This is a genomic window from Sphingopyxis sp. Root154 (genome assembly GCF_001427105.1).
GTDB lineage: Bacteria > Pseudomonadota > Alphaproteobacteria > Sphingomonadales > Sphingomonadaceae > Sphingopyxis.
The window spans coordinates 1,160,911-1,270,758 of the sequence record NZ_LMGI01000002.1 but is presented as its reverse complement, the minus strand read 5'-3'; the positions used below and the strand labels follow the sequence as shown (position 1 = coordinate 1,270,758).

Annotated in this window: 116 protein-coding genes, 1 tRNA gene, 1 pseudogene and 1 riboswitch (1 of these 119 only partly in view); of the genes and pseudogenes, 60 read left to right on the top strand and 58 right to left on the bottom strand. The window is 66.0% G+C overall.

Translation table 11 applies throughout. The annotated features are described in order from the left end of the window. The 5 genes from trmB to ASD73_RS11785 form a co-directional block, all read right to left on the bottom strand. A protein-coding gene (gene trmB, locus ASD73_RS11805; RefSeq protein ID WP_056372540.1) for a tRNA (guanine(46)-N(7))-methyltransferase TrmB crosses the window boundary here: on the bottom strand, positions 1–603 show its 5' portion. The gene continues 111 nt to the left of window position 1, outside the view; only the first 603 of its 714 coding nucleotides appear in the window; its start codon is at positions 601–603; the stop codon falls past the left edge of the window. Between the two features lie 71 nt (positions 604–674). Further along, positions 675–1,895: a methionine adenosyltransferase gene (gene metK / locus ASD73_RS11800; RefSeq protein ID WP_056372538.1), complete on the bottom strand. Its 1,221-nt coding sequence runs from the start codon at positions 1,893–1,895 to the stop codon at positions 675–677. Positions 1,896–1,945: 50 nt separating this feature from the next. Beyond that, entirely contained in the window at positions 1,946–3,535 is a 1,590-nt protein-coding gene (gene lnt, locus ASD73_RS11795) for an apolipoprotein N-acyltransferase (protein ID WP_082521500.1), read from the bottom strand. A 33-nt stretch (positions 3,536–3,568) separates the two neighbouring features. Beyond that, positions 3,569–3,979, bottom strand: a complete 411-nt coding sequence (locus ASD73_RS11790) for a DUF2141 domain-containing protein (RefSeq protein WP_235534348.1) — start codon at positions 3,977–3,979, stop codon at positions 3,569–3,571. Then, complete coding sequence (locus tag ASD73_RS11785; RefSeq protein WP_056372536.1) at positions 3,924–4,682, bottom strand: sterol desaturase family protein; 759 nt, start codon at positions 4,680–4,682, stop codon at positions 3,924–3,926. Before ASD73_RS11785 ends, ASD73_RS11790 begins: the two co-directional genes overlap by 56 nt. Before the next feature lie 74 nt (positions 4,683–4,756). On the opposite strand from ASD73_RS11785, the gene crtY reads away from it, so the two are divergent. From crtY to ASD73_RS11755, 6 genes are read left to right on the top strand one after another with little or no spacing between them, the layout of a single operon-like run. Further along, positions 4,757–5,914, top strand: a complete 1,158-nt coding sequence (gene crtY / locus ASD73_RS11780; protein WP_056372534.1) for a lycopene beta-cyclase CrtY — start codon at positions 4,757–4,759, stop codon at positions 5,912–5,914. Next, the gene (locus ASD73_RS11775) at positions 5,911–7,389 is read left to right on the top strand and encodes a phytoene desaturase (protein ID WP_056376046.1); all 1,479 of its coding nucleotides are present in this window, start codon (positions 5,911–5,913) and stop codon (positions 7,387–7,389) included. Before crtY ends, ASD73_RS11775 begins: the two co-directional genes overlap by 4 nt. Further along, positions 7,386–7,967, top strand: coding sequence for a TIGR00730 family Rossman fold protein (locus ASD73_RS11770; protein WP_056372530.1), 582 nt, complete (start codon positions 7,386–7,388; stop codon positions 7,965–7,967). The genes ASD73_RS11775 and ASD73_RS11770 overlap by 4 nt, the downstream gene beginning before the upstream one ends. Further along, positions 7,967–8,926 carry a phytoene/squalene synthase family protein gene (locus tag ASD73_RS11765; protein ID WP_082521499.1) on the top strand — a complete coding sequence of 320 codons (960 nt, stop codon included), beginning with the start codon at positions 7,967–7,969 and terminating at the stop codon, positions 8,924–8,926. The genes ASD73_RS11770 and ASD73_RS11765 overlap by 1 nt, the downstream gene beginning before the upstream one ends. Next, positions 8,923–9,492, top strand: a complete 570-nt coding sequence (gene pnuC, locus ASD73_RS11760) for a nicotinamide riboside transporter PnuC (RefSeq protein ID WP_056372527.1) — start codon at positions 8,923–8,925, stop codon at positions 9,490–9,492. The genes ASD73_RS11765 and pnuC overlap by 4 nt, the downstream gene beginning before the upstream one ends. Beyond that, a complete protein-coding gene (locus ASD73_RS11755) occupies positions 9,489–10,007 on the top strand; it encodes an AAA family ATPase (RefSeq protein ID WP_056372525.1) in 519 nt (172 codons plus the stop codon). Before pnuC ends, ASD73_RS11755 begins: the two co-directional genes overlap by 4 nt. Before the next feature lie 52 nt (positions 10,008–10,059). Here ASD73_RS11755 and ASD73_RS11750 read toward each other — a convergent pair whose 3' ends face one another. Next, the gene (locus ASD73_RS11750) at positions 10,060–11,025 is read right to left on the bottom strand and encodes a homoserine O-succinyltransferase (protein WP_056372523.1); all 966 of its coding nucleotides are present in this window, start codon (positions 11,023–11,025) and stop codon (positions 10,060–10,062) included. A 37-nt stretch (positions 11,026–11,062) separates the two neighbouring features. After that, positions 11,063–11,168, bottom strand: a riboswitch (SAM-I-IV-variant riboswitch). 95 nt (positions 11,169–11,263) lie between these two features. After that, positions 11,264–12,796, bottom strand: coding sequence for a class I adenylate-forming enzyme family protein (locus ASD73_RS11745; RefSeq protein WP_056372520.1), 1,533 nt, complete (start codon positions 12,794–12,796; stop codon positions 11,264–11,266). 78 nt (positions 12,797–12,874) lie between these two features. Here ASD73_RS11745 and ASD73_RS23230 point away from each other — a divergent pair, with 78 nt between their 5' ends. From ASD73_RS23230 to ASD73_RS11725, 4 genes are all read left to right on the top strand, one after another. Beyond that, positions 12,875–13,588 (top strand): response regulator transcription factor, encoded by a 714-nt coding sequence (locus ASD73_RS23230; protein WP_056372519.1) that lies wholly within the window; start codon positions 12,875–12,877, stop codon positions 13,586–13,588. Positions 13,589–13,732: 144 nt separating this feature from the next. Further along, on the top strand, positions 13,733–15,265 hold the full coding sequence (locus ASD73_RS11735; protein ID WP_056372517.1) for an acyl-CoA synthetase: 1,533 nt from the start codon (positions 13,733–13,735) through the stop codon (positions 15,263–15,265). A 4-nt stretch (positions 15,266–15,269) separates the two neighbouring features. Further along, on the top strand, positions 15,270–15,887 hold the full coding sequence (locus tag ASD73_RS11730) for a 2-hydroxychromene-2-carboxylate isomerase (RefSeq protein ID WP_056372515.1): 618 nt from the start codon (positions 15,270–15,272) through the stop codon (positions 15,885–15,887). Beyond that, on the top strand, positions 15,884–16,687 hold the full coding sequence (locus ASD73_RS11725; protein WP_056372513.1) for a crotonase/enoyl-CoA hydratase family protein: 804 nt from the start codon (positions 15,884–15,886) through the stop codon (positions 16,685–16,687). The genes ASD73_RS11730 and ASD73_RS11725 overlap by 4 nt, the downstream gene beginning before the upstream one ends. On the opposite strand, the gene ASD73_RS11720 is transcribed toward ASD73_RS11725, so the two are convergent. From ASD73_RS11720 to ASD73_RS11695, 6 genes are read right to left on the bottom strand one after another with little or no spacing between them, the layout of a single operon-like run. Then, positions 16,684–17,373, bottom strand: a complete 690-nt coding sequence (locus tag ASD73_RS11720; RefSeq protein WP_056372511.1) for an ATP12 family chaperone protein — start codon at positions 17,371–17,373, stop codon at positions 16,684–16,686. The genes ASD73_RS11725 and ASD73_RS11720 overlap by 4 nt on opposite strands. Continuing rightward, a complete protein-coding gene (locus ASD73_RS11715; protein ID WP_056372509.1) occupies positions 17,370–17,606 on the bottom strand; it encodes a hypothetical protein in 237 nt (78 codons plus the stop codon). Before ASD73_RS11715 ends, ASD73_RS11720 begins: the two co-directional genes overlap by 4 nt. Next, complete coding sequence (locus tag ASD73_RS11710; RefSeq protein ID WP_056372507.1) at positions 17,603–18,223, bottom strand: FMN-binding negative transcriptional regulator; 621 nt, start codon at positions 18,221–18,223, stop codon at positions 17,603–17,605. Before ASD73_RS11710 ends, ASD73_RS11715 begins: the two co-directional genes overlap by 4 nt. Then, positions 18,223–19,455: an RluA family pseudouridine synthase gene (locus tag ASD73_RS11705; RefSeq protein ID WP_056372506.1), complete on the bottom strand. Its 1,233-nt coding sequence runs from the start codon at positions 19,453–19,455 to the stop codon at positions 18,223–18,225. Before ASD73_RS11705 ends, ASD73_RS11710 begins: the two co-directional genes overlap by 1 nt. Continuing rightward, positions 19,452–19,829, bottom strand: coding sequence for a fluoride efflux transporter CrcB (gene crcB, locus ASD73_RS11700; protein WP_056372504.1), 378 nt, complete (start codon positions 19,827–19,829; stop codon positions 19,452–19,454). Before crcB ends, ASD73_RS11705 begins: the two co-directional genes overlap by 4 nt. Before the next feature lie 47 nt (positions 19,830–19,876). Continuing rightward, positions 19,877–20,455 carry a thermonuclease family protein gene (locus tag ASD73_RS11695; RefSeq protein ID WP_056372501.1) on the bottom strand — a complete coding sequence of 193 codons (579 nt, stop codon included), beginning with the start codon at positions 20,453–20,455 and terminating at the stop codon, positions 19,877–19,879. 434 nt (positions 20,456–20,889) lie between these two features. On the opposite strand from ASD73_RS11695, the gene ASD73_RS11690 reads away from it, so the two are divergent. From ASD73_RS11690 to ASD73_RS11665, 6 genes are all read left to right on the top strand, one after another. Beyond that, a complete protein-coding gene (locus tag ASD73_RS11690) occupies positions 20,890–21,726 on the top strand; it encodes a MarR family transcriptional regulator (protein WP_200934936.1) in 837 nt (278 codons plus the stop codon). 49 nt (positions 21,727–21,775) lie between these two features. Continuing rightward, positions 21,776–22,288, top strand: a complete 513-nt coding sequence (locus tag ASD73_RS11685) for a hypothetical protein (protein WP_056372500.1) — start codon at positions 21,776–21,778, stop codon at positions 22,286–22,288. A 75-nt stretch (positions 22,289–22,363) separates the two neighbouring features. Next, complete coding sequence (locus ASD73_RS11680) at positions 22,364–23,335, top strand: magnesium and cobalt transport protein CorA (RefSeq protein WP_056372498.1); 972 nt, start codon at positions 22,364–22,366, stop codon at positions 23,333–23,335. A gap of 58 nt (positions 23,336–23,393) precedes the next feature. Then, positions 23,394–23,469: transfer RNA gene (locus ASD73_RS11675), tRNA-Val, on the top strand. Positions 23,470–23,532: 63 nt separating this feature from the next. Next, positions 23,533–24,030 carry a GFA family protein gene (locus ASD73_RS11670; RefSeq protein ID WP_056372495.1) on the top strand — a complete coding sequence of 166 codons (498 nt, stop codon included), beginning with the start codon at positions 23,533–23,535 and terminating at the stop codon, positions 24,028–24,030. Positions 24,031–24,081: 51 nt separating this feature from the next. Beyond that, the gene (locus ASD73_RS11665) at positions 24,082–25,539 is read left to right on the top strand and encodes an amidohydrolase family protein (protein ID WP_056372493.1); all 1,458 of its coding nucleotides are present in this window, start codon (positions 24,082–24,084) and stop codon (positions 25,537–25,539) included. Here ASD73_RS11665 and ASD73_RS11660 read toward each other — a convergent pair. The 4 genes from ASD73_RS11660 to ASD73_RS11645 all read right to left on the bottom strand — a co-directional run bounded on the left by ASD73_RS11660 (position 25,536) and on the right by ASD73_RS11645 (position 29,858). Next, a complete protein-coding gene (locus tag ASD73_RS11660) occupies positions 25,536–25,811 on the bottom strand; it encodes a CBU_0592 family membrane protein (protein ID WP_056372491.1) in 276 nt (91 codons plus the stop codon). The two genes, ASD73_RS11665 and ASD73_RS11660, sit on opposite strands and share 4 nt — an antisense overlap. Positions 25,812–25,884: 73 nt before the next feature. Then, positions 25,885–28,557 (bottom strand): aconitate hydratase AcnA, encoded by a 2,673-nt coding sequence (acnA, locus tag ASD73_RS11655; RefSeq protein WP_056372490.1) that lies wholly within the window; start codon positions 28,555–28,557, stop codon positions 25,885–25,887. A 147-nt stretch (positions 28,558–28,704) separates the two neighbouring features. Further along, a complete protein-coding gene (locus ASD73_RS11650) occupies positions 28,705–29,322 on the bottom strand; it encodes an OmpA family protein (protein ID WP_082521498.1) in 618 nt (205 codons plus the stop codon). Then, positions 29,319–29,858: a hypothetical protein gene (locus ASD73_RS11645; RefSeq protein ID WP_156377364.1), complete on the bottom strand. Its 540-nt coding sequence runs from the start codon at positions 29,856–29,858 to the stop codon at positions 29,319–29,321. The genes ASD73_RS11650 and ASD73_RS11645 overlap by 4 nt, the downstream gene beginning before the upstream one ends. Before the next feature lie 336 nt (positions 29,859–30,194). On the opposite strand from ASD73_RS11645, the gene ASD73_RS11640 reads away from it, so the two are divergent. Then, positions 30,195–30,653 (top strand): RidA family protein, encoded by a 459-nt coding sequence (locus tag ASD73_RS11640; RefSeq protein WP_200934935.1) that lies wholly within the window; start codon positions 30,195–30,197, stop codon positions 30,651–30,653. 9 nt (positions 30,654–30,662) lie between these two features. Here ASD73_RS11640 and ASD73_RS11635 read toward each other — a convergent pair whose 3' ends face one another. The 7 genes from ASD73_RS11635 to ASD73_RS11605 form a co-directional block, all read right to left on the bottom strand. Then, positions 30,663–31,844: a GGDEF domain-containing protein gene (locus tag ASD73_RS11635; protein WP_056372482.1), complete on the bottom strand. Its 1,182-nt coding sequence runs from the start codon at positions 31,842–31,844 to the stop codon at positions 30,663–30,665. 90 nt (positions 31,845–31,934) lie between these two features. Beyond that, entirely contained in the window at positions 31,935–32,939 is a 1,005-nt protein-coding gene (locus ASD73_RS11630) for a LacI family DNA-binding transcriptional regulator (RefSeq protein WP_056373554.1), read from the bottom strand. Between the two features lie 61 nt (positions 32,940–33,000). Beyond that, complete coding sequence (locus ASD73_RS11625) at positions 33,001–33,996, bottom strand: DUF2891 domain-containing protein (protein WP_056372480.1); 996 nt, start codon at positions 33,994–33,996, stop codon at positions 33,001–33,003. A 7-nt stretch (positions 33,997–34,003) separates the two neighbouring features. Continuing rightward, a complete protein-coding gene (locus tag ASD73_RS11620; protein ID WP_056372477.1) occupies positions 34,004–34,942 on the bottom strand; it encodes a DUF979 domain-containing protein in 939 nt (312 codons plus the stop codon). Next, complete coding sequence (locus ASD73_RS11615; RefSeq protein WP_056372476.1) at positions 34,939–35,622, bottom strand: DUF969 domain-containing protein; 684 nt, start codon at positions 35,620–35,622, stop codon at positions 34,939–34,941. Before ASD73_RS11615 ends, ASD73_RS11620 begins: the two co-directional genes overlap by 4 nt. Before the next feature lie 57 nt (positions 35,623–35,679). After that, complete coding sequence (locus tag ASD73_RS11610; protein WP_056372473.1) at positions 35,680–39,291, bottom strand: hydantoinase B/oxoprolinase family protein; 3,612 nt, start codon at positions 39,289–39,291, stop codon at positions 35,680–35,682. Beyond that, entirely contained in the window at positions 39,275–40,897 is a 1,623-nt protein-coding gene (locus ASD73_RS11605) for a CHASE domain-containing protein (protein WP_056372471.1), read from the bottom strand. Before ASD73_RS11605 ends, ASD73_RS11610 begins: the two co-directional genes overlap by 17 nt. Positions 40,898–41,068: 171 nt before the next feature. On the opposite strand from ASD73_RS11605, the gene ASD73_RS11600 reads away from it, so the two are divergent. Continuing rightward, complete coding sequence (locus ASD73_RS11600; RefSeq protein ID WP_056372469.1) at positions 41,069–41,719, top strand: glutathione S-transferase family protein; 651 nt, start codon at positions 41,069–41,071, stop codon at positions 41,717–41,719. Here ASD73_RS11600 and ASD73_RS11595 read toward each other — a convergent pair. Then, positions 41,716–42,240, bottom strand: a complete 525-nt coding sequence (locus tag ASD73_RS11595) for a PilZ domain-containing protein (RefSeq protein ID WP_056372467.1) — start codon at positions 42,238–42,240, stop codon at positions 41,716–41,718. The genes ASD73_RS11600 and ASD73_RS11595 overlap by 4 nt on opposite strands. A 105-nt stretch (positions 42,241–42,345) precedes the next feature. Further along, a complete protein-coding gene (locus ASD73_RS11590; RefSeq protein ID WP_443027961.1) occupies positions 42,346–43,944 on the bottom strand; it encodes an ABC-F family ATP-binding cassette domain-containing protein in 1,599 nt (532 codons plus the stop codon). 242 nt (positions 43,945–44,186) lie between these two features. On the opposite strand from ASD73_RS11590, the gene ASD73_RS11585 reads away from it, so the two are divergent. The 8 genes from ASD73_RS11585 to ASD73_RS11550 all read left to right on the top strand — a co-directional run bounded on the left by ASD73_RS11585 (position 44,187) and on the right by ASD73_RS11550 (position 51,785). After that, the gene (locus ASD73_RS11585; protein WP_156377362.1) at positions 44,187–44,426 is read left to right on the top strand and encodes a hypothetical protein; all 240 of its coding nucleotides are present in this window, start codon (positions 44,187–44,189) and stop codon (positions 44,424–44,426) included. Positions 44,427–44,561: 135 nt separating this feature from the next. Further along, entirely contained in the window at positions 44,562–44,936 is a 375-nt protein-coding gene (locus ASD73_RS11580) for a BlaI/MecI/CopY family transcriptional regulator (protein WP_056372460.1), read from the top strand. Next, a complete protein-coding gene (locus ASD73_RS11575) occupies positions 44,936–46,654 on the top strand; it encodes a M56 family metallopeptidase (protein WP_056372459.1) in 1,719 nt (572 codons plus the stop codon). Before ASD73_RS11580 ends, ASD73_RS11575 begins: the two co-directional genes overlap by 1 nt. Before the next feature lie 111 nt (positions 46,655–46,765). Beyond that, positions 46,766–47,512: a hypothetical protein gene (locus ASD73_RS23225; RefSeq protein ID WP_056372457.1), complete on the top strand. Its 747-nt coding sequence runs from the start codon at positions 46,766–46,768 to the stop codon at positions 47,510–47,512. Then, positions 47,509–49,605 carry a TonB-dependent receptor plug domain-containing protein gene (locus ASD73_RS11565; RefSeq protein WP_056372455.1) on the top strand — a complete coding sequence of 699 codons (2,097 nt, stop codon included), beginning with the start codon at positions 47,509–47,511 and terminating at the stop codon, positions 49,603–49,605. Before ASD73_RS23225 ends, ASD73_RS11565 begins: the two co-directional genes overlap by 4 nt. 20 nt (positions 49,606–49,625) lie before the next feature. Continuing rightward, positions 49,626–50,000, top strand: a complete 375-nt coding sequence (locus tag ASD73_RS11560) for a reverse transcriptase-like protein (protein ID WP_056373552.1) — start codon at positions 49,626–49,628, stop codon at positions 49,998–50,000. A gap of 81 nt (positions 50,001–50,081) precedes the next feature. Then, the gene (locus ASD73_RS11555) at positions 50,082–50,573 is read left to right on the top strand and encodes a hypothetical protein (RefSeq protein ID WP_443027960.1); all 492 of its coding nucleotides are present in this window, start codon (positions 50,082–50,084) and stop codon (positions 50,571–50,573) included. Between the two features lie 171 nt (positions 50,574–50,744). Then, positions 50,745–51,785, top strand: a complete 1,041-nt coding sequence (locus ASD73_RS11550) for a rod shape-determining protein (protein WP_056372450.1) — start codon at positions 50,745–50,747, stop codon at positions 51,783–51,785. 6 nt (positions 51,786–51,791) lie between these two features. Here the strand turns inward: ASD73_RS11550 and ASD73_RS11545 are convergent, their stop codons facing one another. The 4 genes from ASD73_RS11545 to ASD73_RS11530 all read right to left on the bottom strand — a co-directional run bounded on the left by ASD73_RS11545 (position 51,792) and on the right by ASD73_RS11530 (position 57,449). Next, positions 51,792–52,817, bottom strand: coding sequence for an adenosine deaminase (locus ASD73_RS11545; protein ID WP_056372448.1), 1,026 nt, complete (start codon positions 52,815–52,817; stop codon positions 51,792–51,794). Continuing rightward, positions 52,810–53,385 carry a phosphoribosyltransferase gene (locus ASD73_RS11540; protein WP_056372446.1) on the bottom strand — a complete coding sequence of 192 codons (576 nt, stop codon included), beginning with the start codon at positions 53,383–53,385 and terminating at the stop codon, positions 52,810–52,812. The genes ASD73_RS11545 and ASD73_RS11540 overlap by 8 nt, the downstream gene beginning before the upstream one ends. A 151-nt stretch (positions 53,386–53,536) precedes the next feature. Further along, positions 53,537–55,351, bottom strand: a complete 1,815-nt coding sequence (locus ASD73_RS11535) for a DUF885 domain-containing protein (RefSeq protein ID WP_056372444.1) — start codon at positions 55,349–55,351, stop codon at positions 53,537–53,539. Between the two features lie 439 nt (positions 55,352–55,790). After that, the gene (locus ASD73_RS11530) at positions 55,791–57,449 is read right to left on the bottom strand and encodes a M20/M25/M40 family metallo-hydrolase (RefSeq protein WP_056372442.1); all 1,659 of its coding nucleotides are present in this window, start codon (positions 57,447–57,449) and stop codon (positions 55,791–55,793) included. Between the two features lie 107 nt (positions 57,450–57,556). On the opposite strand from ASD73_RS11530, the gene ASD73_RS11525 reads away from it, so the two are divergent. Continuing rightward, a complete protein-coding gene (locus ASD73_RS11525) occupies positions 57,557–58,648 on the top strand; it encodes an endonuclease/exonuclease/phosphatase family protein (RefSeq protein WP_056372440.1) in 1,092 nt (363 codons plus the stop codon). Between the two features lie 6 nt (positions 58,649–58,654). Here ASD73_RS11525 and ASD73_RS11520 read toward each other — a convergent pair whose 3' ends face one another. Then, a complete protein-coding gene (locus tag ASD73_RS11520; protein WP_056372438.1) occupies positions 58,655–59,179 on the bottom strand; it encodes a hypothetical protein in 525 nt (174 codons plus the stop codon). A gap of 195 nt (positions 59,180–59,374) precedes the next feature. Between ASD73_RS11520 and ASD73_RS11515 the strand changes: the two genes are divergently transcribed. Then, positions 59,375–60,088, top strand: coding sequence for a 2OG-Fe(II) oxygenase (locus ASD73_RS11515; RefSeq protein WP_082521606.1), 714 nt, complete (start codon positions 59,375–59,377; stop codon positions 60,086–60,088). 5 nt (positions 60,089–60,093) lie between these two features. Here ASD73_RS11515 and ASD73_RS11510 read toward each other — a convergent pair whose 3' ends face one another. The 5 genes from ASD73_RS11510 to ASD73_RS11490 form a co-directional block, all read right to left on the bottom strand. After that, complete coding sequence (locus tag ASD73_RS11510; RefSeq protein WP_056372434.1) at positions 60,094–60,540, bottom strand: MarR family winged helix-turn-helix transcriptional regulator; 447 nt, start codon at positions 60,538–60,540, stop codon at positions 60,094–60,096. A gap of 106 nt (positions 60,541–60,646) precedes the next feature. Further along, positions 60,647–61,042 carry an Ohr family peroxiredoxin gene (locus ASD73_RS11505; RefSeq protein WP_056372432.1) on the bottom strand — a complete coding sequence of 132 codons (396 nt, stop codon included), beginning with the start codon at positions 61,040–61,042 and terminating at the stop codon, positions 60,647–60,649. A 371-nt stretch (positions 61,043–61,413) separates the two neighbouring features. Beyond that, positions 61,414–63,579 carry a S9 family peptidase gene (locus tag ASD73_RS11500; protein ID WP_056376040.1) on the bottom strand — a complete coding sequence of 722 codons (2,166 nt, stop codon included), beginning with the start codon at positions 63,577–63,579 and terminating at the stop codon, positions 61,414–61,416. Positions 63,580–63,845: 266 nt separating this feature from the next. After that, positions 63,846–65,108, bottom strand: coding sequence for a L,D-transpeptidase family protein (locus ASD73_RS11495; protein ID WP_235534345.1), 1,263 nt, complete (start codon positions 65,106–65,108; stop codon positions 63,846–63,848). A 53-nt stretch (positions 65,109–65,161) separates the two neighbouring features. Further along, a complete protein-coding gene (locus tag ASD73_RS11490; protein WP_056372428.1) occupies positions 65,162–65,413 on the bottom strand; it encodes a hypothetical protein in 252 nt (83 codons plus the stop codon). Between the two features lie 245 nt (positions 65,414–65,658). On the opposite strand from ASD73_RS11490, the gene pip reads away from it, so the two are divergent. From pip to ASD73_RS11470, 4 genes are all read left to right on the top strand, one after another. After that, positions 65,659–66,750 carry a prolyl aminopeptidase gene (pip, locus tag ASD73_RS11485; RefSeq protein ID WP_056372426.1) on the top strand — a complete coding sequence of 364 codons (1,092 nt, stop codon included), beginning with the start codon at positions 65,659–65,661 and terminating at the stop codon, positions 66,748–66,750. 252 nt (positions 66,751–67,002) lie between these two features. Further along, on the top strand, positions 67,003–68,184 hold the full coding sequence (gene chrA, locus ASD73_RS11480) for a chromate efflux transporter (RefSeq protein WP_056373550.1): 1,182 nt from the start codon (positions 67,003–67,005) through the stop codon (positions 68,182–68,184). 185 nt (positions 68,185–68,369) lie between these two features. Beyond that, positions 68,370–68,918 (top strand): hypothetical protein, encoded by a 549-nt coding sequence (locus ASD73_RS11475; protein WP_056372424.1) that lies wholly within the window; start codon positions 68,370–68,372, stop codon positions 68,916–68,918. Then, on the top strand, positions 68,915–70,258 hold the full coding sequence (locus tag ASD73_RS11470) for a DNA-packaging protein (protein ID WP_056372422.1): 1,344 nt from the start codon (positions 68,915–68,917) through the stop codon (positions 70,256–70,258). Before ASD73_RS11475 ends, ASD73_RS11470 begins: the two co-directional genes overlap by 4 nt. Here the strand turns inward: ASD73_RS11470 and ASD73_RS11465 are convergent, their stop codons facing one another. Next, positions 70,259–70,723 (bottom strand): DUF3592 domain-containing protein, encoded by a 465-nt coding sequence (locus tag ASD73_RS11465; protein WP_056372419.1) that lies wholly within the window; start codon positions 70,721–70,723, stop codon positions 70,259–70,261. It abuts the gene before it with no gap. A gap of 229 nt (positions 70,724–70,952) precedes the next feature. Here ASD73_RS11465 and ASD73_RS11460 point away from each other — a divergent pair, with 229 nt between their 5' ends. From ASD73_RS11460 to gp17, 9 genes are all read left to right on the top strand, one after another. Then, positions 70,953–72,059 (top strand): phage portal protein, encoded by a 1,107-nt coding sequence (locus tag ASD73_RS11460; protein WP_056372417.1) that lies wholly within the window; start codon positions 70,953–70,955, stop codon positions 72,057–72,059. Positions 72,060–72,169: 110 nt separating this feature from the next. After that, on the top strand, positions 72,170–72,478 hold the full coding sequence (locus tag ASD73_RS11455; RefSeq protein WP_056372415.1) for a DUF6127 family protein: 309 nt from the start codon (positions 72,170–72,172) through the stop codon (positions 72,476–72,478). Positions 72,479–72,492: 14 nt separating this feature from the next. Further along, positions 72,493–72,954, top strand: a complete 462-nt coding sequence (locus ASD73_RS11450; RefSeq protein WP_056373548.1) for an HK97 family phage prohead protease — start codon at positions 72,493–72,495, stop codon at positions 72,952–72,954. A gap of 5 nt (positions 72,955–72,959) precedes the next feature. Further along, positions 72,960–74,102, top strand: coding sequence for a phage major capsid protein (locus tag ASD73_RS11445; RefSeq protein WP_056372412.1), 1,143 nt, complete (start codon positions 72,960–72,962; stop codon positions 74,100–74,102). Positions 74,103–74,200: 98 nt separating this feature from the next. Continuing rightward, positions 74,201–75,541: a tail fiber domain-containing protein gene (locus tag ASD73_RS11440; protein ID WP_056372410.1), complete on the top strand. Its 1,341-nt coding sequence runs from the start codon at positions 74,201–74,203 to the stop codon at positions 75,539–75,541. Then, a complete protein-coding gene (locus tag ASD73_RS22775) occupies positions 75,538–75,693 on the top strand; it encodes a hypothetical protein (protein WP_156377361.1) in 156 nt (51 codons plus the stop codon). The genes ASD73_RS11440 and ASD73_RS22775 overlap by 4 nt, the downstream gene beginning before the upstream one ends. A gap of 16 nt (positions 75,694–75,709) precedes the next feature. Next, positions 75,710–75,991 carry a phage fiber-tail adaptor protein gene (locus ASD73_RS11435; RefSeq protein ID WP_056372407.1) on the top strand — a complete coding sequence of 94 codons (282 nt, stop codon included), beginning with the start codon at positions 75,710–75,712 and terminating at the stop codon, positions 75,989–75,991. Next, on the top strand, positions 75,991–76,536 hold the full coding sequence (locus ASD73_RS11430; RefSeq protein ID WP_056372406.1) for a head-tail connector protein: 546 nt from the start codon (positions 75,991–75,993) through the stop codon (positions 76,534–76,536). The genes ASD73_RS11435 and ASD73_RS11430 overlap by 1 nt, the downstream gene beginning before the upstream one ends. Next, complete coding sequence (gene gp17, locus ASD73_RS11425) at positions 76,533–76,925, top strand: tail completion protein gp17 (protein WP_056372404.1); 393 nt, start codon at positions 76,533–76,535, stop codon at positions 76,923–76,925. Before ASD73_RS11430 ends, gp17 begins: the two co-directional genes overlap by 4 nt. Before the next feature lie 3 nt (positions 76,926–76,928). Here gp17 and ASD73_RS11420 read toward each other — a convergent pair whose 3' ends face one another. Beyond that, positions 76,929–77,267 carry a hypothetical protein gene (locus ASD73_RS11420; RefSeq protein ID WP_056372402.1) on the bottom strand — a complete coding sequence of 113 codons (339 nt, stop codon included), beginning with the start codon at positions 77,265–77,267 and terminating at the stop codon, positions 76,929–76,931. A gap of 47 nt (positions 77,268–77,314) precedes the next feature. Between ASD73_RS11420 and ASD73_RS11415 the strand changes: the two genes are divergently transcribed. The 10 genes from ASD73_RS11415 to ASD73_RS11370 all read left to right on the top strand — a co-directional run bounded on the left by ASD73_RS11415 (position 77,315) and on the right by ASD73_RS11370 (position 87,020). After that, on the top strand, positions 77,315–77,722 hold the full coding sequence (locus tag ASD73_RS11415; protein ID WP_056372400.1) for a phage major tail protein, TP901-1 family: 408 nt from the start codon (positions 77,315–77,317) through the stop codon (positions 77,720–77,722). A gap of 8 nt (positions 77,723–77,730) precedes the next feature. Further along, positions 77,731–78,027, top strand: coding sequence for a gene transfer agent family protein (locus ASD73_RS11410; protein WP_056376038.1), 297 nt, complete (start codon positions 77,731–77,733; stop codon positions 78,025–78,027). A 1-nt stretch (position 78,028) separates the two neighbouring features. After that, complete coding sequence (locus ASD73_RS11405; RefSeq protein ID WP_056372396.1) at positions 78,029–78,232, top strand: phage tail assembly chaperone; 204 nt, start codon at positions 78,029–78,031, stop codon at positions 78,230–78,232. After that, entirely contained in the window at positions 78,225–78,809 is a 585-nt protein-coding gene (locus ASD73_RS11400; RefSeq protein ID WP_056372394.1) for a hypothetical protein, read from the top strand. The genes ASD73_RS11405 and ASD73_RS11400 overlap by 8 nt, the downstream gene beginning before the upstream one ends. Beyond that, the gene (locus ASD73_RS11395) at positions 78,809–81,148 is read left to right on the top strand and encodes a DUF2460 domain-containing protein (protein WP_056372392.1); all 2,340 of its coding nucleotides are present in this window, start codon (positions 78,809–78,811) and stop codon (positions 81,146–81,148) included. Before ASD73_RS11400 ends, ASD73_RS11395 begins: the two co-directional genes overlap by 1 nt. Further along, complete coding sequence (locus ASD73_RS11390) at positions 81,148–81,963, top strand: DUF2163 domain-containing protein (RefSeq protein WP_443027977.1); 816 nt, start codon at positions 81,148–81,150, stop codon at positions 81,961–81,963. The genes ASD73_RS11395 and ASD73_RS11390 overlap by 1 nt, the downstream gene beginning before the upstream one ends. A 485-nt stretch (positions 81,964–82,448) precedes the next feature. Continuing rightward, the gene (locus tag ASD73_RS11385; protein WP_056372388.1) at positions 82,449–84,626 is read left to right on the top strand and encodes a phage tail protein; all 2,178 of its coding nucleotides are present in this window, start codon (positions 82,449–82,451) and stop codon (positions 84,624–84,626) included. Positions 84,627–84,638: 12 nt separating this feature from the next. Beyond that, the gene (locus ASD73_RS11380; protein ID WP_056372385.1) at positions 84,639–85,091 is read left to right on the top strand and encodes a DUF2793 domain-containing protein; all 453 of its coding nucleotides are present in this window, start codon (positions 84,639–84,641) and stop codon (positions 85,089–85,091) included. 130 nt (positions 85,092–85,221) lie between these two features. Further along, positions 85,222–86,340, top strand: coding sequence for an OmpA family protein (locus ASD73_RS11375; RefSeq protein ID WP_056372383.1), 1,119 nt, complete (start codon positions 85,222–85,224; stop codon positions 86,338–86,340). A gap of 242 nt (positions 86,341–86,582) precedes the next feature. Beyond that, complete coding sequence (locus ASD73_RS11370) at positions 86,583–87,020, top strand: ExbD/TolR family protein (RefSeq protein ID WP_056372381.1); 438 nt, start codon at positions 86,583–86,585, stop codon at positions 87,018–87,020. Between the two features lie 22 nt (positions 87,021–87,042). Here ASD73_RS11370 and ASD73_RS11365 read toward each other — a convergent pair whose 3' ends face one another. From ASD73_RS11365 to ASD73_RS11355, 3 genes are all read right to left on the bottom strand, one after another. Then, positions 87,043–87,585: a DUF1993 domain-containing protein gene (locus ASD73_RS11365; protein ID WP_082521493.1), complete on the bottom strand. Its 543-nt coding sequence runs from the start codon at positions 87,583–87,585 to the stop codon at positions 87,043–87,045. A gap of 24 nt (positions 87,586–87,609) precedes the next feature. Further along, complete coding sequence (locus tag ASD73_RS11360; RefSeq protein ID WP_056372379.1) at positions 87,610–89,394, bottom strand: ABC transporter transmembrane domain-containing protein; 1,785 nt, start codon at positions 89,392–89,394, stop codon at positions 87,610–87,612. A gap of 145 nt (positions 89,395–89,539) precedes the next feature. Next, positions 89,540–89,797 carry a YjhX family toxin gene (locus ASD73_RS11355; RefSeq protein ID WP_056372377.1) on the bottom strand — a complete coding sequence of 86 codons (258 nt, stop codon included), beginning with the start codon at positions 89,795–89,797 and terminating at the stop codon, positions 89,540–89,542. 275 nt (positions 89,798–90,072) lie between these two features. Here ASD73_RS11355 and ASD73_RS11350 point away from each other — a divergent pair, with 275 nt between their 5' ends. Together ASD73_RS11350 and ASD73_RS11345 are read left to right on the top strand one after the other, a co-directional pair. Further along, complete coding sequence (locus tag ASD73_RS11350; protein WP_056372375.1) at positions 90,073–91,293, top strand: polyhydroxyalkanoate depolymerase; 1,221 nt, start codon at positions 90,073–90,075, stop codon at positions 91,291–91,293. A 16-nt stretch (positions 91,294–91,309) separates the two neighbouring features. Then, a complete protein-coding gene (locus ASD73_RS11345; RefSeq protein ID WP_056372373.1) occupies positions 91,310–92,143 on the top strand; it encodes a DMT family transporter in 834 nt (277 codons plus the stop codon). A gap of 26 nt (positions 92,144–92,169) precedes the next feature. On the opposite strand, the gene ASD73_RS11340 is transcribed toward ASD73_RS11345, so the two are convergent. Beyond that, entirely contained in the window at positions 92,170–92,565 is a 396-nt protein-coding gene (locus tag ASD73_RS11340) for a YkvA family protein (RefSeq protein WP_082521491.1), read from the bottom strand. 24 nt (positions 92,566–92,589) lie between these two features. Here ASD73_RS11340 and ASD73_RS11335 point away from each other — a divergent pair, with 24 nt between their 5' ends. Further along, positions 92,590–93,591: a dipeptide epimerase gene (locus tag ASD73_RS11335; protein ID WP_056372371.1), complete on the top strand. Its 1,002-nt coding sequence runs from the start codon at positions 92,590–92,592 to the stop codon at positions 93,589–93,591. Here ASD73_RS11335 and ASD73_RS11330 read toward each other — a convergent pair. The 3 genes from ASD73_RS11330 to ASD73_RS11320 all read right to left on the bottom strand — a co-directional run bounded on the left by ASD73_RS11330 (position 93,588) and on the right by ASD73_RS11320 (position 94,944). After that, on the bottom strand, positions 93,588–93,980 hold the full coding sequence (locus ASD73_RS11330) for a hypothetical protein (protein WP_056372369.1): 393 nt from the start codon (positions 93,978–93,980) through the stop codon (positions 93,588–93,590). The genes ASD73_RS11335 and ASD73_RS11330 overlap by 4 nt on opposite strands. Before the next feature lie 40 nt (positions 93,981–94,020). Then, a complete protein-coding gene (locus ASD73_RS11325) occupies positions 94,021–94,485 on the bottom strand; it encodes a pyridoxamine 5'-phosphate oxidase family protein (RefSeq protein ID WP_056372367.1) in 465 nt (154 codons plus the stop codon). Between the two features lie 63 nt (positions 94,486–94,548). Further along, positions 94,549–94,944 carry a VOC family protein gene (locus tag ASD73_RS11320; RefSeq protein WP_056372364.1) on the bottom strand — a complete coding sequence of 132 codons (396 nt, stop codon included), beginning with the start codon at positions 94,942–94,944 and terminating at the stop codon, positions 94,549–94,551. 200 nt (positions 94,945–95,144) lie between these two features. Between ASD73_RS11320 and soxR the strand changes: the two genes are divergently transcribed. Then, complete coding sequence (gene soxR / locus ASD73_RS11315; RefSeq protein ID WP_056372362.1) at positions 95,145–95,615, top strand: redox-sensitive transcriptional activator SoxR; 471 nt, start codon at positions 95,145–95,147, stop codon at positions 95,613–95,615. A 197-nt stretch (positions 95,616–95,812) separates the two neighbouring features. Here soxR and ASD73_RS11310 read toward each other — a convergent pair whose 3' ends face one another. The 9 genes from ASD73_RS11310 to ASD73_RS23045 all read right to left on the bottom strand — a co-directional run bounded on the left by ASD73_RS11310 (position 95,813) and on the right by ASD73_RS23045 (position 103,383). Next, complete coding sequence (locus ASD73_RS11310) at positions 95,813–96,103, bottom strand: putative quinol monooxygenase (protein WP_056372361.1); 291 nt, start codon at positions 96,101–96,103, stop codon at positions 95,813–95,815. 19 nt (positions 96,104–96,122) lie between these two features. Next, complete coding sequence (locus tag ASD73_RS11305; protein WP_056372359.1) at positions 96,123–96,707, bottom strand: carboxymuconolactone decarboxylase family protein; 585 nt, start codon at positions 96,705–96,707, stop codon at positions 96,123–96,125. A 1-nt stretch (position 96,708) separates the two neighbouring features. Beyond that, positions 96,709–97,890, bottom strand: coding sequence for an acetyl-CoA C-acyltransferase (locus tag ASD73_RS11300; protein WP_056372357.1), 1,182 nt, complete (start codon positions 97,888–97,890; stop codon positions 96,709–96,711). 54 nt (positions 97,891–97,944) lie between these two features. After that, positions 97,945–98,403, bottom strand: a complete 459-nt coding sequence (locus tag ASD73_RS11295) for a MaoC family dehydratase (RefSeq protein WP_056373541.1) — start codon at positions 98,401–98,403, stop codon at positions 97,945–97,947. A gap of 93 nt (positions 98,404–98,496) precedes the next feature. Beyond that, entirely contained in the window at positions 98,497–99,597 is a 1,101-nt protein-coding gene (locus ASD73_RS11290) for a mechanosensitive ion channel family protein (protein WP_443027976.1), read from the bottom strand. Positions 99,598–99,724: 127 nt separating this feature from the next. Next, a complete protein-coding gene (locus ASD73_RS11285) occupies positions 99,725–100,735 on the bottom strand; it encodes a DNA topoisomerase IB (RefSeq protein WP_056372353.1) in 1,011 nt (336 codons plus the stop codon). A 59-nt stretch (positions 100,736–100,794) separates the two neighbouring features. After that, positions 100,795–101,952 carry an acyltransferase family protein gene (locus ASD73_RS11280; RefSeq protein ID WP_056372350.1) on the bottom strand — a complete coding sequence of 386 codons (1,158 nt, stop codon included), beginning with the start codon at positions 101,950–101,952 and terminating at the stop codon, positions 100,795–100,797. Next, on the bottom strand, positions 101,913–103,250 hold the full coding sequence (locus ASD73_RS11275) for a putative O-glycosylation ligase, exosortase A system-associated (protein ID WP_056372349.1): 1,338 nt from the start codon (positions 103,248–103,250) through the stop codon (positions 101,913–101,915). Before ASD73_RS11275 ends, ASD73_RS11280 begins: the two co-directional genes overlap by 40 nt. Next, complete coding sequence (locus ASD73_RS23045; RefSeq protein ID WP_162256168.1) at positions 103,243–103,383, bottom strand: hypothetical protein; 141 nt, start codon at positions 103,381–103,383, stop codon at positions 103,243–103,245. Before ASD73_RS23045 ends, ASD73_RS11275 begins: the two co-directional genes overlap by 8 nt. An 89-nt stretch (positions 103,384–103,472) precedes the next feature. Here ASD73_RS23045 and ASD73_RS11270 point away from each other — a divergent pair, with 89 nt between their 5' ends. Together ASD73_RS11270 and ASD73_RS11265 are read left to right on the top strand one after the other, a co-directional pair. Beyond that, positions 103,473–104,678, top strand: coding sequence for a TIGR04063 family PEP-CTERM/XrtA system glycosyltransferase (locus ASD73_RS11270; protein WP_056372347.1), 1,206 nt, complete (start codon positions 103,473–103,475; stop codon positions 104,676–104,678). A gap of 56 nt (positions 104,679–104,734) precedes the next feature. Further along, a complete protein-coding gene (locus ASD73_RS11265) occupies positions 104,735–105,547 on the top strand; it encodes a hypothetical protein (RefSeq protein WP_056372344.1) in 813 nt (270 codons plus the stop codon). Here the strand turns inward: ASD73_RS11265 and ASD73_RS11260 are convergent. Both ASD73_RS11260 and ASD73_RS11255 read right to left on the bottom strand, forming a co-directional pair. Continuing rightward, the gene (locus ASD73_RS11260) at positions 105,544–105,870 is read right to left on the bottom strand and encodes a hypothetical protein (RefSeq protein WP_235534343.1); all 327 of its coding nucleotides are present in this window, start codon (positions 105,868–105,870) and stop codon (positions 105,544–105,546) included. The genes ASD73_RS11265 and ASD73_RS11260 overlap by 4 nt on opposite strands. After that, a complete protein-coding gene (locus ASD73_RS11255) occupies positions 105,867–106,130 on the bottom strand; it encodes a hypothetical protein (protein ID WP_056372342.1) in 264 nt (87 codons plus the stop codon). The genes ASD73_RS11260 and ASD73_RS11255 overlap by 4 nt, the downstream gene beginning before the upstream one ends. Positions 106,131–106,266: 136 nt before the next feature. Here ASD73_RS11255 and ASD73_RS11250 point away from each other — a divergent pair, with 136 nt between their 5' ends. Then, the gene (locus tag ASD73_RS11250) at positions 106,267–106,935 is read left to right on the top strand and encodes a S24 family peptidase (RefSeq protein WP_056372340.1); all 669 of its coding nucleotides are present in this window, start codon (positions 106,267–106,269) and stop codon (positions 106,933–106,935) included. 5 nt (positions 106,936–106,940) lie between these two features. On the opposite strand, the gene ASD73_RS11245 is transcribed toward ASD73_RS11250, so the two are convergent. Then, on the bottom strand, positions 106,941–107,246 hold the full coding sequence (locus ASD73_RS11245) for a hypothetical protein (protein WP_056372339.1): 306 nt from the start codon (positions 107,244–107,246) through the stop codon (positions 106,941–106,943). A gap of 179 nt (positions 107,247–107,425) precedes the next feature. Between ASD73_RS11245 and ASD73_RS11240 the strand changes: the two genes are divergently transcribed. Both ASD73_RS11240 and aqpZ read left to right on the top strand, forming a co-directional pair. Further along, positions 107,426–108,712 carry a methyl-accepting chemotaxis protein gene (locus tag ASD73_RS11240; RefSeq protein ID WP_235534342.1) on the top strand — a complete coding sequence of 429 codons (1,287 nt, stop codon included), beginning with the start codon at positions 107,426–107,428 and terminating at the stop codon, positions 108,710–108,712. 100 nt (positions 108,713–108,812) lie between these two features. Further along, entirely contained in the window at positions 108,813–109,538 is a 726-nt protein-coding gene (gene aqpZ, locus ASD73_RS11235) for an aquaporin Z (RefSeq protein ID WP_056372337.1), read from the top strand. Positions 109,539–109,573: 35 nt separating this feature from the next. Here the strand turns inward: aqpZ and ASD73_RS23220 are convergent. After that, positions 109,574–109,848 (bottom strand): annotated as a pseudogene (locus ASD73_RS23220) (UTP--glucose-1-phosphate uridylyltransferase); the annotation flags it as partial.

Below are 109,848 nucleotides of genomic sequence, written 5' to 3'. Positions count from 1 at the left end.
CTGCGCCAGCCATTCGAACTGGTGGCGATGACGGCGCATCACCATCAGCGCGTGCTGCAGATAGATGGGGTGGTCGGTGCCGAAGCGGAACTCGCCGCCGGGCCGCAGCTTCGCCGCGATCAGGTCGAGCGGGCCGTCGTTCATCATCCGCCGCTTCGCATGGCGCGCCTTGGGCCATGGGTCGGGGTGGAGCAGATAGGCGAAGCTGAGCGCGCCATCGGGGATGCGCCGCAGCACTTCCAGCGCGTCGCCATGATGAATGCGAACGTTGCCGATGGGGAGCCGTGCGCCATGATCGCCCGCGACATGGACCAGGGCTTGGGCGACGCCGTTGATAAAGGGTTCGGCGCCGATGAAGCCATGATCGGGCAGCATGTCGGCGCGCCCCGCCATATGTTCGCCGCCGCCGAAGCCGATCTCGAAATGGAGCGGGCGGTCATAACCGAACAGCGCTTCGGCGGTGACCTCGCCTTCGGCGGGCACCGCGATCTGCGGCAGCAAAGTATCGATCAGGTCCTGCTGGCCCGCGCGCAGGGGCTTGCCCTTTGAGCGGCCGTAGAGGCGGTTGATCGTCGTCGGATCGCCGGGCTTGTGTGCAGTCATGGGGCGCGCCCTAGCCGCGCGACCGGGCGGCGGCAACCCGCCACCCGGCACAATGCGACGTCAAATGAGCTTCAGGCGGCGAGGGCCGCCTTGAGCCGATCGACAAGGTCGGTGCGTTCCCACGGGAAGCTGTCGCCTTCCGACGTGCGGCCGAAATGGCCGTACGCCGCGGTCTGTTTGTAGATCGGCTTGTTGAGGCCGAGGTGGGTGCGGATGCCCTTCGGCGTCAGGCGCACGAGCTGCGGGATGACCGCCTCGATTTTGCCTTCGTCGACGGTCCCGGTGCCGTGCAAATCGACATAGATCGACAGCGGCTCGGCCACGCCGATCGCGTAGCTGAGCTGGATCGTGCAGCGGCGCGCAAGGCCCGCGGCGACGATATTCTTGGCGAGATAGCGGGTAATATATGCCGCCGAACGGTCGACCTTGGTCGGGTCCTTGCCGCTGAACGCGCCGCCGCCGTGCGGGCTCGCGCCGCCATAGGTGTCGACGATGATCTTGCGGCCGGTCACGCCGGCGTCGCCGTCGGGGCCGCCGATCTCGAAACGCCCGGTCGGGTTGATGTGATAGACGGTGTTCGCGGTCAGCAGTTCGGCGGGCAGCACGTCGGCGATCACGCCGAGCACATATTTGCGCAGCTCGGTGTATTTCGCTTCGTCGCCTTCGCCGTTGTGGAAATAGTAGCCCGGCGCATGCTGGGTCGACACGACGATCGCGGTCGCCTCGACCGGACGCTCGTTGGCGTAGCGCAGCGTGACCTGGCTTTTGGTGTCGGGCTCGAGGAAGGGCGCGGTGCCCGCCTTGCGGTCGGCGGCCATGCGCTCGAGGATCTTGTGGCTGTAATCGAGCGTCGCGGGCATCAGGTCGGGGGTCTCGTCCGACGCATAGCCGAACATGATACCCTGGTCGCCGGCGCCTTCGTCCTTGTCGCCGCTTTCGTCGACGCCCTGCGCGATATGCGCCGACTGGGCGTGGAGATTATTTTCGAAGCGGAAGCTTTCCCAGTGAAAACCATCCTGCTCGTACCCGATGTCCTTCACCGTCTTGCGGACGGTGGCTTCGATCTCCTCGAGCGCGCCCGGTGCCCACTCGTCATTCTCGAACACGCCCTTGCAGCGGATTTCGCCGGCCAGCACGACGAGCTGGGTGGTGGTCAGCGTCTCGCACGCGATACGGGCTTCGGGGTCCTTCGACAGAAACAGGTCGACGATCGAATCGCTGATCTGGTCGGCCACCTTGTCGGGATGTCCTTCGGACACGCTTTCGGAGGTGAAGAGGAAGCTGTTGCGCATGGAGAGCCTTCTGTGAACGGATATAAAGGAAGCTTTATGTGGGGGTGCTGTTAGCGTCCGCGCCGACGAAAGGCAATGGCCAGCGCGAGCAGCAGCAGCGCAAACCCGACCGGCAGGAGATTTCCGTACCGGGCGAATAGCGTCGGAGCATGGGCTGGCGGGAGCGTCGTATCGATCCGGCCCGCCCGATGCATCGGAAGCGATTCGAGCACGCGCCCGTCGGCGTCGATCACGGCGCTGATCCCCGTTGGTGTGGAACGCACGACGGGCAATCCTTCCTCGATCGCGCGCAGCCGCGCTTGCGCCAGATGTTGCGGAGGGCCCCAGCCACCGAACCAGGCGTCGTTCGACGGATTGAAGATGAAATCGGGGCGATGCGCGCGGTCGACGACCTGGCCCGAGAAGATGATCTCGTAACAGATTTGCAGCCCCGCCCGGCCGAAAGCGCCAAGGTCGAGGGTGCGGGCGCCGGGGCCGGGCCAGAAATCGATGTCGCCGGGCGCGAGGCGCGACAGGCCGATGGCGGACAGGATCGGGCGCATCGGCAGATATTCGCCGTAGGGGACAAGGTGGGCCTTGTCGTAGCGCGGGCCGAGCGTGCCGTCGGCATGGACCGTCATCACCGCGTTGCGTGCGCCGACGACATCGCCCGTCTTGTCGAGCTCCAGTTTCAGAGCGCCGAGCAGCATGATGTCGTCAGGGTTCATCAGCTTGATCAGCCGCATACGCGCCTCGACGGGCGAGCGATCGTAATAAGGGGCGGGATAGCCCGCTTCGAGATAATCGGGCACCGCCGCCTCGGGCCAGAGGATCAGGCGCGGCGTGTCATCCTTCGGAGTGGTAAGCCGCGCGAGCTTTTCGAAATTGAGGTCGGCCTTGCGGCCTTCCCATTTGTCTTCCTGTCCGACATTGGGCTGGACGACGGTGATCGGGATGCGCTGCGTACCCTTGACGCGAACGGCGGCATCGACGCCGCTGCCCGTTTGCGACAGAAATGCCGCGCCCCATATGGCGAGCAGGCTCCCGAAAAGCGCAGCTGCGGCGACACGGCGGTGAAACCACGCCAGGATCAGCACCGCCGCGAGAAGGCAGACGATCGCGCTCATGCCATATGTGCCAATCCAGCGGGCGGGCGCGGCAACGTGCGGGACGGCAATCACCCCCAGGGGGTTCCATGCAAAGCCGGTAAAAATCCAGCTGCGGAGCCATTCGGTGAGTGCCCAAAGGCCGGCGAAGGCCAGCAGATAGGATGGCGCCGCAAAATGCGCGTCTGCCCTGGGCTTCAGTGTCCACGCGCCCCAAGCGGCGATCGCCGGATAGATGGCGAGATAGAGCGACAGCAGCCCGACCGCGATCCAGCCGAGCCACGCGGGCATCGCCGCCTGATAGGTGAAGGCGGTCGCGATCCAGTTGAGGCCGACGACGAAATGCCCGACGCCGAACGCCCAGCCGATACCCAGCGCGCGCGAACCCTTCGGGCTGCGCGCAACGAGCGCCATCCAGCCCGCGAGCGCGAGCAAGGTCAGCGGCCACAGGTGGAGCGGCGCGAAGCCGGTTGCCGAAACGGCGCCGAGCAGCAGGGCGACAAGCTTTGGCCAGCGGTCGGCGAAAGCGGCGATGCGGGAGGATGTCGCGGTCACGCGCGTTCTATTAGCCGTGTGCCGCCAAGCCCACTAGAGCATATATTTCATCTTGATCGACTGGCGCATATCGCCGGCGACCGCGAAGCTCGCCGATTTGAAGCTCGGCGGGCCGACGGTAATCGTGGGATTGCGCGAAAAGCCGAAGCCTTCCTTGGGCAGGAAGATCGCGGTGTCCATCTTGTTGTTGCTGTTTTCGTCATGGACGACCGCGATCGCATAAGTTCCCGTCGCGGGCGCGTGGACAAGGAAATCGCCAGCATCGGCCGCCTTCACCGCCATGCGCACCGACGCCTTGTCCTTGCTGCAATCGGGAAATGCCTTGGGATTGGTGGTCAGGCAGACAAGGATCTGTCCCTTTGCGCTGCGTAGCCCCGTGACGTTGACCTCAAGCGTCGGCGGCGGCACGCTCGCGCCGGTCAGCAGCGCGGCCGAAATGGCCAAGGCCAAGATCCGTGCCGCACGCCTTGTCCCAGAAGCGGAAATAGAGCCCATAATTCCCCCGGTAAGCGGCGTGATGCTGCTCGTGATGTGTCGCGGTTATCAGCCAGCGGCCCGCGGGTCCATGAACAAGCGCGCGCGGGAACATCTCCCATCCCATATGATTGCCGACGCCCATGACCGTCATGATCGCGAGCACGAGGCCGAGCATGGCGACGTGGATCGGGATCAGAAAGACGAGCGCGGGGATGACAATCGCGCCAGTCATGGCCTCCAGGGGATGGAAACTCATCGCCGCCCAGGCGGTCGGCGGGCGGCTGTTATGGTGGACGCTATGCGCGATACGGAACAGGGCGGGGCGGTGCATCCAGCGGTGCGTCCAGTAGAACCATGTGTCGTGGATCAACAGATAGGCGAAGAGACTAAGCGGCGGATACCAAAGCGGAAAGGCGCCCCAATCGGTGTAGATGCGCGTCCAGCCATGCGCTTGCCACCCCCACGCGACGACGCCTGCCGGAATCCCGTAAATCACGGCGCTCAAAAGGCTCCACCCGACCTCGCGACGCATCTGCGATTCGAGCCCGCGATAGAGGCCGGGGTGCTTCCACCGCGTCGCAAGCGCGAAGCCGCCGCTGGTGATCAGATAGCGCACGCCGACGATCGCCGTCATCGCGAGCGCGGAGAAAAGGATCGGCCAGCCGGTCATCGCGCAAGGCTAGCCGCTCGGCACCGCGTTGCAATGGCTTTGCGCCCGCGCGTTCGCGTGGCTATGGCAGGGGAATGGTGGGGCAGAGCAACGATAAATGCGATATCGCGATCGTCGGCGGCGGACTCGCCGGCGGGCTTGCGGCGCTTGCGCTTGCGCGGCAACGACCCGACCTCGACGTGCGGCTGATCGAGCCCGGCCCGATCGGGGGTAATCATATATGGTCCTTTTTCGACAGCGACATCGCGAAGAAGGACCGCGCGCTCGTCGCGCCGCTCGTCCGCCATCATTGGCCGCACTATGACGTGCGCTTTCCCTCGTACGATCGCCGGCTGCGGATGGGTTATAAGAGCATCACCGGCGAGGCGCTGGCCGAGGCGGTCGCGGCGGCGCTGCCCCAAGGCCATATCATTGCCGACCGGGCCAAGCATGTCGCGCCCGATCACCTGCTGCTGTCGCGCGGCGGACGGCTTTCGGCAAAACATGTCATCGACGCGCGCGGCGCCACCAAATTCGCGGGTCTCGACTGCGGTTGGCAGAAGTTCGTCGGGCAGGCGCTGACCGTCAAGGACGGGCACGGCGTCGAACATCCCGTCGTGATGGACGCGAGCATCGAACAGGTGGACGGCTATCGCTTCGTCTATTTGTTGCCGTTCGATGCCGAGACGATCTTCGTCGAGGATACCTATTACAGCGACGACGCCGAGCTCGACCTTGCCGTCGTGCGCGAACGGATCGCGGCTTATGCGGCGGCGCAGGGCTGGGATGTCGCAGCGGTGACGCGCGAGGAAAGCGGCGTGCTGCCCGTCGTGATCGCGGGCGATTTCGACCGGCTGTGGCCGACGTCCGACCGCACCGCGCGGATCGGGGTGCGCGCGGGCGTCTTCCATGCGACGACAGGCTATTCGCTTCCTGACGCCGTGCGCACCGCGTCGGCGCTGCCCGGCCTCGTCGGCCGCGCGGACCTTCCCGCGATCCTCCGCGACCGCGCTGCGGCGTCGTGGCGGCGCCAGCGTTTCTACCGCATGCTCGGCGCGATGGCGTTCCGCGCTTCGGAGCCTGAGGCTCGCTACCGCATCTTCGAGCGCTTCTACCGCCTGTCGCCGGGGCTCATCGCGCGCTTCTACGCCGGGTGGTCGACGACGACGGACAAGCTGCGCATCCTGTCGGGCAAGCCTCCGGTGCCGATCGGCCGCGCGATCGCCGCGCTGGCGAAGCGCGACTGGAAATGAGCCGCCGCGCGATTGTCATCGGCGCAGGATTCGGCGGCCTCGCGCTCGCGATCCGGCTGCAATCGGCGGGTGTCGAAACGACCGTCGTCGAGGCGCGCGACAAGCCCGGCGGGCGCGCCTACCACTGGGTCAAAGACGGCTTTACTTTCGACGCCGGGCCGACCGTCATCACCGACCCGCCGTGCCTCGAAGAATTATGGGCGCTCAGCGGGCAGGACATGGCAACGGATGTCGATCTCGTCCCGGTCATGCCGTTCTACCGCCTCAACTGGCCCGACGGCACGAATTTCGACTATTCGAACGACGAGGCCGCGCTACGCGCCGAAATCGCCAAGCTCCACCCCGCCGATGTCGAGGGCTACGACCGCTTCCTTGTCTATTCGAAAGGTGTTTACGAACAGGGCTATGTGAAGCTCGGCGCGGTCGCCTTTCTGGACTTCGCCTCGATGATCAAGGCCGCCCCCGCGCTGATGAAATATCGGGCGTGGCGCAGCGTCTATTCGATCGTCGCCTCCTATGTGCAGGACGAGCGGCTGCGGCAGGCATTGTCGTTCCACACCCTGCTCGTCGGCGGCAACCCGATGACGACGAGCGCGATTTACGCGCTGATCCACACGATCGAGAAAGAGGGCGGTGTCTGGTTCGCGCGCGGCGGCACCAATGCGCTGGTGCGCGGCATGGTGCGGCTGTTCGAGCGGCTCGGCGGAACGCTGCGGCTTGGTGATCCGGTGACGCAGATCGAAACCGCGGGTGACCGCGTCACGGGCGTCAAGACGCAAAGCGGCTGGCACGCCGACGCCGACATGATCGCAACCAACGGCGACCTGATGCACAGCTACAAGACGCTGCTCGCGGACCATCCGCGCGGGCAAAAGGTCGCCAAGAGCCTCGCGCGCAAACGCTGGTCGCCCTCGCTCTTCGTCGTCCATTTCGGTGTGAAGGGCGAATATCCGAACATCGCGCACCACAGCATCCTCTTCGGCCCGCGCTACAAGGGGCTGCTCGACGACATCTACGGCGGGGTCGTCCCCGACGATTTCTCGCTCTACCTCCATCATCCCAGCGTCACCGACCCCGGCATGGCGCCGCCCGGCCATTCGGCCTTCTACGCGCTCGCCCCCGTCGCGCACCTCGGCAAGGCCAAAGCCGAATGGGACGGCGCATTCGGCGAGCGCTTCGCCGACGCCATCCTCGAAGAAGTCGAACGCCGCGTCGCCCCGGGCCTCCGCGCCAACCTCGTCACCCGCTTCCACTACACCCCCGCCGATTTCGGTCGCGATCTGTCGGCGCATCTCGGCAGCGCGTTCAGCCTCGAACCCGTGCTGTGGCAAAGCGCCTGGTTCCGTGCCCACAACCGCGACGATGTGATTTCGAACCTTTACTTCGTCGGCGCGGGGACGCATCCGGGCGCGGGTATCCCGGGGGTCGTCGGCAGCGCCAAGGCGACCGCCAATCTGATGTTGGAAGAATCATGAAACGCCTTGCCGTCTATTGCGGGTCCGCAACCCCCGAAGATCCGATCTATATCGAAACCGCGCGCCACGTCGGGCGTACGCTCGCGACACGCGGCATCGGCGTCGTCTATGGCGGCGGCCGATTGGGGCTGATGGGCGCGGTCGCCGACAGCGCATTGGAAGCCGGCGGCGAAGTGATCGGGATCATCCCCGAGGCACTCGTCGGCGCCGAGGTCGCGCACCGCGGCTGTACCGAACTCCATGTCGTATCGGGCATGCACGAACGCAAGAAGATGTTCACCGACCTCTCCGACGGTTTTCTCACCATTCCCGGCGGCGTCGGCACGATGGACGAACTGTGGGAAGCGATCAGCTGGGCGCAGCTCGGCTATCACAGCAAGCCCGTGGGGCTGCTCAACGCCGCGGGTTTCTATAACGACCTGATCGCCTTCAACCGGAACATGGTCGAGGTCGGCTTTATCCGTCCCGCGCATGCCGGGATCATGATCGTCGATGCCGGGCTCGACGACCTTCTCGACAAGATGGCGGCCTATGTGCCGCACAAGACGATCTTCGCGATGAAGGCCGAAAATCTGTAATGATCGAAGAGGGGGCCTATGATGCACATGCCCTCCACGGTTTCGCGCACGACAGCATCGCGCGCGGATCGAAAAGCTTCGCATTGGCCAGCCAGCTCTTCGACCGCGAAACGCGCGAGCGTGTCTGGCTGCTCTACGCCTGGTGCCGCGCCGCCGACGATCTGACCGACGGGCAGGATCACGGCGGCGCGATGAAGCCGGACCATGATCCGGTCGCCGCGGTCGCGCATATCCGCGCGCAGACCGACAGAGCCTTCGCAGGCGAACCAACCGGCGAGCCCGCATTCGACGCGCTCGGCTTCCTGCTCACCGAAGTCGCGATCCCGCGCTGGGTGATCGACGATATCGTCGCTGGCTTCGAACTCGACGCAAAGGACTGGCGCCCGCGCAGCGAGGCGGACCTCCTGCGCTATAGCTATCATGTCGCGGGCGCGGTCGGCGTCGCGATGGCACTGGTGATGGGAATCGATCCCGCTGACGAAACAACGCTCGACCGCGCCTCCGATCTCGGCATCGCGTTCCAGCTCGCCAATATCGCGCGCGATGTGGCGGAGGATGCCGCCGCCGACCGCTGCTATTTGCCGATGGAGTGGATGGTCGAACTCGACATTCCGCCTGGCCAGCATATGCACCCCGCCTTTCGCGGGCGCCTGTCGGTAATGGCCAGATGGCTGTCCGAAATGGCCGAGGAATATGAGGCGTCGGCGCGCTGGGGCGCGCGCAAGCTGCCCCCGCGCAGCCGCTGGGCGGTGCTCGCCGCCGCGGGCATTTATGGCGACATCGCGCGCGAAGTGCGCGCGCGCGGTGACCATGCGTGGGATCACCGCGCGGGATCATCGCTTCTCGCGAAACTGGGCTGGGTCGCGCGCGCGGGCTGGTCGGTGCTGCGACGTCCGCCGCAACGGCGGATCAGTCGCGACGGCCTGTGGACCCGCCCGCGCCACGAGGCTGCGGCATGAGTTATCTCGAATGGATCGCGGCGGCATTCGTGCTGACCAATGTCGCGCTCGTCGCGCTGCGCAGCGTGTGGAACTATCCCTTCGCGCTGGTCGCGGTCACCCTCTACGCCTTCGTCTTCTTCGAAGCGAAGCTGTACAGCGACATGCTCCTCCAGGGCTTTTTCTTCGTGCTCAACCTTTATGGCTGGGCGGCGTGGATGCGCGCGCGCGACGATAGCGGGGTGCCAGTGCGCTGGATGACCGACGGTGCGCGGCGGGGCTGGGCGCTCGCCACGATTGCCGCGTGGGTCGGGTGGAGCTTTGCGATGGACCGCTATACCGACGCGGTCGCGCCGTGGATCGACGGTGCGATCGCGATGCTCAGCATCACCGCGCAATGGCTGCTCGCGCGGCGCCGGGTAGAAAGCTGGTGGCTGTGGATCGCGGTCGACCTGATCGCGGTGCCGCTGTTCGCATGGCGCGGGCTTTATGCGACCAGCGGGGTCTATGTCGTGCTGCTCGGCCTGTCGATCGACGGCCTGCTCCAGTGGCGACGTGCGGCGGCGGCGGGCGAAGTTCCGGCATGACGCACCATATCTGCCTCCACGGCGCCGAAAGCACCGGCAAGTCGACCCTCGCGCCGCGCCTCGCGCTCCAGCTCGGCGGGCTCGTCGTCCCCGAATATGGCCGCACCTATGCCGAAGCGAACGGCACCGATCTCGACGAGGTCGACCTGCTCGCGATCTTCGACGGCCATCGCGCCGCGACCCGCGAAGCGCTCGCGCAGCGGCCCGCATGGCTGGTTTCGGACACCGATCCGCTGATGACGCAGGCGTGGGCGATCATGCTGCTCGGCCGCCGCCTGCCCGAAATCGACTTGTGGGATGAGGTCGCCGACCTCTATCTCGTCCCCGCGATGGACCTTTCGTGGGAGGAGGATGGCACGCGCCTGTTCGGCAGCGAACTCGCGCGGGCGCAATTCATGGAGGTCGCGATCGGCGAGCTCGACCGGCGCAAACTCAAATGGGCGTGGGTCGAGGGTGAGGGGGATGCGCGGTTGGCGAGTGCGTTGGCGGCGATTCAGGCGGCGGATTTGGCCTGACCGAAATTTGTGGAGGCGCTCGAGCGTCTGCTTTGGGGCGCTGAACTGCCTCTCAATCATCCACTTCCGTCACCCCGGACTTGATCCGGGTCCTGCCTTCCGCGGAAATCTGGCGCGTCCCGATCGCTGCGACCTCGAACGGCGTGGTCTGATAGATTTCGTTGATCCAGTTCGCGAACAACAAATGCGCGTGGCTGCGCCAGCGGTTCTCCGGCGCGCTCGCGGGATCGTCGGCAGGAAAATAGCCCCTCGGGAGTTGGGCCCGGCCGTCGCGATAATATTCTACCGCCAGCGTGTCGGTATCATATTCGAGGTGATTGAACATGTGCAGAGTCCGGTGAGTCCGATCGTAAACGAGACCTGCGCCGGTCTCGTCGCTGCCAGCCAGAACCTGCAGCCCGCGCGCTTCCGCCAGCGCGGTCGGGCAAACTTCTGTCCAGCGCGATACGGGAACATAGAACCTGTCTGAAAAACCCCGGAGATAGGGAGAGGCGGGAGCAAGATTCACATGTTCGAATATGCCGAACGCCTTGCGGAGCAGGTCGCGTTTGGGCACGCCGTGGAAATGAAAGAGGGCCGCCTGCGCGGCCCAGCAGATCGTAAAGCAGCGATGGACGTGCGTCTGCGTCCAGTCGAGGATCGCGCGCAGTTCGGACCAGTATCTGACCTCGTCATAAGGCAGCCGCTCAACCGGGGCGCCGGTGATGATGAAGCCATCGAACTTCTCGGCCCGGACATGGCTCCATGGCCGATAGAAAGCCGCCATATGGTCTGCCGACGTGTTGCGCGCGGCGTGATCGCTGATCCGCACGAGCGTCAATTCGATCTGGAGCGGCGTTGCCCCGAGCAGCCGGGCAAGCTGTGTTTCGGTGCTGATCTTGTCCGGCATCAGGTTGAGCAGGGCGATCCGCAACGGTCTGACGTCCTGGCGCCCCGCATCGACTTCCCGCATGACCACGACGCCCTCGGCCTCGAGGATAGGTCGAGCGGGGAGCTGATCGGGTATCTTTATCGGCACGAAACGTCGTTCCTCTTTACGGTTCGACGCTGCATGGCTTGATCCGCTTGGTTGCCGGCTCGGCCACATCCTCCTTGCGGAGCGCCACCTTGCCCGGATTGGCAGGTTGGCGTTGGGCGTCGACCCAACTCTTGATGCTGCAATCCTCATAGGTCGCCGCTCCGGTCTTCGCAACAGCCGGTTTCAGCCGATCGCGAGACGCGGTCTCCGCAACCGGCAGAAAGTCGACGCTCCCAGGCTACCGGGCGTAGGCATCCCGAAGTTCGCGTTTCAACACCTTGCCGATCGGACTGCGTGGCAGTTCGTCCACCACCGTAATTGCGCTCAGCCGCTGCGTCTTGCCGACCTTGGCGTTGCAGTCAGCGCGCACCGCTTCGGCATCAGCGCCGGGCTTTAGCACGACGAACGCGACCGGCGTCTCGCCCCATTCCTCGCTCGGCATGCCGACCACCGCCGCTTCGACGACGCGGTCGTCGACGATCAATATCGCCTCCAGATCGCTCGGGAAGATATTGAAGCCGCCCGAGATGATCATGTCCTTGGCGCGGTCCATCAGCGTCAGGAAACCATCCTCGTCGATGCGGCCGATGTCGCCGTGGCGATAGAAGAGATTTCCCTCGGCATCGTACCAGTGCATCGCCTTGGTCGCGTCGGGGCGGTTGTTGTATCCCGTCATCATCGCGGGGCTGCGGCCGACGACTTCGCCGACCGATCCTTGCGGCAGCTCGTTGCCCTCCTCGTCGATCACCTTCGCGATATGCCCGGGTGCGGGCTTGCCAACGGTGTGGAGCTTGTCGGGGAATTGATGCGCCTCCAGGATGAACGCCGCGCCGCCCTCGGTCATGCCGTAGATTTCGACGAGCCCGCCCGGCCAGCGCTGCAGCACATCGGCCTTGAGCGCGGCGGGGAAGGGCGCCGAGGTGCAATATTTGACGACAAAGCTGGAGAGGTCGAAGCTGCCGAAATCCTCGAGCGCCATGATCCGGCGATATTGCACCGGAACCAGCATCGTGTTCGTCGCCCGCTCGCGCGCCGCGAGCTCGAGGAAACCGCGCGCGTCGAATTTCTTCATCAACACGACCTGTCCGCCCGACCCGACGGTGGGCATGAAGCTCGCCATCGTCGTGTTCGAATAGAGCGGGGTCGACAGGATTGTCACCGCATTGGGGCCGTAAGCGGGCGCACCGCGGATGATATGCTGCCAGCGCATCGCGTGGCTGTGGATAATGCCCTTGGGCGTGCCCGTGGTGCCCGACGAATAGATGATGTTGAACCCGTCTTCGGGCAGAATCTCGACCGGGGCGGGCTTGGCGCCCGCCAGCGACAGCCAGGCGTCGAGCGGCGTTCCCGCGTCGCCGCCGTCCATCGCGATCAGGTCGCTCGCGGCGATGACATGGCCTTCGAGGCTCGCCTTTGCGGCATTGTCGAGGAACAGGTGGCGCGCGCCGGTGTCGGCGATCATCGCCGCCATCTGCTCGCCGGTGGCGCTGTTGGTCACGAGCCCCGCGACCCCGCCGGCGCGCAGCGTGCCGAGGATCACCGCCATCTGCTCGACGCTGTTGAGCCCGGCGATCGCGGTACGCTCTCCTTTTGTAAATCCGTCCTGCTGCAACCGCGCGGCGATTCGGTCGGTCAATTGATCCAGTTCGGACCAGCTCAGCCGCCGGAGCGCGTCGGCAGCCGCTACGGCATCGGGACGCTCCGCAGCATGGGCACGGACAAGGTCGGGCAGGGTGGCGAAGTCGCCGTCAAGCATTTCGATACTGGTCATGGCTTAGGGTTAGCACAGCCGAAAGGCGGTGCAATGCCGGTGGGCGACAAGATGTTACGTCGACGACGGGGGATGCGGATGGCGTCATCGGATAAGGCCGGGGCATGCGACAGGAAGTTGCTCGTCGCCATCTATCATCCGTTGGCGCCGCGTGCCGACACGCTCGGCGATGCGATCGAGGCCGCGGGATTGGCGGTGCAATTCCTGCCGCCGCATGTGAACGGGCTTCGCCCTTGGGTCGACAGCTGTTTCGACCTGCTGATCGTCAACCCGTTCCTCGATTGGCAGGAGCCTTTCGAGTTCGTCCGGCTGGCGCGATCGATCGCCGGGCGGCGGCCGCTGATCGCCCTATCGGACCGCGACTCGCTCGATGACCGGATGGCGGGGCTTGGTGCGGGCGCCGACGATGCGATGGGCTGGACCGGCAACCTCCCCGAAGTACTCGCGCGGATCGCCAGCCTGCTGCGCCGCAGCCGCATCGCCGCCGGGCAACTGGGCGAGGGTGAACTTCGCATCGACCTGATCGACCGGCGCGTCGAACGCGCGGGCCGGCTCATCCGCCTGCCGCTTCGCGAATTCGACCTGCTCGCGAACCTTGCGCGCGTCCCCGACCGGCCGCTGTCGCGCGGCGCGCTGCTCCGCGCGGTGTGGCGGCTCGATTTCGATCCCGGCACCAACCGGGTCGAGGTGCATATGTCGCGACTGCGCGCCAAGGTCGATCGGGGGTTCGACTGGCCGATGCTCCGCACCGTGAAGGGCATGGGCTACGCGCTGCGGTCGCGTCCGGATTAGGTCCGGCATTTCCCAATCTTGCGTCGCAATTTGCCGCTTCTTGATCGGGATCCTGTCACTGGTCCCAGCTTGCTTGACCGAAAGTTTCAGGTTGCTACTGATCTTCGACATAAAGAAAGCAACGATTCCCGGAGATGATGCCCGATGCACCCCTCAGTCCACGCCCGCGCCAATCCTGATAAGGCCGCGATCATCGTCGCCGAAACGGGCGAGGCGATCAGCTATGGCGAACTCGACGCGGCCTCGAACCGCGCCGCGCAGCTCTTTCGCTCGCATGGATTGGGGCATGAGGATGTCGTTGCCTTCATGCTCGACAACACGCCGCATTATTATGGGCTGACCTGGGGCGCGCAGCGCGCGGGGCTGCGCTATGTCTGCATTTCGTCAAGGCTGACGCAGGACGAGACCGACTATATCCTCGAAAATTCGGGCGCGCAGATTCTGATCGTGTCGGCGAGCCTCGCCGACGCGGCGCAGCAGTTGACCACGGGGATCAAGCGCTTCGCGATGGGCGGCACAATTCCCGGCTATGAAAGCTGGGAGGACGCGGTCGGCGCGATGCCCGCTACGCCCGTCGCCGACGAGCGCGCCGGGGTCGACATGCTCTATTCGTCGGGCACCACCGGCCGGCCCAAAGGCGTGCGTGTGCCGCTTCCCGAGGACCCGGCGATCGACGCGACGAACAGCCTCGTCATGCTCGCCTCGGCGATATTCCAGATCAACGCCGACAGCGTCTATCTGTCGCCCGCGCCGCTCTATCACGCCGCACCGCTACGCTGGTCGATGACCGTCCACCGCCTCGGCGGCACCGTCGTCTTGATGAAGAAATTCGATCCCGAGGCGGCGCTCGCGTTTATCGAGAAATATCGCGTGAACGCCAGCCAGTGGGTGCCGACGCATTTCGTGCGCATGCTCAAGCTGCCGGGCGACGTTCGCACGCGCTACGATACCTCGTCGCTGAAGGTCGCGATCCACGCCGCGGCGCCGTGCCCGGTGCCGGTGAAACAGGCGATGATCGACTGGTGGGGTCCGGTGCTCTTCGAATATTATGCGGGGTCCGAAGGCAATGGCATGACCTTCATCTCCAGCGCCGACTGGCTGACGCACAGGGGCAGCGTCGGCCGCCCGATTCTCGGCGCGATCCACATCATGGGCGAGGACAATGAAACCGAGCTTGGTGCGAACGAAGAGGGCGCGGTTTTCTTCGAAAGCGAAAATGTCTTCGAATATCATGGGGATAATGAGAAAACGGCGTCGAGTCGCAATTCAAAGGGCTGGTCGACCCTCGGCGATGTGGGCAAAGTTGATGAAGATGGCTTCCTCTATTTGACCGACCGCAAGAGCTTCATGATCATCTCGGGCGGGGTGAACATCTATCCGCAGGAAATCGAGAACCATCTCGTCACCCACCCAAAGGTCGCCGACGTCGCGGTCGTGGGCGGCCCGCACGACGAAATGGGCGAGGAAGTGATCGCGGTCATCCAGCCCGCCGATATGGTCGATGCGACCGACGCCTTCCGCGACGAATTGCTGACCTATGCACGCGAGAAATTGTCGGGGGTGAAGATCCCGCGCCGTATCGATTTCATGGAAGCGCTGCCGCGTCACGATACGGGCAAGCTCTACAAGCGTCTGCTCCGCGACCAATATTGGGAGAAGGCGAAGGCGGAGGCCTGATCCGATGACCGCGCGCGTCGAATTCTTCTTCGACCTCTCCTCGCCCTGGACCTGTCTTGCGTTCCACAACCTTCCGGGCGTGCTCGAAAGCGCGGGGGCGACGGCGATGTATCGGCCGATCCTCGTCGGCGGCGTGTTCAATGCAGTGAACCCCGCTGTTTATGCGGCGCGCGAGCAGGCCGACAACCGGCGGCTACAGCACAGCTGGAAGGTGCTGAAGGACTGGGCGCGGCTCGCGGGCGTCCCGATGAATTTCCCTTCGGAGTGGCACCCCGCCAAAAGCATCGCCGCGATGCGTTTCTGCTGTGCGCTGGAGGACGATCAGGAAGCGCTTGTCCGCTTCGCGCGCGGCGCCTTCGCGAGCTATTTCGACCGGCAGGAGAATCTCGACGATCCCGCCGTGCTCGCAGCGGTCGCCGATGCCGAGGGGCTCGACGGCGCCGCGCTCGCCGCCGCGGCCGGCAGTGATCCGGTGAAGGCCCGGTTGCGCACGAATACCGATGAAGTCATCGCGCGCGGCGGCTATGGTTCGCCGACGATGTTCGTCGACGGCGACGACATGTATTTTGGAAACGACCAGCTCCCGCTCGTCGAGGCAGCGCTTGCAAGGACTCTCCCATGAAGGACCGTATTTCGATCACCATGCTCGAAGGCGGCATCGCCGACGTCCGGCTGATCCGCGCTGACAAGATGAACGCGCTCGATCCGGCGATGTGGGAAGCGCTCGCCGAAGCGATCGACCTGCTCAAGGCGACCGCGAGCCTCCGTGTCGTGGTGCTTTCGGGCGAAGGGCGCGCCTTCTGTGCCGGGCTTGACCTGTCGAGCCTCAGCAACGACCGCGATCCGGGCGCGAGCAGCGCGGGCGGCACGCTGTCCGATCGCACGCGCGGGATCGCGAACAATGCGCAATATGCCGCGTGGGGCTGGCGCGAGATTCCGGTGCCGGTGATTGCGGCCGTTCACGGCGTCGCCTTTGGTGCAGGCAGCCAGATTATGGCGGCAGCCGACATCCGCATAATCCACCCGGACACGCGCATTGCGATCATGGAAATGCGCTGGGGCCTCGTTCCCGACGTCGCGGGCATGGCGCTATGGCGCACGCAGGTTGCCGACGATGTGCTGCGCGAGATGATCTACACCAACCGCGAATTCAACGGATCGGAAGCGAAGCTGCTCGGCTTTGCCACGCATGTGTCCGACGATCCGCTCGCCAAGGCGATGGAACTCGCCGAAGTGATCGCCGACAAGAATCCGCACGCGATCCGCGGCGCCAAGCGATTGTGCAACATGCTCGCCGATGCGAGCGACGCCGAAATTCTGCAGGCCGAAAGCGATGAGCAGGTGAAGGTGATCCGCACGCCGAACCAGATGGAAGCGGTGATGGCGGGAATGCAGAAGCGGAAGCCGAATTTCGCCGACTAAAGCAGCGTTAAAAACCGCGCCGCATTGTCCCAGTCGCGCTTGTGCGCCGCGCGCGCCTTTTGCGCTTGGTTGTCGGCGCCCCAGCGGCGTTCCTGATAGAGATCGTCGAGGCTGACGGCCTCCCACAAGGCGTCGGCTTCGAACGCATCTTCGAGCAAGGCGAGGCCCGCGACGAGCGATCCGCCGATCGTGACCAGCGGGGTCAGCGCGGTAATCCGCCATGCGTCCTGCGCCAGAACGGCGCCCTGCAACGCCGCAACCGCCGCCTCGGGCTGATCGACCGGCAGCACGCCCTGCGTCAGGATAAATTCGATCCCGTACCGCGCCTCGGCCCAGGCGAGCAGCGGGTTCCATACGGCCGCCTGTTCGGCCTGCAGCGCGGCGTCGCGCGTATCGCGATAGCAGAAGAGGTCGCTCTGCGCATAAGCGGCGACCGGCGCGGCGAAGGCGGCGAGGTCAGGTGTCGCCAGATCGATCGCGGCGTTGGTCAGGCCCGTCATCGGCATGGCGGCCGGATCGATCGCCTCGCTTACATCGCGCCATTCGGCGGCGATGGCTTCGGCGAGGCCGGCGCTTGCGACGGCGAGCGGCGCGCGCTGCGGCGTGCGCACCGGCCGGCCATCGAGCGCGATACCCCAGCCGCCGTCCTCTGCGACGACGGCGACCTCTTTCCAGAAGCGCTTCACGGGTTTTTGGGCGACCGCCAGCGGCGCGCGAGAAGCAGCGGCATCACCGCGAAATCGAACGCGCCGACCAGCACGATCGCGGCGCCGATCCAGCGGTCGGTCGGCTGTCCCGCCAGCGTGAAACCGCCGCTGATCAGGATGAAACCGATCATCGCAAAGGCGACGCCCATCAGGCGCATGATCGAGAGGGCAAAGAAACGTTTCTTGGCGAGAGCGTCATCGGGCTGGGTCATGCACCCTCCCTATCGCCGCCAAGGTGACGCATCAACTGCGCGAGCGCGCCATGACCGGCCGCCTCGACGCCTTCGATCACGCGCCCGCGCTCCTCGGCGGACTTGTTCTGCGACAGTTTGATCGTCGGGCGCCACGCGGCGATCCGCATTTCGAAACCGACGATGGCGCCGGTCATCTTGCTGAACAGCGCGGGGTTCATCTTGTCGCGCGTCCAGGGCGGGTTCGTACCGGCGCGTGCTTCGTGCTGGGCGGACAATGTGTCGAGCTGCGCGATCAGTTCGGCGTCGTCGAGCTTCTGCGCCACTCCCTCCATCTCGATCGCGACATAATTCCATGTCGGCACCTGATCGGCGTCGGCGTACCAGCTCGCGCTGACATAGGCATCGGGGCCCTGCACGACGGCGAGGGCGTTCGCGCCGTCCAAATGGCGGGTGAGGGCATTGCCGCGCGCAAGGTGGAATTGCAGCGTCGTCCGGTCGTCGCTCAGCACGACCGGGGCGTGCGCGACGCGCGGGCCGTCGGGGGTGCTCGCAAAGACCGCGGCAAAGCCGATCTCGCGCACGAGCAATTCGGCGAGATCGTCCTGCCGCGGGCGGAATGCGGAGTTCGGATGCATCAGCTCGCTTTGGGCGGGCGCGCCGGATGTTTCTTCGCGCTCGGTTTCTTGCCTGCGGGTTTGCCGGGCGCCGGCTTGCCGGGTTTGCCCGGTTTCGCTTTCGCCTTCGGCTTCGGTTTGCCGACAAAGTCGGTCGGCTTGCCCTCGGCGGTGCGGCCACGCCGCTCGCCGCGCCGCGCCTTGCGGATCTGTTTGCTGTGCGCCTTGGCCTGCGCCTTCAGCGCTGCTTTGGGCGGCGGGCCTTTCTCGGACGGGTCGATCCCGACTTCGCCGAGCAGCAGGTCGAAGCCGAGCGCGTCGAGGCTCGCGGCGAAATGCTCGGGCACCTCGGCGCTGATGTCGATCGCGCCGCCGTCGGGATGGTCGATGCGCAGGCGGCGGCTGTGAAGGTGCATCTTGCGGCTGATCGTTCCGGTCAGGAACGCGCCCTTGCCGCCATATTTGCCGTCGCCGACGATCGGATGACCGATCGCCGCCATATGGACGCGGAGCTGGTGGGTGCGGCCGGTGAGCGGCTGCAATTCGACCCACGCCGCGCTGTTGCCCGCGCGCTCGATCACGCGGTAGCGCGTCTTCGAGGCGAGGCCGCTGCCATGCACGTGCATTTTTTCGCCGCCCGATCCCGGCTGCTTGGCGAGCGGCAGGTCGATCTCGCCCTGCTGGATGTCGGGGACGCCGACGATCAGCGCCCAATAGGTCTTCTTCGCGCTGCGGTTCGAAAAGCTCTTCGCGAAATAGGCCGCGGCCTTCGGCGTCCGCGCGATGAGCAGCGCGCCCGACGTGTCCTTGTCGAGCCGGTGGACGAGCTTGGGGCGCGTCGGGCCATCGAATTTCAGCGCGTCGAGCAGGCCGTCGACATGCTGTTCGGTCTTGGTGCCGCCCTGCGTTGCGAGCCCGGGAAGCTTGTTGAGCACGATCGCACTGGCATCGCGGTGGATGAGCATTCCCGTCGCCAGCTCGACATCGGCGTCGGTCAGCGGACGGCCCTTGCGTGCCGGGCGCGCGGCGGTCTCGACCGGCGGGGTCGGCATGACGAGTTTCTGTCCGGTCGCGATACGGTCCGATACATCGGCCTTTTTGCCGTCGAGCGTCAGCTGTCCCGATCGCGCCCAGCGCGCGAGCAGCGCGTGCGGCGTGCCTTCGCGGTGGCGCTTGAACCAGCGGTCGAGGCGGATGCCGTCGTCTTCCTCGGCAATGGTGGCGCCGTCGAGATTTGCCTTGGGTTCGCTCATGCCGGCACCTGCCGCACGATGAAGAGGCCGAGCCCGCAGGCGGCAATCGCGCCGATGACCGACGCGAGGACATAGGCGGCCGCCTGAGCGTTTTGACCGCGTTCGAAAAGCATCCAATATTCCATGCTGAAAGAGGAGAAGGTGGTAAAGCCGCCGAGAATCCCGACGCCGACGAACAGCCGCGCCGTGTCGCCGCCACCGCTTCGCACGAGCCACCCGACGAGCAGGCCCATCAACAGGCTGCCGACGATATTGATCGACAATGTGCCCCACGGAAAGGCCGGGCCGAACCGCGCGAGCACCGCCTGCCCGACCAGATGGCGGGCGCCGGCGCCGATTGCGCCGCCGATCATGACGGGAAACAGGCTGTTCATGACGCTCGCCCTAGCCCGAAACGGGCGCGAGGCATAGCGGGCCATTTCTAAGCGTCGGGCGGGGTCATCGCTGTGGCGGAGCGTTCGTGCGTCGCGCGCCAGCTTTCGGGGAGGATGAAGTCGCCCTGCCAGATGCCGCGCCGTTCCGCCTGTGCCTCGGCTTCTTCGACCATATAGGCGTCGCTGGTCGCCACCGCCCAGCCCTGCCGCGCCATTTCGGCCCCGAGATCGATGCCGTCGGGGAAGGCGGCAGTGCGGCACGCGGCGAGCGTACGGTCGTAACGATCCTTTGCCGCGACTTCGCAATGGAGCGGCCCGCGGCCAGCCAGTTTTTCGAGCGCGGCGCGCGCGTCGCGCCCGCAGGGCCAGCGAGTAACACCGCGCTCGCAATCCTGCCGATATTCGACCGCGTCGATTCCGGTCAGGCGGATCGTCAGCGGCGCATCATCCTGCTGCACCGTCAGGCTGTCGCCGTCGATCACATGGACGAGCGGCACGGTCAGCGCGGGCGCCGGCAACCACAACCATGCGACAAAGGCGAGCCCGGCGAGCAGCAGCAGCGCGAGCAGCGACCGGAAGCGCCGCCGCCAGCGCAGCCGCGCGAGCGAGGAGGAGCCTGAAACCATTGGATCCCGCCTGACTCGATGGCGGCGGCTTGGCAAGAGTGAATTAAGGATTGACGATGAGAACAAATCATGTCCAAAATGGACCCATTCCTCAACGGCCGACGCGCGCCGACTCATGTAGATATCAAGCTTGGGTCCGGATTGGCGGCAAACGGGAGCGAACAAAAGGCGAATGCCGCCGAAATGACGGCATGCTTACGCCAAGGTGGAGCGATGGAAATGGGGACGGCAGCATGATGGACCTACAGTCATTGGAAACATCGGCATTTCTACTGAACGGCTTCGCCGCTGAGCATGATGAGCCTCCTGAAGCGCTCCGCGGGCCGTTTCCTGAAGCTGTTGCGTCGCCGCTTTTGTTCGTGGGGTTGTCGGGCGATTGTCCCAACCTGGCTTCGTTTGCGGATGTGCGTTTGGCCAAAACAATATCGGCTCCTTTGGCGGCAAATTATATCCGGAAAACCGCCACGCTCGACATTGTCTGGTTGGCCGCGGCGGACGCGGTCGAAAGCGAAACGCTGGCCGACATATGCGCCGCGGTGGAAGTGCAGGGTTGTAACCTCGTTTTCGAAACCCGGCTATCAGCCCTCGACCAGATCGTGGCAGTTATTCCCGCGTCGCTTAACGCGCAGTTTCTGGTCGACGCCGATGCGACCGACCGGCTCGTCGCCCTCGCGGCGGCACGCCGTGCGCGGCACGGCGTACTCCACGACATCGCACGCGACGATGCGATGGAGCGGATCGACCGGCTGCAGGAAGAAGTCGCGCGCATTTCGCGTCTGCTCGGCGAGCTCGCCGGTCAGAGGGGCGGTCTTCCCGGCACACCCATGGGCTTTGTATCGCGGGCTGAGGATCTGGCCGACCATGCGGGACAGGTACGCGCACCGACGCGAGACTTTGCCGCGATGCCGCGCAGCTTCGTTCCCGAAGATCGCACGCTAGACCGGCAGCGCGCCAAGGCGGTGCGGCGGATGCTGCGTCAGCGGCGGATGCGCGAGCAATATTTCCCCGCCGACCTGTTCGCGGATCCGGCATGGGACATGCTTCTCGACCTCTATGCCGCGCGGCTCGAACGCCAGCCGGTGTCGGTGTCGAGCCTGTGCATCGCCGCCGCGGTTCCTGCAACGACGGCACTGCGCTGGATCAAGACGATGACCGACGCGGGCCTGTTCCTGCGCGAAGACGATCCGCAAGATGGTCGCCGCATCTTCATAGCGCTTGCCGAAGGCGCCTGCGACGCGCTCGCCCGTTATTTCGAGGCGCTCGAGGAATAGGCGAAGAATAGGCATGGCCGGCGCCGACCGGCCCGGCTAGATTTCGGGCATGAAGGATGCCGTCGAAGTGGTCGTGAACGACCGGATGCAGCAGGGGTATCGCTATTTGCGTACCGCCCCGATGGGGAGGGCGTTCGACCCCGATTTCGAACCCGAACTCACGCCAGCCGAGATGCTGGAGCTTGGGGTATTCTGCGGCAAATATATGACCGACTGCATCGCTGAATTCCCGGCGAGCTGGTTCAGGAAGGCGAAGCTTTCACCCGAAAAAGCCGACTGCTCGCTCAACTATTTCGGCATCCGCGCGAGTGTTTCCTTGCGTGTCTGGGTCCAGAAAGGGTGGATCCATCCCGACGATCCGCGCGGCTGGTTTCAATGGTATTGCCGCTATTATTCGGGGCGGCGGATGCCGGGTGAGGATCGTCGCCAGATTTCGCGGTGGCGGGCGTTTCGGCGCCACGCCTCGCAAGTACGCAAGCATTGCGAACCGGGTGATCCCTTTTGCCGGCCGAAACAGCGGCAGGCGCTGCTGCAATGGGCATACGACAGCCGGGATATCTAGCCCCGAAACCGCGGCCATTTCCCTTCGTCGCGGGGCGCACTATGTAAGCGCCCACTTCAACGGAGTTTTCTGCCGATGCCGATTATGGCCGCCCGCGTTTATCATGACGGCAAACTCATCCGCGACATCGGTCCGGACGAAGCGATTCCCGAAGATTGCGACGATGGCGATTTCTTTTGGCTTGGCCTTTACGAGCCGACGCCGGGCGAGCTCGAAGGCATCGCCAAACGCTTTGGCCTTCACCCGCTGGCGGTCGAGGATGCGCTGAAGGCGAACCAGTTGCCGAAGGTCGAGGCTTATGGCGATCAGCTGTTCGTCATCACCCGCACGGCCAACCTCGACGCCGACATCATTCAGCCCGGCGAAACCGCCTTTTTCATCGGTCCGCATTTTTTCGTCAGCGTCCGTCACGGGTCGGCGCGAACGCACACCGACATCAGGGCGCGGCTTGAGACGCTGCCCGCCAAGCTCGCGCACGGGCCTGACTATGTCCTTTATGCGGTGCTCGATTTCATCGTCGACGGCTATTTTCCGGTTGTCGACGCGATCGAGGACCGGATGCTTGCGGTCGAGGACAGCGTGATGGACACGCCGCTCGACGCCGCCGATATCCGCCATCTCTATACCCAGCGGCACGAGATCATCCGATTCCAGCGCCTGGTGGGCATGATGAAGGAGGTTGCCGGACGCCTCGCGACCGAGGACGATCTGCCCAATATCGACCCTGCGGTGCGCCCCTTCTTCCGCGACATCTGGGATCATGTGCAGCGCGCCGAATTCCGGCTCTCCGGCCTTCGCGATGTCGCTGCGTCGGTGATCGAGACCAATGGCATGCTCGAACAGCAACGCCAGGGCGTGATCACGCGCCAGCTCGCCGCCTGGGCGGCGATCCTTGCCGTGCCGACCGCGATTGCCGGCATCTATGGTATGAATTTCGAGTTCATGCCCGAACTCGACTGGGCCTTTGGCTATCCGTTCGCGCTGGCGCTGATCTTTGGCGGGTCGGGGCTTGTCTTCTGGCGCTTCAAACATATCGGCTGGCTCTGACCCTCGCGACGCGCTTGCCAGCGACGGCGGCTTATGGCAGGGGCGCACCTCCCTTCGGGGGCGCTTAGCTCAGTTGGTAGAGCATCTCGTTTACACCGAGAGGGTCGGCGGTTCGAGCCCGTCAGCGCCCACCACGAACCTTCCTTGTCATCGTGCGTTGCGCCTTTGCAACCGATGATGGTGTGAAAGGAAGTCCGATGCCGTGCGAACTCAAAGGCTCGTGCCGGTGCGGCGCGATACGCTTTTCCATGCAGAGCCACACGCCGGTGCCATACCAGCTTTGCTATTGTTCGATTTGCCGGAAACAGCAGGGTGGCGGGGGTTATGCGATCAACCTCGGCGCTGACGCGAAGTCGCTGAACGTGGAGGGAGAGGAGAATCTCGGCCTCTATCGCGCGCAGATCGAGGACGAAGAGCATAGCCGTTGCGAACTCTCGAGCGGCGAACGACGCTTCTGCCGCTTATGCGGGTCGGCGCTGTGGCTCTATGATCCGACTTGGCCCGAACTCATCCATCCTTTTGCGAGCGCAATCGATTCGCCGCTGCCGGTGCCGCCGTCGCGCGTCCACCTGATGCTGAAATATAAGGCGGATTGGGTCGAACCCGGCATCGGGCCGGATGATGCGGCGTTCGATCTCTATCCCGAGAAATCGATCGAGGAATGGCACAGGGACGAGGGCGTCTGGGTCGCTTGATCTCGTCGCCGATGGGGTTAAGGGACGGCTATCCGAAAAAAGGTCGCTTCCATGAAATATCTGCTTGCCGCTCTTGCTCCCGCTTTGCTTGCCTTTTCTCCGCCGGCGCTGGCCGCGCCGAAACAGGGCGATGTCGTCATCCGCCATGTGACGATCGTCGATGTCGAGGCGGCGAAAACGGTCGCGGGGCAGGCGGTGGTGCTGAAGGGCGGCGATATCGTCGCGGTCGGCGCCGATGCGGTCATCGCGAAGGATTGGCACGCGGCGCGGACGATCGAGGGGAAGGGGCGCTATCTGATCCCCGGGCTGTGGGACATGCATGTCCATTTCGGCGGCGGCCCCGAACTGATCGAGGAGAATAAGGCGCTGTTGCCGCTCTATGTTGCGAACGGCATCACGACGATCCGCGACTGTTCGGGGGATTTGCCCGAACAGGTGCTCGCCTGGCGCGGCGAAATTGCGGCGGGTAGCCTGTTCGGCCCGCGCCTGCTGACATCGGGCGCAAAGATCGAGGGTATCGCACCGGTCTGGAAAGGGACGATCGAGGTCGGCAGCGAGGCCGATGTCGACGCCGCGCTCGATCGCCTCAAAACACGCGACAAGGTCGATTTCGTCAAGATCACCGACAGCACGCTGAAACCCGAACTGTTCCTCTATGCGCTCACCAAGGCCAAGGCGCTTGGGCTGCGCACGTCGGGGCATATCCCGATGGCGCTGACGGTCGATCAGGCGGTCGACGCCGGGATCAGCTCGATCGAGCATCTCGACTATGCCTATAACGCCGGGGCGAAGGACGAGGCCGCGATCGCCGCCGATTTCGCCGCCAAGCGCATCGACCGCGCCGAAGCAAACCGCCGGCTCGATGCGGGGTTCGACCGCGCCACCGCGATGGCCGCCTATCGTCGCTTTGCCGCGAAGGGGGTGTTCGTCACGCCGACGCTGAACGGCAGCCGCATCATCGCCTATCTCGACCGCGACGATCATTCGAAGGATGCGGGGCTCGCCTATATCGGGCCCAAGCTGCGCAAGACCTATGACTGGCGCATCGAGCGCGCGGCGAAGGCCGACGCTGCGGCTATCGCGACCCGGCACAAGCAGATCGAGGATGTCGCGACGATCCTGCCGATGCTCGCCGAAGCGGGCGTGCCGATCATCGCAGGGACCGACGCGGGTTTCCTCAATAGCTATAATTATCCGGGCTTCGGGCTGCACGACGAGATTGAACTCTTTACGCAAAAGGGGCTGACCCCGGCGCAGGCGCTCGCGTCGGCGACGCGCGCGGGCCCGGCGTGGTTCGGGCAGCTCGATCGCTATGGCGCGATCAAGCCGGGCATGGCGGCCGATCTGGTGTTGCTGACGAAGAATCCGCTCGAGGATGTCGCCGCGACGCGTGCCATTGATACGGTGGTGATGCGCGGGACGGTTCAGGATCGCGCGGCGCTCGACAAGATGCTCGGCGATACGCGCGCGAAGGTCGCGGCCTGGAATGCCGGAGCGGCCAAGCCTTAAGGGGCGATGGCGCGCGCAGCTTGCCGGGCGCGCCATACGCTCCAAAGAGTGAACAGCCCCATCGCGGCCCAGATGACGTTGAGCACCGCCGAGGGTAGCGCGCCATTATAGCCCGAATTGACGATGAACCCGCCGGCCCCGATCACGTTCATCCACTGATAGAGATAGCTGCGTCCGTCGAGTCTGCCGAGCGACAGCAGGACATAGGCGGCGAGGATGACGATCGCGGCAGCCCAGCCGATGATCTCGATGACGATGATTTCCGCGCTCATGCGCTTCCTCTCCAAATGAAAACGCCCGCCCCGGTCAGGGGGCGGGCGCTCATAGCATCAGCTGGCTGCCGCGTCAGGCAGCAAGCTTGCGCAGCACATAGTGCAGGATGCCGCCGTTCATATAATATTCGACCTCGTTCGCCGTATCGATGCGGCAGAGCGTGTCGAAGCTGAAGGTCGAACCGTCGGAGCGCGTGACGTTCACGGTGACCGTCTGGCGCGGTTTCAGATCCGCGACGCCGGTGATCGTGAACTGGTCGTCGCCGGTCAGGCCGAGCGTCTCGCGCGTGTCGCCGTCCTGGAACTGCAGCGGCAGTACGCCCATGCCGACAAGGTTCGAACGGTGGATGCGCTCGAAGCTTTCGACGATCACGGCGCGGACGCCGAGCAGATTGGTGCCCTTCGCCGCCCAGTCGCGCGACGAGCCGGTGCCATATTCCTTGCCCGCGATCACGACCAGCGGTGTGCCGTCGGCCTTGTGGCGCATCGCGGCGTCGTAGATCGGCATGACTTCGGCGCCGTAGCGCGACATGCCGCCTTCGATGCCGGGGACCATTTCGTTCTTGATGCGGATGTTGGCGAAAGTACCGCGCATCATGACGTCGTGGTGGCCGCGGCGGGCGCCGTAGCTGTTGAAGTCGGCCTTGCTAACCTGATGTTCCATCAGCCATTTTCCGGCCGGCGAGTCCGCCTTGATCGAACCCGCGGGGCTGATGTGGTCGGTCGTGATGCTGTCGCCGAGGATCGCGAGCGGCTTCGCGTCGATGATGTCCTTCACCGGCGCCGGGGTCATCGTCATGCCCTCGAAGTAGGGAGGGTTGGCGACATAGGTCGAGCCGGCGCGCCACTGGTACGTATCCGAACCTTCGACCTCGATCTTCTGCCAATGCTCGTCGCCCTTGTAGACATGCGCGTAGCGCGCGACGAACATGTCGCGGTCGACCGCGCCCGCCACCGCATCGGCAACTTCGAGATTGGTCGGCCAGATGTCGGCGAGGAAGACGTCGTTACCCTGCTGGTCCTGCCCGATCGGGGTGGTGGTGAAATCCTCGATCACCGTGCCCTTCAGCGCATAAGCGACGACGAGCGGCGGGGAAGCCAAGAAGTTCGCGCGCACGTCGGGCGATACGCGGCCTTCGAAGTTGCGGTTGCCCGAGATCACCGCCGCGGCGACGAGGCCATTTTCGTTGATCGCCTTCGAAATCGGCTCGGCGAGCGGGCCCGAGTTGCCGATGCACGTCGTGCAGCCATAGCCGACGAGGTTGAAGCCGATATTGTCGAGATGCTTCTGCAAGCCCGCCTTGACCAGATAGTCGGTCACGACCTGCGACCCCGGTGCGAGCGAGGTCTTGACCCACGGCTTGGGCTTCAGCCCGAACGCGTCGGCCTTCTTCGCGACGAGGCCTGCGGCGACGAGCACCCCGGGGTTCGAGGTGTTGGTGCAGCTGGTGATCGCGGCGATGGTGACATCGCCGTCGCCGATGTCGAAATCCTCGCCCTCGACCGGAACGCGCGTCTGCGCCTTCTTATAGGTGTTGACCATGTCGGCGTTGAACACATCGTCGACGTCGGGGAGCGAGACGCGGTCCTGCGGACGCTTCGGCCCCGCGAGCGACGGCACGACGGTGCCGAGGTCGAGTTCGAGCGTGTCGGTGAAGATCGGGTCCGCGGCACCCTCGACGATCCACAGCCCCTGCGCCTTGGCATAGGCTTCGACCAGCGCGATATTCTCGTCGCTGCGCCCGGTCAGGCGCATATAATCGAGCGTCTTGTCGTCGACGCCGAAGAAGCCGCAGGTCGCGCCATATTCGGGCGCCATATTCGCGAGCGTCGCACGATCCGCGAGCGACAGCGAGGCGAGGCCGGGGCCGAAATATTCGACGAAGCGGCCGACGACGCCCTTGGCGCGCAGCATCTGCGTCGCGGTGAGCACGAGGTCGGTCGCGGTGACGCCTTCCTTCAGCTTGCCGGTGAATTTGAACCCGACGACTTCGGGGATCAGCATCGACACGGGCTGGCCGAGCATCGCGGCCTCGGCCTCGATCCCGCCGACGCCCCAGCCGAGCACGCCGAGCCCGTTGATCATCGTCGTGTGGCTGTCGGTGCCGACGCAGGTGTCGGGATAGGCGACGGTTTCACCCGACGCGTCGTCGCTCGACCACACCGCCTGCGCGATATGCTCGAGATTGACCTGGTGGCAGATGCCGGTGCCCGGGGGCACCGCCTTGAAGTTCGACAAGCTCTTCGACCCCCATTTCAGGAAGTCGTAGCGTTCGCCGTTGCGATAATATTCGATTTCGACATTCTGCTCGAACGCCTTGGGGTGGCCGAATTCGTCGACCATGACACTGTGGTCGATGACGAGATGGACGGGGACGAGCGGGTTGATCTTGGTCGTGTCGCCGCCGAGCTTCGCGATCGCATCGCGCATCGCGGCGAGGTCGACGACGCACGGCACGCCGGTGAAATCCTGGAGCAGCACGCGCGCCGGGCGATACTGGATTTCCTGGTTCGAATGCGGGTCCTTCTGCCAGTCGACGATCGCCTTCACGTCATCGGTCGACACGGTGAAGCCGCCATCTTCGAAACGCAGCAGGTTTTCGAGCAGCACCTTCATGCTGAACGGCAGGCGCGAGACGTCGCCCAGCTTGGCCGCGGCCTTGTCGAGCGAATAATAGGCGTAATTCTTGCCGCCGACGCTCAGCGTCGAGCGGGTTCCAAGCGTGTCGTTGCCCGTGGTCGTCATAGGATTGCAGTCCCCATGTTGGCGCGGCGGGGAATGACTGTCCGATGGCAAAGCGGGAGAGCGGGGCCAACGGGAGTCGCACGCGCGGGTTTATGTTGGCGCCGCCTTACGCCGGGGGCCGGGAAATGCAAGGGGGCGGAGGGACGGCTATCGCGGCAGGACGACCTCGACGCGGCGATTTCGGGCGCGTCCCGCGGCGTCATCCTTCCCGTCGGCGGTTTGATTTGGCGCGATCGGGTCGGCTTCGCCCTTGCCCGACACGCGGAACGCACGCTGGCGCACCCCGACCTGGCCCGCGAACCAGTCGGCAACGATCCGCGCCCGCTTTTCGGACAGGCGCAGGTTATAGGCGTCGTCGCCCCTGGCATCGCTATGGCCGATCACTTCGATAGCGCCCGGCGGCGCCTTGCGGATCAGTTCGGCCGCCTTGCGCAACTCGGTCTCCGCACCGGGCGTCAGATCGGCCTTGTCGAATTCGAACAGCGCATCCGCGGGCAGGTCGACGATCGTCGCGGTGTCGGTGACGCGAATGTTGAGCCCGCTGACGTCGCCCTTCAGGTCGCTGACCGTTCCCGTCATCGCGCTTCCCGGCCCCCTTCCGGTGGCTGGCGGCGCGTCGGTGGCGGCTGCGCCGGAGTCGGAGGCCGCCCCGGCGCCCGTGGTCGCATCCGTGGCCGCGTCGCCGGCAGGAGCATCGTCGCGCCCGCCCGGTGAACAGGCGGCGAGTAGCGCGGCACCGATCGACAGCGATGCAAGCCGCATCATCGCGTGACCGGTATCCCGTCGAACGGGCCGACTTCGGGCAGGTTGATCGACACGGTCTTGCTGGTCGCGGGCGGCGCGGGGAATTTGGCCCAGATCACGCCGGGCTTGATTTCGCAGGACGTGTTCAGGCGGGTTCCGCCGACGTTCGACGCCATCCACTCGCCGGCATTGTCCTTGAGCACCCCCAGTCGCTGCGACGTGGCATCGTCGATCACGCTGATCTTTTGCACATCGAACGATTCGCTGTTGATCTTCTCGTCGCTTGAGCAGCGCAGCGTTACGGTCAATATGTCGCCGGTGACCGCAACTTTCATCAGGTCGACCTGCGATCCGTCGGGCCCCGGCTGGCTCTGAATCGCGACCTGCGCGGGCATGCGCGCGACGGGGGCTTCGTCCTGCGGTGCAGTCACTGTTTCACGTGTGACGCCCGATTCCGGCGCGGTCGCCGTGTCCGGGGTCGACGGCGTTTCGCTGACGTCGCAGCCCGCGAGCGCGATTCCGGTCACCGCGAGGAAAGTAACATGCCGAATATTCACCGATAAACCTCCGTCCCTATCTGGATACGGGACCTACGTTTTACCGAGGCGAGGGTTCCCCCGCCCGCGCCGGATCAATTGAGCGCGTTGTTAATCGTGTTGAAGATCGTCTCGAGATTTAGCCCGAGCGTCTGGAATGCGATGATGCACGCGAGCGCGATCAGCGCGGCGGGGGCTGGGCTTTTCCTGCAGAAGAGAATTAATATGCTGATAAGCTAAGATAAATTATGTCGGTCCGGCGGGGTTCGACCCGTGACGGGCGTTGAGGGGCTAGCCATCACGCCGGCCCGATGTCAGGCTCGCGGTGTCACGGGCTGGAAATGGGGGATGCGGATCATGCGAAGGACGATGATAACGGCAATGGCGGCGGGACTGGTCGCCGCGCCCGCGGCGGCGCGCGAGGCGGATAAGGTGTTGATGTCCGAGCACCCCCAGGGACGCGCGTTTCAGGAGGCGGTGGGTTATGCCAATGCGGTGATCGCGGGCGACACCATTTACCTGTCGGGCGTGGTTGCGGGAATGGCAAAGGGCGAGAGCGACCTCGCCCCCGGATATGATCGCGCGTTCAAGGCGATCGCCGCGACGCTGGCGCGCGCGGGGGCGAGCTGGGACGATGTCGTCGATATCACGACCTTTCACACCGACCTCGCCGCGCATATCGACGGCTTTGCGGCGGTGAAAAACCGCTATGTAAAGGCACCCTTTCCGGCATGGACCGCAATCGGCGTGTCGCGGCTGTACGAGCCGAGCGCGGTGGTCGAGATCAAGGTGGTGGCGACGAGGCCCCGGAAATAGCGCGGCGGCTCAGCTGCCGCCCGCGGCGAGACGCACCGGCTTGGGGGTGAAGGTACGGACGCGGTTGCGGCCCGTGCGCTTCGCTTCGTAGAGCGCCTGGTCGGCCTCCTGCATCAGCGCCGAGAGCGTCGTGCCGGGGGCGCCGATCGCGACGCCAATGCTGGTCGTCGGGCAGAGTTTGGCCGGGATGCGGTCGGCGCAAGCGGCCTGCAGCCCGGTGCGGACCGCCTCGGCGAGCTGGCGCGCCGCCTCGATGCTCGCGCCGCGGACGAGCAGCGCGAACTCCTCGCCGCCGATGCGCCCCGCGACCATCTCGGCGGGGCCGATGCGGCGGACATGCGCGCCGAACGCGGCGATGATCGCATCGCCGACCGCGTGGCCGTGATTGTCATTGACCCGTTTGAAATGGTCGAGGTCGGCGATCATCAGCGCGACGGGGGTGTGCTCGTCGACGCAGCGGCGCAGCGCGGCGCCCGCCTTGGCCTCGAACCCGCGGCGGTTGAGCAGTCCCGAGAGGTCGTCGTTGCCAACTTGGAGGCGCAGTTCGGCGATCTGGTCGATCGCGACCGCGACCATTAGGCTGATCGCCGCGATGATCGACACCATCGCCTGACTGAACTGGACGGTGGTCCAGTATACCGACTGCTGAAACCCGATATAATTGTCGAAGCCGCCGACGAGCGAGAGCAGCACGATCGGGCGGATGATGAGGTTGAGCGCCGAGATCGCGGCGACCCAGAACAATACGCGGTCGATGAGATAAGGCTTTTCGATCGGCCAGAGCGACTTGACGACCATCGCGGCGATGAGGCCCGCGCCGATGCTGATCGACAGGATGCGCGCGGCGATGTTCGGCTGGACGAGCAGGAACCAGATGAAGACGGTAATCGAGAGCGCAGTCGTCACTGCCATCGCGCGCCAGGGGATCGGCAGGTCGTACCGCTTGATGATCGCCGCGGCGAACAGCACGCCGGTGGCGAGGAAACCGAGATTGGCGGGCAGGCGCTGCAATTCCATTGGCAGCACCGGGCCGACGTCCTGGATCAGGAAGGCGATGGCGGAGGCGGTATAGGCGCCCGCCGCATAGGCGACATAGCGTTCGCGGCGGTTCAGCCAGAGCAGGAAAAAGGCAGTGGCGAACAGGAGGCCGATGCCCGGATTGAGCAGCGAGATGAAAAATTGTCCGTTCACACTACCGCTTTCTGCCCCCGCCCCCTTGGGTAGCAGTCGATAGATAACGAGTTGTTACTTTTCGGGGAGTTAAGTCACGGTAACGCCGCTTCAGGCGGTTCCGCGCACCACGAGATGGACGGGAATACGGGTGCCGCTGCGCGTGCGTTCGTCATCCTCGAGCGCCATCGCGACGAGCGCTTCGCCCGCGGCATCGAGGTCGGGCTCGAGCGTTGTGAGCGCGGGGTCGGCGAGGGTGCCGGCGCGGATACCGTCGAAGCCGATCAGCGCGACATCCTCGGGAACGCGGCGTCCGGCGTCCTTGAGCCCCTGCAGCACGCCGAGCGCGAGCATGTCGCTGGCGGCGAAGATCGCGTCGGTGTCGGGGTGTGCCTCGAGCAGCGCCTGCACCGCGGCGACGCCCTGCGCGTGGCGGTCGGCGGCGGCGGGCGGCTCGGCGACGATCGCGGTCAGGCCGTGCGCGGCCAGCGCAGCCGAAAAGCCGTCGCGGCGTTCGTCGAACTGGCGCTGCGGCGATTGCTGCGGCCCGACGAAGGCGATGTGGCGGCGGCCGGTCTTGATGAAATGTTCGGCCGCGAGCTGGCCGCCGAGGTCATTCTCGCTGCGCATCCAGTGGAAGGGGCTGCCGGGGCTGCCCCAGCAGACGAAGTCGAGCCCCGACGCCTGCGCCTGCGCGAAATAGTCCCACGCCGGACGGTTGCTGGTCGTGCCGATGACGATCATCGCGTCGGCGAGCCCCGAGGCGACGAAGTCGGCGCGGAAATTGTCGGGGTTCTCCTGGAACGAGACGAGCAGGTTGAAGCCGCGCGCCGAGGTCGCGGCGGCGATGCTGCCGAGCAGGGCGAAATAGAAGGGGTTGATCGCGCTGCGATCCTCGCCGGGGCGGCAGATGGTGACGAGCGCGATCGTCTCGCTGCTCTTGAGGCGCAGCGACGAGGCATGGCGGTCGACGACATAGCCGAGTTCGCGCGCGGCGGCGGACACGCGCGCGCGCGTTTCGGCGTTGACGCCGGGGCTGTTGCGCAGCGCACGCGAAACGGTCGATTGCGACACGCCGGCGCGCTCGGCAACGTCGAACGATGTGGGACGCAGCATCTTTCCGTTCACCTCAGGCTTCTCCCCCTTGCGCCGTCTCTCGCCGCGAGGGGGTGGCTTGTCAATCGGCGAGACCGTCCAATGCGAGGAGCGCGAAGGTCGCGAGCCAATGTTCGCCCATATAGTCGCCGGTGACGTGCGGCAGCGCGGCGGCGAGGTGGCGCTGCGCGGCGGCTTCGGCGACGGGCGCGACGGGGTGAGGCGGGCCGAGTGCGGCGGCGATCGCGCGCCAGCTCCACGCGCGGCTGAGATTGAGCCCGTCGAGGTGCGCGATCTTGCCGTCGCTGCGGTCGGAGACGGTGGCGGGGGTGAAGAGCGTTGCGGGCTGGTCGTATAGCGCGGGGGGGAGGAAGGCGTCGAACCAGCCGGGAAAATCGTCATCAAGGACGATGGCCATCAGATGCGCCTCGGTGAGCGCCGAGGAGAGAAATTCGTCGCCGCCGGGCTCCCATGCCTGGCAGTCGCGGTCCTGTTCGAACCAATCGCGCGCGCGGGTGTCGATCAACGTGACAAGCGCCGGGTCGCGGGTTTCGGCCCAGTGGCGTGCGAGGAGGAGCGCGAAGCCGATGTTGAAATGGGTGCCGACGCGCAGCGGATAGGTGAGCTTGGGCAGGAAGGCGTGGAAGCGCGCGGCGAAGGCGGCGGCGAGCGGTTCGAGCGCGGCGGCCCAAGGTGCGTCATGCCGCTCGGCCTCGGCGTGGAGCGCGAGGAGCCACGCCCAGCCATAGGGGCGCTCGAAGCCCGCCGCGTATGGCCGGTCAAGGAATGCGCGTTCGCCCGCGACCTTTTCGGGGACGAGCATTTCGTCGGCGCGCGCGCGGATATCGGCGGCGACGGGCAGGTCGGGGAAGCGGCGCGCGAGGCGGAGGATCTGCCACCAGCCGTGGACGCAGCTGTGCCAGTCGAAACTGCCGTGGAAAATCGGATGATGCTCGCGCGGAGGTTTGGCATCTTCGGGGCCGTTGAGGACGAGATCCATCTTGTACGGATATTCGCGGCCGAGGTGCGACAGGGTCGCGGTGGCGAAGCGGGTGGCGTGTTCTGGGTTGAGGTTCATGGGATGCCTAGAAAGCGAAAAGCCAGATGAAGACGATGTTCACCGCGAGAAGGGGTAGCGCGGTGCCGACCTGCGCCTTGATCACGCCATAGGGATTTCTGAGTTCGAGCAAGGCGGCCGGGACCAGGTTGAAGTTCGCCGCCATCGGGGTCATCAGCGTACCGCAGAAACCCGCGAGCATGCCGATCGCCGCGACGACCGCGGGATCGCCGCCATATTGCTTAATGAGTAGCGGCATGCCGACCGCTGCGAGCATCACGGGGAAAGCCGCGAACGCATTGCCCATCACCATCGTGAAGAGCGCCATGCCGAGCCCGAAGGCGAGCGTCGCGCCGAACAGGCTGCCTTCGGGGATTGTCGTGCCGATGAGGTCGCCGACAACTTCGCCGACGCCGGCCAACGCGAACACCGCGCCGAGGCTGGCGAGCATCTGCGGAAGGATCGCGGCCCAGCCGACCGCGTCGAGCAGGCGGCGCCCTTGTTGCAGCGGGAGCAGCGGCGGCGGTTTGAGACGCGTCATGCCGACCGCGAGCGCGATGAGCACGCCGAGCGCGAGCGAGATGAGGGTCGCCTGCTTCGGATCGGCGAGGCCGGGAAGCCATTTGAAGAGAAAGGTGCCCGCGAGCGCGATCGCGGGGATGATGAGCGCGACGAGGAGCAGGAAGGGGCCGTGGCGTGCGGCGCGTTCGGCCTGAATTTCGGCGGGGACGTCGCCGCCGGGCGCACGGCCGATCTGGTCGGTGCCAGCGATCGCGACGAGCGCGAGAACGAGCAGGCCGTTGCCGAAATCGCCGAGCCGGTCGCCCGCCAGCATCGAGACCGACAGCAGGCCCCAGAAGGCCGCATTGCCGAAGCGTTTGGGATTGCTGCGGTCCCGAAGCCCGAGAAGGGCGAAGGCCGCGAAGGTCAGCCCTGCGAGCACATAAACGAAGCCGAGCGTGATCATGCGCCCGTCTCCTGCGCCACATCCTTTTGCGCCATGCGCCGCTCGAGACGGCGGAGGCGGAAGCCGTGGATCAGGAAGGCGGCGATCGCGGTCGGGATCGCCCAGAGCGAAAAGTGTAACGGCTCGATGACATAGCCATAGCCTTCGAGCACGCCCTTCATCAGCAGGATCGAGCCGATCGCGAGAAAGATATCCTCGCCGAAAAAGAGGCCGACATTGTCGGTGGCGGCGGAGAAGGCTTTCACTTCCTCGCGCTGGTCGTCGGTGAGCGCATCGTTCTTCGCTTCGGCGGCCGCCTCGGCCATCGGCGCGACGAGCGGGCGGACGGTCTGCGGGTGCCCCGCGACCGAGGTGAGGCCGACCGCGGCCATCGCCTGACGGAGCAGCAGATAGGAGGTGAGCAGGCGGCCGAGCGTCGCACCCTTCATCCGGCCGATCAGCGTCCGGGCGTGTTGTTGCAGCCCGTAAGCTTCGAGCAGGCCGATGACGGGGAGGACGATCCAGACGATCGAGACATAGCGCGTGTCGTTGAACGCCTTGCCGAAGGCGGCGACGATCGCGGCGATGTCGAGTCCCGCAGCGAGGCCGGTCGCGAGCGCGGAGGCCATGATCACGAGCAGCGGATTGAAGCGGAGCAGGAAGCCCGCGATAATGATCAGGATACCGATCAGCACGAGCATGATTGGTGTTCCTTCATCCCGTCATCCCCGCGTGGGGTAGACCGCACTGTCGCCAAACTATCTCTCCCCTGATTTCCCGTAGCCGCCGCCGCCGGGCGTTTCGATCACGAAGGCGTCGCCGGCAGCGAGGTCGGCGCTACCCGTCGCGGCCAGCATCTCGGTCCTGCCGTCGGCGCGTTCGACCCAGTTGCGCCCCGGCGCGGCGTCGGCACCGCCCGCGAGGCCGGCGGGCGCGATCTGGCGGCGGTTGGCGAGGATGTTCGCCGCCATCGGCTCGCGGAAACGGATGCGGCGGGTGGCGCCGTCGCCGCCGTGCCATTGGCCCGCACCGCCCGAGCCTTTGCGGATCGAAAATTCCTCGACGATCACAGGGAAGCGCGTTTCCATCACTTCGGGGTCGGTCATGCGGCTGTTGGTCATATGTGTCTGGATGACGCTGGTGCCGTCGAAGCCGGGGCCCGCGCCGGAGCCGCCTGCGATCGTCTCGTAATATTGGTGTGTTTCATTGCCGAAGGTGAAATTGTTCATCGTGCCCTGCGCGGGCGCCATCGCGCCGAAGGCGGCGAACAACGCGTCGGTGATGACCTGGCTCGTCTCGACATTGCCCGCGACGACCGCGGCGGGATAGGCCGGGGACAGCATCGAATTGTCGGGAACGATCAGCGTGACGGGGGCGAGGCAGCCCTCGTTCATCGGGATCGGATCGTCGAGCATCGTGCGCAGGACATAGAGGACTGCGGCGCGGACAACGGGGGCTGGCGCATTGAAATTGTCGGGGAGCGTCGCCGACGAGCCGGTGAAGTCGATCGTGACGTGGCGCGCTTCGCGGTCGACTTTGACGGCGACCGCGACCTCGGCGCCATTGTCCATCGCGTAGCGAAAGGCGCCGTCGTCGAGGCGCGCGATAAGCTGGCGGACGGCGGCTTCGGCCTGACGCTGGCCGTGTGCCATATAGGCGGAGACAATGGCGGTGCCGTGCGCGGCGCAGAGATCTGCGAGCGCGCTGGCGCCGCGCTGGCAGGCGGCGACCTGGGCCTTGAGGTCGGCGATGTTGAGCGCGGGATTGCGCGCGGGCCAGTCGCTGTCGACGAGGTGCGCGGCGACGGCGGTGTCGCGGAAATGGCCGTCGTCGACGATCAGCATATTATCGAAGAGAATGCCTTCATCCTCGATGCTGCGGCTGTCTGGCGGCATCGAGCCGGGTGCGATGCCGCCGAGGTCGGCGTGGTGGCCGCGCGCGGCGACGAAGAAGCTTGGTTCGTTGCCCTCCACAAACACCGGCATGATGACGGTGATGTCGGGAAGGTGCGTGCCGCCGTCATAGGGGGCGTTGAGGGCATAGGCGTCGCCGCGCCTGATGCCGCGGCCATCGCGGGACTCTCCGTTTGCATCGGACCCGCGTTGGCGCAGGATGGTGCGCACGCTTTCGCCCATCGAGCCGAGGTGTACCGGCATATGCGGCGCGTTGGCGACGAGGCGGCCTTCGCAGTCGAAGATCGCGCAGGAGAAATCGAGCCGCTCACGGATGTTAATCGACGAGGCGCTGTGCTGGAGCGCGCCGCCCATTTCCTCGGCGATTGCCATGAACAGGCTGTTGAAGATTTCGAGGCGGATCGGGTCGGGGGTGGTCAGGTCGTCGCTCGCGACGATTTGCGTCCCGGTTGCTCGCGTGCGGGCGAGGAGCAATGTGCCCTCGCTTTGGACCTCGGCGCGCCAGCCCGGTTCGACCACCGTCGTCGAAAGCGCGTCGATGATGATCGCGGGGCCGGCGATGGTACGGCCGGGCGCAAGGGTGCTGCGCTGGTGAAGCGGGACCCGATGCTCGGCGCCCGCGAGCCATGCGGTGACGATTTCGGGAGCGGTTTCAGCCGTCGCGATGGGCGGTGGCAGGGCTGCAGGCGCGTCGCCTGCCTCGGTCAGTTCGACGCGGATGCGATCGACGACGAGGTTGGCGTGCGGGGCATAGCCGAAGCGTTGGCGAAAGGCCGCAGCGAAGGCTTGTGCAACCTCGGCAGGCGCGGCGAACGGGAGCTCGATCGCATTGTCGCTGTCGGCAAGGCGGACGAAAAGCAAGGTTTCGCGCGTGGTTGCGGTGCCCTCTGCGAGGTCTGCGCGGGCCTGATCCAACATCGCGGTTTCGGCGGCGGCGAGCGGCGCGGCGCAGTCGGTATCGAGCTTGAGGCCCAGCGTCCGCTCGCGGATCGCCGAGGGGCGGGCGAGGCCCATGCCATAGGCCGAGAGCACGCCCGCGAGCGGATGGAGCAGGATTTCGTCAACGCCGAGGGCGTCGGCGACGAGGCAGACGTGCTGCCCTGCGGCGCCGCCAAAACCGACGAGGCTATAGCCCTGTGTCACGTCGTGGCCGCGCGCGATGGTGATGCGCTTGATCGCGTTCGCCATTTGCTGGACCGCGATCGCGAGCAGGCCTTCGGCGAGGGCTTCGGGGGTGATGTTCCCGACCTCGGCGGCCAACGCGGCGAATTTCTGGGTCACAATCTCGCGGTCGAGCGGCTGGTCGCCGTCGGGGCCGAAGAGTTTGGGGAAATGATCGGGCTGGATCTTGCCGAGCAGGACGTTGCAGTCGGTGACGGTAAGCGGACCGCCGCGGCCATAGGCGGCGGGGCCGGGGTTGGCGCCGGCGCTTTCGGGGCCAACGAGCAGGCGCGCGCCGTCCCAGCGGCAGATCGAACCGCCGCCAGCCGCCACGGTGTGGATACGCAGCATCGGGGCGCGGATGCGCGTGCCCGCAACGATCGTCTCGTTATCGCGCTCCAATCGCCCCGCATAATGGCTGACGTCGGTGGAGGTGCCGCCCATGTCGAAGCCGATCAACCGATGCTTGCCGAGCGGTGCGGCGCTGCCGACCATGCCGACGATACCGCCTGCGGGGCCGGAGAGGATCGCATCGCGGCCGTGGAAGGCCGATGCCGAGGCGAGGCCGCCCGAGCTTTTCATGAACTGCGGGTCGACGCCCTCTCCAAGCTGCGCGACGAATTGCCGGACATAATGGTGGAGCACGGGCGAGAGATAGGCGTCGGCGAGCGTCGTGTCGCCGCGGCCGATCAGCTTGATCAGCGCGCTGACGTCGTGACTCGTCGAGATCTGGGTGAAGCCCGTTCCGCGCGCGATGGCGGCCAGGCGCGCTTCGTGCGCGGGGTAGCGATAACCGTGCATCAGCACGATCGCGATGCTGGTGAGGCCCCGTTCGCGCGCGTCTTGCAGCGCAGTGCGGGCCTGCTCCTCGTCGAGCGGGGTCAGGATGTCGCCGCCCGGACCCACGCGTTCGATGATTTCGGCGACCGCGGCATGGGGCGGAGGGATGCGGTCGAGCCGCCGCGCGAAAAGCTCGGGGCGGTCCTGATAGCCGATCGTCAGCGCGTCGCCGAAGCCCCGGGTGATCGCGAGCAAGGTTGGTTCGCCCTTGCGTTCGAGGAGCGCGTTGGTCGCGACCGTGCTTCCCATGCGGACCGCGAGCGGCGGGAGCGCGCCGGCGCCCGCGCCCGTCAGGTCACGGATCGCACCCACCGCGGCGTCGCCGGGGCGCGCAGGGTCTTCGGAAAGATATTTGGTGGTGACGACGGCGCCGGCCGGGCTTCGCGCGACGACATCGGTGAAGGTGCCGCCGCGGTCGATCCAGATATGCCAGCGCTCGTCAGTCGGGGATGCCATTGTCCGGCCAGCGAATGACGATGGCGAGGCGGTTGTCAACCGCCGTGCGCTGCCAGCTGCCCTTGAGCTGGCGTTCGATCAGGGTGCGGATGAACTGGGTGCCGAAGCTTTCGCAGTCGATGTCCGGGGTTTCGGGAAGGTTGCTTTCGACCCAGTCGAGCTGGATGCCGCCCCCGTCACGGTGCCAGCTGACCGCAAGGTTACCCTTGCCCGCCAGCGCGCCATATTTGATGCTGTTGGTAACGAATTCGTGGACCGCGAGCGACAGCGCCTGTGCGCCTTCGTCGTCGAGGCGGACTTCGGGGCCGGTGATCGCGGCGAGCTGTTCGGGTGAGCGACCGGCGAGCTCAAGCTCGCGGTGGACGATCCGCCCCAGTTCGACGCTGTCGACCGCGCCGGTGACGAGCATCTGCTTGGCGTCCGAGAGCGCGCGCATGCGACCGTCGAACTTGGCCTCGAACTCGTCGAGGCTAGTGGATTCGCGCAGCGTGATGCGCGCGAGCGCGCCGATGCGGGCGAAGGCGTTTTTCATCCGGTGCGCCATTTCGCCGATCATCAGCTCGCGATCTTCGGCGTGGCGCGCTTGTTCGTCGGCGAGCGCCTGTGCGGCACCGACGCGGCGTTGCTGCACGCGGTGGAGCTGGGTCGCGAGCGCTGCAAGCGCGAGACCAAAGAGGAAGATGCCGAGCGGGCGGCCGAGCCGTTCGAGCAGGCGGCCGTAGGAGATCCGCATCGTCCATTGCCGGTCGGCGATGCGCAGCACCTGTTCCTGGGCGTCCCAACCCATCTTGCCGTGGCGGAAAACGACCGGTGCCGAGGGACCGGCCCCCGCGCGGATTTCGAGCCCGTCGATCTGGCGCAGCTGCGGTCCGAGCACCGCTTTCATCATGTCGTTGATGCGGAAGGGGGCGTAGATAAACGCCTCGACCGGCTGCATGCCCGGCGCGGTCGCGATGGTGCCTGCGGCAACTTCGCCCGACGCGCCGCGCGCGTAGACGGGCAGATAGATGAGGAAGCCGGGCTGCTTGACCTTCGCCGCGCGTTCCTGCGCGAGATGGACGATGCCGCTCGCGGCGGGACGGCCGGTCTGCCAGGCGCGCCGCATTGCCGCACGCCGCACCGGCTCGCTGTACATGTCGTAGCCCAGCGCGACCTGGCGGCGCGGGGTATAGGGCTCGACGAGCGCGACGGCAAAGCCGACCGGCTGGTCGGTCGCTGGCCACACCTTGATATCCCGCCCGTAATTTTCATTGAGCCGCGTTTCGACTCCGGCGGGCTCGCCCGCGCGCATCGCGGCGGCGATACCGATACCCTCCATGCCGGGCGAGTGAACCTGCGGCTGGAGCGCGGCGAGATAGGCGCGGATGCCGGGGCCGCTTGCGGCGGCGTCGGACTGGTAGAGCGCGCGCACGCCTTCGAGGATCGCGACATGGTCGCGCAGCCGCATGTTGAACTGCGCCGCGACGCGTTCGGCCTGATCGGCTTCGTCGGACTGATTATAGAGAAAGCTGGCACTGGCCGCGACGATGGTCGCGAGCAGAATGACCAGCCCGACGAACCGGACCAGCAGCGCAAGCAGCCGATCTGCCCAGGTTGAAGGGCGCATTTATCCTGTCCTGCCTGATGGCTGCCGCAGCAGCGCCCCCCTCCGTGGCCAGATGTTTCACGCGAAAGGGCCGATAGCAAGTTTATTTCATACCGGTTCGGCCATATCGCTGGCCAGTTGCAAGTAAAAACCCGTTGCCTATGATGCAGCGTATAGGATGGGAGAAGCGGGATGATCATTTACGGGTCGGTGGTGTCGCCGTTCGTGCGCAAATTGCTGGCATATCTTGGCGAAAAGGGGATTGATTTCGAACTGAAGGGCGTCGGGATCGGCGACCCCGATCCGGGATTTCGCGCCGCGTCTCCGCTCGGCAAGATGCCCGCGATGGACGACGACGGTTTCCTGCTCGCCGATTCGAGCGCGATCATCCAATATGTCGAGGCGAAATATCCCGAACCCGCATTGATCCCCACCGATCCGCAGGAGCGCGGCCGGGTGATCTGGTGGGAGGAGTTCGGCGATACGGTGTTCGCCGCATGCAGCGGCAAGATGTTCTTCAACCGCATCGTCGCGCCGAAATTCCTCGGGCGCGAAGGCGACCTGGCCGCTGCGGCGCAGGCGGAGGGTGAGGAATTGCCTAAGCTGCTCGCCTACCTCGAGAGCGCGATCCCGGCGTCCGGGTTTCTCGTCGGTGACCGGCTGACGCTCGCCGACCTCGCGGTGGCGTCGCCGCTGATGAACTTGCGTCATTGCGGCGCGTGCATCGATCCGGCGACGCATCCGAAGATCGCGGCGTGGAGCGAAGCGATCCTGTCGCGGCCGAGCATGGCGCCGTGGATTGCGAAGGAAGAAAGGCTGATGGCGCGAGTGCTGGCGGCCTAGAATTCGACGATGATCCGGACCCTGTCGGCACTGATGCCGGCGGCGACCGCGATCTGTTCGCGGCTGCGGTCGATCAGATCCAGCAACGTTTCGGGTTCCCCGGGTTCCCCGGGCGTTTCGTCGATCACCGGTGCCGACTGATCTTCGTCGATGCCGGGCGCCGGGGCCGCGGCGTCCGCCAGTTCGGGCGCCGGGCCGATGGCGCTCTTGAGTTCCACGGCGCTCAGCGTTGCCGGCGATACCGGACCTTCGAACTGGCATCCGAAAAGACGTCCGCTTGCCCAGATGACGACTGCCGTTATGTCGCCGGCATGCGGCAGCTCGATTTCTATTCGGTCGCCGGTCGCCAGTTTGACATCGCTTTCGAGCAGCAGGCCCGTTCCGGAGATATTGTGGATCTGGACTTCGAGGCCCGTGCCGTCGTGCCGCAAGCCCGAGGCGAGAAGGCTGAGTTTTCGGCGCGCGTCGAAACGTTTTTCGGCGCCGGGCGCCGATGGCAGGAAATGTCCGAAAATAGGCATATGCGGTTGTTGGTGCCGGGCTGGTTAAAAGAAGGTTAGCGAGCGCGCCGAAAGATGGTGCGCCGGCAAAATAGGCACTGTTTTCGGCCGCGCGGCCTTCACCGCTCAGGATATGGCCAATTCGACCGTTCGCGTGATCCCGATCGCGTCCAGAAACGCCGTGTCGTGACTGACGACGAGCAGCGCGCCGTCATAGGCGGCGAGGCCGGTTTCGACGGCGGTCAGCGACTCGATGTCGAGATGGTTTCCGGGCTCGTCGAGGATCAGGAGCTGTGGCGGCTGCGGCGCGCCCAGGACGCAGGCGAGCCCGGCGCGGAGCATCTGGCCGCCGCTCAAGGTTCCGACGATGCGGTCGGCGGCGTCGGCGCGGAAGCGAAAGCGTGCGAGCGCGGCGCGGCACTGGTTGTTCGTCGTTCCAGGATTGATCGCGAGAAAATTGCCGGCGATCGACAGCGCGGGGTCGAGCACGCTGACGCGCTGATCAAAGAGCGCGAACGGAACCCCCAACCGCACCTGGCCCGACCAAGGCGCGAGCGTACCGGCGACGAGCGCGAGGAGCGTGGACTTGCCCGAACCATTGGGGCCGGCGATCACAACGCGTTCGGGGCCGGTGATGGTGAGCGACAGATTTTCGATAATCGGCCGGTCCCCGGCATAGCCCGCCGTGACATGGTCGAGAGCAAGCACGGTCCGCGACGCGGGAAGACCGGTCGAAGGCAGGCCGACCGATAGAGGGTCGACGATCTCGATCTTCGCGCGCGCGGCAGACAGCTGCTCTTCGGCCTCGCCTCGCTGGCGCTCGGTGAGGCGGCTTCCCGCCGCGCGGGTTTCCTCGGCGCGGCGCTTGAGCCCGCCGATAAGGATTTTCGGCATGTCGCCGCGCGCGGCCTTGGCCCGCCCGCGCGAGTCGCGGCGGTCCTGCTTTTCGGTCGCCGCCTGCGCCTGCCGCTGCGCGGCGTCGGCGCGCTTTTCGGCGCCCGCGAGTTCGGCCTCGACCGCCGCCTGCTCGATCGCCTTGCGCGCGCGATAGGTGCTCCAGCCGCCGCCATAGCGCGCACCTCGAAGGCTGGTCAGTTCAACGATCGCGTCCATTTCTTCGAGCAGTTCGCGATCGTGGCTGACGACGATCGCGCCGCCGCGCCAGCGGGCGAGCAGGTCGCGTACGGCTTCGCGGCCCTCGCGGTCGAGATTGTTGGTGGGCTCGTCGAGGAGCAGGAAATCGGGCGTAGCGAACATCGCACCAGCAAGCGCGGCGCGCGTACGCTGGCCCCCCGACAGCTGTACGAGCGGGGTGTCGGCGGGAAGCGGCAGGCCGACGCTCGCGAGCGCCTCATCGATCCGCGCCTCGAGCGTCCAGTCGGCGTCGCCGATTTCCTCGACGCTCGCCTCGCCCGCTTCGGCCTTGCGCAGCAGGGCGAGGGCGCCCCGCGCACCGAACAGATCGGCGATGCTTTCGTGAGCCGCGACCTGTACGGTCTGGTGGAGCATCGCGATGCTGCCGTCGATCGCAATGCTGCCCGATGTCGGTATGAGTTCGCCGGTCAGCAGGCGCAGCAGCGTCGATTTGCCGACGCCGTTGCGCCCGACGATGCCGGCGCGTTCGGGCTGGAAATTAAGGTCGAGGTCCGAAAGGACGGCGCGGCCGTCAGGCGTGGACCAGCTGAGATTGGAGATCGCAATGGATGGAGAGACGGGCATGGGCATGAACTTTCCTGGCGGCAAGGCGGGGCTGCGTTGCGGTCAGGTTGTTGTTCATGGCGGGAATCTCCGGTTGGTTGAGCGGGTTAATGTAGAGGTTGCGGTTGCGGCATGCAACCGGGGTCGGGCGGGGCGGGTCTGAGGGTGGCCAGAAAACGACCGTCAGACGACATTCCGCTGAAGGTCTGGTAACCACTCGCACGGACTGTCGGCATCAGTCGCGCGAAATTGTGAGGGGGGAGGGCGAGATGGTCGAGAATTTTGGGGCACTGGTTGGCTGGACACACCACGATGCGGGTGACCGCATAATGCTTCGGCTTGAAAGCGTGCAGTCTTCGGAAGCGGCCAAGAAGCACGACCCCGATTTGTTTCGGTTCCTTATGACCAAGCAGCAGGCGGCTATCTTGGGCAATTATCTGGTGCGGCTTTCGGGCCAACCCCCGGTCGTTCCCAAAAAGCGGGGTTGGTTTCGTCGTCACTTCGGCTGACAGAGCTTCAGGCCATTGAAGCAAGCGGCCGGAGGCGGTCCGCTCACGTCCCCGTGTGTTATCCGAATAAAACCCCTTGCCAAGCATGCGCTACAAATGTAGCACGCTACAAATGTAGCGCATGAGGTGAGTCGTATGTTGTCCAGCCTGCCCCCGCGAGAACGCGAAATCGTCGATATTCTGTATGAATGCGGTGCTTCGACCGTGACCGAAATCGGTGAGGCGCTGGCCGACGAACTGTCGGGTTCGGCGATCCGCGCGATGCTGAAGCGTCTTGAGACCAAGGGCTTTGTCGCCCGCGAACAATCGGAGCGCGGTTTCGTCTATGCGCCGAGCGTGTCGGACAAGACCGCGCGCAAGTCGGCGCTTTCGCAGGTCGTGCGTGTGTTCTTCAACGGATCGGCGACGAGCGCCGCTGCGGCGCTGCTCGGCATGCAGGACGAGATGAGCAATAGCGAACTCGACGAGCTTGAACAGATGATCGCCAAAGCGCGCGAAGGGAGAGCGTGATGTTGACCACCGCCATGTTGCTGGGCCTTGCCTGGAAATCCGTCATTGTCGCGGCGCTGACGCTGGGGCTGTTGCGGCTGGCGCGGTCGCGCTCGGCCGGCGAGCGGTCGATGATCGCGCATGCCGGCCTGATGGCGCTGCTCGCACTGCCCGCGGCGATCCTGCTGCTGCCGCAATGGGCTCCGCTGCCCGCGACATGGTCCTTCGAACCCGCCGCGCCGATTGTGCAAACGGCAACAACGGGGAGATCGGCGATCGATCCGGCACCCACCGCGACGTCAGTCCCTGTCGTGGTCGATGGTGCCGGATCGGCGCCGATCATCTTTTCGTGGAGCGACCTTGCCCCCTTTCTCTATCTTGTCCCGCTCCTGCTATTATCTGGAGTGATGGCGCTCGCGGTCGTGCGGCTGTTCGCGATGCGCGGGCGCGCCGAAATCCTTGTCGAGCGGTCGTGGCTGTCGGCGCTTGCCCAGGCACAGCGGCGCATGGGGTTCAAGCATGGCACCGCGCTGCTGGTCAGCAACGAATTGCGCTCGCCGATCAGCTGGGGAGTGCTGCGCCCGACGATCGTGCTGAGCCCGAAGGCCGTGGCGGCATCGGGTGAGGCCGAGGCGATCATCGCGCACGAACTGGCGCATGTTGCGCGGCTCGACTGGGCGAAACTGCTCGGCGCGCGCGTCGCCTGTGCGGTCTTCTGGTTTAATCCGCTCGTGTGGCTGCTGGCGCGTGAAAGTCATCAATTGCGCGAAGAAGCCGCCGACGATGCGGTGCTGATGGCCGATATCAACGGGCCCGATTATGCCACTTTGCTGGTCGGTGCGGCGCGGCACGACAATCAGGGCGCGCTGCTCGCCGCGCATGGCGTTGCGCCGGGCAAGGACAGCCTGAAGCGCCGGATTACCCGCGTTCTCGACGGCAGCCTGAAGCGCGGCCCGGCGAGCGCGAGCTGGATCTTGATGAGCCTCGTGGTCCTGGCGGGCGTGACCGCGCCACTGGCGGCCTTTTCGGCAACCTCGCGGCCCGCGGCGACGGCGGACGTCCACTCCGTCGTCGCCTCGACGACCAAGAAGGCGACCACCGTGTCGTCGGCGTCGGCTGTGGCTGCGCAGGCCGCTGCCGTCGAGGGCGCCGCGACGGCGACGTCGAAGCAGCTCTCCGCCGAGCAGCTGGTCGGAATGCGCGCGGTCGGCGTGACTCCCGAATATGTCGAAAAGATGCGCGAGAGCGGCGGGTCGATGGACGCCGACGACATCATCTCGGCCAAGGCGAGCGGGATCGACCCCGCCTATATCCGGCAGATGCGCGACGTGATTCCCGGCGCCGATTTCGATGAGTTGGTCGGCGCGCGGCATGTCGGTGTCAACGCGGCCTTTGCCCGCGACATGAAATCGCATTTTCCTGACATCGGGATCGACGATCTGATCGCGCTGAAGGCGATGGGGGTCGACTGCGACTTCGTGACCGACATGCAGAAGTCGGGCGTGCGAATGCGCGACGCCGATGACGCCATCGAGCTGCGCGCGACGAGCGGGTTCCGCCCTGTGAAACCTCGTCCGGCAGCCGCCCCGCGGCCGGTTACCAGGGCGGTGCGAGACGGAAATGTCGCGGTGGTCGATATGGAGCGCGGCGTGATCGAGGCGCGCCGCGCCGATGGCCGGACCGCGCGGATCGAATTCCCCGCAACGCCGGAACCGCCCGAGCCGCCCGTCCGCGACTGACGCCCGGACATTCGTCCGTAGCGACCGACGATTAATCGAAACCTGATTCAAAATTGCCGCTGCGGCGGCGAGCGATGACGCTCGCCCGGCGCACGGAGGGAGGAGTGCACCATGAAAGCCTTTTTATTCGCTGGCGGCGCCGCGTTGCTGTCGATCCTCGCCTGTTCGGCGCCGACCGCCGCCGCCGACCCGCTCGTGCTGAGCGACGTCAACTGGGTCGCCGAGCCCGCCGGCGGAAAGAAGGGCGCGCCGCGGATCCGCATCCAGCACAAACAGTCGAGCAGCGACCAGAGTTTCGACGGCTCGCGCCCCTACTTCGCCGCTGCCGAAGCGGCGCTCGGGCGGAAAACGTCCGGGCCGGTCAGTTTCACCGTGACGCATGATGCGGGGACGCTGGCGTGTACCGGAACGCTGACCCGCACGTTCGAGGGGAAGGGCGAATGCCGCTTCACATCCGACCCCGCTTTCGAGCGCGCGCTCGGCGAGCGCGGCTTGGCGCCCGACCGCCGTTCGACCTTGCTCGCCATGCTGCTTGTCGATGCGACGATCGAGCTTGCCGACGGGCTCACGCGCGAGGGCGTGCGGCCGAAGGATGCCGACGACCTGATCGCCGCCGCGGCGCTCGAGGTGCGGCCCGAATATATCCGCGATCTGAAGTCCGAGGCGCTGGTTCTGACCGAAATCGAAGATGCGATCGCGTGCAAGGCGCTGGGCGTCGACGGCGCCTATGTGCGCGGGCTTGCCGCGGCGGGGTACAGGAAACTCAGCGCCGACGAGGTCGTCAGCATGAAGGCGATGGGCGTCACGGGCGCATATGCGCAGGCGATGAACCGCGCGGCGGGGGGAATTTCCAAGTGAACCGATGGACCAGCCTGATTGCGGTTGCGGCCGTGCTCTCGACGCCTGCGCTGGCGCAGGAGACGGCGGCGCCGACCGGCGATACCCCGCCGCCCGCGCCGACCGAAATCGCGCCAACCGCGACGACCACGGCGCGGCAGATATATACGCCCGCCGACTTCGCGCGCTACGCGCCGAAGAACGCCTATGACATGCTGATCCAGGTTCCCAGTTTCCAGATCCGCGACAACGAGAATCTGCGCGGGCTGGGGCAGGCGACGGGCAATGTGCTGTTCAACGGCGAACGTCCGTCGAACAAGGCCGACGACATGTATACGCAGCTGTCGCGCATCCCCGCGGGCAATGTCGAGCGGATCGAGGTGGTCGACGGCGCGACGCTCGATATTCCGGGCCTGTCGGGGCAGGTCGCCAATATCGTCTATCGCGCCGATGCCTTTTCGGGGCAGTTTTCGTGGAAGCCCGAATTTCGTGCGCATTACACTGATCCGCTGTTCACCCGCGCCGACGTGTCGGTGCGGGGCCGCACGGGCGCGGTCGAATATGAAGTCGCGCTGAACAACGATGATTCGGCGCGCAGCGGTGCGGGCGGGCGGACCCTGATCTATGACGGCGCGGGCAATATCACCGAACGGCGCAAGGACATCTGGAACACGCATTACGATACGCCGAAGCTGTCGGGGCGGATCACCTGGGATCCGGCGGGCGATACCGTCGCCAATCTTGGCGGCCATTATCAGCGCAAATATGACCGTTATTATGAGGATGGCGTGCGTATCGGGCCGGGTCTGCCGGACCGTATCCGCACGGTGTATGAGAATGAAGACGGCTGGAATTACGAGGTCAGCGGCGATTACCAGTTCGGGCTGGGGCCCGGGAAGCTGAAGCTGATCGGGCTCCGCCGGTTCAGCCACGAGCCTTATCGGCAGGAGATCGTTACGACGCCCGAGGGCGGCGTCGCGACCGGCGACCGCTTCATGCAGACCGGCGACATCGGAGAGACGATCGGGCGCGGCGAATATCAGTGGAAGATGTTCGGCGGCGACTGGCAATTGTCGGGCGAAGCGGCGTTCAACACGCTCGACAATGTCGCGTCGATCGCGGTGCTCGACCCGACGGGGGCGTGGGTCGACCAGCCGTTCGAGGGCGGCACCGGCGGGGTAAGCGAAGATCGCTATGAAGGTCTGCTGAGCTTTGGGCGCAAGCTGACCGACAAGCTCAATTTCCAGATCATCGCGGGCGCCGAACATTCGACGATCACGCAGACGGGCATGAACGGCCTGACGCGCAGCTTCTTCCGGCCCAAGGGCTCGATCTCGCTCGCCTGGACGCCGTCGCCCGATTTCGACGTTTCGGTGAAGCTGCGGCGGCGCGTGCTCCAGCTCAGCTTCTATGACTTTCTCGCGCGTGCCTTCCTGAACGACGGCAACCAGAATGAGAGCAACAACGACCTGAGGCCGCAGCAGGACTGGACCTATGAAGCGGAGATCAACAAGAAGTTCGGGGCGTGGGGTTCGACCAAGATCATCTTGATCTATCGCGACGTCGAGGACCGCGTCGACGTGATCCCGATCGGCGCCAATGGCGAGGCGGTCGGCAATATCGCGAAGGCGAAAGCGGGCGCGATCGACTGGACGGCGACGATCAACCTCGATCCCGCCGGGATCAAGGGGATGAAGCTCGAACCCCGGATGTTGCTGCAGAAAAGTTCGCTGCGCGATCCCTTCACCGGTGAGAAAAGGCAGTGGAACGGATTTACCGACACGGTGATCAGCCTGGGCCTGCGCCACGACATTCCGGCCAGCGACTGGGCGTGGGGCGGCGATGTCGAATATTCGCACTATCAGCCCAATTATCGCCGCAACCAGACCGACAAGGTGTGGGAAGGGCCGGTCTGGGCGTCGGTCTTTGTCGAGCACAAGGATGTGCTGGGCCTGACCGTCCGCGCGTCGATCCGCAATATCGCCAACGCCCGCTCGAAGCGCGACCGCACGGCTTATACGGGGGTTCGCGGGGAAAGCCCGGTCAGCTTTATCGAGGAACGCGACCGGCTGATCGGCCCGATCTTCTCCTTTTCGGTGCGCGGAAAGTTCTGACCGGCTAGAGGGACGTGATGATGGCGCGCCGCATCAAAATCTATTTCGACGGTGGGTGCCGCCCCAATCCGGGGCGAATGGAGACCGCCGTTGTGACCGGGGGCGCTGCGACGGTCGTGCGCGACGCGGGGATCGGCAACAGCATGGATGCCGAGTGGCTGGCGCTGATCGCGGCGCTGCGGCTGGCGCAGGATCTGAGGCTGACCAATTTTGTCCTGCTCGGCGATGCGGTCGCAGTGGTGGGACAGGCGAATGATGTGGTGCGGGCGCGGGGCGATGCCGCGGGGCATCTGGCCACTTTCCGCGCGCTCGTCGGTGACGGGCCGGCGCCGAACATACGCCATATCAAGCGGACGCAGAATCTGGCGGGGATCGCGCTGGCGCGCGGGCGATAGCGCGCCTAAGGGCTGTCCATCGGGATCACCAGTTGTTAAGCGACGCGTGCCTATCCTTTGGTGGCTCAATGGAAGACCCGCGTGTTGAAGCCGACCCATCCCTTGCCTGTCCATCATAGCTGGCCGCTTTATGAGCGTGATCGCTTTTTCGAACTTGGGCAGCTTCATCACGGCGATACGCTCGATCCGATCCCCGACGTCGTCGATGTCGCGGCGCGGCTGTTACCGGTGCGCGCGCGGATCGGCCAATGGGAATGCGACCTTGCCGACAATAACCGGCTGAGCTGGTCGGATGAAGTTTATGATATTTTCGGCATTCCGCGCCGCGCAATCGTGGCGCGCGAAGAGGCAGCGGCGCTTTATGCCGAGGGGTCGCGGGCGGCGATGGAGAAGCTCCGCGCCTATGCGATCAGGCATCGGCGCGGCTTCACGCTCGACGTCGAAATCAAGCCGGCGCAGGCGCCGCGACGGTGGATGAGGTTGATCGCTGCGCCGGTTTGTGTGGGGGATGAGGTCGTCCGGCTGCAGGGCCTGAAATTCATCGTCCCGGGCTCGGGTGGTCCCGAATTTTGAACCGATCGAACAGCCGGGCCTGAGAAACCACCGTTCTGGCAGTATTGGTCGCGGCATTCGTTGACGCGGGTGCGCCTTCGCCGCAGTCGATATGGGACAGACGTTGCGGGCGCCGAAGGGCCGGCCACGCCTGATTTTTCCATCCATTCCCGAAGGCATTTGCCCCGTCTTATGAAGTTTTTTAATCGGTTTGCGTCGGCCGCGCACGACATGGCCATCGACCTGGGTACTGTGAACACGGTGGTGTACGTGCGTGACAAGGGTATCGTACTCAACGAGCCGTCGGTCGTTGCGCTGGAGACGCGCGACGGGGTGCGGCGCGTGAAGGTCGTCGGCAACGAAGCCAAGCCGATGATGGGCAAGACCCCCGACAATATCCAGGCGATCCGGCCGCTGCGCGATGGCGTGATCGCTGACATCGACGTCGCCGAACAGATGCTGAAGCATTTCATGGACAAGGCGCTGGGCGGCGCGAGCCGGTTCATGCAGCGCAGCAACGTCGTGATCTGCGTGCCATCGGGATCGACGATGGTCGAACGCCGCGCGATCCGCGATGCCGCGACGAACGCCGGCGCGGTGTCGGTGCAGCTGATCGAGGAATCGCTCGCCGCCGCGATCGGCGCCGGTCTGCATGTCACCGAACCACGCGGGGCCATGGTCGTCGATATCGGCGGCGGCACCACCGAAGTCGCGGTGCTGTCGTTGAGCGGCGTCGCGTACAGCACGTCGGTGCGCGTCGGCGGCGACAAGATGGACGAGATGATTTCGTCGTCGATCCGCCGCCGGCACAATCTGATGGTCGGAGAAATGACCGCCGAGCGCGTGAAGCTGACGATCGGCTGTGCGACCCCGCCGGTCGGCGACGGCATGGTCATGGGCGTCAAGGGCCGCGACCTGGTGACCGGCCGCCCCGCCGAGGTGCGGGTGACCGAAGCCGAAATCGCCGAGGCGCTGACCGAGCCGGTCGGACAGATCGTCAGCGCGGTGCGCGCGGCGCTGGAACAGACGCCCCCCGAACTGTCGGCCGACATCATCGACGAAGGCATCACATTGACCGGCGGCGGCGCGCTGCTACGCCGGATGGATCAGGCGATTGCGCGCGCGACGGGGCTGCCGGTGGTGGTCGCCGACGATGCGCTGATCTGCGTCGCGATGGGGGCCGGGCGTGCGTTCGAGGATCCCGCTTATCATGGCGTGCTGATCGCGGCGTAAGGCCGGTCAGGCGTAGGCGTCGATCGCGGCAAGATGTTTCGCCTTGTCGGCGTCGCCGAGGAACGATCCGGTGAAGCTGTTGCGCGCGAGCGTGACGAGGTCGGCCTTTGACAGGTCGAGCGCGTCGGCGACCGCCTGATAATTGGCGTTTACATAGCCGCCGAAATAGCTGGGATCGTCGCTGTTCACTGTCGCGCGGAGCCCGGCGTTCAGCATGCGTTTGAGCGGATGGTCGGCGATGTCGCCCACGACGCAGAGCTTGAGATTCGAGAGCGGGCACACGGTGAGCGTCATGCCCTCGGCGGCGAGGCGCGCGACGAGCGCGGGGTCTTCGAGGCTGCGGTTGCCATGGTCGATGCGGTCGACTTTCAAAAGGTCGAGCGCTTCGTGGACATAGGCGGGCGGGCCTTCCTCGCCGGCGTGCGCGACGATCCTGAGGCCGAGGCCGCGGGCGCGTGCGAAGACGCGCTCGAACTTGGCGGGCGGGTGGCCGACCTCCGAGGAATCGAGGCCAACGCCTTCGATGCGATCGAGGAAGGGCAGGGCCTCGTCGAGCGTCGCTTCGGCATCGGCTTCGCTGAGGTGGCGCAGGAAGCACATGATCAGTTTCGACGTGATGCCATGCTCCGTCTTCGCGTCATCGAGCGCGCGGGTGATGCCGGCGATGACGGTTTTGAAGGCGATGCCGCGCTCGGTGTGCCCCTGCGGGTCGAAGAAGATTTCGACGTGGCGGACCGCGTCGGCGTGTGCGCGCGCAAGATAGGCGTCGGTCAGGTCGTAAAAGTCTTGCTCGGTGTGGAGCACGCCCATGCCCTGATAATAGATGTCGAGGAAATCCTGGAGGTTGGAGAAGGCGTAGGCGGCGCGAACTTCCTCGACGCTCGCGAAGGGAATGGCGACGGCGTTGCGCTGCGCCAGGGTGAACATCAGTTCGGGTTCGAGCGAACCTTCGATATGAAGGTGAAGCTCGGCCTTGGGCAGGGCGGCGATAAAGGCGGCGCGTTCTTCGGCCGATGCAAAACCATTAGCCATCGGGCTTGTCCTCTTCGCGCAGAATGATCGCCGCCTCGGGCTTGTGCCGGCGGATTTCCTCGACCGTCAGCCCGTCGACCTCGTGCGGGAAGATCAGCCACTGGTCGGTTTCGTGGACGAAGAAATCGGGGCGGAGGTCGGTGACGTTGCGCCCGGGTTTGAACCAGACGGTCGCGATACGGATGTCGCGCGGCATGTTGTGGCGGCAGCGTGCCTGCAGTTCGGCGATGAAGGCGCGGATGCTGCGCCCGCTGTCGAAGACATCGTCGATGATGAGCAGCCGGTCCTCGGGGTTCAGCGTGTCGATCAGATAGCCGAGCGCGAAGACTTTGACGTGCGCGTCCTGCTTGTCGATGCCGTGGTAGGAAGAGGTGCGGATCGCGATATGGTCGCAATGCTGGCCGTGATAGTCGAGCAGTTCCTGCACCGCGATCCCGACCGGCGCGCCGCCGCGCCAGATGCCGACGAGGTGCGTCGGTTTGAAGCCGCTGTCCAGCACCTGCATCCCGAGCCGGAAGGAGTCGGCGAGCAGGTCGTTCGCGCTGATGAAGATTTTGGCGTCGCTCATGGGCGTGGATTAAGCGCGCGCGCGGAGCGGGGCAAGGCGGGTTTCGAGCGGGAGCGGACATTCCGCCTTTCGTCACCCCGGGCCTGACCCGGAGTGATGAAGTTTATCTGGCGTCCGCTCACCACCCCACAGCAGAGTCAGCGTCGCCGCCTCACTTCTTCTTCGCCGCGATATAGCGCGTCACCTGCTCTTCGAGGATGTCGAGCGGCAGGGCGCCTTCGCTGAGCACGGCTTCGTGAAAATCGCGAATGTCGAAGCGCGGGCCGAGCTCGCTTTCGGCGCGTTTACGGAGTTCGGCGATCTTGAGCTGGCCGACCATGTAGCTGGTCGCCTGACCCGGCCAGTTGAAATAGCGGTCGACCTCGCGCGCGATGTCGGTGTCGGACACCGAGCTGTTCGCCTTGAAGTAAGCGATCGCCTGTTCGCGCGTCCAGCGTTTGGAATGGATGCCGGTGTCGAGCACCAGCCGGATCGCGCGCCACACCTGGAGCGAGAGCATGCCGAAGCGGTCATAGGGGGTCTTGTACACGCCCATCTCGTTCGCGAGGCGTTCGGAATAGAGCCCCCAGCCCTCCATATAGGCGCCATAGCCGCCGAACTTGCGGAACTTGGGTATGCCGGTGAGTTCCTGCTGGCGCGCGATCTGGAAATGGTGGCCCGGCGCGCCTTCGTGCGCGGCGATGCCGGCGACCTGGACCTTCTGCGTCTGGTTCATGTCGACGAGGTTGACGTAATAGATGCCGGGGCGCGTCCCGTCGGCCGAGGGCGGGTTGTAGAAGGCGGTCGATGCCGTGCCCTCGCGCCATTTTTCGACCGCGCGCACTTCCAGCGCCGCCTTGGGCAGCACGCGGAAATAGCGCGGCGCGGCGGTCATCACCGATGCGATCACCGCGCGCGCGTCAGCGAGATAGGTTTCGCGGCCGGCTTCGGTGTTCGGATATTTGAACTGCGGGTCGGTGCGGATGTGGTCAAAGAATTGTTCGAGTGTGCCGGTAAAGCCGACCTCGCGTTTGATCGCCTCCATCTCGCCGCGGATCGCCGCGACCTGTGCGAGGCCGAGGTCGTGGATCTGGTCGGCGGTCAGGCTGGTGGTGGTCGAGCTCTTCAGCCGGTCGGCATAGTAGGCGGCGCCGTCGGGCAGGTTCCATGCGCCGAAATTGCCCTTTGATTTGGGCTCGATTTCGTCGATCGCGGCGACCAGCGTGTTGTAGCCTTGCTTGAACGGTCCGGTCAGCGCGGCGCTTGCGTCGGCGAGCAGCTTGGCCTTCGTCGCCGCGGGCGCGTCCAGCACACCCACCTTTTTGCGGAAATCGGCCATCAGCGTCGAATCGGCGCCGCTGCCGAACGGGGCGCCCGTGATGACTTTTAGCGCATCGGCGCGCGCGGGGGCGAAATTGACCTTGTTGGGGACGATCCCCGCCGCCGCCTGTTCGCGCATCGTCGCCGCGACTTCGCGCATCACGCGGTCGGTGTCGCGCAGGCGCGCGATATAGGCTTCCGCGTCCTGCACGCTGTCGATCTTGTGATTGTTGATGAGCAGCACCGGGATTGCGCCCGCCGGGCTGCCGTTGGTCGACACGGGGAAGCGCAGCTTGCGGAAGCGCAGCGATTCGCGGCCGCGTTCGACTTCATATTCGAACAGACGGTAGCTGACGCGCGCGCTTTCGCCGAGCTGGTCGGGCTTGAAGCGCGCGTGCATATCCTTGAGCTGGCGCTCGGCGAGCTCCTGATCGCGGAGCGTTGCGGCGTCGGTATAATCGTCGAGCTTGCCGTAATTGGTCTTGAGCCCGAGCTGGGTCTGCGATTCGGGGCTAAGGCCGAGCCGTTCCTCGAACGCCTGATCGAGGAAGTCGAGCAGGGCCTGGTCTTGTGCCCCCGCTTGCGGTGCCGCCTGTGCAAAGGCGGGCGCGGTCACCGGAGCGAACGGCAGGACGGGGAGCAGCATCAGGGCAACGGCAAAGCGCATCACATTCTCCTATGGAATGATGGGCTTGTTGCGCAGCGAGGGACCGAGCGCAATAATATTTCAGGGTTGGGGTTGCTGCCTGCCTGTTTCGCGAAGGCTGTTAACTGTCGCCGTGCGGCGCGGAGGGCCGGTTTGGGGTGGGGAGCGGACGTTCCTTCTCTCACTTCGTCATCCCGGACTTGATCCGGGATCCATAGCGTCGTTAGCACGAACGCACGGCGCTCGCCTTAGTGGACCCCGGATCAAGTCCGGGGTGACGAAAAAAGTGGAATGTCAGCTTCCGGTCGCTTCCAGTCATTCGTCATCCCGGGCTCGACCCGGGCTCCTGCTTCTTATGACGCCAGAGTAGGTTTCGGCTTCAAGCGGGACCCCGGATCAAGTCCGGGGTGACGAGAGAAGAGATGTTGCGTCTCGATCGTCAACACTCGTCGCTGTCCGCCTATTTCCGCGACGCGGCGCTCTTGTCGCGGATCGCCTTGAATTCGCTGCCGTCCTTCCAGCCCGGCCATTTGGCCGAGCGCGCGAGTTCGTCGCCGATTGTGTAGAAGACCGAAATATCCTGCACCGCGCCGTCCAAGTTCCAGCTTTCGTCCCACGCGTCGCACGCCTGATGATAGCATTTGCCGGTATAGGCATCGACCCACGCCTGGCCGGCGGGCTTGCCGCCCCGGGCGAGATCGGACGCGCCCGCGATGCCCATCATGAGGAGGACGGGGACGCCGCGCTTGGCGAGGCTGAAATGATCGGCGCGGTAGAAGAGGCCGCGTTCGGGGAGGCTTTCGACGCTGACGGTGCGGCCTTGTGTGGCGGCGACGCGCGCGAGATCATCCTCGAGCGTGCCCTGTCCCTTGCCGACGAGGACGACGTCCTTTGCCTTTCCGGCGGTCTGCAGGATGTCGAGGCCGAAGTTGGCGACGGTTTTCTCCGCCGGGAATATCGGGCTTTGGGCATAGGCTTCGGAGCCGAGAAGGCCGCGTTCCTCGGCGGTCCAGAAGGCGAAGGCGATCGTGCGGTCGGGGGCGGGCGCCGCCTTGAACAGCCGCGCAATCTCGAACAGGCCGGCGACGCCGAGCGCGTCGTCGTTGGCGCCGGCGCGGTAGATACGGCCCTTTTCGTCGGGCGCGCCTTCGCCATAGGCATCCCAGTGCGCGCCGTACATGACGACCTCGTCGGGGCGCTTTGTGCCGGGGATTTTGGCGAGGACGTTCTGGCTCTGCACGACCGCCTGTGTCACCGGGATCGCGGCGTTGAAGCTGGTGCCGAGATCGACGGGTTTGAAATCCTTGCGCCGCGCCGCGGTGCGCAGCTTTGCCAGATCCTGTCCGGCGTTCGTGAACAGGGTCGTCGCGGTCTCGCCCGAGATCCAGCCCTGCAGCGCGAGGCTCGTGACCTGTTCGGGCGGGACGACGAGGCCGTAATTTTCGCCGCCGGGGCTTTTGACGACATTCCAGCCATAGCCGACGCCGTCGGTGTCGTGGACGATCAGCGCGCCGATCGCGCCGCGGCGCGCGGCTTCCTCGAACTTGTAGGTCCAGCGGCCATAATAGGTCATCGTGCGGCCGCCGAACTGGCCGAAGGCGTCCTCGCCCTTTGTGGCGACGAAATCGGGGTCGTTGATCAGGAAGACCGCGACCTTGTCCTTCAGATCCTGACCCTTGAAATCGTCCCAGCCGCGTTCGGGGGCGCTCACGCCGTAGCCGACGAAGACGAGCGGGGCGTTCCGGACCACCGCCTGATCCTTCGGCTGGAGCGTCGAGACATAGATGTCGGTGCCGAAGGTCAGCGGCGTCGCTGTACCCTTGCGGTCGAAGGCGAGCGTCGTCGGGGTGCCGAGGCGGGTGTGGAGCAGGGGCACGGGCTGAGTCCAGCCGCCGCCGGTGCCCGCGGGTTCGAGCCCGAGCGCCTGCAGCCGACCGATCAGATAACCGATCGTGCGTTCCTCGCCGATCGTGCCGGGCGCGCGGCCCTGGAACTGGTCGGAGGCGAGGGTGCGGACGGTCTGGGTGAGGTTCGCGGCGTCGATCGCCGGGGCGGTTTGGGCGGCGGCTGGGGCTGCGATGAGGGGGAGGAGAAGGGCGGCGGCGTGGCGCAGGGACATGATGAATCGGTTCCGCTTTTTCGAGGAGGGCCAGTCCTAGCATGGTCATGCGCTTTGTGAACCGGCATGGCGGTGACGCGCGCGACCGAGTGCGGTAGGGGCGGGTGATGCGCCGTGCTTTTCCTTTTCCGCATCTGCGTTGGCGATCGCTTGTCGCGGTTGGCGCGCTCGCGCTCGCGGCGTGTGGGCCTAAGCCGCCGCTGCGCGTGATGGCGTGCGATGCGGCGCCCGCCGCGCCGGTAAGGGTGGCGGAGGATGGGCAATCGGCCACCGCAACGCTGTCGGTGCTGACCTATAATCTCGAAGGGCTGGGCTGGCCGGCGCGCAAAGGGCGATCGGCCGAGCTGCAAGAGATCGGTGAGCGGCTGGCGGCGATGCGCGAGGCGGGAACCGGGCCCGACGTGATCCTGTTCCAGGAGATGTTCAGCGGCGCGGCGAAGCGCGCGGTCGCGGCGAGCGGCTATCCGGCGATTGCGCCGGGGCCGCGGCGGACGACCAAGCCCTATATGGCCGATCAGGGCAAGATGGCGGGCAAGGCGAAGCCGCTGAAAGGCGAGCTGGGGATCAAGTTCGTCGGCGGCGGGCTGGCGATCGCGTCGCGCTATCCGATCGTCGAGTCCGCGCTCGATGCCTATGGGCGGCGGGCGTGCGCGGGGCTCGACTGCCTGTCGAACAAGGGGGTGATGCTCGCGCGGATCGTGATGCCGGGCGTGCCGGCGCCGATCGACATCTATAACACCCACATGAATTCGCGCGGCGCGTCGGGAGTATCCGCGGCGCGCGATGGCGAGGCGCATGCGCGGCAGGCGATCGCGGCCTCGGAATTTATCGCGCGGACGCAGGACATGGCGGTGCCGTTGATCTTTGGCGGAGACTTTAACATGCGCCATTCGGAAGATCGCTGGGCGGGATTTTCCGAATATCATCCGCTGATTTTGGTGCACGAGCTGTGCGTCGATCCCAAGTCGGGATGTGAGGTGAAGATGTCGTGGGACGGCGACGCGCCGTGGATGGACACGCAGGACCTGCAATTCTTCGCCGATGGCGAACAGCTGACGGTGCGGCCGGTGCGCGTCGAGGCGCTGTTCGACGGCGGGGCGAGCGGGCCGCAGCTGTCCGACCATGACGGGTTTCTGGTGACCTATGAGCTGCGCTGGCCCACGGGCATGACGGCGAAGAGAACCTGCGGGGGCGATTGAGGCTGGCTAGAGTGCCGCCAGCAACGCGGCGAACGTCGCGCCGGCGATCGCGAGCAGGACCGCGGCGCGGGGGCCATAGAGGCGCAGGAGGCGCGCGGTTCGCGGCTCGACGGGCGGCCAGTCGGCAGCGACGGCAGGCTCGGCTTCGGGCCACACATCGCCGATGCGCTCCGGAAAGCCGGGTCGCGACGAAAGGTCCGGCCCGCTGATGCCGCTTGCCAGCGCGAGTTTCTCGAACGCGACGGCCATTCTTCCTTCCTTGACGATGCGGGCGGCGTGTCCCTGCCGCGGATCGTCGGGCGAGAGGGGGAGCGCGCCGACGAGGCGTTCGACCTCGATATCGAGTGCGTGCAGGTCGTCGATCGCCTCCATCGCGCGCGACCGGTCGCCGCGTTCGAGCGCGAGTTGCAGCCGCGTCATCGACAGAAAGCCGACGCGGCAGAACTGGAGCCCGAGCGCATAGTCCTCCGCCGTCGGCGCGCCGTTATGACGCACCGGGTCGGGCTCGTGCCGGGTCGAAAGGGCACTCATGATCCTTGCTCCTGTCTTCGCTCGCCCCTGCGAGATCGACTACAGAGAAGATGCGCGCGCGCGAAAGCCCCGATCAGGCCCGCTGTGCTCCGGATACGCCGGACGGTGGCCCGGCATGGGGCTTCCGGTTTGAAAGCAAGAAACGGGGCGCGGGTCGGTGCGCGCGGTGGCATGTCCAGGGGCATGACGGAAACCATGGAAACACACATCGGCGCGCGTATCGAAGCGCTGGACCGGGACGCGATCGCCGAGGCGCTCGACCGCGACGGATGGGCGGTGCTGCCGGGGCTGCTGAGCGATGCCGAGTGCGACGACACCGCGGCGCTCTATGCAAGGGAGGCGGGGTTCCGCAGCCAGGTGTTTATGGCGCGGCACGGCTTCGGGCGCGGGGAATATCGCTATTTCGCCTATCCGTTGCCGCCGCTGGTCGCGGCGCTGCGGAGCGGGCTGTATCCGTCGCTCGTGCCGATCGCCAATCGCTGGCACGAGCGGATGGGGATGGCGGTGCGCTTTCCTGCTGCGCACGCGCAATTTCTGGCGCGCTGCCATGATGCGGGGCAGCGGCGGCCGACGCCGTTGCTGCTGCAATATGGCGCGGGCGACTATAATTGCCTGCACCAGGACCTGTACGGCGAGCATGTCTTTCCGTTGCAGGTCGCGGTACTGCTGTCGGCGCCGGGCGACGATTTTACCGGCGGCGAGTTCGTGTTGACCGAGCAAAGGCCGCGGATGCAATCACGCGCCGCGGTGGTGCCGCTGGCGAAGGGCGATGCGGTGGTGTTCGCGGTGAATGCGCGGCCGGTGAAGGGCGCGCGCGGCGACTATCGCGTCGCGATGCGCCATGGGGTGAGCGAAATCCGGTCGGGGCGGCGGCACACGCTGGGCGTCATTTTTCACGACGCCGCCTAGACACGTCAGTCGCCGAGCGACGCCATCAGATTGTCGCGCAGCCTGGCGACCGATTTCTGGACGTCGACAAAACTGTCGCCGAGGCCGGTCGCATCGAACAATTCATTGCCGATTTCGTGACTGCGGAGCTCACTGCCCTTCGGGGTCAGGCGGATGCGCACCTGGCGCTCGTCTGCGGGGTCGCGGCGGCGTTCGATGAAACCCGATTGTTCCAGCTTCTTCAAAATCGGGGTCAGCGTGTTCGATTCGAGGAACATCTTTTCGCCGAGTTCGCCGACGGTCTGGTCGTCCTGTTCCCACAAGGCGACGAGCGCGACATATTGGGTGTAGGTGAGGCCGAGTTTTTCGAGGATCGGGCGATAAGCGCGGCCGAAAGCGAGGTTCGCCGAATAGACCGCGAAGCAGAGGAATTCGCCGAGCTTGGGCCGTTCGGGGGCAGGCGACTTCGTCATTGGGGCTCCTTGGTGAATGTCCGAGAATTCAAGCGCGTACGATGAAATCGGAATCCGCGGGTGTCAACCGGGCGGCGCGGGGGACAGGCACCGCCCGGTCGAAACGTCAGACGAGGTTGAGTTCGATGTCGATGTTGCCAGCGACCGCCTTCGAATAGGGGCAGATGCTGTGGGCAACGTCGATCAGCTCGCGTGCGGTGACCGGGTCGATGCCGGGGACCTCGACGTCGAGGCGGGCGCGGAGGAAAAAGCCGCCGTCGTTCATCAGAACGTCGATCGTGGTGTCGGCTTCGGGGCTGGCGGGCAGCTTGATCTTCTTCTGCGACGCGGCGAGTTCGACGGCGCCGATGAAGCACGCCGACCATGCGGCGGCGAAGAGGTTTTCGGCGGCGGGGTGCGGCTGGGGCAGCTGGACGTCGAGAATGCCGTTGGTGCTGCGGGCGTAGCCTTCGGCGCCGCCTTTAACGTGGGTGGTGCCGGTGAAGATGATCTTATCAGCCATTTTAGGTTCCTTTCGGGGGTTGGGTTTATCGTATCCGCTTAGATCGGATGCGAGTTAATTAAGCGAGTCGCGCCGCATAGTCAAGCGTATGCGATTAGATCGGATACGCTATAATTATAAGACATTGGAATCGGCCCGATATAATTTTCGATGAAGGATGATTTATCGGCTTTGGCATCCGCCGGACGGCAGTTTTCGACCGCGAGCTGCCATCTCCCCTCCCGCTAGCGGGAGGGGTCGGGGGCGGGCATGTGGCGGAGCGACAACCCTCCCCGCTGCGACTAGCCAGCAAGCTGGCAAGTCTCACTGCCCCTCCCGCAGGCGGGAGGGAGTCTGGAAGACACACCAAAAACCGCCGAAAGACGAGCGGCTTATTTCTCCGCGCCGTCGCCTGCCGGACGCGTCCAGCCCTTTTTGTATTTCTCGAACCAGGCGAGGATTGCCGAGGCCTTGGCGGCCGACTGCGACGGGCGCGCCGCGATAGTGCCGTGGCCGGCGCCGGGGACCTTGATCAGCGCGCTGGGTACGCCGCGGAGGCGGAGCGCGGAGTAATATTGTTCGGATTCGCTGACGGGGGTGCGGTAATCCTCGGCGCCGACGATGACGAGCGTCGGGGTTTCGACATTGCCGACGAGCGAGAGCGGCGAACGCGACCAGAAGAGTTCGGGCTTTTCCCACGGCTCGGCACCGAGCCAATAGGGGCCGAAAAAGCCGGGGCCGTCGGCGGTGAGCGCCTGCGTCGTCCAGTTGATCACCGGTTTTTGGGTGACGGCGGCCTTGAAGCGGTTGGTCTTGCCGACGATCCAGCTGGTGAGCACGCCGCCGCCCGAGCCGCCGGTGACAAAGAGCGCGTCGGGGTCGGCGACGCCAAGCTCGATCGCGCGGTCGACGATGCTGATGAGGTCGAAATAGTCATTGCCCGGATATTGCTTGTCGATCTCGTTCGCGAAGGCCGCGCCATAGCTGGTCGAACCGCGCGGGTTCGCCGAGAGGACGGCATAGCCGCCCGCGGCGTAGAGCTGGTTGTCGGTCGAGAAATGGCCGCCATAGGCCGCGAAGGGGCCGCCGTGGATTTCGAGGATCAGCGGCACGCGCTGGCCCTCGCGGTAGCCGGGCGGGAGGGTCAGCCACCCCTCGATCGTCTTGCCGTCGTGGCTGGAGGCGACGGTGATCTTGCGGACTTCGCCGAGCGACTTCACTTCGCGCAAGCTCCGGTTGAGATCGGTGAGGATACGCGCGGTGCCGCCGCGATTGAGTTGAACCTCGGCCGGCCGGGTTCCGGTGCCGCCGGTGAAGGCGATCGCGCCGCCGCCCGACACGGTGAAGCTGCCGCCTGTATAAGGCCGGTCGAGCCCGCCGCCCGAAAGGCCGGTCGCGGCGGTGCGCACCGCGCCGTCGAGGCCGATGCGTGCGACCTTCGTTTCGCCATGATCGTCGTACTGCGCATAGACCGACTTGCCGTCGGCGCCCCACTGGATCGCGTCGATGCCATAGTCCCAATTGCCCGTCAGGCTGCGCTTGCCCGACCCGTCGCGGTTCATGACGTAGAGCTGGGTGTTCTCATAGGCGCGCAATTTGTCGTCGAAGCCAAGCCAGGCGATCTTGCCGCCGTCGGGAGAGACGAGCGGATTGCTGTCGGGGCCGTTGCGGTCGGTGAGCGCGGTGACCGTGCCGCTCGTCACGTCGAGCGCGTGAATTTCGCTCTCGACCGGGTCCTTCTCCCAATCGGGTTTGCGGTTCGCGCTGAAATAGAGGGTGCGGCCGTCGCGCGACCAGCTCAAGGGACCGCCGTCATGATAAGGGCCGAAGGTCAGCTGGCGCGGCGAGCCGCCGGTCGAAGGCACGACGAAAATCTTTTCGAAGCCGGGTTCGAGATAGCCTTCGCCGTCGGCGCGGTAGGCGAGAAGGTCGTGGACCTCGAGCGGTTCGGCCCATTTCGCGCCCTCGGGCTTGTTCTTCGGTGCCGAACCGAACGAAGGGCCGTCGTCCTTGACGAGCATCGTGTAGGCGATCGAGCGGCCGTCGGGCGACCATGCGAGGCTCGACGGGCTGGTGGGGAGGCCGGTGAGGCGCACCGCCTCGCCGCCATTCATCCAGCGCACCCAGAGCTGCGCGCTGCCGCCCTCGGTCGAGGCGAAGGCGAGGCGCTTGCCGTCGGGCGACCAGCGCGGGGCGAAGGCGCCGCCGCCGCGGCCGGCGACGGGGGTTTCCTCGCCGGTCGCGGTGTCGATCAGCCAGATCGAGCTGACCGCGCGGTCGGACATGATGTCGTTTGCGCGGCGGACATAGGCGATGTGGCGGCCGTCGGGGCTGATCTGCGGGTCGGAAGCGATCGACAGGTCGAACAGGTCGGCACCGGTGAGGCGGCGTTCGGGGCCTTTGCGCGCGCTGCCCGCGGCGGACGCGGACATGGGGGCAGCGGTGGCGGTTTCTGCGGCGGGGGCGGGAGGCGCGGCGGGGGCGGGTTCTTCCTGTGCGAAGGTCGGCTGCGAGGAGAGCACGAGCAGGCTCGCACCGAGGATGGCCAGTTTGCGCATGAAGATTCGCCCCTTTTTTCAGTGAGGAGGCCGGTCTGTACGTTTCGCCGGGGCGGGTCAACCGTCTGGTGCGGGGGTGTTTGGTGTCGATGGAAGCGTTGCTCCCTGAAGCGGGCGGCGAGCGGATATTCCCCTCCCTTTTAGGGAGGGGTTAGGGGTGGGTACGAGCGAAGCGAGTTGCAGAAGAGCGCCGCCTTCGGCGGCTACCCACCCCCGACCCCTCCCTAAAGGGAGGGGAGAAGATGGGCTGGCGAGGGAGGGTTCAGCTACCCGTCGCGGCCGTACACATCGTCGCGAAAGGCGAGGCCGCGGTCGGTTGTGACGGCGGTGATATAGGTGAGGTAGACGGGCACTTCGACCGGCAGTGCGACCGCCTGTTCGGGGGTCTTCGATTTGGTGTTGATCGAGCGGTGGAGTAGCCACTGGCCGAGCGTGCCGGCATTTTCGAGGCGGATGCAGCCGTTCGAGAAATGGCGGTCGGGCTTCTTGAGCAACGCGCGTTCGGGCGTGTCGTGCAGGTAGATGCCCTCGTCATTGGGGAAGAGGAATTTGACGCGGCCCATCGAATTGGCGCCGCCGGGCAATTCGCGGAGGCGCAGCACCTGATCCCCTGACGCGACCGCGGGCCAGTCGATTTCGGACGCGGCGAGCTTGCGCGGGTTGGGGCCCCAGTCGGACAGCGCCTCCATGCGCAGCGAGGCGAGGCTGCGCCCGGCGAGCACCTTGGGCGCGATGCTTTTCTGCGCGAGATAGTCGGGGACGTTCCAATAGGGGTTGAGGATCGCCCATTGCAGCTTGCCCGCGAGCATCGGGGTTTGCGTTTCGGGCGCGCCGACGACGACCTTCATAGATCCCGCGCGCTTGCCCGATCCATAATACCAGAGCTGGCCCGACGAGGCGTCGACGACGATATGGTGGACGTACGGGCCGGGGAGGATGCGTGTGCGGTCGAGGTTGAGGCGGAGGCGTGCCATTGCGTCCTTCGATGCGCCCTGTGCCAGCGCGCGGCCCATCAAGGCGCGGAGGCGCACATAATGTTCGCTCATCCAGCCCATATTCTTGATGTACGTATTGAAATCCTTGGGGAAGGCGGCGGCGCGGAGCACGTCGTCGGCGTCCGCCTTTTTCGGGCGAAGCGACTTGTCGGCATAGTCCATCTTCGCCTTGCCGGGGCTGCGCATGTCGCGAACGTAGCGCGCGAAGGATGTCGAGAGCGCGATATCGGCGCGCGCGAGCGCCTGCGGGTCGCCGCCACGTGCGCGGGCGATCAGTTGCTCGAGCTTTTCGAGATCATAGGAGGAGGATTTGAGGTCGTCGCGCGAGGCGGTCGAGAGATAGCCGAGCAAGGCCACGGCCTCGGGGCCGATCTTGCCCGCGCGGACCCATAGCGGTTTGTAGCCGCGCGCGGCATAGAAGCGCTTGACGTCGCCGCCGGCTTCTTCGCGGATCGCAGCGGTGAGCGGTGCGGATGCACCCGTGGCCGCCGGCGCCGCGAAGGCGGGTGGCGCGAGCGTGATGCCGAGCGCCAATATTGCGAGAAAAAGGGGAGCGCAGCGGGCGCGCGCTCCCCGAAGATGCGTGTTCAGCCGCGTTCTCCTAGCCGTGACGGCGCGGGTGGCGGCGGAGGCGGCGGCGGCGCGTAGTTGGGATGATAGATGCCGTCCGCGGTGTAATAGCCGTCGATGATACCATCGCCGTCGCGGTCGGCGGCGACGCTGCCCGGAACCGCACCCGGCGGCGGGGGCGGCGGTGCGGCCGCGATTTCTTCTTGCTGCGAACAGGCGGAGAGCGCCAGCGCGCCCAGCGCGCCGAGCAAAATGGGTTGGAAACGCATGTGACCACTCCTTTTAAGTGCGCTTGAAAATCGCTTTCCACGCGCGAGTGCCCAACCCCGAGATTTCAGCCATGCGCCCGTTTGACGATGCGTCATCCATCCCGCGATCAAGGGTGCTTTAGGAACGATGATCGGCGCCATAGGTTCCGAGGCTTGGCGCGAGGCGGTGGACATGGCGGCGTGGGAGGTTAAGCCGGGCGCCGTGGGCCGCTTGGCGGCTGAATCATGGGCAAAGGCACGAGGATATGGATTTTTCGCGGTTGCAGGCTTCGAGCAAGATTGGCGACGACTGGGTCTATCCGCAGCCGCCTTTGCTCAATTTCGGCTGGCTCGAGGTCGACCGCGACCCGGCGCACCGCATTTACTGGGAGGAATATGGCAATCCCGCGGGCGAGCCGGTGATGTTCCTCCACGGCGGACCGGGTGGGGCATGCGCCCCCGCGATGGCGCGCTTCTTCGATCCCAAGCGCTACCGCGTCATCCTGTTCGACCAGCGCGGGTGCGGGAAGAGCGAGCCGAATGTGGCTTCGTCAGGCCCGGCCGTGGCGCTCGCCAAGAACACCACCGCAGACCTGATCGGCGATATCGAGAAATTGCGCGAGAAGCTGGAAATCGGCGGGCCGATGCATGTGTTCGGGGGGAGTTGGGGCAGCACGCTCGCGATGGCCTACGCGATCGCGCACCCGGCGCATACCGCGAGCCTGATCCTGCGCGGCATCTTCCTGGGGGCGTCGGAGGATCTGCTGTATCTGTATCAGGGCAATGCCGCGACGTGGGAGCAGGACCCGTACGGTCTGACCGAACCCGGCGCCTATATGAAATATCCCGCGGAGTGGGCGGAGCTGCTGTCGGTGCTGACGGCCGACGAGCGCAAGGATGTGATGAAGTCGTACAAGGCGATTTTCGACATGGTGCCCGCGACCGAGGCCGAAAAGGCGCGGCAACTGAAGGCCGCGCTGACCTGGTCATTGTGGGAGGGCGTGATTTCGAACATGATCCCCGAGACCGCCGATACGGGCAAGTTCGGCGAGGCCGATTTCGCTTTGTGTTTTGCGCAGATCGAGGCGCACTACTTCGCCAACGAGCTTTTTATCCCGGCGGGGCATTTTTTCGATAATATTGCGACCCTCGCGAGCCTTCCGGTGCATATAGTGCACGGGCGCTTCGACGAGGTGTGCCCGCTGACGCAGGCGTCGCGGCTGGTCGCGGCGCTGCGCGATGCGGGGAGTCCGCCCGCGACCTATGTGGTCACGAACGCCGGACACAGCGCCATGGAGCGCGAGAATGCGCTGGCGCTCACCGCGGTCATGGATGGGCTGCCGCGCCTCGGCGCATAGGGCGCGGAAGGGGCAAAATAGCGCAATGCGTGCAAGGCGCGGCCTTTCCGCGCCCCATCGCGGGCCAAGGAGAGGGCCGCCGGTTTCGACCGATCGCGGACATTCGCGTTTCGCGCTGAAACAAAGTCTATCTTCCCCTTTCGGGCGGACGCGGTAAAACGGGCGGTGCGGGCAATGCGGACGCCCGTTCAGACGGTGCGCCGTCCAAGTTCCGCTCCATAAGCCGCGACTGCGGCAAGGAGCGTGCTTGCAATGACGACCGATATCTATTCTCCGCCGACCCTTTCGCTGTTTCGGCTTTTCCTCCGCTTCCTCCGTTTCGGCTTCCTCGCCTTTGGCGGACCCGTCGCGCAGATCGCGATGGTGAAACAGGCGCTGGTCGAGGAGGAGCGCTGGATTTCGCCGGTGCGTTTCAACCGGCTGCTCGCGGTGATGCAGATCCTGCCGGGGCCCGAGGCGCATGAATTGTGCGTCCATCTGGGGATGGTCGCGCGCGGGCGGATCGGCGGGCTGCTCGCGGGGCTCGGCTTCATGCTGCCCGGCTTTGCGCTGATGCTGGGCGCGGCGTGGCTCTACACGGGCTGGATCGTCGGCAATCCGGCGATGGCGCCGATCTTCCTGGGCGTACAGGTCGTCGTGCTGGCGATCATCCTGCGCGCGGTCCAGCGGATCGGGGCGCATATATTGGAAGACCGGCTGTTGTGGCTGCTCGCGGGCGCCGCGCTTGCCGCAACGCTGGCGGGCGTACCGTTCTGGATTCCGCTGATCGCGGCGGGGCTGATCTATACATATGCGAAGCGGCCGGTTGCGGCGGCGGCGATCTTCGTCGCGGCGGTCGTGCTCGCCGTCGTTGTGACGGGCGCCGCGCCCTCGGCGAAGACAAGCATCGCCGCGAGCGAGGCGGGGATCGCCGCGCTGTTCATCGCCGGGCTGAAAGGCGGCCTGCTCACCTTTGGCGGCGCCTATACCGCGATCCCCTATGTGCACACCGACACCGTCGGGCGCGGCTGGATCAGCGACGCGAGCTTTCTCGACGGCGTCGCGTTCGCGGGGATGCTGCCGGCACCGCTCGTCATCTTTGCGACCTTTGCGGGATATGTCGCGGCGGGCCTGCCCGGCGCGGTCGCGATCACGGCGGGGATGTTCCTGCCCGCCTTCGCCTTCTCGATGATCTTTTTCGAGCGGTTGGAGGCGGTGGTCGACAATCCGGCGCTCCACCGCGTGCTCGCCGGCGTGGCGGCGGCGGTCGTCGGGGTGATTGCGGCGACGCTGTTGCAGCTGGGCTGGTCGACGGCGGGGCGCGCCGCGAACCTTGTACCCGCAGCTCTTCTCTTCGGCGCCGCCGTGCTGGTGGTTTGGCGCTGGAAGGGAAAGCTCACCGCCCCGGCGCTTGTGCTGGCAGGCGGCGTTGCCGGGTGGGCGCTGAACCTTTGACTTGGGATGACACCCGATGGCCGCGCGCAGGTCATATCCTCACTAAATAACCAAATAGGTTATTTATCTTGACATCGTAACGCTGATATGGCACAAGTGTCACATCATGAAGAATTGCGAGTCGGGCCGGTGCCCTCCTGTTTGCGGGAGGGTGCTCCGGCCCGGTTGCGTTTGGGAGCGGCGATATGGGTGGTGCGGGCGACGAGGATGAGGAGATTGCCGCCTTTCAGAGCGGGCCGGTGCAGCGGCGGCGGGCGAAGCCGGTCAGCTGGACAGCGGCGAAGCGCAAGGCGTTTCTGACCGAGCTGGCGCATAGCTGTAACGTGACCCGCGCGCACAAGGCGGCGGAGATGTGCAACGGCAGCGCCTATTCGGTGCGGCAGCGCGATGCCGAATTTGCGCGCCAATGGCAGGCGGCGCTCGAAATCGGATATGAGCGGCTGGAGATGGCGCTGGCGCGGCGCGCGCTGGAGGTGCTGGGCGAGCTGGAACTCGACGAGCGCGAGGAGCCCGTCGAGAAAATGACGGTCGCGCAGGCGATTGAGGTGATGAACCTGCACCGGCGCAGCGTCCAGCAGGGGCGCGGGCACCAAAGGCGCCTGTCCCGGGTCGCGACGCAGGAGGAGACCGATGCGGTGCTGTTGAAGCGGATCGCGATGGTCGAGCGGCAGCGTGCACGGCGCGAAGTCGCGGCGACGGGACACGAAAGCGCGGGCAGGGATGGCGGGGCATGACGCCGAAGGTGGCTGCGCTGCGCGCGCAGTCGGACGATATCCTGCGGCGGTTTTTGCGGCTCGACGAGCGGGGGCGGCGGCTGGTGCTGCGCGGGTTAAGCAAGGCGCAGGCCGCCGAATATAGGACGCGCTGGTTCGGGTTCGAGAATGACGGCCAGCGCGATCCGCCGGGCGACTGGCGTATCTGGCTGATCCGCGCCGGGCGCGGCTTTGGCAAGACGCGCGCGGGGTCCGAATGGGTGAGCGAGGTCGCGCGGACCAATGGCGATGCGCGCATCGCGCTGGTCGCGGCGACGCAGGTCGACGGGCAGCGCGTGATGATCGACGGGCCGAGCGGGCTGCGCGCGGTCGCGCGCCATGGCGAGGAAGTACGCTGGATGAAGGGCAAGCGCGAGCTGCGCTTTTCGAGCGGGGCGGTCGCAACGCTCTATTCGGCCGAGGCCGGCGAGGAATTGCGCGGACCCGAACATCATTTCGCCTGGTGCGACGAACTCGCCAAATGGCGGCGCGGCGAGGCGGCGTGGGACAATCTGATGATGGGGATGCGGCTCGGCGAACGGCCGCGCGTCGTGGTGACGACGACGCCGCGCGTCAATGCGGCGATGCAGCGGGTGCTGGCGGCGCCGGGAAAGGTGGAGACGCTGGGCAAGACGGGCGAGAATCCCTGGCTGCCTGAATTTTTCGTGAGCGCGATGCTCGAAACCTATGGCGGCACGCGGCTGGGGCGTCAGGAACTCGACGGCGAGATGCTGGAGGATGTCGAGGGCGCGCTGTGGACGCGCGCGCAGATCGAGCGGTGCCGGGTGAGCGCGAAAAGCATCGGTAAGCCGGCGCGCGTCGTGATCGGGGTCGACCCGCCGGCGACGGCGCATGGCGATGCGTGCGGGATCGTGGTCGCGGCGTTGCTGCGCGACGGGCGGCTGGCGGTGGTCGAGGATGCGAGTGTCGAGAATCCGCCGCCGCATGTGTGGGCACAGGCGGTGGCGAGCGCGGCGGCACGCTGGGGCGCCGACCGGGTCGTGGCCGAGAGCAATATGGGCGGCGATATGGTGGCGAGCACTTTGGCGCAGGCCGATTGCTCGCTGCCGGTGGTGCCGGTGCATGCGAGCGTCGGCAAGGCGCGAAGGGCGGAGCCGGTGGCGCTGGCGTATGAGCGTGGGCAGGTAGTGCATGCGGGGGTTTTCGCGGCGCTGGAGGACCAGCTTTGCGGGTTGCAGGTTGGTGGTGACTATGCGGGGCCGGGGCGGTCGCCCGATCGGGCGGATGCGTGCGTTTGGGCGCTGGCGGCTTTGCTGGAGGGGCTGCGGAAGGGGCGGGCGCCGGGAGTGACGCGGGTTTGATCAGCGTCGAGGTCGGCTTTTGCGAAAGCTATTCCGCACAACGGCGTAAATCGCCACGCCCGCCAACAGGAGAATCGGGAGACCGACAAGGATCGGGACAATAGACCAGCCGGGCCACAAGTCCGCTCCGATCGCGACCGAGTTGTCGGGGTCTTCGGGATCGAAACGAACCTGCAATGAGCTGCCGACGGGGTGGGAGGTCACAAGCGGACATCCGCCTTCGCCACCCCCATACTGAACCCCGCCGGCCGAAAAGCGATACCGGAAACGGCACGATCGGCCGAGGAGCGAAGATTCGGTGACAATGGCGGATGCGCTGATGCCGCCGTTTAACACCGCGACACGGCGATCATGTTCGGCTGTAGCCAAGTACCAGATGAGGCCCAGCGGGACCGCAACGAGGATCAGCAGAAAAGCTACAGCGCCCAATCCGCCAAGGAGCTTGCGAAAGGATCGGCGCGACATGTGCGTGGACATATCAACTGCTGACGACACTCGCAATCGGGCGGAGCGCGCGGCCATATAGCACCATCATCATCCCCGAGCTGTTCCGGGGCCCATGACTTCGGCGCTGCGCTGGATCCCGGATCAAGTCCGGGATGACGAAAAGGTCGGGGGAGGCAGGCCCCGGGTCAAGCCCTGGGTAACGGGAATTGGAAACGTGGCGTTGCGGCGCGACGGATAGGAGATCATCATGAACTGGTTTGGCCGGAAGGCCGCGCAGCATCCTGCGCGGCCCGCTTTGTCGCGTGTGTATGGGAATTGGTCGGCGCCGGCGCCGCTCAGCCGGGAGGCGCAGGTGCGCGAGGGGTATCTGTCCAACGCCTTCGTGCAGCGGGCGGTGCGGCTGGTCGCCGAAGCGGCGGGATCGGCGCCCTTGGTGGCGAGCGATCCGGTGCTGGCGGCGCTCGTCGCTGCGACGTCGGGCGGGCAGGGGCTGGTCGAGACTTTGGCGTCGCAATTGCTGCTGCACGGCAATGGCTATGTGCAGATATTGGCCGATGGCGCGGGGGCGCCGGCGGAGCTGTTTGCGCTGCGGCCCGAGCGGGTGACGGTCGAGGCCGATGCGCGGGGGTGGCCGGTGGCTTATCGCTACAAGGCGGGCGGCGCGGGGGTGCTGCTGCCCGCCGAGGATGGCGCGGGGCGGCCCCAGGTGGTGCATGTGAAGGCGCTGCACCCGCTCGACGATCATTATGGCGCGGGGTGTCTGGGGGCGGCTTCGGGGGCGATCGCGGCGCATAATGCGGCGGCGCGGTGGAATGCGGCGTTGCTGGAGAATGCCGCGCGGCCTTCGGGGGCGCTGGTGCATGATCCGGGCGACAAGGGGATGCCCTTGTCGGCGGAGCAGGTCGACCGGCTGCGCGAGGAGCTGGCCGAGAGTTTCGCGGGCGGGGCGAATGCGGGGCGGCCGTTGCTGCTGGAAGGTGGCCTCAGGTGGCAGGCGCTGTCGTTGTCGCCCGCCGAGATGGATTTTCTGGCGCTCAAGGATTCGAGCGCGCGCGAGATTGCGATGGCGTTCGGGGTGCCGCCGATGCTGCTCGGGCTGCCGGGGGATGCGACCTATGCCAATTATCGCGAGGCGAACCGGGCGCTGTGGCGGCTTACGGTGCTGCCGCTGTGCGCGAAGATATTGGGGGCGGTTTCGCAGGGATTGCGCGGCTGGTTCGAGGGCGCCGAGCTGCGCGTGGATTTGGACAAGGTGCCGGCGCTGGCCGAGGACCGGATGGCGCTGTGGCGCGAGGTGTCGGCGGCGGACTGGCTGACGGCGGACGAGAAGAAGGCGCTGTTGGGGATGGGTTAGCGCTCGCCAGCGGCGAGACACCCTCTCCCAGCTTCGCCTGGGCAGCAAGGTGCCAAGGCTGCGCAACCCTCCCCCGTCGAAGGGGGAGGGATTTTAGTGAGGACATCGACATGGATGAGGAAGAAGCGCTGGCGCGGCTGATCGCGCTGGCGGGGACGCATGCGCCTGACGCTGCGCTGCTGCGCGCGGTGGTCGAGGAGGCGAGCGAGCTGGGCGCGCGGCGGGCGCTGGCGCGGCTGGGGCTCGCGGACGAGGCGGCGCGCGACGACATGGTCGATCTGCGGCAGCTGCTCGGTGCGTGGCGCGATGCGAAGACGAGCGCGTGGAAGGCGGCGGTCGACTGGGCGGTGCGGTGCGGGCTGGCGCTGCTGGTCGTGGGCCTCGCGATGAAGCTGGGGCTGCCGGGGTTGCTGCGGTGAGGGCGGTTGCTGATATGCCCTCCCCTTGCCCCTCCCGCAAGCGGGAGGGGGACTTGCGGTTCGCGGGCTATGCTTCGGTGTTCGACCGCGTCGATCGCGGGGGTGATGTGGTGCGGGCGGGGGCTTTTGCTGCGAGTTTGCGCGAGCGGCGCGGGGTGCCCTTGCTTTGGCAGCATCGGCCGGAGGCCGTGATCGGGATGATCGAGGCATTGGCCGAGGATGCGCGCGGACTGCGCGTGGTGGCGCGGGTGACGCATCCGACGGCGGCGGCGCTGGTCGCGCGCGGGGCGCTGACGGGATTGTCCTTTGGGTATCGGGTGACGGCTTCGCGCGGGAATGGCCCGCGCGAGCTGCTGGGGCTCGACCTGGGGGAGGTGAGTCTGGTCGCGGCGCCGATGCAGCCGCTGGCGCGGGTGATTGCGGTCGATGTGCGTGCGGCACCGAATGGTGCCGCGGTGGATTTTCAGAAGGAGTGACGGGCATGGATATGGAGATCGAAGTGAAGGCGGATGCGCTCGATGGGGCGTTCGACGCGGTGCTGGCGGCCGAGGCGGTCGATGATTTGAAGGCATCGATGGCGGCGCTGAAGGCACAGGTCGATGCGCAGACGGTGGCGGCGTCGCGGCTGCCGCTCGACGGAGCGAAGGCGGCCGATCCGGCGCTGGGTGTCTTTGTCGAGCGCTATCTGCGGCGCGGGATCGACGCCGGGGTCGAGATGAAGAGCCTGTCGGGCGCGTCGGGCGGCGAGGGCGGCTTTGCGGTGCCGCGCGAGATCGATGGCAGCATTGCGGCGACGCTGAAGTCGCTGTCGCCGATCCGGTCGATCGCGACGGTCGTGCAGACGGGGACGAGCGGCTATCGCAAGCTGATCGCGACGGGGTCGATGGGCGCGGGCTGGGTCGGCGAGACCGCGGCGCGCCCCGAGACCGCGACGCGCAGCTTTGCCGAGATCGCGCCGCCGTCGGGCGAGCTCTACGCCAATCCGGCGGCGAGCCAGGCGATGCTCGACGATGCGATGTTCAACGTCGAGGACTGGCTGGCCGAGCAGCTCGGCCGCGAGTTCGCGGTCGCCGAGGGCAGCGCGTTCGTCAATGGCAACGGGACGAACCGGCCGAAGGGTTTCCTGACCTATACGACGACGAACGAGATCGACAGCGTGCGGGCGTTCGGGACGCTCCAGCATCTGGCGACGGGCACCGCGGGCGCGTTCCCGGCGTCGAACCCGCAGGACAAGCTGGTCGAGCTGGTCCATTCGCTGAAGGCGCCGTACCGGCAGGGTGCGAGCTGGGTGATGAATTCGGATACGCTGAGCCGCATCCGCAAGTTCAAGACCACCGACGGAGCCTTTATCTGGCAGCCGGGGATGGTCGAGGGGCAGGCGGCGACCTTGCTGGGTTATCCGGTGGTCGAGGCCGAGGATATGCCCGACGTCGGCGCGAACAGCCTGTCGATCGCGTTCGGCAATTTCCGCGCCGGGTATCTGGTCGCCGACCGCGGCGAGACGCGCATCCTGCGCGATCCGTTCAGCAACAAACCCTTCGTGCATTTCTATGCGACCAAGCGGGTCGGCGGGGCGGTCATCGATTCGCAGGCCATCAAGCTGATGAAATTCGCCGCCAGCTGATCTGCGGGCGCGCGATGGGCGCCCGGCCGGCCCCTATCCCTTTCGGGGGTCGCCGGGCGTCAATTCTCCCATGACATCAAGAGAAGGATGGCCCCGCCATGCCGACCCAATTTTTCGCCGACCTGGTGCGCGAGACGTGTCACGACGGCGGCAGCGGACCGCTGACGCCGACCGGCGCGGTCCCCGGGCATCGCCGTTTCGTCGATGCGGTGCCGCCGGGCACGCCCTTCCATTATGCCGTCGCGGGCATCGCGCAGCCCCAGCAATGGGAGGTGGGGACGGGCCGGATCGATGGCTCCGGCCGGTTGCAACGCGATGCGGTGGTCGTCTCGTCCGCCGGTAGCGCGCGCGTCGATTTCGCGGCGGGGCTCAAGACGATCGCGCTGACGGTTGCCGCCGACTGGTTCGCCGCGAGCGATGCGGGCGCGGCGGGACTGAGCGACGATGTCGCGGCGCTGGCGAGTGCGCTGGATGCAAAGCAGCCGCTGTCGACGACGCATGGCGGCGCGGCGACGGCGGCCGACGGCGACCTGATGACCGTCCGGCGCGGCGGCGGCTGGGTCAATATTCCGCTGACGGCGCTGGCGTATCGGAATGCGAGCGGGCGCCACATGCTGAGCGGGGGGCTGGCGGCGCAGGACGGCACCGCTGCCGCCCCCGCGATCGGGTTTGCCGACGACGGCGATTGCGGCCTGTTCCGCCCCGCCCCCGACAGCATCGGCCTTGCCACCGGCGGGGTGGAGCGGATGCGGATCGCGAGTGGCGGCCTTGTCGGGATCGGCACCGCCAATCCGGCGACACGGCTGGAGATCGCGGGCACGGACCAGATCATGGCGCGCCTGCGTGTCCGCAACAGCGCCGCCGGCGGGCGGGTTTATGACCTGGTGTCGGGCATCCACAATGCCAGCCAGTCCTGCTTTTCCGTCTATGATGCGACGGCCGACACGACATTGCTGGTCGTCGACGGCTCCTTTGTGCGGCCCGGCGGCGACAATGCGCAGTCGCTGGGCGTGGGTTTCAATCGATGGTCGGTCATCTTTTCCGCCACCGGCGCCATCAACACATCGGACACGCGCGAAAAGACCTGGCGGAGCGCGGCGAGCGGCGCGGAACTGCGGGCTGCATCGCGCATCGCCGCCGAGCTTGGCTTTTTCCAGTGGAACGATGCGATCGCGAAAAAGGGGCCGGATGGCGCGCGCCTGCATTTTGGCGTCCGCGCGCAGGCGGCGTGGACGATCATGGCCGACGAAGGCCTGATCGAACCGCTGGGTCCCGCCGGACGGCCGGGTGATACGCCCTATGCCTTTCTGTGCTGGGACGCGTGGGCGGATGAGGGGGGCGCGGTGCACGACCGCTTCGGAATCCGGCCCGACCAGCTGGCGCTGTTCCTGATCGCGGCGCAGGAGCGGCGATTGGCGGCGCTGGAGACGGCATCGTGATCGCCGGTTCGGCGCTGGCGTCGCGCGCCATCGGCGACGCCCAGCGGCGTGACTTGCCCAGCGAATGGGGCGGTCCCGAACCCGCAGCAGCCCAGACGACCGCCCCGGTGGCGCCTGAAACCCGCCGCCGTGTGGCGGTTCGCAAGCCCTGACCAGAAAGGAGCGGCCATGACGATGATGGTGAAGGACCCGGGATCACGGATCGATTATGAGTTCGACTGGGGTGCGGCCTATGTCGATGGGCAGGCGGTGCTGGCGAGCGCATGGCTGGTTGTGCCGGACGAGGATGGCGGCGTGGCTGTGGCGGCCGCCGCGCACGACCTGACCCGGACGACCGCGACGCTGGCGGGCGGGATCGCCGGCCATGTCTATCACGTCACTAACCGTGTGACGCTGAGCGACGGGCAGATCGACGAGCGATCGATGACCGTGCGGGTGGAGGAACGGTGATGGCGGAAAGTGTGGTGCCGGGCGATCCCCCGGTGAGCCTGAACGAAGCGCGCGGCTGGTTGCGGCTGGGGGCGACGATCGACGATGCCGTGGTCGCGGGGCTTGTCCGCGCGGCGACCAATATCTGCGAGGCCTTTATCGGGCAGTGGCTGGTCATTCGCGCGGCTGAGGAGGTTTTGCCGTTGAAAAACGGAGTGATTCACCCCGGCGCGCGACCCGTTGTCGGAATCGATGGCGTGACTTTGTTGCTGCCCGGCGGCGGGGAGGCGGCGCTGGGCGACGGCGATTACCTCGTGTCGATCGGCCGCGACGGCACCGCACGGGTGACATTGGAAGACCCGCGCGGCGCGGCGCGGGTGCGCGTCGCCTTTCGCGCGGGGATCGCCGAGGAGGCGAACGGGATTCCCGAAGCGATCCGTCAGGGCATCGTCCGCATGACGCAGCATCTGCATGAGGCGCGCGACGGCGCGGGCGCGGCCCCGCCGGCGGCGATCGCGTTGCTGTGGCAGCCGTGGCGGCGGCTGACGCTGGGGGGCGGGCAATGACGAGCGCGGAAGGCGCGGTGCGCGCGCGGGCGATCGACCTGCTGGCACGCGACGACGCGCTGGCGGCGATGGTTCACGGAATATTCGACGGCACGCCGCCGCGGGCGAGCGCGCCCTATGTCGCGGTCGGTACGGCGGACGGCGCCGACTGGGGGACCAAGGACCGGGCGGGGCGCGAAATCCGCCTGACGCTGACATTGGTCGGCATGGGCAGCGCGATCGACGACAAGGCCGCGGCGCGCGTCGAGGCGGTTGCCACGGCCCTGCGCGGCCCGGCCGGCGCCTGGTCGGTGGTCGGCGCACGAACGATCCGGACGCGCTTTACCTTTGCGCGCGACGGCGGCTGGCGGCATGAAATCCTGGTGCGGTGCCGCTGCCTCGCGGCGTGATTCTTACTCGCCCGGCATCGTGTTCGTCGACTTATAGTCCTTGAACTTGTCGGTGAAATTGGCGTGGTAATCGTCGATCTGCATGTCGGCGTCTTCGCCGGCGACCTTTTCGGAATCGCCGCCCGACCGGCCCAGCGCGATCACCGCCTTGCGGAACGCGTCACGCTCGGCCCCGCAGTTCGATTTCACCGTCATTTCATATTCGGCTTCTTCGACCTTGGCCTCCAGCGCCTTCTTCATGTCGGCGCGCAGGCATTTGGTGAAGGCGGCGCGCGTCGTGTCGACCGTCGCCGAGGGCGACTGCACCATGACGGCCAAAATCAATGTTGTGATCAAAAGCATCCTGCGACTCCCCGTTAGCAGTGTTTTTTCCCTGAGGAGATTAGACGATGGCGATTGAAAATGGGAGCGATTTTCTGCTCAAGATCGGCGACGGCGAAGCGCCGCCGACCTATCGGACGGTCGCGGGCCTGCGCACCACGCAGATGTCGGTCAACGGCGAAGCGGTGAATGTCACGACGAAGGATTCGGGCGGCTGGCGAGAGCTGCTGTCGGGCGCCGGGGTGCGGTCGGTTTCGGTGAGCGCGGCGGGCATTTTTACCGGGTCGGACGCCGAGGTGCGGCTGCGCGGTCATGCGCTGTCGGGCGTCATCGACGATTACGAATTGAGCTTCGAAAGCGGCGAGCGGCTGCGCGGGCGCTTCCTCGTCACGCGGCTCGACTATGCGGGCGATTATAACGGCGAGCGCAATTACACGCTGAACCTGGAATCGAGCGGCGCGGTGGTGAGCCTGTGAGCGCGAACATGCTGCGCGGCGAGGCGGAATTGCGCCTCGGGGAACGGGTGCATGTGCTGCGCCCGAGTTTTGCAGCGTTGGTTGCGGCGGAGGCCGAGCTGGGGCCGCTGTTCGCGCTGGTCGAGCGCGCCGCCGATGCGCGGCTGGGGCTGGGCGAGCTGGCCTCGCTGTTCTGGCATTGCGTGCAGGATCGGCCCGAGGCGTTGACGCGCGAAGCGGTCGGCGAGGCGGTCATCGCGCAGGGGTTGTCGGCGGTGACCCCGGCGCTGCGCATGCTGCTGGGGCAGATTTTGCAGGGACGATGAGGTGACGGACGATTGGCTGGGGCCTGCGGTGATCAAGCTTGCGGGCGTGATGGCGCGCGTCGCGGGATGGCGGCCCGATGAGTTCTGGACCGCGACGCCGGCCGATGTGCGCGCGGTGCTGGCGGGCTGGGTCGAGGCGGATGCCGAGGCGTCCCTCGACGGTTCGGCGCTGGCGGCGATGATGGAGAGATTTCCCGATGGGTGACGAGATCGACGAGATGGTGGTCGCGGTGCGAGCCGACACCGGCGCGTTCCGGCGCGACATTGCGGCGCTGCGTGCCGAGCTGGGCGGGCCGCTGGTTGCCGAGGCCGATCAGGCGGGGCGCGCGATCGAGCGGGCGCTGTCGCGCGCGATCGTCAGCGGCAAGATGGGGTTCGAGGATCTGAAGCGGCTCGCGCTGTCGGTGATGGCGGATATTGCGCGCGCGGCGATTTCGAACGGGATCGGCGCGGCGACGGGCGGGGGCTCAGGTGGTGGCGGGCGCGGCGATTTGCTGTCGCTCGGCACCTCGATCGCGATGGCGCTGTTCGGGGCGCCGGGGCGGGCGACGGGCGGGCCGGTGAGCGCCGGCCGCGCCTATCGCGTCGGCGAGCGCGGGCCCGAGTTGTTCGTGCCGACCGCGAGCGGGCGGATCGAGGCGGCGGGCGCCGGTGGGGTGCGCAATTTTGCGATCACGGTGAATGTGCGCGGCGATGCGGGGAGCGAACCGCAGCGGCTGGCGCAGACGGGGCGGCAGCTGGCGCGCGCGGTGCGGCGTGCAGTTGCGGCAGGAGACGATTGATGGGCTGGGCGTTGATCGCGGTGGCCGAGCCGCATCATCGCAAGGGCTGGCTCAAGCGGTTCGATCCGCGGTTCTGGACGGTCGATTTCGCGCGGCCGATGATGGCGAGCGTGACGAGCGATGTGCCGGGGTCGCTGCGGGTCGAGACGGTCTTTTATCGGAAGCAGGATCTGGCGGGGCTGATCTGGGAAGCCGAGGACCGGTGGGATCATCCTTTGCTCGCCTATGAGACGCGCCGTGATTTTCGGCACACGCAGCTCAGATTCCGCTGGCGGTCTGGCGGGGTGAAGCCGCTCGACGCGTTGCACGGGCCGACCTTGACGATCGAGGGGCGCGATGCGGCGGGGAGTCCGCGCGCCTGGTATGTGCGGCTCTGGAACTATGCCGAGGGGACGGCCGAGGATGCCGTCGTCAGTCTCGATTTCGACGCATTGGACGGTGGCTTTCTGCTGCCGGCCGAAGCCGATCCGGTGTGGGCGGGCGACATCGACCGGATGTTTATTTCGCTGGTGCCGCCGACTTATGACGGTGGCGCGGGCGTGCTGGGGGCGCCGGTCGCGGGCTGGGCCGAGATGAGCGCGATTGCCTGTTCGGGATCGGGGTCGGTGCTGGCGCTCGGCGATGTGGTGATGCCTGAATTGGACCCTGACAAAGGGGGGCTGGGCATCGCGAGCGGATATGACGACAGCTATCACCTGACCCCGGCGCGGCTGGTGCGGCAGATGGTGCAATTGGGCTATCGCGGCGATGTCGTCCATTATGTCGGGATGAGCCATTATATGCGGCTCGAGGCGTCGGGCGGGGGCTTTTGTGCGAGCCTTGCGGGCGGCGTGCTCAATGCGCCGTGCGCGGCGTGGCATGCCGGCTTTGCGGCGGCGTGCCGTGAGGCGGGGCTGGGGGTGATCTGGTCGCTCTCCTACGAGCTGTTCGATGCCTATTGCCGGGCCGACTGGAAACAGCGCGCCGCCGATGGGGCGCCGGCGCTGACCGGATGGGATCCGCCATCTACTTTGCTATCGCCTGCCAATGCGGCGGCGATGGGATATTTGCAGCTGGTTGCGCGGGCGTTCGTCGCCATCGGGGCGGCGGCGGGATTGCCGCTGAAATTCCAGGTGGGTGAGCCCTGGTGGTGGATCGCGAGTGGCGGACGGATTTGCGCCTATGATGCGGCGACGACGGCGGCGCTGGGGGCGGCGAGCGTTCCGATTGCCGACGTGCGCGGGGCTTTGGATGCGGCGCAACTCGCGATGCTCGATGCGCTGGGGGCCTTGTTGGCAGAGTCGACCGCGGCACTCGTTGCGGCCGCGCATGACGAGGTGGGGGCGGCGGGGCTGACGAGCCATTTGCTCGTCTATCTGCCGACAGTGCTCGACCCGGCGGCGCCCGCAGTGCGGCGCGCCAATGTGCCGCTCGGGTGGGCGGCGCCGGCGTTCGATGTGTTGCAGCTCGAGGATTATGACTGGGTTACCGGCGGGCGCGGGGCGGAGACGGCGGGGGCGCGGTCGGCGATGACGCTGCGGCTGGGCTATTCGATTGAAGATCAGCATTATTTTTCGGGTTTTGTGCTGGCGGCCGAGGATCGCGCGCAGTGGGGGGCGATCGCCGAGGCGGCCGATGGTGCGCGGCGCGCGGGAGTCGCGCGAGCCTTTGTCTGGGCGCTGCCGCAGGTGGCGCGTGACGGCTTTGTGACATTTGACGGGGAGGATGTTGTGCAGGCTTTCGATGCGGTGGATTTTCCGCTCGCGATCGGGCGCGAGGCGATGGTTGCGACCGAATTTTCGACGCAGATCGTGAGTTCGCCGTCGGGACACGAGCAGCGCGCGACCGAATGGGCGGAGGCGCGAATGCGCTATGACGCGGGGCCGGGGGTCCGGTCCGAGGCCGATGTGCGGGTGCTCGTTGACTTTTTTCGCGCGCGGCGCGGCGCGGCGCGGGCGTTTCGCTTTCGCGATCCGTTCGATGGCAGTTCGGCCGTCGATGGCGGATTGCCGGCGGCGGGTGACCAGGCGCTGGGGGTTGGCGACGGGGTGCGGCGGCAGTTCGCGCTGGTGAAACGATACGGTGCCGGTGCTGCCCAACAGCTGCGCGGCATCCGGTTGCCGGTCGAGGGCAGCGTGCGTGTGTCGGTCGACGGGCTGGAGACGGCGGCGTTTCTGATGACCGACGAAGGCGAAGTGCTGCTCGATGTGGCGCCGGCAGTCGGAGTCGCGGTGCGCGCAGGGTTTCTGTTCGATGTGCCAGTGCGCTTTGCCGACGATCGGCTGGAGGTGAGCCGTGCGACATTTCTGGCAGGCGAGATGGCGAGCGTGCCCTTGGTCGAGGTGCGCGCGCCATGGTGATGATGGAAGCGCCGGGCTGGCTGCGCGAAGAATTGGTGACGTTGGCATGGTGCTGGCGGCTGGCGCGGCGTGACGGGGTTGTCGTCGGGCTGACCTCGCACGACCGCGACCTGATGGTTGGCGGAATACTGTACCGCACGGCGCCGGGGATGAAGCCCTCGGCGCTCGAGACGAGCGACAGCCTCGATGTGGCGACGATGGACCTGGAGGGCGCGGTTACAAGCGATGCGATTGCCGCACGCGATCTCGATGCCGGGCGGTGGGATGGGGCGGAGCTGGAGCTGTTCGTCACCGACTGGAGCGCACCCGACGTCGCGCCGGTCACCGTGGCGCTTGGATCGCTGGGGGCGATCGAGCGGCGCGGGCCGGCCTTTGCCGCCGAGTTGCAGGGGGTGATGCGGGCGCTCGACCGGCCGGTGTGCCCGGCAACCTCGCCGTCGTGCCGGGCGATGCTGGGCGACCGGGCGTGCCGGGTCGATCTGGCGCCTTTGACGCATGCGCGGCGGATCGTTGCCGTCGATGGGCGGAGGGCGACGCTGGATGCCGCCGCGCCAGGAATGGCGTTTGGCGAACTGCTGTGGATGGAGGGCGCCAATTGCGGATTGGCCAGTCCGGTGATCGCGATGGAAGCGGCGGTGCTGCATCTGGCCGAAGCACCGCCTTTTGCGATTGCGAAGCCGGTGCGCGTGAGATTGATGGAGGGATGCGACAAGCAGCTTGCGACGTGCCGGGATCGCTTTGCGAACGCCGTCAATTTCCGTGGCGAAGCGCATTTGCCGGGCAATGATCTGCTGACACGTTATCCCGGTGGATGAGCCTGGACCGCGCGCCTTTGCGGCGGCGCGGGCGATGGTCGGGGTGACGTTCCGGCCGCAGGGGTGCGATCCCGCCACAGGGCTCGATTGTGTGGGGCTGGTGTGGGCGGCCTATGCAGGGGCGGGATGCCGGCTGGTACGACCTGTCGGATACCCGCTGCGCGGCTGGGGGCGTGCGCGGGTCGAGGCGGGGTTGTTCGATGCCGGGTTCGGGCCGGTGGGCGATGGCGTTAGGCCGGGCGATGTCATGCTGATCGCATTCGATGCGGGTCAGTTTCATCTTGGGCTGATGGGGCCGCACACGATGGTCCACGCGCATGCGGGGCTGAGGCGGGTGGTCGAAACACCGCTTGATGGACTGACGCGCGAGGCGGTCCGGTGGAGGCTGACGTTCGCTGACCCACCCCACTGCGACCAGGCAGCAAGCTGCCAAGTCTCATCGCCCCTCCCGCTGGCGGGAGGGGAGCAATTTTCGGGAGTGCATTATGGCAACGTTGGTGCTGACAGTGGTCGGCGGGATTGTCGGGGGTCCGGTGGGCGCCGCGATCGGTGCGGCGGTGGGCCAGCAGATCGACGCCCAGATTTTCAAACCCAAGGGCCGCGAAGGACCGCGGCTTGCCGATCTGAAGATTCAGGCATCGACCTATGGCCAGCAGATCCCGCAGCTGTTCGGGACGATGCGCGTCGCGGGCAGCGTGATCTGGGCGACCGATCTGATCGAACGGCGGAACAAGCGCGGCGGGGGCAAGGGGCGGCCGTCGACGACCGAATATAGCTATGCCGTATCACTCGCCGTCGCGCTGTCGTCGCGGCCGATCCGGGGTATCGGTCGGATATGGGCCGACGGCAATCTGCTGCGTGGATCGAGCGGGACGTTCCAGGAGCGCTGCATCTTTCGCTGGCATAATGGAGGCGAAGACCAGGCGGCCGATCCGTTGATCGCGTCGGCGCTGGGCATCGCGTCGGCGAGTGCGTTTCGAGGGTGCGCTTATGCGGTGTTCGAAGAGCTTGAGCTCAGCGCGTTCGGCAACCGGATTCCGTCGCTGACATTCGAGGTGGAGGCCGACGCCGCGGGCATCGACGCTGGTATGGTCGGTAACAGCCTGTTCGGTGAAGCCGCGCGCTGCGGCGGCCAATGGCCTTTTGCGGGCTATGCCGCATCGGGAGACCGATTGCGCGACGCGCTCGCGCCGCTGTTCGAGGCGGACGGGACGCGGCTGGTGAGCGGGCCGGGCGGATGGCGGCTGGCGCCCACGGCTGCGGCCGGGGAACCGCTGGCGCTCGCCGATTTCCGGGAGGCGGGGCGGGACGATGCGCCGGGCGACCGGACCGAGCATCGCCGCGCCCCGCTGTCATCGCTGCCGGGGACGATCCGGCTGCGGCATTATGAGCCCGAACGCGATTATCAGCTTGGTCAGCAGACGAGCCATGTCGCGGGTGGCGGGTCACGCGAGGAGCGGATCGATTTGCCCGCAGTTTTGCCGGCGACGTCGGCGCGGGCGCTGGCGCAGCGGCTTGCCGCCGCCGCGGCGGACGGGCGCGAAACGCTGATGTGGCGCGCTGATCTTGCGGCGCTGGCGCTGGCGGTCGGGCATGTCGTTGCACTGGCCGACGGAAGCCGTTGGCGGCTGGCGGCGCGCACGGTTCGCGGGAGCGACATCCTGCTGGAGCTCAGGCGTCACGCGCCGCTTCCCGCGGCCGAACTTCCCGCAGAACCGGGGGTTCCGGTCAATGCGCCCGATTGGCCCGACGCCATTGGGTCGGTCCGCCTGTTCGACCTTCCCAATATGGGCAGTCCGGCGGCATCGGCGCCGCGGCTATTGGTCGCCGGCGCCGGCAGCAACGATGGCTGGCGCGGCGCCGATTGCTGGCTCGTCGCCTCGGCCGGTGCCGAGCCGATCCCGGTCGGCGCGGTGCGTCCGGCCGCAGCGCTGGGCCAGCTTGTCGAACCGCTGGCCGCGGGAAGCAATTGCCTGTTCGATCTTTTGAACAGCGTCGAGGTCCAGCTGATCAATCCGGCGATGACGTTGGAATCGGTCGCCGACGTGGTGCTGCTGGGCGGAGCGAACCGGGCGATGGTCGCTGACGAACTGTTGCAGTTCGGTATCGCCGATGTCGTCGGACCGGGACGCTGGCGGCTGTCGCGATTGCTGCGCGGGAGGGCCGGGACCGAGAGGGGGATGCCTCATTTAGCGGGAGCGTCCTTCGTTCTGCTCGACGATCCGGCGCTGTTGACGTTGCCCGAGACGCTCGCCGGGTTGGCGGAAAGCGGCGCCGCGACCCTTGAGTGGGCACCGCGGGGCGGGGCGACGCTGACCGAGGTCGATGTGCCGGCGACCGGCCGGGCGTTGCGGCCGCTCGCCCCGGTACGCGGGCAGGTCCGTGCCGATGGTACGGGCGGCGTGACGATCGGCTGGATCAGGCGTAGCCGCGCCGACATGGGGTGGCGCGACCATGTCGACCAGCCGCTTGGCGAAAGTCATGAGGCCTGGCGGATCGCACTGTCGCCGCCCGTTCCGGGAATCGGGCCATGGGAAAGCGCATCCCCCACGCTGAATATCGGTGCGGCCGAACTGGCCACGCTGCCACCGGGCTGCACGATCGAGATTCGGCAGGCGGGGGATTTCGCCTTGTCGCCGCCTCTATCGTTGCCGTTGACATAAAAGGATAATGCCATGACCGCCATGCCAACCACGCCACGCTTCGCGTTACCGTTACTTGCGACGGCGCAGGCGCAGAAAGAGGTAACGCACAACGAAGCTTTGACGCTGCTCGACGCGTTGCTTCATGCGGCCGTCGAGGCCGGGCCGCTCGCCGCGCCGCCTGTTGACCCGGAAGAGGGGCAATGCTGGATCGTCGGTGCGGCGCCGACGGGCGCCTGGGCGGGTGAGGCACATGCGATCGCAATCCGGACCGGGGGCGGATGGCGATTTGCGCCGCCGCGCGAAGGGATGCGCGCGACGCGGCTGACCGACGGCGCGCAGCTTCGCTTCGCGGGCGGCGCATGGGCCGCGCCGGCGACGGTGGGGGCACCTTCGGGCGGGTCGACAATCGACTCCGAAGCGCGTAACGCGATCTCTACACTGATCCTTCACCTCGCCGCGCAGGGTCTTCTGATGTCAGGCTGATTTTCGGTTCTTTGACATAAGAAGTGCGACTTTTTGGCAACAGATTGACGATTTGTTCGCTTGCACGGAACCAAAGCGGCGAGTAGGACGTCTGCCGAGACGTATATCTCAATTTGAAAGGGGAATTACTATGAGGAAGCTTGCCGTCGCTCTGGCGTTGGCCTCCACCACCCTGGCGTCGCCCGTTCTGGCGCGCGACAACTCTTGGTATGTTGGTGTTGGTGCAGGCGCAATGCTCGTCGAGGACCTGGATCTCGACATCGGCACGTTCAACAATGCCGGTACGCTCGATCATCGCGCTGGCTATGATGTCGAAGGCACCGTCGGCTATGACTTCGGCGGTTTCCGCGCGGAAGTCGAAGTCGGTTTCCGTGAAGCCGACATCAAGTCGGGCCGCTTTTCGACCCCGGGCATTCCGCAGTCGGTTACCGGCGCTGGTGCGCTCGCTACCGGTTCGGTCCCGCTTGCAGGCGATTCGAACGCGTTGAGCTTCATGGTCAACGGTATGCTCGACTTCGGTGACGACGACGGCCTTCAGGGCTTTGTCGGCGGTGGTGCCGGTGTTGCGCGCGTTTCGGTTGAGCCGGTCTATGCCGGTAACTTCCTCGACGATTCGGACACGGGCTTTGCCTGGCAGGCGATCGCGGGTATCCGCGCTCCGCTGACCGACAGCATCGACGTTGGCCTGAAGTATCGTTTCTTCAACGCCGACAACCTCGATCTGGTCGACCAGCTCGGTCGCGACGTTTCGACGCGCTTCCGTTCGCACTCGATCCTTGGCACGCTGACGTTCAACTTCGGTGGCGCAGCACCGGAGCCGGTGGTGGCACCCCCGCCCCCGCCCCCGCCGCCCCCGCCGCCTCCGCCGCCTCCGCCGCCGCCGCCGGTCGTGGAATGCGCGCCCGGACCGTATATCGTGTACTTCGACTGGGATAAGTCGGACATCACGCCGGAAGCGGCTTCGACGCTCGACAATGCGATCAGCGCCTACAACCGTGGTTGCACGGGTACGCAGGTCATGCTCGCCGGTCACGCTGACCGTTCGGGTTCGGCCAAGTACAACGTCGGCCTGTCGGAACGTCGCAACACCGCGGTTCGCAGCTATCTCACCGCTCGCGGTATCTCGGATGGCTCGATCAGCGCGCAGGGCTTCGGCGAAAGCCGCCCGGCCGTTGCAACCGCCGATGGCGTCCGCAACGACCAGAACCGTCGCGTGGAAATCACTTACGGTCCGAACTCGGGCATGTAAGACCGGTTTCCGCTCCCGACTGGGACGGAACGAAAAAGAAGGGCGGTGCCGAAAGGTGCCGCCCTTTCTTTATGCGCGCTTTGTGCGGCAAATAATCATCCGCTGCTGACTTTCCAGTTTCCGCTTGCTCGCTTCATATTATGATATACCATCACGTTTAGGGCGCGAGATGGTCTTGGGCCCTCGATGAGGGGGCGACGCCCGTCAAACGCGGTGCGTTCTCCCCGAGCGGGAGAGAGACGATGCGCACACGAAGCAGGTTTCATCGCAGCATTTTTCGCGCCGACCCCAATGGTGATCCCGACATCAATACGACTCCGCTGATAGACGTGATGCTGGTGATGCTCGTGATGTTCATCATCACCATCCCGCCGCCGACGCACAGCGTCGATGTCACGCTGCCCGGTGAGGCGCCGCCACTTGCGAAGATACTCGACGAAAATCGCGTGACGATCGATACCGCCGACGTGATCCGCTGGAACAACGAGGCGGTCGATCTGGCGCAGTTGGGGATGCTGGTCAAAAAGGCGGCCGATCAGTCGGAACCGGCGGCGATCCTGCTAGAACCCGAGGCGCGGGCGCGCTACTTGCGCGTCGATGAGGCGATCGGGGCGATCCGGCGCAATGGCGGGTCGAAGCTCGGCTTTCCCGGCATCCACAATTACGCCGGTTTGATCTGATCCCTGGCGGCTTCCCGTTGTCTCAGGCGGCGGGGGCCGTTCCGGGCCGGAGATAGCGCATCATATAGCTGACATAGTCGGCCTTGCCGAGCGGGACGCCCATATGGCGTAGGACCGCATAAGCCGCGGTACGGTGGAAAGCGAACTGCGGTTGCGCCCAGTCGCGGACATAGTCGAAGGCGCGCATGTCGAAGATCATGCCGTTGGGCAGCGGGAAGCTGACCGCCCGGTCGAGGTCGGAGCCGAGCGCTGCGGGATCGACCGCGTCGAGGACCGCGAGTGTCGCCGCGATCTGTTCCTGCATCCCGGCAAAATCGACCGCGTCCTCCGCAAAATCGGGGACTTCGGCATTGGCAAGGCGAACCAGCGGCTGGAGCGCCTGGACGCAGGTGAAGCGCACCTGCGAGGCGAGCGGGAACATGTCGGGTGCGAGCCGCGCGACCGCGAACTGCAATTCGCCGACGCCGTTTTCCTCTCCCCATGCGCGCGCCCGCGAAAGCTCTCCCGACAGGGCTCTCAGGCCATTTTGCCAGGCCGGTACGGTCAGGTCGTAGAGCATCGTCATTTCCTTCGATCGATCGAACTTGTGTCAGGCGGCGGCGAGATTGTCCTGGAACTGGAGCCGTGCGAGGCGGGCGTAGAGGCCGTCGGCGGCGACGAGTTCGTCGTGCTTGCCCTCTTCGACGATGCGTCCGTCGTCCATGACGATGATGCGGTCGGCGGCGCGCACGGTCGCGAGGCGGTGCGCGATGACGATCGTCGTGCGGTCGTGCATCAGCGTCTCGAGCGCGTCCTGCACGAGCTTTTCGGATTCGGCGTCGAGCGCCGAGGTCGCCTCGTCGAGGAGCAGCAGCGGGGCGCGGCGCAAGAGCGCGCGCGCGATCGCGACGCGCTGGCGCTGGCCGCCCGAGAGGCGGGCGCCGCCTTCGCCCATGAAGGTGTCGAGCCCGTCGGGCAGCTTGCGCAGGAATTCCTCGGCATTGGCGGCGCGGGCGGCGTCCCACAAATCCTCGTCGGTTGCGGCCCAATTGCCATAGCGCAGATTGTCGCGCGCCGAGGCGGCGAAGATTACCGTTTCCTGCGGAACCATGGCGATGCGCGCGCGGATGTCGGCGGGGTCGGCTTCGGTGAGCGGCACGCCGTCGAGCAGGATCTGGCCGCCCTGCGGGTCGTAAAAGCGCTCGGCAAGCTGGAAGAGCGTCGACTTGCCGGCGCCCGAGGGGCCGACGATCGCGACAGTCTCGCGCGGGTTGATCGCAAGGCTGAAATCGTGGAGCGCGGGGGCGTCGGGGCGGGTCGGATAGTGGAATTCGACATGATCGAACTCGAGCGTCCCGACGGGCGGTTCGGGGAAGGGGCGCGGTTTTGCGGGCGGCGCGATGCTCGCCTCGGCATTGAGTAATTCGCTGAGGCGCTCGGCCGCGCCGGCGGCGCGGAGCAGGTCGCCATAGACTTCGGTGAGCGCGCCGAAGGCCCCCGCGACCAATCCGCCGGTGAGGACGAAGGCGGCGATCGTGCCGCCGGTGATCGTGCCCGCGGCGACGCCCGCGGCGCCGTACCAGAGGAGGGTGGTGATCGCGCCGAAGAGCAGGCCGATGACGATCGCGGTCATCATCGCGCGCAGGCGGATGCGGCGCTTGGCGGTCGCGAAATTCGCCTCGACCGCAGTCGTGAAGCGGTCGGCTTCGCGCGCTTCCTGCCCGAACGCCTGGACGATCTTCATCGCGCCCAGTTGCTCGGCGGTGGTCGCGCCGATGTCGGCGACCCGGTCCTGGCTCGTCCGCGAGACATTCTGGAGCTTCCGGCCGAGCAGCACGATCGGCATGATGATCACCGGGATGCCGAGCAATATCCCGCCGGTCAGTTTCGGCGACAGGGTGAAGAGATAGGCGATTCCGCCGATCCCCATCACCGTATTGCGCAGCGCGACCGAGACCGTGGTGCCGACGGTCTGTTCGATGATCGAGGTGTCCGACGTCATGCGCGAGGCGATTTCCGACGGGCGGTTTTCCTCGAAAAAGCCCGGGGCAAGACGCAGCAGGTTGCGTTGGACCGCCTGACGGATGTCGGCGACGGTGCGTTCGCCGAGCCAGCTGACAAAATAGAAGCGCAGCGCCGTCGCGACCGCGAGCAGCAGCACGATAACATAGAAGAAGCGGAAATGCGGTGCGACGTCGCCGCCGCCGGCAACGAAGCCGCTGTCGATCATTTCCTTGAACTGATACGGGATCGCGAGCGTCGCGAGCGCGGCGATGCCGAGCGCGACCGCGGCGATCAGCAGTTGCAGCGGATAGCGGCTGGCATAGTGCCAGATCATGCGCAGGCTGCCGAGCTTGCGGCGGGGCGTGTCGGATTTGTCGGATGTGGTCGCCATGGACGACGGCCCTAGCAGCCCCGCCGATGCCGCTCAACGCTGCAGAATGACACATGGCTTCAAGCGCTTTGAAGCGGGGCGATATGGTTTGTCAAAAGGGAGCGCGGCGACCCGCACCGCGCTCCCGATCGTCAGCGCCCGATCGTCACCGGTTGTCGAGCTGCGCGCGCACCGCGCGGAGGCCCGCTTGCGTGATGCGGTACGGCGCGCCGTTCAGCGAGCCGATAAAACCGCGCCGCCGCAGCCGGTTGAACAGCGACAGACCGGTATTGGCGAGCACATGCCCGTCACGCGTGAAGCACAAAGCTTCGACGATGTGGCCGGCTTCGCCGCGCCGATGGCGGATCATGCCGCCCTGCGCCAGCACATGGAGCATACGCTGCTCCGCTTTCGAAATATTCATGGGATTATCCGGGATTATCAAGCAACAACGGCGCGCCGACCCGTTGGTCGCCGCGCTGCGCACATCCCGATTACGCCGGGATGTTAGCGGTTGCCCGCAATCTCAGACATATTCACTCCATCGGCGCATCATGCGCCTTGAAACGCAGAATATTCGACTTCGGTACGCCTCGCAACGATTTTGATGCATTGCACAATGAAGATGAGCCCCTAGACTGCTAACCAATGAGCAGGCGCCGAAGAGCGCCGCCGGGCTACGCAAGGAACGATTTGAATATGCTGTACCATGCCTTTGACATGCAGAAGAATTGGCTCGCAGGCGCGAGTGCGCTGGCGACCGCGGGCGCGCAGGTGATGCAGCATCCGGCGAATCCGCTCGGCTATTTCAGCGGAAGCCCGATGTTCGCCTCGGCGCTCGAAGTGTTCGCACACGCGTCGGCGCCGCGCGGCAAGCCGGGGTTCGAGTTGTACGAGACCGTCGTCGATGGCGAGACGGTGCGCGTTACCGAGGTCGTCGAGGCGCGCAAACCCTTCGGCCAGCTCAAGCATTTCAAGCACAAGGGCACGAAGGATGCGCCCAAGCTGCTGATTGTCGCGCCGATGTCGGGCCATTATGCGACGCTGCTGCGCGGCACGGTCGAGCGGATGCTGCCCGGCCATGACGTCTGGATCACCGACTGGCGGGATGCGCGCAACGTGCCGCTCGAAGCCGGCAAATTCGACCTCGACGATTATGTCGATTATCTGATCTCGTGGCTCGAGCATATCGGTCCCGGCGCGCATGTGCTGGCGGTATGCCAGCCCTCGGTGCCGAGCCTTGCGGCGGCGGCGATCATGGCGGCGAACAAGCATAAGTGCCGGCCAAAGACGCTGACGATGATGGGCGGGCCGATCGACACGCGCAAAGCGCCGACCGCGGTGAACGAGCATGCGATGACGCGGCCGCACGCCTGGTTCCAGGAAAATGTCATTGCGACCGTCCCGGCCTATTATCCGGGCGCCGGACGCCGCGTTTACCCGGGCTTCCTGCAACTCGCGGGCTTCATGTCGATGAACCTTGGCAATCACATGATGAGCCATTGGGAGATGTTCAAACATCTGGTCGACGGCGACGGCGAGAGTGCCGACAAGACCAAGGAATTCTACGACGAATATCGCGCGGTGTGCGACATGACGTCGGAATTCTATCTGCAGACGGTCGACGTCGTGTTCCAGCGCCACCTTCTGCCGAAGGGCGAGATGACGCATCGCGGCCAGCCGGTCGACGTCGGCGCGATCGAAGATATTGCGATCCTCGCGATCGAGGGCGAGCGTGACGATATTTCGGGGATCGGCCAGACCAAGGCCGCGCTGACGATCGCCAAGGCGCTGCCCGCCGAGAAGAAGAAATATCTGATGGCGAAGAGCGTCGGCCATTATGGCATTTTCAACGGCCGCAAGTGGCGCGAGGAGATTGCGCCGGTGGTCGAGAAATGGATTCGCGCGCACGGCGGCTAATCATCGAAAGACCGAAATGTCTCCAATAGTTATCGGTCTGCTTCTCGCTTCGGCACTGATCCACGCCATCTGGAATGCCATCGTCAGGAATGGCGAGGATCGCTTCTGGACGCTTGCGATCATATGTCTGGTCGGAGCAATCGCGGCCTTGCCCTTTGCCATGGTCTTGGGCGCGCCCGCCCCGCCGAGTTGGCCCTATCTCATCCTGTCGTCGTTGCTTCAGATCGGATATTCCCTGTTTTTGGTCAGGGCTTATCGCCACGGCGAACTGTCCAGCGTCTATCCGATCGCACGGGGGAGCGCGCCCCTGCTGGTCACACTTGGCGCGGCCCTGGTCGCGGGCGAATTGCCGGGCACCGTGGGACTTATGGGCATTGCCTGTGTCTCATTGGGCATCATTTTGTTGACGCTCGGAAGCAACCGCCCCGATTCAAAGTCGACCATCGCCGCCCTTGCTACGGGGATATTTATCGCCAGCTATATGGTCGTTGACGGGCTGGGCGTCCGCCTGTCGGAAAGCGCCACCAGCTATGCCGCCTGGCAAGCTGTTGTAGCGGGATTTCTCATTCCTCTGTCCTTCATCGTCATCAGGCGACAGGTTCCCAGCTTGCCCCGGGGAAAAGCAGGGGTACTGGTTATCGGCGCAGGGATATTGGGCACGCTTGGCTATTGCATCGCGGTCTGGGCAATGAGCCGAAGCACAATGGGCGGTGTTTCTGCCATTCGCGAAACCAGCATATTATTTGCCGCACTCATCGGGACCTTCGTGCTGCACGAAAGGATCACGCTGCAGAAGATTCTCGGTGCGTTGACGGTAACGGTGGGAGTCGTCTGTCTCTCGGCGGGATAAGGAACCCGCCTTTCGATGTCCGGTATTTAGTGCCAGGGCGATGTCCGTACGCTCCAATAGACAATGTAGAGCAGCCCCGCCCACAGCAGCAGGATGATCGCCATTCCGGCGCGGCTCGACGGGCGTTCGCTCGCGGTTTGGGCCGCGGCGTGGAGTTCGGCCCAGAGCGGATCGGGGATCAGGCGGCGCACAACCCACAGGCCGAGCGGCACGATCAGCAAATCGTCGAGCCAGCCCAACACCGGAATGAAGTCGGGGATCAGGTCGATCGGCGACAGCGCATAGGCCGCGACCGCGATCGCGAGCAGGCGCGCGAGCCAGGGCACGCGGGGATCGCGCGCTGCGAGCCAGGCGGCGTGCGCCTCGACCGCGAGGCGGTGGCCGAGATCGCCGATGCGTTCGGAAAGGGATTTGCCGGTCATCGCGATCTACACTAGCCTTCCCGCATGGCTATCCAACTGAAAAGCGCGCGTGTCGAACGCTGGCCGGTCGCGGGGGCGTTCGTGATCAGCCGCGGCGCCAAGACGCACGTCGATGTCGTCGTCGCCGAAATCGAGGGCGCCAAAGAAGATGGAGGCGTCGTTGGGCGCGGCGAGGGGACGCCGATCTATTATTTGGGTGAGGATGCGGCGGGGTGCCGCGATCAGATATTGCGCGTCGCCCCGCATATCGCCGAACTGGACGCCGCGAGTGCGCGTGCGGCGGTGCAGGAACTGATGGCCGCCGGCGCGGCGCGTAACGCGCTCGATTGCGCGCTGTGGGACCTCGAAGCGCGGCAGCGCGGTTTGCGCCTTTGGCAGCTCGCGGGGTGCGACGGCGCGCCGACATCGCGTGTTACCGCTTTCACCATCTCGCTCGGCGCCCCCGGCGCGATGGCGGAGCAGGCGGCGACTGCCGAGGCCGACGGCTATCGTTTGCTCAAGCTCAAGCTCACCGGCGAAGACGACCGGCTGCGCGTCGCCGCGGTACGCAAGGGCGCACCCGAGGCGCGGCTGATTGTCGACGCCAACGAAAGCTGGCGCGATATCGACATTTTGAGCGAGGCCGAGGCGCTCGCCGACCTGGGGGTCGAAATGATCGAACAGCCGGTGCCGGTGGGCGCCGACGCGCTGCTCGATCCGATCTACTCGCCCATTCCTTTCCTTGCCGACGAAAGCTGTCAGACCGCGGCCGATGTCGCACGGATCGGCGCCTTTTACGACGGCGTGAATATCAAGCTCGACAAGGCGGGCGGGCTGACCGAGGCGCTGCGGATCGCCGATGCGGCCGATGCGGCGGGGCTGTCGATCATGGTCGGGTGCATGTTGTCGACCAGCCTCGCGATCGCGCCGGCGTTTGTACTCGCGCAGCGTGCGCGCTGGGTCGATCTCGACGGCCCTGCCTTGTTGGAGCGCGACCGCGAGGGCGGGTTCGAATTTCGTGAGGGGCGGATCGCTCCACGCGTTTAGTAGATGGGTTCTTCTTCCCGTAAATCTTCGACGGTCGTGCCGGCCAAAATGGTGAGCAGCGTGATTGTGGCCCCGACGCTCCAAAAATAGCCGCCGACGGGAATGTTGATGGTGCAGAAGGGTAGGAACAACCATCCGCGCGAGAGTCCTGCCGACCGAAATCGCCGCGCCGTAAGAAAGAGAAGAGCGATTCTATAGGCGAGGCCGACCGCAAAGACGCTTACCCCGGGTAATGTCGAGGGGAAGTGGATTGTGCCGTTGTGACCGTAAAACCACAGCCCGGCGAGCAGCAGGATTTCGACGGGGATGACCAGCGGCAGCCATCGGCGATATTCATCGCGGATCGTATAGCCATGCCATGCAAAATGCTGCTCAGGCCATGTGCCCATGCTGGCTTTTTAGCCGGGCATGGGCGCATGTCCAGACATGCTAAAGTGCTACCTGCGCGTGCTGGCCCAGCTCGCCTTCCTTCATCGTCATGCCGGTTGCCATCTTGAACAGGCCCTTGATGCTCGGGTCGGCGGTCCAGATTTCGGCATTGTCGAGATCGAAGCGCAAGAGGACGAGCTTGGGGTCATCCTTGCCGCCTTCGTACCAAGCCGCGATGCTGTTGTTCCACAATTTGTCGAGCACCGCGTGGTCGCTTTCGTGAACGAGCGTGCCCGAGATGCAGGCGAACAGGTCATGACCCTTTGCCGAAAATTGCGCCATCGCGGGGCCGCCGCCCGAAAGGCGGTTGTCGGTCGCGGTGAAGAACCAGAAGGCGCTGCTCGCATCCTTGTCGAGCTGGGCGTTCATCGGGATATGATGTTCGCGCTCACCGGTCGCGCCGACCATGACATAGGGGCTGTCGGCCAAGGCTTTCCAGAACTGCTTTTTGATGTCGTCGCTCATGGGAGAATTCCTTTCGTCCCTCGATAAGCGAACAACGCGCGAACTGGGCGCCTGTTGCCCGGTTCAGCGCGGGCGCGGCTCCGCATAGCTGACCACCTCATATTCGATGCCGTCGGGATCGAAGAAATAGAAGCGGCGGCCGGGTTCATAGTCGCCGTGGTTGAACGGGGTCAGCCCGACCGCCTTCACGCGCATTTCGATCGTGTCGAGATCGTCAACCTGTACGCCGACATGGTTGAGCGGCGCGCCCTTTGGATATTGCGCGTCGGCATGCTCGCCGTCGGGGCCGGTGTAGAGCGCGATATAGGCGGCCTCGCTGCCAAGGTGGATCGTGCGCCCGCCATCGCGTGCGGGTCCGCGCCAGCGTTCGTGCCAGCCGAAGATCGCCGAGAGGATTCCGGCGGTGCGGTCGGGATCGCTGACCGTCAGATTCACATGCTCGATGAAGGGGTGCGTCACTCAACTTCTCCTGATTCGCGTTGACGCCGGACTTATGAAAGCTCAAGTCAGGTTGAGATCAAGGAGAAATGGCGTTGCTGATTATTGAGCCCGTCATTGCGAGCGAAGCGACGCAATCTCCAGCCATCGGCCTTGCACATGGCCGACATCTGGGGATTGCCGCGTCGCTCCGCTCCTCGCAATGACGGAAGGAAATGGGAATGCATCGGACCGACCTGATCGCGATCGGCGAACTCGCGGCGCGCACCGGCGTCGCGGTGTCGGCGATACGCTTTTACGAGGCCAAGGGGCTGGTCGAAGCGCTGCGCACCGGCGGCGGCCAGCGCCGCTTCCTGCGCGCCGACATCCGCCGCGTGTCTTTCATCCTGATCGCGCAGCAACTGGGGCTGAGCCTCGAGGAGATTGCCGCCGAGCTTGCGGGGCTTCCGGCCGGGCGGACGCCGAACGGTGCCGACTGGACGCGGATCAGCACCGGCCTCGGCGCGCGGATCGATGCGCAGATCGCGGCGCTCGAACGCACGCGCGAACTGCTCGGCAATTGCATCGGTTGCGGGTGCCTCTCGCTCAAGAAATGCGGACTTTATAACCGCGAGGACAAGGCGGCTCAGCGCGGCGCGGGGCCGCGTTATGTGCTCGGCGACCGGTCGGGGGAGATTGCCGAGGTCGGCTGACACCTTGCACCGCGATGCGCACCAACTATTTCAACCGGGTGCGCTGAGATCCTCAACCTTCGTCATTCCCGCGAAAGCGGGAACCCAGCGAGCGGACGTTGCTACCGGGTTCCCGCTTTCGCGGGAATGACGAAATATTAGAGCGGAGCGGAGGAACCGGTCGAAACCGGTTCTTCGTTCCTTCAAAGGACATCCGGTCAGACGGCCGAAAGGCGCTCGATTTCGGGCGCACCGGCGAGGCAGGGGCCGAGTTTGGCGCCGAGGGTGCGGAAATGGTCCGACGCGCGGTGCGCTTCGACCGCGGCGTCGCTGTCATAGCATTCGAGCACCTTGTACACGCCCGCCTCACTGGTGCGGAACAGCTTGTAATAGCTGTTGCCGGGCTCGTCCGCGTGCACCGCGGCGGCGAGTTCGGCGAACACGCCTTCAAAAGCCTCTTCCTTGCCGGGCTGCACGCGCAGTGTGGCGATCACACCGATGGCACTCATGGTCTCTCTCCCTTGTGGTTCAGGCTTTGAGGTCGGGGTCGACGGTCCAGCCGTCCTCGACCTGGATGCCGAAGCTGTTCAATATCATCGAAACCTGCGTGTACTGGCCGACGGTCATGACGAGGTCCATGCGGCCCTTGTCGCCCAGCGGCGCGAGCGCGGCCCAGCTTGCGTCGGTAACGAAGTGGTTGGTGGTCAGTTCGTCGGTCGCGCGGAGCATCGCGCGGTCGAGGTCGTTCCAGTCCTCTGTATCGGGGCCGGCCTTGATGCGCGCGATCTCGTCTTCGGTGAGCCCGCAGTCGAGCCCGATGCGCTTGTGCTGGGTCCACTCATAACCCGAGCGGCAGTTGTAGCCGGTGCGCAGGATAACGAGTTCGCGATTCCGGGGCGAAAGCGCATTGCGCTTCGACAGGATATAATTGCCCCAGCCGAGGAAGGCGGTCAGCGCCTTGGGCGCATGGGCGAGGGTGCGGAAGATATTGAGGATCTTGCCGCCCCCGACCTTGCCTCCATCCGAGGCAAGGAAGGGTTCGAGCGCGGCGCGCTGGTCGGCATCGAGCCGGTCGAGGTCGACCGGCTCGATACGTGGCCTGCTCAGGCGCAAATCAGAAGACCTCGAACAGGCCCGCTGCGCCCTGGCCGCCACCGATGCACATGGTGACGACGGCATATTTGACGCCGCGACGCTTGCCTTCGATCAATGCGTGGCCGACGCAGCGCGCGCCGGTCATGCCGAAGGGGTGGCCGATCGAGATCGAGCCGCCGTTGACGTTGAGCAGCTCGTTCGGGATGCCGAGCGTGTCGCGGCAGTAGAGGACCTGCACGGCGAAGGCTTCGTTGAGTTCCCAGAGGCCGATGTCGTCCATCTTGAGCTCGAAGCGTTCGAGCAGCTTCGGAATCGCGAAGACGGGGCCGATGCCCATTTCGTCGGGTTCGGTGCCCGCGACCGCCATGCCGACATAACGGCCGAGCGGCTGGAGGCCCTTCTTCTCGGCGACCCTGGCTTCCATCAACACCGCGGCCGATGCACCGTCGGCGAGCTGGCTGGCGTTGCCCGCGGTGATCGAGAAGCCTTCGCCCATTACGGGCTTCAGGCTGAGCAGGCCTTCGAGCGTCGTGTCGGGACGGTTGCACTCGTCCTTGTTCGCGACGACATCCTGGAAGCTGACCTCCTTCGTTTCCTTGTTCACCACCGCCATGGTCGCGTTACAGGCGACGATCTCGTCGTCATATTTGCCCGCGGCCTGCGCGGCGGCGGTGCGCTGCTGCGACTGGAACGAATATTCGTCCTGCGCCTCGCGGCTGATGTTGTAGCGCTTGGCGACGACCTCGGCGGTGCCGATCATCGGCATATAGGTGTCCTTGTGCATCGCGATCAGCTCGGCGTCGGTCTCGATGAACACCTTGCCGCTGCCGCTGACCTTCGAGATCGACTCGATGCCGCCGGCGACCGCGATGTCCTGACGGTCGACGATGATCTGCTTCGCGGCGGTCGCGATTGTCATCAGGCCCGACGAGCACTGGCGGTCGATCGACATGCCGGGGACGGTGACGGGCAGGCCGGCGCGCAGCGCGATCAGGCGCGCGACGTTCATCGTCTGCGATCCCTGCTGCATCGCGGCGCCGAAAACGACGTCGTCGATCTCGCCGCCTTCGACACCGGCGCGCTCGACCGCAGCGCGGACCGCATGCGCGCCCAGCGTCGGCGCGAGCGTGTTGTTGAACGAGCCGCGCGCCGCCTTGGTCAGCGGGGTGCGGGCGGTGGAAACGATGACGGCGTCACGCATGATGTAATTCCTCTTCGGTGAGTTAGGCAGAATCTTTGCCGGGGAGGGCTATGCTCAAACGAAAAACTGGCTGATCCATTCGGCGATCAGGGCGGGCTTTTCCTCGCCCTCGATCTCGACGGAGACTTCATTGGTCTGCTGCCACTGGCCGGGGCGCTTTTCCTCAAGCTCGAGCAGCTTCACGTGGCTGCGCACGCGCTTGCCCGAACGGACGGGCGACAGGAAGCGGACTTTGTTGCAGCCGTAGTTGACACCCATCTTGATGCCGCCGACCTTGGGGCCGTCGGTGCTCGCGCCGAGCAGCGGCATCAGGGAGAGGGTGAGAAAGCCGTGCGCGATCGTGCCGCCGAAGGGCGTCAGCTTCGCCTTTTCCTCGTCGATATGGATGAATTGATGATCGCCCGTCGCGTCGGCGAACTTGTTGATCATCTCCTGATCGACGAGCACCCAATCCGACGTGCCGAGATGCTCACCGACTTTGGTTTGCAGTTCCTGCGGCGTGATGGTGGCCATAATCATCCCCTCAATAGCTGGTTCGGGGCGCGTTCTAGGCCTCTCTTGACGCGTTGCACAAGAGCCAAGCCCGGCAGCCGCGGCGCCGTAGCGTCAGCCGGGCTTCGCTGCCTTTGCCGCCGCTGCCTTGGGCCTTGGAGACTCGGAATAGGGCATGATCATGGTCCCGTCGGGCGCCGCGGTAAAGGTCGTCTGCGTCGGATAGGCGAATTCGTAGCCGGCCTTCGCCATCGCCTCGAACAGCCGGATGCCGATGTCAGTCCGTGCCGCGGCGACGACGTCGAACTCGTCGCTGAAAACATCGAAGAGCAGCTCGAAATCGAGACTCGAAGGGCCGAAGCTCAGGAAGCTCGACCGGATGAATTCCTGCCCCCCGGCGACCACCTGCGCCTCGAGCAACGCCGGCAGGTCGCGCAGCATTTCGGGTGTGGTCTGATAGATGACGCCGATCTTGAAAGTGATCCGGCGGCGATGGAGATGCGCGAAATTGGTGATCTCCTTGCTCAGCAGATTGGTGTTCGAGATCACGAGCAGTTCGCCGTTGAGCGAACGCAGGCGCGTGCTCTTGAGCCCGATCCGCTCGACCGTCGCGGTACTCGTGTCATATTTGATCGTCTCGCCGACGCGGAACGGCCGGTCGAAGATGATCGAGAGCGAGGCAAAGAGATCTGAGAAAATGCCCTGCGCGGCGAGGCCGATCGCGATGCCGCCGATGCCCAGACCGGCGATGAGGCCGGTGACGTTGACCCCCATATTGTCGAGGATGACGATCGCCGCGATCGCGAACAAAGCGATACTGATCAGCAGGCGGATGATGCCCATCGCGTTGGACAGCGTCTCATTGTTGCCCTCGGCAGCGCGGCGCTGGATCAGCCCGAGCACGATTTCGCGCGCCCAGATCGCGACTTGCAGCACGACCGCGACGGTGAAGACGAACTGGATCATCTGCATGATGATCGCCGGCGGCTGCGCATAGCTCGCGACCATGCGGATCGCGATGATCGCGAGCACCGACGACTTGGTCTTGTGGATCACGCGCCCGGCGATGTGGGTCAGCGAGAGGTCGCCTTCGGCTGACTGCGCATATTTGAGCGCAAAGCGGCGGACCATCGACAGCAGGAAATAGATGGCGAGACCGACGCCGATCGCGATACCGATCTGCAGCCAATGGCTTTCCACCCACGCCACGCTCATGTCCCAATAGCGCTGCAGGTCGTTGAGGGGGTTGGTCGCGGCCGCCTTCGCGGGCGCAGCTTTCGGGGCGGCGGTGGTCGCGGCGGCGAGGATAGAGAAAGTCACGTCGGGTCCTTTGTACGTCGGATCAGGCGGATTGGAGCAGCACCGCGGCCGCGGGCGCCCGCTCCAGATAGGTCAAAAATCCGCGTTCGTAACGCGAAAGATAACGCGTCGCGCGCGGCAGGTTGCCGACCGCCGCGGCAAAGTCTTCGCGCGCCTGCGCCGCGGCAAGCATCGCCGGGTGGACATAAGCTTTGCGCGCGATCGCCGGCGTATTGCCGAGGTGGTCGGCGACATGTTCGAGCATCGCCTTCAGGGTCGGCGGTTTGGACGCGTCGTAGAGGAAGGCGAATGCTTCGACGCTCGCCGACCAGGTGCGGAAATGCTTGGCGCTGAACTCGCCGCCCATCGCTTCGCGGATATAGGCGTTCACATCCTCAGATGCGACGGAGCAGAGGGCGCCCTCATCCTCATATTGAAAGAGATTCTGGCCGGGCAGGTCCTGAAGCCGGCGCACCAGTGTGGTGAGGCTGCGGTCGCTGATCGTGACCTCGCGTTTCGCACCGCCCTTGGCGATATATTTGAGGCGAAGCGTCTTGCCCGACAGCTTCGCATGGCGCTGGCGCAGCGTGGTCGCACCGAAGCTCTTGTTCGCCGCCACATATTGCTCGTTACCGACGCGGAGCGCGGCGAGGTCGAGCAGGCGCACGACCGCAGCGACGACGCGTTCGGAGCAGAGCGTCCGGCGGTTCAGATCATCGACCAGGCGTGCGCGAAGCAGAGGGAGTGCGTGGCCAAAGGCGGCGCAGCGGTCATATTTGTCCGCCTCGCGCGCCATGCGGAAATCGGGGTGATAGCGATATTGCTTGCGCCCGCGCGCGTCATAGCCGGTCGCGAGGATATGGCCGTTCGCCGCGGGGCAGAACCACGCATCCTCATAGGCCGGCGGCAGTGCGATCGCGTTGAGGCGGTCGATCTCGTCGCGGTCGCGGATGATCTTTCCCTTGGCGTCGCGATAGCGCCAGCCGACGCCCGAACGCGCGCGGGTGATGCCAGGCAGGCTGTCGTCGACATGAACAAGGCGCAGAGCGGACATGGGTCCATAGCGCCTCGCCGCCGTCTATGGTTCCCCGGCTGTGACAGGGCGCCCGCGGATCAGGTCTCGCTACGGCCCGCGGCGCGCGGTGCGGCGAGCAGGCGATCGCCGGCCCGCTGGGCGATCCGCCGCCCCGGCACCTCGAGCGCGATATGGAGAAGGTGCGACACGGCCAGCGTCAGCAGGATGAACGCCAGAATCTTGGCCGGATGGACCAGCGCCGGATCGTCGACGAAGAAAAGCTTGAAGAGGATCCACAGGAAAAAATGCGACAGATAGACGGCATAGCTGATGTCGCCCAGCCATTGCGCGATCCTGCCTGACAAGAGCGGCCGTGGCGCCGTCGAGGCCTGCAGCGCGAGGATGACCACAGTGGTCATGATCAGTGGCACGGCCGCCGGCTGCGACCCCGCCACCCCGAGCAGGAGCGCTGCGGCGCCAACGAGGCCGAGCGCGGTGCCATAGATGATCACCGTGCCGCGGGGCCGTTCGCGCTGCGCCGTCCACCATTGGCAAAGCAGGATGCCGATGCCGAATTCGACGAGACAGCGCAGCAGCCCGGTCGCGGGAATATCGTCGCCGATGCTCGCGCGGCCGGTTGCCGCGAACCACCATCCCAGACCGGCCGCCATCGCGATGATCAGCAAAGGGAAGCTCCACGCGCCGCGCGGTAGCCGCGTTAGCCAGCCGCCCGCGATCGCCAGCAGCAGATAGGCCGCCCATTCGGTCGAGATCGACCAGGCGGGATCGTTCCATGTCAGCCCGTTGGCGAACCCCCAATTCTGGACCAGCAGATAATGCGCCGGCAGCTCGGCGAAGCTGTAATGCGCGCCGGGGTCGCGTCCGCTGAAGAGCAGCGCCACCGCGAACAGCAGCATCGCCGACAGTATCGCGAGGTGGAGCGGAAAGATGCGGGCAAATCGCCGTATAATGAAACGCGGCGCGGCGCGGATACCCTGATCGCGGAACTCGGAGCCATAGGTCCACCACAGCACGAACCCCGACAGCACGAAGAACAGGTCGACCGCGAGATAGCCCTCGGCCAGCACCGCAATGACACGCTCGGGCAGGAAGCCTCCCATCGCGCTGCGGATATGGTAGAGCAGCACCATCAGCGCCGCGAACCCGCGGAGCCCGGTGAGGGTCGGCAGCATTTGTCGCGGCATGGTGGCGACGCTCACGCGGCCACCATCGAGCGCTGGGTCAGCGGCCGCCATCCCGCTTCCTTCTCGCGGCGCCGGCAATAGGTCGTCAGCCCGATCTCGAGCGCCAACATCATATAGATGAAGGGCTGGAAGGCGATGGCGACGAACAGCGACCCGACCAGATAGACGATGTGGCCGTGCTGCAGCGCGGTCGCCAAGGGCGCGATCCATTGCTCTTCGCCGCGCCGCGTTTTCAGGTAGCGCCGTCGGGTCCGCTCCATCTGCACCAGCCCCGCAAAATGCAGGAGCAACCACATGGCGGTTCCGGGATAGCCCTGCTCGCCCAGCATCTCGAAATAACTCGAATGATAGGCGCGCGATTCTTCTTCATAAACGCTCGCGACCTCGTCGGGGCGGCTCGCTTCCTTTTCGACGCGCACGCGATTTTGAAGAAAGGCGTTGAAGCCGCCGCCCATGGGATTGTCCTTCGCATAGTCCCAGGTCCACGCCCACACCGCGACGCGCGTTGAGGCCGACTGGTCGGACTTGTAGCCGCGGATCGTTTCCATGCGGTCGGTGTAGCTTTGCGGCAAGAAGGGGATAGCGGCAGCGGCGAGCAGCCCGGCGCCCGCGATGTAGAGAAGGCGGTGCTTGACCGCGCGCAGCGACAGTAGCGCGAGCACGAAGAGGCAGATCAGCCCGGTGCGCGCCTGGGTGCCGACGGGCAGCAAGGCACAAGCGAAGACCAGCGCGAAGCAGAAGGCCGACACCATCCAGTCGGGCGGAAAGATCGTCCCGTGGCGGCGATACCACAGGATCAGCGGGATGATCGATATGGCGACGCACGACATGGTGCTGCCCTCGTAAAGCCCGTAATTTTCGCTCAGCAGCAACTGCAGCGTGCCATAACCCCCGCCGCCCGCTGCGGTCTTGATGCCGCCCGCGATCGCGATCGCCGCCGCCGAAAGCAGCAGCATCAGCGCCAGCGCCTCGATCCGCAGCTTCGTCCGCAGCGTAAGCGGAAGGAAGATCGCCCAGATCAGCGCCTTCCAAACCCAGCTCCACTTGTCCGCCGCCTCGACGGGGAAATCGGCATAGATCGTCGTCATCCAGCAATAGATGAGCAGCATCACGAGCAAAGTCTGCCGCCCCGACCAGCGGGTGTCCTTCTTGTCGTCGGCTACGAGCCAGCCGGCAATCGCGAGTCCGAAGACGATCAGCGAAATCGGGATCGAGTTGATCAGGAAATAGCTGAGGCGCTGCGGCGCGACGACGTCGATATAGCAAAAGCACAGTATGAACAGGAACGGCTTCCTGAAGCCGATCCCGATGAAGGCGAACAGAAAGGCGACGAACGCGAGGTCACGCATCGGGGCGGGCGTCCGCTTCGGCGCGTTCGGCATCGCGGCTTTGCTGCCACAGCAGGCGCGGACTGACCTCGCGATCGAGATCGTCGCGATGGAGCAGGCGCCAGAGCGCGATCGCCATCAGAACGTGCGTCAAGCCAAGGGAAAAATTGTCGATCATGTCCGCTCCGGCTACGCGATCGGGGTTGACGCCGCGTTAAGGCTTGTATGTCAGTGCACTGGCCCATGACACGCATCCTGCACGTCCTCGACCATAGCCTGCCCGCGCACAGCGGCTACACCTTTCGCACCCGCGCGCTGATGAAGGCGCAGGTCGCCAAGGGTTGGGAAGTTGCGGGCGTGACCGGCGTGCGGCATCCCGAGCCGGGTCCGGACGGCGAGACGGTCGACGGGCTGACCTTCTATCGTACCCCCCCGATTGCCCCCGCACGTGCGCCGATCCGGGAGTGGCGCGAGATCGGGGCACTGGCGAAGCGCGTCGAGGCGCTGGCGAGGGATTGGAAACCCGACGTGCTGCATGCGCATTCGCCGGTGCTCGACGGGCTGGCGGCGCTGCGCGTCGGCAAGAAACTGGGCATCCCGGTCATCTATGAAATTCGCGCTTTCTGGGAGGATGCGTCGGTCGGCAACGGCACCGGGCACGAAGGCAGTTTGCGCTACTGGCTCACGAAGCAACTCGAAACGCATGCTGTGAAATCGGCCGACGCGGTCGCGGTGATCTGCGAAGGGCTGCGCGGCGATTTGCTCGCGCGCGGTATCGATCCGGCAAAGATCACCGTGTCGCCGAACGGCGTCGATCTGGAGCTGTTTGGCGATCCAACGCCGCGCGACGATGCGCTTGCCGACACGCTGGGCCTCGCGACCGACGACGCGGTGATCGGCTATATCGGCAGCTTTTACGATTATGAGGGGATCGACGACCTGATCGCGGCGATGCCCGCGCTGGTCGCGGCGCAACCGAAGGCGCGGCTGCTCCTCGTCGGCGGCGGGCCGATGGAGGCGGCGCTGAAAGCGCAGGCGGCGGCATCGCCCGCTGCCGCGCACATCCATTTCGTCGGCCGCGTCCCGCACCAGGAGGTCGAGCGCTATTATTCGCTGATCGATATCCTCGCCTATCCACGCAAGAAGATGCGGCTGACCGACCTCGTCACGCCGCTGAAGCCGCTCGAGGCGATGGCGCAGGGCAAGCTCGTCGCCGCGTCCGATGTCGGCGGCCACCGCGAGCTGATCGAGGACGGCACCACGGGCACCCTGTTCGCGCCCGACGACCCCGCCGCGATTGCCGGTGCGCTCGCCAAGCTGCTGCAAAATCGGGAAATGTGGCCCGAGCGACGGCGGACAGCACGTATTTTTGTGGAAAGTCATCGTAACTGGTCGTCAAACATTTTACGTTACGAGCCGGTTTACCAGCGATTGCTGCGCGGCGCCTGAGCACCGCGATTCTAAGAGACGCAAATGGCTCGATAGGCCGATGGATTTGGGACGATATGGAAGAGACGAGCGAGAACCGGGCCAAGGCGACAGCGACCGCGCTGCTGCGCGCGCTCCAGCCCGCGATTCCGGCGGTGATCGGCGCTGCGGCGCTGACCTTCCTGTTCGCTGCCGTAATGCCCTTTTCGTGGGTCGCGGGGATCAGCTGGAATCTCTATCTCGACCGCCTCTCCGACCTTTTCGTGCAGCCGATCGGCAATGGCGGGCGGCTCGCGCTCGCGTTCGGCATGTCGGCGTTCGCCGCATTGATCGCGGGCCTCGTCGCGCTGCTGATCGCGAAGCCCGAAGCGGCGGGGCTGTCCTCGCTGCGCGACCGTTTTCGTCGCGTACCTGACGAAGTAAGCGATGACGAACCGGTGCTGACGCGCCGCCGCGTCGACCTGCACCCCGACGATCCGCCGCGCCCGCCGATTCGCGCGGGCCGCGATCTGCCCGCGGGCGGGCTGGACGGAAGCGCTATCGCCGAACCGGTTGGCTTGTGGTTGGGCGAAGCGGAGGCCGACGATGCCGACGAACTGGTGCTCGCCGATCTTGCGCCCGAAGAAGAATTCGACGGCGAGGCGCCCTGGCTGCAACCCGCCGTGATGACGTCGCCGCCGCCGATGCCCGATCCCGCCGACAAGTCGCTCGGCGCCATGGTCGCGCGCTTCGAAGCGGGGCTGACGCGCCGCCAGCGGGCTGCCCCGGCTTCGACCGCGGCGATCCCGGTGCCCGACGAGGTCCCAGCCGAAGGCGAAGCCGAAGTCGACTTCGCGCTCGAAGCCGCACTGAGCACGCTGCAGCGGATGAAGCGCCAGTCGGTCGGCTAATCCTCGACCGTCAATATTTCGATCCGAAGCGTCTGCGGCTCGGCCCCGCATTCCACCACGACATCGGCGACGATATGTCCGGGGAGCGTCCATTCGGCCGCGTTCAGCCGGTCGTGCAGCGCGCGGCGCACCGGCTCGCTATCGCCCGCCGCCAGCACACAGGGAAACAGGTGGCGCGCGCCGACGAAATTCGCGCTCGCCCAGGGACGAAAAGTCGAGGCGCCCGGCGCCAGCCCGTGCGGCAATTCGCCGACAAGTAGATGGCGGAGCCGCCGATGCGGGCAACCGGGACGCGGCGGCAACGCGGGGGACCAGCGCATCATGCCTGTGCTCGCTGCTCGAGGCGGCGGAAGGCGCGGGTTCGCCGGTCGCCCTCCGGCGCGACACGGCCCGCGCGTCGCTCGGCACGCCATTTGTTCATGAAATGTTCCACTCGGCATATCATGTCGAGCCCCGGCTCGCGCCCCCCGCGCAAATCGCTGACGAGACGCGGGTCGTGTGCGGCGGCGCGGCCGAATACGCTCGGCGGCATCGCCGATTCCTTCAGGAAGGCCTCGATCCGTTGCAGCAGGCTGCGCTCCATAAATTCCTCCCTGATCGCGCTGAAATCGGGCGACTCACCCGATAGGATATTTCCTATTTGATGCTCATTTTCCTACTTGTCTAGGAAAAATCCGTTTGCTAGAGACGAAATAGGAAGGACCAGCCCCCAGCGACCTATGGCCGATTTCGATCAGGATCCGCGCACCGCGCTCGACCGCCTCCTGGCTGAAAGGGGGATCGACTATGCGCGCATTTCGCAGGTGATCGGGCGCAACCCCGCTTATATCCAGCAATATATCAAGCGCGGTTCGCCGCGGCGGCTGGCCGAGCAGGATCGCGCGCGGATCGCCGCCTATCTGGGCGTGTCCGAAGCGATGCTGGGCGGGCCGGTGCAGCGTGTCGCGACCCCGGCGCGGGCGCGCGGGCCCGGGATGATATTGGTGCCGAAACTTGCGATCGGCGCCTCGGCCGGTGCCGGCGCCAGCGTCGATGGCGAAGCCGTCGAGGGCGAGGTCGCGTTCGACCCCAAATGGCTGCGCGACCTGGGTGCCGATCCGCGCGCGCTCAGCATCATTCGCGTCGAGGGCGATTCGATGGCGCCGACGCTCGACGACGGCGACGACATATTGGTCGACGGCGGCGACACCGCGGCGCGGCTGCGCGACGGCATCTATGTCCTGCGCATGGACGATGTGCTGATGGTGAAGCGCGTCGCGCGCGCGCCGGGGCAGGGCCGGATATCGGTGATCAGCGACAATCCGCACTATCGCAGCTGGGATGACCTGCCGATGGCGTCGGTGCAATTGGTCGGCCGCGTCGTGTGGACGGGCCGGCGGGTGAGGTGAACCGCTTAACGCGGCGCCGCCATCAATGCTTCGATTTCATGCTCCAGCACTTCGGCGCGCTGGCATTGGTCGGCCTTGCCGTCGCGGCATTTTTCGGCCGCCTTGTCGCGCTGGCGCGACAGCTTGCCCATCTGTTCCTCGCGCTTGCGCATTTCGCGGCCGCGGTTGCGATCCGATTCCTCCTGGCTGGTGGTCGACCAGTCAGCGACCTGACCGACCGCCTTGAACGGCGCGGTCACCACTGTCTTCGCCGCGCTGATGCAGCCGGCGAGCAGGGGCGCGGCCATGACCGCCAAGATTAAAACGCGCATTTTCTTCTCCTCGCCGATGACGCCTCATCGCATAACCGCCGCGATCTGAACAGGATATTGCGACGGATCGGCGCCGCGCACGGCCAATGTGTCACATCATTGAAACAAATGGTTAAAGTCGTGTTTACCAAGCAGCTTTAGGTCGAGGCGCAACAGGGTCGCAGACTGAAGAGAGATTGATGAATGCCATGGGATATGCCTTTACGCCATCGTCGGGCCACGCGTCCGCGATCGGCGCCGACGCGCATATGTCGCAGGTCATCGACCTGTTTCGCGGCAATCCGCAGCTCCGCGCGCTTGCCGTGGTCGATGGCGAAGAGCGGCCGGTGGGAATCATCCGCGAACAGCGGGTGCGCGAATTGCTCTTCTGTCCCTTCTGGTTCTCGCTGATGCAAAATCCGACGATCGGCGGCTCGATCGCCTCGATGATCGAACCTTGTCCGACCGCCGATGTCGCACGGTCGACGACCGATCTGCTGCGCATCGTGGCGCAGTCGCCGGGGCAGCAGGAACTGATCCTCGTCCGCGCGGGACGCTTCGTCGAAACGCTCGACAGCGGCCAGCTCGCCAAGCTGGCGATGCTGCGCGAGGTCGAACTGGCACAAGAGCGCGCGGCGCGCACGACGCAGATCGACGATGCCGGACGGCGGTTCCAGCAGGACATCACCGCGCTCACCGCGACGTTGTCCGACATGGCGCGCAAGGTCGAGGCAGTCGCCGGCACCCTGTCCGAACGCGCGCAGCAAACGGGGCGCGACGCGGTCACCGTCGCGGGCGCGACGGCGCAGACGCTTGCCGGGCTGCAGGACCTCGGCGATCGCGGCCACGCGCTCGCCGCGACGATGGCGAAGATCGTCGACGACGGATCGCGCGCGCGCTCGGTGCGCGGCGACGCGCATCGCAAGATCAAGCAGGCCAGCGATCGATCGATCGCATTGAAAGCCGCGAGCCAGTCGATCGAACAGATGCTTGCGTTGATCATCGACATGGCGAGCCGAACCAACATGCTCGCGCTCAATGCGGGGATCGAGGCGGCTCGCGCCGGCGACGCCGGCCGCGGCTTTGCCGTGGTCGCGTCGGAGGTGAAGACGCTGGCGAGCCAGACGCGCGTCGCGGCAGGCGACATCACCCAATATGTCGACCGGATCCGCGACATTATTGAACAGGTCGCGGCGGGATTTGAGGAGGTCGAGAAGGCGATCGACGCCAACAATGGTTTTTCCGACGCGATCGACCGCGCGGTCGACGGACAGAGCGCGACGACGCTGACCATCGCGAGCTATGTCGAACAGGCGGTCTTCGCGGGCCGCGAAATCGACGCGCGCGTCCGCGAGATCGGGCACGGCGCGACCGCCGTCGGCGATGGTGCGCAGGCGCTGGGCAAATTGTCCGCCGGGCTGACCGAGGCGGCGCTGTCGCTGCACCAGCGCGCGCGCCACTTCGTCGAGGCGGTTGCCGCCGCCTGATTCGTCTTGGCCGGACAAGGGCTTGCCCGTTCGCGCAGCGCTGATAGGATGCTGCTCGCGCCGGGGGCGTCTGAGGCCATCGGCGGGGAGGAGGGTCATCATGACGAATATCCAAAAGGGTCTGGCCGAATTTATCGGCACGTTCTGGCTTGTCTTCGGCGGTTGCGGCAGCGCGGTTCTGGCGGCGGCATTTCCCGACGTCGGGATCGGACTGCTCGGCGTCTCGCTCGCTTTCGGTCTGACGGTCGTCACCATGGCCTATGCGATCGGCCATATTTCGGGCTGTCACCTCAATCCGGCGGTGACCGTAGGGCTATGGGCGGGCGGGCGTTTCGACGCGCGCGACATTCCGCTCTATGTCATTGCGCAGGTGCTCGGCGCGATCGTCGCGGCGTTCCTGCTCTTTTACGTCGCCAGCGGTAATCCGGCATATGATCTTGCGACTAACGGGCTTGCCGCCAACGGGTTCGATGCGGGTTCGCCGGGGCATTATGACATCTGGTCGGGCTTCATCATCGAAATCGTGCTGACCGCTTTCTTCCTGTGGATCATCATGGGAGCGACCGACGGGCGTGCGCCGGCAGGCTTCGCACCGATCGCGATCGGCCTTGCGCTGACGCTGATCCACCTCATCTCGATCCCGGTGACCAATACCTCGGTCAACCCGGCGCGCAGCACCGGCCCGGCGCTCGTCGTCGGCGGCATCGCACTGCAGCAATTGTGGCTGTTCTGGATCGCGCCGCTGATCGGCGGGGCGATTGGCGGCCTTCTCTACAAGACGCTCGGGGCCGACAGCTTCCCGAAACCGAATATCGAAGGCGAATAAACGTCGGGCGGCGGGGGCCAGAGCCTCCGCCGCTGCTATTTCAGCAAGTCGATCGCAAAGGCGCGAACTTCGTCCGCGATGTCTGGCCGTTCGAGCGCGACCGCCAGATTGGCCTGGATATAACCGGCCTTCGATCCGCAGTCGTAACGCGCGCCGTCGAAGGTGACGGCGTGGAAGGGCTGGTTGCCGATCATCGTCGCCATCGCGTCGGTCAGCTGGATTTCGCCGCCCGCGCCCTTTTCCTGTTTTTCGAGCACGCGCATCACTTCGGGTTGCAGGATATAGCGGCCCGAAATGATCAGGTTCGACG

Excerpts from the sequence above, each read along its gene's own strand:
- ASD73_RS11335 (WP_056372371.1), top strand. The coding sequence starts at position 92,590 with ATGGCTATCCAACTGAAAAGCGCGCGTGTCGAACGCTGGCCGGTCGCG.
- ASD73_RS11270 (WP_056372347.1), top strand. The coding sequence starts at position 103,473 with ATGACACGCATCCTGCACGTCCTCGACCATAGCCTGCCCGCGCACAGC.
- ASD73_RS11245 (WP_056372339.1), bottom strand. The coding sequence starts at position 107,246 with ATGCGCGTTTTAATCTTGGCGGTCATGGCCGCGCCCCTGCTCGCCGGC.
- ASD73_RS11745 (WP_056372520.1), bottom strand. The coding sequence starts at position 12,796 with ATGACCAGTATCGAAATGCTTGACGGCGACTTCGCCACCCTGCCCGAC.
- ASD73_RS11560 (WP_056373552.1), top strand. The coding sequence starts at position 49,626 with ATGGCGCGCCGCATCAAAATCTATTTCGACGGTGGGTGCCGCCCCAAT.
- ASD73_RS11785 (WP_056372536.1), bottom strand. The coding sequence starts at position 4,682 with ATGACCGGCTGGCCGATCCTTTTCTCCGCGCTCGCGATGACGGCGATC.
- ASD73_RS11590 (WP_443027961.1), bottom strand. The coding sequence starts at position 43,944 with ATGCCCATGCCCGTCTCTCCATCCATTGCGATCTCCAATCTCAGCTGG.
- ASD73_RS11715 (WP_056372509.1), bottom strand. The coding sequence starts at position 17,606 with ATGACCCAGCCCGATGACGCTCTCGCCAAGAAACGTTTCTTTGCCCTC.
- ASD73_RS11500 (WP_056376040.1), bottom strand. The coding sequence starts at position 63,579 with ATGCGCAAACTGGCCATCCTCGGTGCGAGCCTGCTCGTGCTCTCCTCG.
- ASD73_RS11665 (WP_056372493.1), top strand. The coding sequence starts at position 24,082 with ATGAAATATCTGCTTGCCGCTCTTGCTCCCGCTTTGCTTGCCTTTTCT.
- crcB (WP_056372504.1), bottom strand. The coding sequence starts at position 19,829 with ATGAACAGCCTGTTTCCCGTCATGATCGGCGGCGCAATCGGCGCCGGC.
- ASD73_RS11290 (WP_443027976.1), bottom strand. The coding sequence starts at position 99,597 with ATGAGCGTGGCGTGGGTGGAAAGCCATTGGCTGCAGATCGGTATCGCG.
- ASD73_RS11735 (WP_056372517.1), top strand. The coding sequence starts at position 13,733 with ATGCACCCCTCAGTCCACGCCCGCGCCAATCCTGATAAGGCCGCGATC.
- ASD73_RS23225 (WP_056372457.1), top strand. The coding sequence starts at position 46,766 with ATGAAAGCCTTTTTATTCGCTGGCGGCGCCGCGTTGCTGTCGATCCTC.
- ASD73_RS11595 (WP_056372467.1), bottom strand. The coding sequence starts at position 42,240 with ATGCCTATTTTCGGACATTTCCTGCCATCGGCGCCCGGCGCCGAAAAA.
- ASD73_RS11435 (WP_056372407.1), top strand. The coding sequence starts at position 75,710 with ATGACGATGATGGTGAAGGACCCGGGATCACGGATCGATTATGAGTTC.
- ASD73_RS11465 (WP_056372419.1), bottom strand. The coding sequence starts at position 70,723 with ATGTCGCGCCGATCCTTTCGCAAGCTCCTTGGCGGATTGGGCGCTGTA.
- ASD73_RS11395 (WP_056372392.1), top strand. The coding sequence starts at position 78,809 with ATGGGCTGGGCGTTGATCGCGGTGGCCGAGCCGCATCATCGCAAGGGC.
- ASD73_RS11255 (WP_056372342.1), bottom strand. The coding sequence starts at position 106,130 with ATGGAGCGCAGCCTGCTGCAACGGATCGAGGCCTTCCTGAAGGAATCG.
- ASD73_RS11310 (WP_056372361.1), bottom strand. The coding sequence starts at position 96,103 with ATGAGTGCCATCGGTGTGATCGCCACACTGCGCGTGCAGCCCGGCAAG.
- ASD73_RS11490 (WP_056372428.1), bottom strand. The coding sequence starts at position 65,413 with ATGCGTTTCCAACCCATTTTGCTCGGCGCGCTGGGCGCGCTGGCGCTC.
- ASD73_RS11355 (WP_056372377.1), bottom strand. The coding sequence starts at position 89,797 with ATGAATATTTCGAAAGCGGAGCAGCGTATGCTCCATGTGCTGGCGCAG.
- ASD73_RS11545 (WP_056372448.1), bottom strand. The coding sequence starts at position 52,817 with ATGGCTAATGGTTTTGCATCGGCCGAAGAACGCGCCGCCTTTATCGCC.
- ASD73_RS11380 (WP_056372385.1), top strand. The coding sequence starts at position 84,639 with ATGACCGCCATGCCAACCACGCCACGCTTCGCGTTACCGTTACTTGCG.
- ASD73_RS11670 (WP_056372495.1), top strand. The coding sequence starts at position 23,533 with ATGCCGTGCGAACTCAAAGGCTCGTGCCGGTGCGGCGCGATACGCTTT.
- metK (WP_056372538.1), bottom strand. The coding sequence starts at position 1,895 with ATGCGCAACAGCTTCCTCTTCACCTCCGAAAGCGTGTCCGAAGGACAT.
- ASD73_RS11660 (WP_056372491.1), bottom strand. The coding sequence starts at position 25,811 with ATGAGCGCGGAAATCATCGTCATCGAGATCATCGGCTGGGCTGCCGCG.
- ASD73_RS11385 (WP_056372388.1), top strand. The coding sequence starts at position 82,449 with ATGGCAACGTTGGTGCTGACAGTGGTCGGCGGGATTGTCGGGGGTCCG.
- ASD73_RS11295 (WP_056373541.1), bottom strand. The coding sequence starts at position 98,403 with ATGGCCACCATCACGCCGCAGGAACTGCAAACCAAAGTCGGTGAGCAT.
- ASD73_RS11430 (WP_056372406.1), top strand. The coding sequence starts at position 75,991 with ATGGCGGAAAGTGTGGTGCCGGGCGATCCCCCGGTGAGCCTGAACGAA.
- ASD73_RS11615 (WP_056372476.1), bottom strand. The coding sequence starts at position 35,622 with ATGCTCGTGCTGATCGGTATCCTGATCATTATCGCGGGCTTCCTGCTC.
- ASD73_RS11445 (WP_056372412.1), top strand. The coding sequence starts at position 72,960 with ATGGATATGGAGATCGAAGTGAAGGCGGATGCGCTCGATGGGGCGTTC.
- ASD73_RS11375 (WP_056372383.1), top strand. The coding sequence starts at position 85,222 with ATGAGGAAGCTTGCCGTCGCTCTGGCGTTGGCCTCCACCACCCTGGCG.
- ASD73_RS11455 (WP_056372415.1), top strand. The coding sequence starts at position 72,170 with ATGGATGAGGAAGAAGCGCTGGCGCGGCTGATCGCGCTGGCGGGGACG.
- ASD73_RS11400 (WP_056372394.1), top strand. The coding sequence starts at position 78,225 with ATGGGTGACGAGATCGACGAGATGGTGGTCGCGGTGCGAGCCGACACC.
- ASD73_RS11325 (WP_056372367.1), bottom strand. The coding sequence starts at position 94,485 with ATGAGCGACGACATCAAAAAGCAGTTCTGGAAAGCCTTGGCCGACAGC.
- ASD73_RS11705 (WP_056372506.1), bottom strand. The coding sequence starts at position 19,455 with ATGAGCGAACCCAAGGCAAATCTCGACGGCGCCACCATTGCCGAGGAA.
- acnA (WP_056372490.1), bottom strand. The coding sequence starts at position 28,557 with ATGACGACCACGGGCAACGACACGCTTGGAACCCGCTCGACGCTGAGC.
- ASD73_RS11330 (WP_056372369.1), bottom strand. The coding sequence starts at position 93,980 with ATGGGCACATGGCCTGAGCAGCATTTTGCATGGCATGGCTATACGATC.
- ASD73_RS11630 (WP_056373554.1), bottom strand. The coding sequence starts at position 32,939 with ATGCTGCGTCCCACATCGTTCGACGTTGCCGAGCGCGCCGGCGTGTCG.
- ASD73_RS11640 (WP_200934935.1), top strand. The coding sequence starts at position 30,195 with ATGCGAAGGACGATGATAACGGCAATGGCGGCGGGACTGGTCGCCGCG.
- ASD73_RS11710 (WP_056372507.1), bottom strand. The coding sequence starts at position 18,223 with ATGCATCCGAACTCCGCATTCCGCCCGCGGCAGGACGATCTCGCCGAA.
- ASD73_RS11600 (WP_056372469.1), top strand. The coding sequence starts at position 41,069 with ATGATCATTTACGGGTCGGTGGTGTCGCCGTTCGTGCGCAAATTGCTG.
- ASD73_RS11695 (WP_056372501.1), bottom strand. The coding sequence starts at position 20,455 with ATGGTTTCAGGCTCCTCCTCGCTCGCGCGGCTGCGCTGGCGGCGGCGC.
- ASD73_RS11550 (WP_056372450.1), top strand. The coding sequence starts at position 50,745 with ATGAAGTTTTTTAATCGGTTTGCGTCGGCCGCGCACGACATGGCCATC.
- ASD73_RS11680 (WP_056372498.1), top strand. The coding sequence starts at position 22,364 with ATGCCGATTATGGCCGCCCGCGTTTATCATGACGGCAAACTCATCCGC.
- ASD73_RS11535 (WP_056372444.1), bottom strand. The coding sequence starts at position 55,351 with ATGCGCTTTGCCGTTGCCCTGATGCTGCTCCCCGTCCTGCCGTTCGCT.
- ASD73_RS11275 (WP_056372349.1), bottom strand. The coding sequence starts at position 103,250 with ATGCGTGACCTCGCGTTCGTCGCCTTTCTGTTCGCCTTCATCGGGATC.
- ASD73_RS11280 (WP_056372350.1), bottom strand. The coding sequence starts at position 101,952 with ATGGCGGCCGCTGACCCAGCGCTCGATGGTGGCCGCGTGAGCGTCGCC.
- ASD73_RS11345 (WP_056372373.1), top strand. The coding sequence starts at position 91,310 with ATGTCTCCAATAGTTATCGGTCTGCTTCTCGCTTCGGCACTGATCCAC.
- pip (WP_056372426.1), top strand. The coding sequence starts at position 65,659 with ATGGATTTTTCGCGGTTGCAGGCTTCGAGCAAGATTGGCGACGACTGG.
- ASD73_RS11625 (WP_056372480.1), bottom strand. The coding sequence starts at position 33,996 with ATGAACCTCAACCCAGAACACGCCACCCGCTTCGCCACCGCGACCCTG.
- ASD73_RS11580 (WP_056372460.1), top strand. The coding sequence starts at position 44,562 with ATGTTGTCCAGCCTGCCCCCGCGAGAACGCGAAATCGTCGATATTCTG.
- gp17 (WP_056372404.1), top strand. The coding sequence starts at position 76,533 with ATGACGAGCGCGGAAGGCGCGGTGCGCGCGCGGGCGATCGACCTGCTG.
- ASD73_RS11650 (WP_082521498.1), bottom strand. The coding sequence starts at position 29,322 with ATGATGCGGCTTGCATCGCTGTCGATCGGTGCCGCGCTACTCGCCGCC.
- crtY (WP_056372534.1), top strand. The coding sequence starts at position 4,757 with ATGGTGGGGCAGAGCAACGATAAATGCGATATCGCGATCGTCGGCGGC.
- ASD73_RS11530 (WP_056372442.1), bottom strand. The coding sequence starts at position 57,449 with ATGTCCCTGCGCCACGCCGCCGCCCTTCTCCTCCCCCTCATCGCAGCC.
- ASD73_RS11420 (WP_056372402.1), bottom strand. The coding sequence starts at position 77,267 with ATGCTTTTGATCACAACATTGATTTTGGCCGTCATGGTGCAGTCGCCC.
- ASD73_RS11470 (WP_056372422.1), top strand. The coding sequence starts at position 68,915 with ATGACGCCGAAGGTGGCTGCGCTGCGCGCGCAGTCGGACGATATCCTG.
- ASD73_RS11725 (WP_056372513.1), top strand. The coding sequence starts at position 15,884 with ATGAAGGACCGTATTTCGATCACCATGCTCGAAGGCGGCATCGCCGAC.
- ASD73_RS11460 (WP_056372417.1), top strand. The coding sequence starts at position 70,953 with ATGAACTGGTTTGGCCGGAAGGCCGCGCAGCATCCTGCGCGGCCCGCT.
- ASD73_RS11510 (WP_056372434.1), bottom strand. The coding sequence starts at position 60,540 with ATGACGAAGTCGCCTGCCCCCGAACGGCCCAAGCTCGGCGAATTCCTC.
- pnuC (WP_056372527.1), top strand. The coding sequence starts at position 8,923 with ATGAGTTATCTCGAATGGATCGCGGCGGCATTCGTGCTGACCAATGTC.
- ASD73_RS11605 (WP_056372471.1), bottom strand. The coding sequence starts at position 40,897 with ATGCGCCCTTCAACCTGGGCAGATCGGCTGCTTGCGCTGCTGGTCCGG.
- ASD73_RS11415 (WP_056372400.1), top strand. The coding sequence starts at position 77,315 with ATGGCGATTGAAAATGGGAGCGATTTTCTGCTCAAGATCGGCGACGGC.
- ASD73_RS11585 (WP_156377362.1), top strand. The coding sequence starts at position 44,187 with ATGGTCGAGAATTTTGGGGCACTGGTTGGCTGGACACACCACGATGCG.
- ASD73_RS11440 (WP_056372410.1), top strand. The coding sequence starts at position 74,201 with ATGCCGACCCAATTTTTCGCCGACCTGGTGCGCGAGACGTGTCACGAC.
- ASD73_RS11285 (WP_056372353.1), bottom strand. The coding sequence starts at position 100,735 with ATGTCCGCTCTGCGCCTTGTTCATGTCGACGACAGCCTGCCTGGCATC.
- ASD73_RS11505 (WP_056372432.1), bottom strand. The coding sequence starts at position 61,042 with ATGGCTGATAAGATCATCTTCACCGGCACCACCCACGTTAAAGGCGGC.
- ASD73_RS11265 (WP_056372344.1), top strand. The coding sequence starts at position 104,735 with ATGGAAGAGACGAGCGAGAACCGGGCCAAGGCGACAGCGACCGCGCTG.
- aqpZ (WP_056372337.1), top strand. The coding sequence starts at position 108,813 with ATGACGAATATCCAAAAGGGTCTGGCCGAATTTATCGGCACGTTCTGG.
- ASD73_RS11515 (WP_082521606.1), top strand. The coding sequence starts at position 59,375 with ATGGAAACACACATCGGCGCGCGTATCGAAGCGCTGGACCGGGACGCG.
- ASD73_RS11520 (WP_056372438.1), bottom strand. The coding sequence starts at position 59,179 with ATGAGTGCCCTTTCGACCCGGCACGAGCCCGACCCGGTGCGTCATAAC.
- ASD73_RS11775 (WP_056376046.1), top strand. The coding sequence starts at position 5,911 with ATGAGCCGCCGCGCGATTGTCATCGGCGCAGGATTCGGCGGCCTCGCG.
- ASD73_RS11525 (WP_056372440.1), top strand. The coding sequence starts at position 57,557 with ATGCGCCGTGCTTTTCCTTTTCCGCATCTGCGTTGGCGATCGCTTGTC.
- ASD73_RS11370 (WP_056372381.1), top strand. The coding sequence starts at position 86,583 with ATGCGCACACGAAGCAGGTTTCATCGCAGCATTTTTCGCGCCGACCCC.
- ASD73_RS11410 (WP_056376038.1), top strand. The coding sequence starts at position 77,731 with ATGCTGCGCGGCGAGGCGGAATTGCGCCTCGGGGAACGGGTGCATGTG.
- ASD73_RS11300 (WP_056372357.1), bottom strand. The coding sequence starts at position 97,890 with ATGCGTGACGCCGTCATCGTTTCCACCGCCCGCACCCCGCTGACCAAG.
- ASD73_RS11540 (WP_056372446.1), bottom strand. The coding sequence starts at position 53,385 with ATGAGCGACGCCAAAATCTTCATCAGCGCGAACGACCTGCTCGCCGAC.
- ASD73_RS11350 (WP_056372375.1), top strand. The coding sequence starts at position 90,073 with ATGCTGTACCATGCCTTTGACATGCAGAAGAATTGGCTCGCAGGCGCG.
- ASD73_RS11575 (WP_056372459.1), top strand. The coding sequence starts at position 44,936 with ATGTTGACCACCGCCATGTTGCTGGGCCTTGCCTGGAAATCCGTCATT.
- chrA (WP_056373550.1), top strand. The coding sequence starts at position 67,003 with ATGACGACCGATATCTATTCTCCGCCGACCCTTTCGCTGTTTCGGCTT.
- soxR (WP_056372362.1), top strand. The coding sequence starts at position 95,145 with ATGCATCGGACCGACCTGATCGCGATCGGCGAACTCGCGGCGCGCACC.
- ASD73_RS11765 (WP_082521499.1), top strand. The coding sequence starts at position 7,967 with ATGATCGAAGAGGGGGCCTATGATGCACATGCCCTCCACGGTTTCGCG.
- ASD73_RS11360 (WP_056372379.1), bottom strand. The coding sequence starts at position 89,394 with ATGGCGACCACATCCGACAAATCCGACACGCCCCGCCGCAAGCTCGGC.
- ASD73_RS23230 (WP_056372519.1), top strand. The coding sequence starts at position 12,875 with ATGGCGTCATCGGATAAGGCCGGGGCATGCGACAGGAAGTTGCTCGTC.
- ASD73_RS11240 (WP_235534342.1), top strand. The coding sequence starts at position 107,426 with ATGAATGCCATGGGATATGCCTTTACGCCATCGTCGGGCCACGCGTCC.
- ASD73_RS11365 (WP_082521493.1), bottom strand. The coding sequence starts at position 87,585 with ATGACGATGCTCTACGACCTGACCGTACCGGCCTGGCAAAATGGCCTG.
- ASD73_RS11250 (WP_056372340.1), top strand. The coding sequence starts at position 106,267 with ATGGCCGATTTCGATCAGGATCCGCGCACCGCGCTCGACCGCCTCCTG.
- ASD73_RS11390 (WP_443027977.1), top strand. The coding sequence starts at position 81,148 with ATGATGGAAGCGCCGGGCTGGCTGCGCGAAGAATTGGTGACGTTGGCA.
- ASD73_RS11475 (WP_056372424.1), top strand. The coding sequence starts at position 68,370 with ATGGGTGGTGCGGGCGACGAGGATGAGGAGATTGCCGCCTTTCAGAGC.
- ASD73_RS11620 (WP_056372477.1), bottom strand. The coding sequence starts at position 34,942 with ATGATCACGCTCGGCTTCGTTTATGTGCTCGCAGGGCTGACCTTCGCG.
- ASD73_RS11755 (WP_056372525.1), top strand. The coding sequence starts at position 9,489 with ATGACGCACCATATCTGCCTCCACGGCGCCGAAAGCACCGGCAAGTCG.
- ASD73_RS11770 (WP_056372530.1), top strand. The coding sequence starts at position 7,386 with ATGAAACGCCTTGCCGTCTATTGCGGGTCCGCAACCCCCGAAGATCCG.
- ASD73_RS11610 (WP_056372473.1), bottom strand. The coding sequence starts at position 39,291 with ATGGCATCCCCGACTGACGAGCGCTGGCATATCTGGATCGACCGCGGC.
- ASD73_RS11450 (WP_056373548.1), top strand. The coding sequence starts at position 72,493 with ATGCCCTCCCCTTGCCCCTCCCGCAAGCGGGAGGGGGACTTGCGGTTC.
- ASD73_RS11260 (WP_235534343.1), bottom strand. The coding sequence starts at position 105,870 with ATGATGCGCTGGTCCCCCGCGTTGCCGCCGCGTCCCGGTTGCCCGCAT.
- ASD73_RS11685 (WP_056372500.1), top strand. The coding sequence starts at position 21,776 with ATGAAGGATGCCGTCGAAGTGGTCGTGAACGACCGGATGCAGCAGGGG.
- ASD73_RS11340 (WP_082521491.1), bottom strand. The coding sequence starts at position 92,565 with ATGACCGGCAAATCCCTTTCCGAACGCATCGGCGATCTCGGCCACCGC.
- ASD73_RS11730 (WP_056372515.1), top strand. The coding sequence starts at position 15,270 with ATGACCGCGCGCGTCGAATTCTTCTTCGACCTCTCCTCGCCCTGGACC.